Origin of the sequence: Phyllobacterium sp. CCNWLW183, from assembly GCF_037203775.1 — a bacterium.
Lineage (GTDB): Bacteria > Pseudomonadota > Alphaproteobacteria > Rhizobiales > Rhizobiaceae > Phyllobacterium > Phyllobacterium ifriqiyense.
Genome location: NZ_JBBCBN010000005.1, coordinates 115,344 through 230,686, shown reverse-complemented (window position 1 = coordinate 230,686; position 115,343 = coordinate 115,344). Strand labels below are relative to the sequence as shown.

General features: G+C 54.3%; 105 protein-coding genes and 1 pseudogene (2 of these 106 cut by a window edge). 45 read left to right on the top strand and 61 right to left on the bottom strand.

The window, feature by feature from the left end; genetic code table 11:
* The 4 genes from V9K95_RS13550 to V9K95_RS13535 form a co-directional block, all read left to right on the top strand.
* A protein-coding gene (locus V9K95_RS13550; RefSeq protein ID WP_336442188.1) for a glycosyltransferase family 2 protein crosses the window boundary here: on the top strand, positions 1–875 show its 3' portion. 34 nt of this gene lie to the left of the window's left edge; 875 of the gene's 909 nt are visible here — the last part of the coding sequence; the start codon falls outside the window, past its left edge; its stop codon occupies positions 873–875.
* Entirely contained in the window at positions 875–1,699 is an 825-nt protein-coding gene (locus tag V9K95_RS13545; protein ID WP_336442189.1) for a glycosyltransferase, read from the top strand. The genes V9K95_RS13550 and V9K95_RS13545 overlap by 1 nt, the downstream gene beginning before the upstream one ends.
* A 323-nt stretch (positions 1,700–2,022) precedes the next feature.
* Positions 2,023–2,544 (top strand): DUF992 domain-containing protein, encoded by a 522-nt coding sequence (locus V9K95_RS13540; RefSeq protein WP_115053430.1) that lies wholly within the window; start codon positions 2,023–2,025, stop codon positions 2,542–2,544.
* Positions 2,545–2,716: 172 nt separating this feature from the next.
* On the top strand, positions 2,717–3,271 hold the full coding sequence (locus tag V9K95_RS13535) for a DUF922 domain-containing Zn-dependent protease (RefSeq protein WP_336442204.1): 555 nt from the start codon (positions 2,717–2,719) through the stop codon (positions 3,269–3,271).
* 54 nt (positions 3,272–3,325) lie between these two features.
* On the opposite strand, the gene V9K95_RS13530 is transcribed toward V9K95_RS13535, so the two are convergent.
* Positions 3,326–4,084, bottom strand: coding sequence for an ABC transporter substrate-binding protein (locus V9K95_RS13530; RefSeq protein WP_115053432.1), 759 nt, complete (start codon positions 4,082–4,084; stop codon positions 3,326–3,328).
* Positions 4,085–4,277: 193 nt separating this feature from the next.
* On the opposite strand from V9K95_RS13530, the gene V9K95_RS13525 reads away from it, so the two are divergent.
* Positions 4,278–5,240 carry a DUF930 domain-containing protein gene (locus V9K95_RS13525; protein ID WP_336442190.1) on the top strand — a complete coding sequence of 321 codons (963 nt, stop codon included), beginning with the start codon at positions 4,278–4,280 and terminating at the stop codon, positions 5,238–5,240.
* Between the two features lie 28 nt (positions 5,241–5,268).
* Positions 5,269–5,859, top strand: coding sequence for a YdeI/OmpD-associated family protein (locus V9K95_RS13520; protein ID WP_336442191.1), 591 nt, complete (start codon positions 5,269–5,271; stop codon positions 5,857–5,859).
* 42 nt (positions 5,860–5,901) lie between these two features.
* On the opposite strand, the gene V9K95_RS13515 is transcribed toward V9K95_RS13520, so the two are convergent.
* The gene (locus tag V9K95_RS13515; protein WP_307275403.1) at positions 5,902–6,360 is read right to left on the bottom strand and encodes a GNAT family N-acetyltransferase; all 459 of its coding nucleotides are present in this window, start codon (positions 6,358–6,360) and stop codon (positions 5,902–5,904) included.
* Positions 6,361–6,517: 157 nt separating this feature from the next.
* Between V9K95_RS13515 and V9K95_RS13510 the strand changes: the two genes are divergently transcribed.
* The 4 genes from V9K95_RS13510 to V9K95_RS13495 all read left to right on the top strand — a co-directional run bounded on the left by V9K95_RS13510 (position 6,518) and on the right by V9K95_RS13495 (position 10,924).
* Positions 6,518–6,847, top strand: a complete 330-nt coding sequence (locus tag V9K95_RS13510) for a hypothetical protein (protein WP_336442192.1) — start codon at positions 6,518–6,520, stop codon at positions 6,845–6,847.
* 127 nt (positions 6,848–6,974) lie between these two features.
* Positions 6,975–8,621: an acetolactate synthase large subunit gene (locus V9K95_RS13505; RefSeq protein ID WP_336442193.1), complete on the top strand. Its 1,647-nt coding sequence runs from the start codon at positions 6,975–6,977 to the stop codon at positions 8,619–8,621.
* Positions 8,622–8,634: 13 nt separating this feature from the next.
* On the top strand, positions 8,635–10,014 hold the full coding sequence (locus V9K95_RS13500) for an aldehyde dehydrogenase family protein (RefSeq protein WP_442958603.1): 1,380 nt from the start codon (positions 8,635–8,637) through the stop codon (positions 10,012–10,014).
* Between the two features lie 76 nt (positions 10,015–10,090).
* Positions 10,091–10,924 carry a bifunctional allantoicase/(S)-ureidoglycine aminohydrolase gene (locus V9K95_RS13495; protein WP_115053439.1) on the top strand — a complete coding sequence of 278 codons (834 nt, stop codon included), beginning with the start codon at positions 10,091–10,093 and terminating at the stop codon, positions 10,922–10,924.
* A gap of 36 nt (positions 10,925–10,960) precedes the next feature.
* On the opposite strand, the gene V9K95_RS13490 is transcribed toward V9K95_RS13495, so the two are convergent.
* Positions 10,961–11,446 (bottom strand): hypothetical protein, encoded by a 486-nt coding sequence (locus V9K95_RS13490; protein WP_307275391.1) that lies wholly within the window; start codon positions 11,444–11,446, stop codon positions 10,961–10,963.
* Positions 11,447–11,603: 157 nt separating this feature from the next.
* Between V9K95_RS13490 and V9K95_RS13485 the strand changes: the two genes are divergently transcribed.
* The gene (locus tag V9K95_RS13485; RefSeq protein ID WP_336442195.1) at positions 11,604–12,446 is read left to right on the top strand and encodes an aldo/keto reductase; all 843 of its coding nucleotides are present in this window, start codon (positions 11,604–11,606) and stop codon (positions 12,444–12,446) included.
* Between the two features lie 84 nt (positions 12,447–12,530).
* On the opposite strand, the gene V9K95_RS13480 is transcribed toward V9K95_RS13485, so the two are convergent.
* Positions 12,531–13,895 (bottom strand): MFS transporter, encoded by a 1,365-nt coding sequence (locus V9K95_RS13480; RefSeq protein ID WP_336442196.1) that lies wholly within the window; start codon positions 13,893–13,895, stop codon positions 12,531–12,533.
* A gap of 99 nt (positions 13,896–13,994) precedes the next feature.
* On the opposite strand from V9K95_RS13480, the gene V9K95_RS13475 reads away from it, so the two are divergent.
* The 4 genes from V9K95_RS13475 to repC all read left to right on the top strand — a co-directional run bounded on the left by V9K95_RS13475 (position 13,995) and on the right by repC (position 19,060).
* Complete coding sequence (locus tag V9K95_RS13475) at positions 13,995–14,861, top strand: LysR family transcriptional regulator (RefSeq protein WP_307275382.1); 867 nt, start codon at positions 13,995–13,997, stop codon at positions 14,859–14,861.
* A gap of 280 nt (positions 14,862–15,141) precedes the next feature.
* A complete protein-coding gene (gene repA, locus V9K95_RS13470) occupies positions 15,142–16,422 on the top strand; it encodes a plasmid partitioning protein RepA (RefSeq protein WP_370878657.1) in 1,281 nt (426 codons plus the stop codon).
* Between the two features lie 7 nt (positions 16,423–16,429).
* The gene (gene repB / locus V9K95_RS13465) at positions 16,430–17,500 is read left to right on the top strand and encodes a plasmid partitioning protein RepB (protein ID WP_336442197.1); all 1,071 of its coding nucleotides are present in this window, start codon (positions 16,430–16,432) and stop codon (positions 17,498–17,500) included.
* Between the two features lie 252 nt (positions 17,501–17,752).
* Positions 17,753–19,060, top strand: a complete 1,308-nt coding sequence (gene repC, locus V9K95_RS13460) for a plasmid replication protein RepC (protein ID WP_336442198.1) — start codon at positions 17,753–17,755, stop codon at positions 19,058–19,060.
* 82 nt (positions 19,061–19,142) lie between these two features.
* Here repC and V9K95_RS13455 read toward each other — a convergent pair.
* The 8 genes and pseudogenes from V9K95_RS13455 to V9K95_RS13420 all read right to left on the bottom strand — a co-directional run.
* Positions 19,143–20,267, bottom strand: a pseudogene (locus V9K95_RS13455) (thiamine pyrophosphate-binding protein); the annotation flags it as partial.
* Between the two features lie 295 nt (positions 20,268–20,562).
* Complete coding sequence (locus V9K95_RS13450; RefSeq protein WP_115053648.1) at positions 20,563–21,354, bottom strand: transporter substrate-binding domain-containing protein; 792 nt, start codon at positions 21,352–21,354, stop codon at positions 20,563–20,565.
* A 38-nt stretch (positions 21,355–21,392) separates the two neighbouring features.
* Positions 21,393–22,121 (bottom strand): amino acid ABC transporter ATP-binding protein, encoded by a 729-nt coding sequence (locus V9K95_RS13445; RefSeq protein ID WP_115053649.1) that lies wholly within the window; start codon positions 22,119–22,121, stop codon positions 21,393–21,395.
* The gene (locus V9K95_RS13440) at positions 22,105–22,758 is read right to left on the bottom strand and encodes an amino acid ABC transporter permease (RefSeq protein WP_115053650.1); all 654 of its coding nucleotides are present in this window, start codon (positions 22,756–22,758) and stop codon (positions 22,105–22,107) included. The genes V9K95_RS13445 and V9K95_RS13440 overlap by 17 nt, the downstream gene beginning before the upstream one ends.
* A gap of 10 nt (positions 22,759–22,768) precedes the next feature.
* Complete coding sequence (locus V9K95_RS13435) at positions 22,769–23,452, bottom strand: amino acid ABC transporter permease (RefSeq protein ID WP_115053651.1); 684 nt, start codon at positions 23,450–23,452, stop codon at positions 22,769–22,771.
* A 43-nt stretch (positions 23,453–23,495) separates the two neighbouring features.
* Positions 23,496–24,251 (bottom strand): 2-dehydro-3-deoxy-D-gluconate 5-dehydrogenase KduD, encoded by a 756-nt coding sequence (kduD, locus tag V9K95_RS13430; RefSeq protein WP_115053652.1) that lies wholly within the window; start codon positions 24,249–24,251, stop codon positions 23,496–23,498.
* The gene (gene kduI / locus V9K95_RS13425; RefSeq protein WP_115053653.1) at positions 24,248–25,084 is read right to left on the bottom strand and encodes a 5-dehydro-4-deoxy-D-glucuronate isomerase; all 837 of its coding nucleotides are present in this window, start codon (positions 25,082–25,084) and stop codon (positions 24,248–24,250) included. Before kduI ends, kduD begins: the two co-directional genes overlap by 4 nt.
* A 47-nt stretch (positions 25,085–25,131) precedes the next feature.
* Positions 25,132–25,890: a GntR family transcriptional regulator gene (locus V9K95_RS13420; RefSeq protein WP_115053654.1), complete on the bottom strand. Its 759-nt coding sequence runs from the start codon at positions 25,888–25,890 to the stop codon at positions 25,132–25,134.
* 455 nt (positions 25,891–26,345) lie between these two features.
* Between V9K95_RS13420 and V9K95_RS13415 the strand changes: the two genes are divergently transcribed.
* A complete protein-coding gene (locus V9K95_RS13415) occupies positions 26,346–28,826 on the top strand; it encodes an EAL domain-containing protein (protein WP_336441929.1) in 2,481 nt (826 codons plus the stop codon).
* A 217-nt stretch (positions 28,827–29,043) separates the two neighbouring features.
* Here the strand turns inward: V9K95_RS13415 and V9K95_RS13410 are convergent, their stop codons facing one another.
* The 4 genes from V9K95_RS13410 to V9K95_RS13395 form a co-directional block, all read right to left on the bottom strand.
* Entirely contained in the window at positions 29,044–30,102 is a 1,059-nt protein-coding gene (locus V9K95_RS13410) for a D-TA family PLP-dependent enzyme (RefSeq protein ID WP_336441930.1), read from the bottom strand.
* A 2-nt stretch (positions 30,103–30,104) separates the two neighbouring features.
* Entirely contained in the window at positions 30,105–30,983 is an 879-nt protein-coding gene (locus V9K95_RS13405) for a MurR/RpiR family transcriptional regulator (protein ID WP_115053657.1), read from the bottom strand.
* A gap of 174 nt (positions 30,984–31,157) precedes the next feature.
* Complete coding sequence (locus tag V9K95_RS13400; RefSeq protein WP_115053658.1) at positions 31,158–32,225, bottom strand: ABC transporter ATP-binding protein; 1,068 nt, start codon at positions 32,223–32,225, stop codon at positions 31,158–31,160.
* 1 nt (position 32,226) lies between these two features.
* Positions 32,227–33,018 carry an SDR family oxidoreductase gene (locus tag V9K95_RS13395; protein WP_115053659.1) on the bottom strand — a complete coding sequence of 264 codons (792 nt, stop codon included), beginning with the start codon at positions 33,016–33,018 and terminating at the stop codon, positions 32,227–32,229.
* 182 nt (positions 33,019–33,200) lie between these two features.
* Here V9K95_RS13395 and V9K95_RS13390 point away from each other — a divergent pair, with 182 nt between their 5' ends.
* From V9K95_RS13390 to V9K95_RS13360, 7 genes are all read left to right on the top strand, one after another.
* Entirely contained in the window at positions 33,201–34,424 is a 1,224-nt protein-coding gene (locus V9K95_RS13390) for an ABC transporter substrate-binding protein (protein WP_307275353.1), read from the top strand.
* A gap of 176 nt (positions 34,425–34,600) precedes the next feature.
* Entirely contained in the window at positions 34,601–35,470 is an 870-nt protein-coding gene (locus V9K95_RS13385) for a carbohydrate ABC transporter permease (RefSeq protein ID WP_307275351.1), read from the top strand.
* Positions 35,467–36,291 (top strand): carbohydrate ABC transporter permease, encoded by an 825-nt coding sequence (locus tag V9K95_RS13380; RefSeq protein WP_115053662.1) that lies wholly within the window; start codon positions 35,467–35,469, stop codon positions 36,289–36,291. Before V9K95_RS13385 ends, V9K95_RS13380 begins: the two co-directional genes overlap by 4 nt.
* A gap of 18 nt (positions 36,292–36,309) precedes the next feature.
* The gene (locus V9K95_RS13375; RefSeq protein ID WP_307275947.1) at positions 36,310–36,678 is read left to right on the top strand and encodes a RidA family protein; all 369 of its coding nucleotides are present in this window, start codon (positions 36,310–36,312) and stop codon (positions 36,676–36,678) included.
* Between the two features lie 168 nt (positions 36,679–36,846).
* Positions 36,847–38,319, top strand: a complete 1,473-nt coding sequence (locus V9K95_RS13370; RefSeq protein ID WP_336441931.1) for a M81 family metallopeptidase — start codon at positions 36,847–36,849, stop codon at positions 38,317–38,319.
* 256 nt (positions 38,320–38,575) lie between these two features.
* Positions 38,576–39,169 (top strand): TetR/AcrR family transcriptional regulator, encoded by a 594-nt coding sequence (locus V9K95_RS13365; RefSeq protein WP_336441932.1) that lies wholly within the window; start codon positions 38,576–38,578, stop codon positions 39,167–39,169.
* Positions 39,170–39,180: 11 nt separating this feature from the next.
* Positions 39,181–39,441 (top strand): DUF1127 domain-containing protein, encoded by a 261-nt coding sequence (locus V9K95_RS13360; protein WP_307275343.1) that lies wholly within the window; start codon positions 39,181–39,183, stop codon positions 39,439–39,441.
* A 125-nt stretch (positions 39,442–39,566) separates the two neighbouring features.
* On the opposite strand, the gene V9K95_RS13355 is transcribed toward V9K95_RS13360, so the two are convergent.
* The 3 genes from V9K95_RS13355 to V9K95_RS13345 all read right to left on the bottom strand — a co-directional run bounded on the left by V9K95_RS13355 (position 39,567) and on the right by V9K95_RS13345 (position 42,171).
* A complete protein-coding gene (locus V9K95_RS13355; protein ID WP_115053667.1) occupies positions 39,567–40,502 on the bottom strand; it encodes a carbohydrate kinase family protein in 936 nt (311 codons plus the stop codon).
* Between the two features lie 17 nt (positions 40,503–40,519).
* Positions 40,520–40,957 carry an RbsD/FucU family protein gene (locus V9K95_RS13350; RefSeq protein ID WP_336441933.1) on the bottom strand — a complete coding sequence of 146 codons (438 nt, stop codon included), beginning with the start codon at positions 40,955–40,957 and terminating at the stop codon, positions 40,520–40,522.
* A 65-nt stretch (positions 40,958–41,022) separates the two neighbouring features.
* Positions 41,023–42,171: an ROK family protein gene (locus V9K95_RS13345; protein WP_336442021.1), complete on the bottom strand. Its 1,149-nt coding sequence runs from the start codon at positions 42,169–42,171 to the stop codon at positions 41,023–41,025.
* Between the two features lie 322 nt (positions 42,172–42,493).
* Between V9K95_RS13345 and V9K95_RS13340 the strand changes: the two genes are divergently transcribed.
* The 6 genes from V9K95_RS13340 to V9K95_RS13315 all read left to right on the top strand — a co-directional run bounded on the left by V9K95_RS13340 (position 42,494) and on the right by V9K95_RS13315 (position 48,152).
* The gene (locus V9K95_RS13340; protein WP_115053843.1) at positions 42,494–43,510 is read left to right on the top strand and encodes a sugar ABC transporter substrate-binding protein; all 1,017 of its coding nucleotides are present in this window, start codon (positions 42,494–42,496) and stop codon (positions 43,508–43,510) included.
* Positions 43,511–43,696: 186 nt separating this feature from the next.
* The gene (locus tag V9K95_RS13335) at positions 43,697–44,782 is read left to right on the top strand and encodes an ABC transporter permease (protein WP_336441934.1); all 1,086 of its coding nucleotides are present in this window, start codon (positions 43,697–43,699) and stop codon (positions 44,780–44,782) included.
* Entirely contained in the window at positions 44,782–45,573 is a 792-nt protein-coding gene (locus V9K95_RS13330; RefSeq protein WP_115053844.1) for an ATP-binding cassette domain-containing protein, read from the top strand. Before V9K95_RS13335 ends, V9K95_RS13330 begins: the two co-directional genes overlap by 1 nt.
* Positions 45,574–45,658: 85 nt before the next feature.
* The gene (locus tag V9K95_RS13325) at positions 45,659–46,348 is read left to right on the top strand and encodes a D-lyxose/D-mannose family sugar isomerase (protein ID WP_115053671.1); all 690 of its coding nucleotides are present in this window, start codon (positions 45,659–45,661) and stop codon (positions 46,346–46,348) included.
* Entirely contained in the window at positions 46,336–46,995 is a 660-nt protein-coding gene (locus tag V9K95_RS13320; RefSeq protein ID WP_115053672.1) for a nucleoside/nucleotide kinase family protein, read from the top strand. The genes V9K95_RS13325 and V9K95_RS13320 overlap by 13 nt, the downstream gene beginning before the upstream one ends.
* A 59-nt stretch (positions 46,996–47,054) precedes the next feature.
* Entirely contained in the window at positions 47,055–48,152 is a 1,098-nt protein-coding gene (locus tag V9K95_RS13315) for an SEL1-like repeat protein (protein WP_336441935.1), read from the top strand.
* Between the two features lie 112 nt (positions 48,153–48,264).
* On the opposite strand, the gene V9K95_RS13310 is transcribed toward V9K95_RS13315, so the two are convergent.
* Together V9K95_RS13310 and V9K95_RS13305 are read right to left on the bottom strand one after the other, a co-directional pair.
* Positions 48,265–51,888: an autotransporter domain-containing protein gene (locus V9K95_RS13310; RefSeq protein ID WP_336441936.1), complete on the bottom strand. Its 3,624-nt coding sequence runs from the start codon at positions 51,886–51,888 to the stop codon at positions 48,265–48,267.
* 190 nt (positions 51,889–52,078) lie between these two features.
* Positions 52,079–52,900 (bottom strand): IclR family transcriptional regulator, encoded by an 822-nt coding sequence (locus V9K95_RS13305; RefSeq protein WP_336441937.1) that lies wholly within the window; start codon positions 52,898–52,900, stop codon positions 52,079–52,081.
* Positions 52,901–53,147: 247 nt separating this feature from the next.
* Between V9K95_RS13305 and V9K95_RS13300 the strand changes: the two genes are divergently transcribed.
* The 7 genes from V9K95_RS13300 to V9K95_RS13270 all read left to right on the top strand — a co-directional run bounded on the left by V9K95_RS13300 (position 53,148) and on the right by V9K95_RS13270 (position 58,518).
* Positions 53,148–53,915: an SDR family NAD(P)-dependent oxidoreductase gene (locus V9K95_RS13300; protein ID WP_336441938.1), complete on the top strand. Its 768-nt coding sequence runs from the start codon at positions 53,148–53,150 to the stop codon at positions 53,913–53,915.
* The gene (locus V9K95_RS13295) at positions 53,912–54,841 is read left to right on the top strand and encodes a 2-dehydro-3-deoxygalactonokinase (protein WP_336441939.1); all 930 of its coding nucleotides are present in this window, start codon (positions 53,912–53,914) and stop codon (positions 54,839–54,841) included. The genes V9K95_RS13300 and V9K95_RS13295 overlap by 4 nt, the downstream gene beginning before the upstream one ends.
* Positions 54,838–55,479, top strand: a complete 642-nt coding sequence (locus tag V9K95_RS13290; RefSeq protein ID WP_115053678.1) for a 2-dehydro-3-deoxy-6-phosphogalactonate aldolase — start codon at positions 54,838–54,840, stop codon at positions 55,477–55,479. The genes V9K95_RS13295 and V9K95_RS13290 overlap by 4 nt, the downstream gene beginning before the upstream one ends.
* Positions 55,480–55,481: 2 nt before the next feature.
* Positions 55,482–56,357 carry an SMP-30/gluconolactonase/LRE family protein gene (locus V9K95_RS13285; protein ID WP_336441940.1) on the top strand — a complete coding sequence of 292 codons (876 nt, stop codon included), beginning with the start codon at positions 55,482–55,484 and terminating at the stop codon, positions 56,355–56,357.
* A 122-nt stretch (positions 56,358–56,479) separates the two neighbouring features.
* Positions 56,480–56,983, top strand: coding sequence for a YciE/YciF ferroxidase family protein (locus tag V9K95_RS13280; protein ID WP_336441941.1), 504 nt, complete (start codon positions 56,480–56,482; stop codon positions 56,981–56,983).
* Between the two features lie 98 nt (positions 56,984–57,081).
* Positions 57,082–57,228, top strand: a complete 147-nt coding sequence (locus V9K95_RS13275; protein WP_307275307.1) for a hypothetical protein — start codon at positions 57,082–57,084, stop codon at positions 57,226–57,228.
* 153 nt (positions 57,229–57,381) lie between these two features.
* On the top strand, positions 57,382–58,518 hold the full coding sequence (locus tag V9K95_RS13270) for an anhydro-N-acetylmuramic acid kinase (RefSeq protein ID WP_336442022.1): 1,137 nt from the start codon (positions 57,382–57,384) through the stop codon (positions 58,516–58,518).
* 201 nt (positions 58,519–58,719) lie between these two features.
* Here the strand turns inward: V9K95_RS13270 and V9K95_RS13265 are convergent, their stop codons facing one another.
* Positions 58,720–60,021 (bottom strand): MFS transporter, encoded by a 1,302-nt coding sequence (locus tag V9K95_RS13265; protein WP_115053681.1) that lies wholly within the window; start codon positions 60,019–60,021, stop codon positions 58,720–58,722.
* Between the two features lie 256 nt (positions 60,022–60,277).
* Here V9K95_RS13265 and V9K95_RS13260 point away from each other — a divergent pair, with 256 nt between their 5' ends.
* The gene (locus V9K95_RS13260; RefSeq protein WP_336441942.1) at positions 60,278–60,862 is read left to right on the top strand and encodes a glutathione S-transferase C-terminal domain-containing protein; all 585 of its coding nucleotides are present in this window, start codon (positions 60,278–60,280) and stop codon (positions 60,860–60,862) included.
* Between the two features lie 157 nt (positions 60,863–61,019).
* Positions 61,020–62,105 (top strand): GGDEF domain-containing protein, encoded by a 1,086-nt coding sequence (locus tag V9K95_RS13255; RefSeq protein ID WP_115053683.1) that lies wholly within the window; start codon positions 61,020–61,022, stop codon positions 62,103–62,105.
* Between the two features lie 9 nt (positions 62,106–62,114).
* On the opposite strand, the gene V9K95_RS13250 is transcribed toward V9K95_RS13255, so the two are convergent.
* The 17 genes from V9K95_RS13250 to V9K95_RS13170 all read right to left on the bottom strand — a co-directional run bounded on the left by V9K95_RS13250 (position 62,115) and on the right by V9K95_RS13170 (position 83,398).
* Positions 62,115–62,885, bottom strand: coding sequence for an amino acid ABC transporter ATP-binding protein (locus tag V9K95_RS13250; protein WP_115053846.1), 771 nt, complete (start codon positions 62,883–62,885; stop codon positions 62,115–62,117).
* Positions 62,885–63,565, bottom strand: a complete 681-nt coding sequence (locus tag V9K95_RS13245; protein WP_115053684.1) for an amino acid ABC transporter permease — start codon at positions 63,563–63,565, stop codon at positions 62,885–62,887. The genes V9K95_RS13250 and V9K95_RS13245 overlap by 1 nt, the downstream gene beginning before the upstream one ends.
* Before the next feature lie 87 nt (positions 63,566–63,652).
* The gene (locus V9K95_RS13240) at positions 63,653–64,423 is read right to left on the bottom strand and encodes an amino acid ABC transporter substrate-binding protein (protein WP_115053685.1); all 771 of its coding nucleotides are present in this window, start codon (positions 64,421–64,423) and stop codon (positions 63,653–63,655) included.
* A 413-nt stretch (positions 64,424–64,836) separates the two neighbouring features.
* Positions 64,837–65,907, bottom strand: coding sequence for an ABC transporter ATP-binding protein (locus tag V9K95_RS13235; RefSeq protein ID WP_115053686.1), 1,071 nt, complete (start codon positions 65,905–65,907; stop codon positions 64,837–64,839).
* Between the two features lie 16 nt (positions 65,908–65,923).
* Positions 65,924–66,772: a carbohydrate ABC transporter permease gene (locus V9K95_RS13230; RefSeq protein ID WP_307275296.1), complete on the bottom strand. Its 849-nt coding sequence runs from the start codon at positions 66,770–66,772 to the stop codon at positions 65,924–65,926.
* Entirely contained in the window at positions 66,772–67,701 is a 930-nt protein-coding gene (locus V9K95_RS13225; protein ID WP_336441943.1) for a carbohydrate ABC transporter permease, read from the bottom strand. The genes V9K95_RS13230 and V9K95_RS13225 overlap by 1 nt, the downstream gene beginning before the upstream one ends.
* A 247-nt stretch (positions 67,702–67,948) precedes the next feature.
* Positions 67,949–69,220, bottom strand: coding sequence for an ABC transporter substrate-binding protein (locus V9K95_RS13220; protein WP_336442023.1), 1,272 nt, complete (start codon positions 69,218–69,220; stop codon positions 67,949–67,951).
* 38 nt (positions 69,221–69,258) lie between these two features.
* On the bottom strand, positions 69,259–70,446 hold the full coding sequence (locus V9K95_RS13215) for a PLP-dependent transferase (protein ID WP_307275293.1): 1,188 nt from the start codon (positions 70,444–70,446) through the stop codon (positions 69,259–69,261).
* A gap of 1 nt (position 70,447) precedes the next feature.
* Entirely contained in the window at positions 70,448–71,197 is a 750-nt protein-coding gene (locus V9K95_RS13210) for a FadR/GntR family transcriptional regulator (RefSeq protein ID WP_442958594.1), read from the bottom strand.
* Between the two features lie 480 nt (positions 71,198–71,677).
* The gene (locus tag V9K95_RS13205) at positions 71,678–73,282 is read right to left on the bottom strand and encodes an ABC transporter ATP-binding protein (RefSeq protein WP_336441944.1); all 1,605 of its coding nucleotides are present in this window, start codon (positions 73,280–73,282) and stop codon (positions 71,678–71,680) included.
* A 1-nt stretch (position 73,283) separates the two neighbouring features.
* Entirely contained in the window at positions 73,284–74,414 is a 1,131-nt protein-coding gene (locus V9K95_RS13200; RefSeq protein ID WP_115053692.1) for an ABC transporter permease, read from the bottom strand.
* Positions 74,407–75,330 (bottom strand): oligopeptide ABC transporter permease OppB, encoded by a 924-nt coding sequence (gene oppB, locus V9K95_RS13195; RefSeq protein ID WP_115053693.1) that lies wholly within the window; start codon positions 75,328–75,330, stop codon positions 74,407–74,409. Before oppB ends, V9K95_RS13200 begins: the two co-directional genes overlap by 8 nt.
* A gap of 54 nt (positions 75,331–75,384) precedes the next feature.
* A complete protein-coding gene (locus V9K95_RS13190; protein WP_336441945.1) occupies positions 75,385–76,980 on the bottom strand; it encodes a peptide ABC transporter substrate-binding protein in 1,596 nt (531 codons plus the stop codon).
* 386 nt (positions 76,981–77,366) lie between these two features.
* Entirely contained in the window at positions 77,367–78,965 is a 1,599-nt protein-coding gene (locus tag V9K95_RS13185; protein ID WP_115053695.1) for a peptide ABC transporter substrate-binding protein, read from the bottom strand.
* Positions 78,966–79,198: 233 nt separating this feature from the next.
* Entirely contained in the window at positions 79,199–80,647 is a 1,449-nt protein-coding gene (locus V9K95_RS13180) for a cryptochrome/photolyase family protein (protein ID WP_336441946.1), read from the bottom strand.
* 73 nt (positions 80,648–80,720) lie between these two features.
* Complete coding sequence (locus V9K95_RS13175; RefSeq protein WP_336441947.1) at positions 80,721–82,346, bottom strand: cisplatin damage response ATP-dependent DNA ligase; 1,626 nt, start codon at positions 82,344–82,346, stop codon at positions 80,721–80,723.
* Positions 82,346–83,398, bottom strand: a complete 1,053-nt coding sequence (locus tag V9K95_RS13170) for a ligase-associated DNA damage response exonuclease (RefSeq protein WP_336442025.1) — start codon at positions 83,396–83,398, stop codon at positions 82,346–82,348. The genes V9K95_RS13175 and V9K95_RS13170 overlap by 1 nt, the downstream gene beginning before the upstream one ends.
* Positions 83,399–83,641: 243 nt before the next feature.
* On the opposite strand from V9K95_RS13170, the gene V9K95_RS13165 reads away from it, so the two are divergent.
* From V9K95_RS13165 to V9K95_RS13150, 4 genes are all read left to right on the top strand, one after another.
* Positions 83,642–86,161, top strand: a complete 2,520-nt coding sequence (locus V9K95_RS13165) for a ligase-associated DNA damage response DEXH box helicase (protein ID WP_336441948.1) — start codon at positions 83,642–83,644, stop codon at positions 86,159–86,161.
* On the top strand, positions 86,158–86,874 hold the full coding sequence (gene pdeM / locus V9K95_RS13160; protein WP_370878655.1) for a ligase-associated DNA damage response endonuclease PdeM: 717 nt from the start codon (positions 86,158–86,160) through the stop codon (positions 86,872–86,874). Before V9K95_RS13165 ends, pdeM begins: the two co-directional genes overlap by 4 nt.
* Positions 86,875–86,957: 83 nt before the next feature.
* The gene (locus V9K95_RS13155; RefSeq protein ID WP_115053850.1) at positions 86,958–87,185 is read left to right on the top strand and encodes a CopG family transcriptional regulator; all 228 of its coding nucleotides are present in this window, start codon (positions 86,958–86,960) and stop codon (positions 87,183–87,185) included.
* Positions 87,185–87,619, top strand: coding sequence for a TA system VapC family ribonuclease toxin (locus tag V9K95_RS13150; RefSeq protein WP_336441950.1), 435 nt, complete (start codon positions 87,185–87,187; stop codon positions 87,617–87,619). Before V9K95_RS13155 ends, V9K95_RS13150 begins: the two co-directional genes overlap by 1 nt.
* A gap of 209 nt (positions 87,620–87,828) precedes the next feature.
* Here the strand turns inward: V9K95_RS13150 and V9K95_RS13145 are convergent, their stop codons facing one another.
* From V9K95_RS13145 to V9K95_RS13135, 3 genes are all read right to left on the bottom strand, one after another.
* On the bottom strand, positions 87,829–88,590 hold the full coding sequence (locus V9K95_RS13145) for an ABC transporter permease (RefSeq protein ID WP_115053701.1): 762 nt from the start codon (positions 88,588–88,590) through the stop codon (positions 87,829–87,831).
* On the bottom strand, positions 88,587–89,513 hold the full coding sequence (locus V9K95_RS13140; RefSeq protein ID WP_336441951.1) for an ABC transporter ATP-binding protein: 927 nt from the start codon (positions 89,511–89,513) through the stop codon (positions 88,587–88,589). Before V9K95_RS13140 ends, V9K95_RS13145 begins: the two co-directional genes overlap by 4 nt.
* 212 nt (positions 89,514–89,725) lie before the next feature.
* Positions 89,726–90,946, bottom strand: coding sequence for an MFS transporter (locus tag V9K95_RS13135; protein ID WP_115053703.1), 1,221 nt, complete (start codon positions 90,944–90,946; stop codon positions 89,726–89,728).
* Positions 90,947–91,241: 295 nt separating this feature from the next.
* Between V9K95_RS13135 and V9K95_RS13130 the strand changes: the two genes are divergently transcribed.
* Together V9K95_RS13130 and V9K95_RS13125 are read left to right on the top strand one after the other, a co-directional pair.
* The gene (locus V9K95_RS13130; RefSeq protein ID WP_336441952.1) at positions 91,242–92,138 is read left to right on the top strand and encodes a bile acid:sodium symporter family protein; all 897 of its coding nucleotides are present in this window, start codon (positions 91,242–91,244) and stop codon (positions 92,136–92,138) included.
* Between the two features lie 115 nt (positions 92,139–92,253).
* Positions 92,254–93,081, top strand: a complete 828-nt coding sequence (locus V9K95_RS13125; protein ID WP_336441953.1) for an AraC family transcriptional regulator — start codon at positions 92,254–92,256, stop codon at positions 93,079–93,081.
* Between the two features lie 3 nt (positions 93,082–93,084).
* Here the strand turns inward: V9K95_RS13125 and V9K95_RS13120 are convergent, their stop codons facing one another.
* The 7 genes from V9K95_RS13120 to hemP form a co-directional block, all read right to left on the bottom strand.
* Complete coding sequence (locus V9K95_RS13120) at positions 93,085–94,032, bottom strand: NADP-dependent oxidoreductase (RefSeq protein ID WP_336441954.1); 948 nt, start codon at positions 94,030–94,032, stop codon at positions 93,085–93,087.
* 13 nt (positions 94,033–94,045) lie between these two features.
* A complete protein-coding gene (gene metH, locus V9K95_RS13115; protein WP_336441955.1) occupies positions 94,046–97,822 on the bottom strand; it encodes a methionine synthase in 3,777 nt (1,258 codons plus the stop codon).
* A 262-nt stretch (positions 97,823–98,084) separates the two neighbouring features.
* A complete protein-coding gene (locus V9K95_RS13110) occupies positions 98,085–98,876 on the bottom strand; it encodes a heme ABC transporter ATP-binding protein (RefSeq protein WP_115053708.1) in 792 nt (263 codons plus the stop codon).
* 2 nt (positions 98,877–98,878) lie between these two features.
* Positions 98,879–99,982 carry a FecCD family ABC transporter permease gene (locus tag V9K95_RS13105; protein WP_336441956.1) on the bottom strand — a complete coding sequence of 368 codons (1,104 nt, stop codon included), beginning with the start codon at positions 99,980–99,982 and terminating at the stop codon, positions 98,879–98,881.
* Between the two features lie 14 nt (positions 99,983–99,996).
* Positions 99,997–100,884 (bottom strand): ABC transporter substrate-binding protein, encoded by an 888-nt coding sequence (locus tag V9K95_RS13100; protein WP_115053709.1) that lies wholly within the window; start codon positions 100,882–100,884, stop codon positions 99,997–99,999.
* Position 100,885: 1 nt separating this feature from the next.
* Positions 100,886–101,926: a hemin-degrading factor gene (locus V9K95_RS13095; protein ID WP_336441957.1), complete on the bottom strand. Its 1,041-nt coding sequence runs from the start codon at positions 101,924–101,926 to the stop codon at positions 100,886–100,888.
* 38 nt (positions 101,927–101,964) lie between these two features.
* Positions 101,965–102,120 (bottom strand): hemin uptake protein HemP, encoded by a 156-nt coding sequence (hemP, locus tag V9K95_RS13090; RefSeq protein ID WP_307276008.1) that lies wholly within the window; start codon positions 102,118–102,120, stop codon positions 101,965–101,967.
* A gap of 212 nt (positions 102,121–102,332) precedes the next feature.
* Between hemP and V9K95_RS13085 the strand changes: the two genes are divergently transcribed.
* Positions 102,333–102,806, top strand: a complete 474-nt coding sequence (locus V9K95_RS13085) for a hypothetical protein (RefSeq protein ID WP_336441958.1) — start codon at positions 102,333–102,335, stop codon at positions 102,804–102,806.
* A 327-nt stretch (positions 102,807–103,133) separates the two neighbouring features.
* Here V9K95_RS13085 and V9K95_RS13080 read toward each other — a convergent pair whose 3' ends face one another.
* The 12 genes from V9K95_RS13080 to V9K95_RS13025 all read right to left on the bottom strand — a co-directional run.
* A complete protein-coding gene (locus V9K95_RS13080) occupies positions 103,134–104,078 on the bottom strand; it encodes a substrate-binding domain-containing protein (protein WP_115053711.1) in 945 nt (314 codons plus the stop codon).
* A gap of 106 nt (positions 104,079–104,184) precedes the next feature.
* Entirely contained in the window at positions 104,185–105,195 is a 1,011-nt protein-coding gene (locus V9K95_RS13075) for an ABC transporter permease (protein WP_115053712.1), read from the bottom strand.
* Entirely contained in the window at positions 105,192–106,742 is a 1,551-nt protein-coding gene (locus V9K95_RS13070) for an ATP-binding cassette domain-containing protein (RefSeq protein WP_115053713.1), read from the bottom strand. Before V9K95_RS13070 ends, V9K95_RS13075 begins: the two co-directional genes overlap by 4 nt.
* A complete protein-coding gene (locus V9K95_RS13065) occupies positions 106,742–107,914 on the bottom strand; it encodes a Gfo/Idh/MocA family protein (RefSeq protein WP_115053714.1) in 1,173 nt (390 codons plus the stop codon). Before V9K95_RS13065 ends, V9K95_RS13070 begins: the two co-directional genes overlap by 1 nt.
* 12 nt (positions 107,915–107,926) lie before the next feature.
* Complete coding sequence (locus V9K95_RS13060) at positions 107,927–108,982, bottom strand: sugar phosphate isomerase/epimerase family protein (RefSeq protein WP_336441959.1); 1,056 nt, start codon at positions 108,980–108,982, stop codon at positions 107,927–107,929.
* Positions 108,983–109,012: 30 nt separating this feature from the next.
* Positions 109,013–110,029, bottom strand: coding sequence for a LacI family DNA-binding transcriptional regulator (locus tag V9K95_RS13055; protein WP_307276003.1), 1,017 nt, complete (start codon positions 110,027–110,029; stop codon positions 109,013–109,015).
* 242 nt (positions 110,030–110,271) lie between these two features.
* Positions 110,272–111,696 (bottom strand): amidase, encoded by a 1,425-nt coding sequence (locus V9K95_RS13050; protein ID WP_336441960.1) that lies wholly within the window; start codon positions 111,694–111,696, stop codon positions 110,272–110,274.
* Between the two features lie 69 nt (positions 111,697–111,765).
* Positions 111,766–111,936: a hypothetical protein gene (locus V9K95_RS13045; RefSeq protein ID WP_336441961.1), complete on the bottom strand. Its 171-nt coding sequence runs from the start codon at positions 111,934–111,936 to the stop codon at positions 111,766–111,768.
* Between the two features lie 6 nt (positions 111,937–111,942).
* Entirely contained in the window at positions 111,943–112,719 is a 777-nt protein-coding gene (locus tag V9K95_RS13040) for an ABC transporter permease (RefSeq protein WP_115053717.1), read from the bottom strand.
* Positions 112,703–113,533, bottom strand: a complete 831-nt coding sequence (locus V9K95_RS13035; protein ID WP_336441962.1) for an ABC transporter ATP-binding protein — start codon at positions 113,531–113,533, stop codon at positions 112,703–112,705. The genes V9K95_RS13040 and V9K95_RS13035 overlap by 17 nt, the downstream gene beginning before the upstream one ends.
* A gap of 15 nt (positions 113,534–113,548) precedes the next feature.
* Positions 113,549–114,550: an ABC transporter substrate-binding protein gene (locus V9K95_RS13030; RefSeq protein WP_115053719.1), complete on the bottom strand. Its 1,002-nt coding sequence runs from the start codon at positions 114,548–114,550 to the stop codon at positions 113,549–113,551.
* Between the two features lie 55 nt (positions 114,551–114,605).
* Positions 114,606–115,343: the 3' portion of a 4-oxalomesaconate tautomerase gene (locus V9K95_RS13025; RefSeq protein WP_115053720.1), read on the bottom strand. Its footprint extends 345 nt past the window's final position; 738 of the gene's 1,083 nt are visible here — the last part of the coding sequence; the start codon falls outside the window, past its right edge — the gene reads right to left on this strand; its stop codon occupies positions 114,606–114,608.

The following is a 115,343-nucleotide window of genomic DNA, read 5'->3' as shown; positions in this document are numbered from 1 at the left end:
TCGTTACATATAATCCTGATCTGGATGGCCTGAAGAGCCTGCTTGAGGCAATAATTCCCCAAGTTGGAAAGCTGATCATCGTCGACAATGGCAGTGGAGAAGACGTGGAAAACCGACTGGCTTCGCTGTATCCAATGGTGGATATTGAGAAGCTTGGACAAAATTTTGGAATCGCAAAAGCTCAGAATATCGGTATCGCGAAAGCCCGAGTCCATGATGCAGCTTACGTGCTTCTGCTTGATCAGGACAGCATCCCCGCAGGAGATATGGTTGCCAGGCTTTTGAACGCCGCTGAGGCGCAATTGGCGAAAAATCTTCGAGTGGCGTGTGTCGGACCTCGATATGAGGACCCACGGCAGAAAAATCCTCCGCCCTTCATCAAAGTGACGGGCCTGCGGCTTGAACGGCAAATCTGTGCGGAGAATGATTCGATAGTGGAGGTGGACTATCTCATTGCTTCCGGCTGCCTCATTCCACTATCGACCCTCGATAGTGTAGGCGGAATGCGGGAAGAACTTTTTATCGACTATGTTGATATTGAATGGGGTTTGCGGGCAAAGCAGATGGGCTATCAATCATATGGCATATGCAGCGCCCATATGAAGCACGATTTGGGCGATAGCCCCGTGCTTTTTCGGGGCAGGCACATACCTGTGCATAGCCCGTTGCGGCATTATTATCATTTCAGAAATGCGATTTGGCTCTATCGCCAAAAATGGCTGCATTTAAATTGGAAAATGGTTGATATGGCCCGTTTGGTACGAAAATTTGTATTCTACAGTCTGATTACAGCCCCTCGCGCAGAACATGCAAAAATGATGACCCTTGGTGTCTGGCATGGTCTAACGGGGAAAATGGGAAAGAAAGTCGGTTAATGGTCGAGAGTGCATATCCCGATGCTAAGACGTATGAACTGACCATTGCCATTGTCATATTCCAGCCCGACCAGGAAACGGTCCTGAAAACCATCCAAAGTCTGCGGCATGCGCTTCAATTGAGCGGTCTGACGCAAGTCAAGATATTCGTGATCGATAATACCCCGGCGGTCTCGGGCCATGACTGGTTGTTGGAGGCGATGGAGGGCCTACCTTTTGAGATCATGAGCGGGCAGGGCAATGTCGGGTTTGGCAGGGCAAATAACATCGTCACAGATGCCGTTGGCAAATATCATTTGGTCCTCAATCCTGATGTCGAAATGGAGCCGGAAGCGCTCGCCAATGCCATTGCCTTCATGACGGATCACAAAAATTGCGGGCTCTTGACGCCAAAAGCATTTAATCCGGACGGAACGCGGCAATATCTTTGCAAGAACTATCCGGCGGTGTTTGATCTTTTGCTTCGCGGCTTTGCACCGCGCGCCATCAAACGGCTATTTGCTAAACGCTTGAATCGCTACGAAATGCGCGATCAGATTGGTGATGTCGTTTTTTGGAGCCCTCCCATCGTAAGCGGCTGTTTCATGTTTTTTCGTGGCGATGTTTTTAAAAAGCTGGGCGGTTTCGATGCTCGTTATCTGCTCTATTTCGAAGATTTCGATATATCGCTGCGAACGGCAAAATTTTCTCAAATCGCTTATGTGCCGACAGTCAGAATTGTCCACGAAGGCGGAAATGCTGCGCGCAAGGGATGGTGGCACATTCGCCAGTTCGCCCGCTCTGCGTTGATATTTTTCTCCACGCATCCGTTGAAACTTATTTAGCGCGGCGCCCGTAATCCCGATTGGAGTGGAACGTCGTCATGACCCAAATGCCACACCAAGCGAAGATAGATGCACCGCTGCACAGAATGCCTTTAAAATGTCCTAATGGCCGTTGAACTGTGGGCCGTCTGTTATCGCGCCTTCACGTATGGATACGTTTCGTTGCAACCTTTCCGGACTGGAATCGTTGGACCAACGTTCTATCGCCGAGTTTGCGGACGGGACAATCCGGCATGGTGTGCCGGTCAGGATTTAGAGCAACTCCGGAAAAGCGTGCAGCGGTTTTCCGGAATTGCGCGAAATAAATAAGTAAGGAGAGAAGCATGAACAAGACTCTTACAATGGCGCTTGCCGTAGGGTCGCTGGCAATAGCCGGAACAACAATCGCCAAAGCGGCCGATATGCAATTGCCAACATATGAAGAGCAAGATGTGCGCAATGGCGTAAAGATCGGCTATCTCGATTGCTCAATCGGCGGCGGCGTCGGTTATGTGCTTGGTTCAGCCAAGGAAGTTGAGTGTTCGTTCCGGTCCACAATGGGCGGAGAGCGTATCGACAATTACTCGGGCGCCATCAAGAAGCTGGGTGTTGACCTTGGTTTTACCACCCGCAGCCGTCTGATTTGGGCAGTGTTTGCACCAACTGCAGGCTATCATCACGGTTCTTTGAGCGGCCTGTATCGCGGTGCGACTGCTGAAGCCACGGTCGGTGCCGGTATTGGTACGAATGTCCTGTTTGGCGGGACATCGGGTTCCATTCATCTTCAGGCAGTAAGCGTGACCGGCCAGCTCGGTCTCAATGTCGCAGCTACCGGAACATCAATGACGCTGACATCTGTCAACTAATTGCATGTGCCCCGTCCGCAAAGGCGGGCGGGGCACACATTCGGCACTGGTCGAATCGTTACAACTGTGAACATGTTCCAGCTCGTTGCGGGACATCGTTTGCAGCATCAGCGAGGCCAGATTGAAACGACCTATCTCATTTTCTTTCTTGCTGTCATGTCTCCTGGGTTTGATGCCGGGAGCGGCAGCGACTGAATGGACCGCAACCGAAACTGTCCAGCCCTATGCAATCGCGGGAAAGTCCGGCGCATCGCTCTATGCCTCCATCGGCGAGAGAGGCCCGCAACTGGGCGGCAGAGTCCGCACCATTGCGCATACCAATTTCAAGCTGACATGGACCAGGAAATATGAGCGGCAGGCTGACAATGCTTGCAAACTCGTCTCGGCCCGGCCCAAGCTGATAATCACCTATACGCTACCAAAGCCTTCAGATCGCTTGCCGGATGCGGTGGAAAAAAGCTGGAACGCATTCATCACGGGCGTCAGAAATCATGAACTCGTGCATGGCGAGCAGATCAAGGAAATGGTGCGCGCGATAGAGGCATCGACAATTGGCCTGTCCGTTCCCGACGACCCTGATTGCCAAAAAATCCGGTTGGAAATGCAGCCTCGGCTCTCCGCTCTTTCAATAGCCCAGCGCCAGAAAAGCCGCGATTTCGACCGTGATGAAATGAGTGATGGAGGCAATATCCAGCAGCTTATTCTCAAGCTGGTCAACGGACCCTGATCCCGCTGACTGGGGGAAAGAGCCACCCGCTTTCGGGCGGATGGCTCTTGTCTTTTAGTAAATGTCGAAGGGGAAATATTTGGCAACTATTTTCTTATGTGTTCCGTTTGCCACGATGGCATCGATCGCCTTGTTGAATTTCTCCCTCAGCGCGTCGTCGCCCTTGCGGATACCGATGCCTGCTTCGGTCTCGGTTCCGGGAACGTCACCCAGCATCTTGCAGCAATCTTTTCCGGCATTATTAAGCCAATCCACGACAACGAATTTGTCTGAGATCAGCGCATCGATACGACCATTTGTCATATCTGCTGCCGCCTCATCCTGCGTGGGATAGAGCTTCACATCCACACCGGCCTTGCCGTAAACATCAGTGGCGTAGATCGCCTGGGTCGTACCAGCCTGTGCGCCAACGGTTTTGTCTTTCAGGTCGGCGATAGCGACGCCCGCCAGGGTGCTGTCGTTTGGAACGGCAACGGCCAGCGGTGTGGTGTAATATTTGTTGGTGAAATCGATCTGTTTTTTACGGTCTTCCGTAATGCTCATTGATGCGATGATGGCATCATATTTTTTAGCCATTAGCCCCGGAATAATGCCGTCCCAATCCTGCGCAACGATTGTGCATTTTGCTTTCATTTCTTCGCACAGCGCATTCGCCATATCGACGTCCAGCCCTGCCAATGTGCCGTCCGCGTTCAAAGTATTGAACGGTGGGTAGGCGCCTTCGGTAGCTATGCGTATGGTGGCTTCTTGAGCGCCTGCAGCCGACGTTAATGCCACGATGACAGCGGCACTGAATAAAAGCAGTTTCTTCATGTTCCATCCTCTGATTTGGCGAAGGTTCAACTCCGCAAGATCAAAGTAATGCAATCACAACGATTAGAAAGCGCTTTCTGCAATTTGCACCCAAAATCGAAAACCGCTTTGATCCCTTGTTATAAATCAAGCGAGAAGGTAAATCCGAAGCTTGGTAGCAAGTGCTTATGCGGTTTGCGAAATCTGTCTTGGCATGTCCAATTCGCCTAAACAGCCCGATGAGTTGAAAGCTGACCGCAAATATGGGTTTGTCCGTGTGATCGCTTATCTTTCAGGCATGTTCGAATATGCTGCAAAACCCTGGAAAAGACTAAGTTTCGGGCTGCCGTTCTCACTCGCCTTGCATCTATTGATAGGTTTGCTGCTATGGACCGGGCTTTCATTTGAAATAATGCCCGCACCAAAGGAAACGATTGATGTTAAGCTCGTTCCGCCTCCTTCTCCAGCCCCTTCACCCGAACCGGCAGAAAAAACGCAGCCCAAGCCCCAGCCGGCCCCTGCGCCGCCACCCGCAGCAGGCAGTCCTGCATTCGCGGCTGCCACTGCAAAAACCGAGCAGAGGACAGAAGAAAAAGAATTGCCACCGGTGACTGCTCCAGAGACATCGCAATCAGACAAGACCGAGGAAAAGCCGGAGCCGGAAAAACCCGCAGAAACCGAAAAGCTGCAGGAGCAGGAAAAAGCACCAGACGGGATGAAACCCGCGTCTGAGGCCAAGCCGCAACCGGAACCGAAAAAGGCGGCTGCCGAGCCTGCAAAACCCAAGGCAAAAGAGACGGCAAATCCCACTCCCGCCAAGGAGCTTTTCTCGCAAGAGTCGCTCTCGAGCTTTCGGGTGAGGCAATCGGCGCGTAAAATGTCGGCCAGAGATCGTATCAAGCAGCTCTGCACAATCGAGGCTTTGGAGCAGCTGCGACGCCAAAGGCCTGGCTCTTTCCCGGATCTGCTTGTGCCATTCGGTCGCTCAGGCGGGCGAATTTCGGAATACGCATTGGATGCGAGCGGGGGTGCATTTCGCAGCAGGGGAGATTGGTACAACATCAACTTCCAGTGCACGGTTGACAATAGCAGGAGCAAGGTTGTCTCGTTCAGCTTTGCGGTTGGAGGCAGTATTCCCAGAAGCGAGTGGAATGACCGAAGGCTGCCTATAGATTAGTGAAGTGAAATTGTTTGGGAGGCGCAGCATGACAAAAAGTAAGAACCCAAAGGTCGACGCTGTTTTGAACAGGGAGACAAATTGGCAAGAGGAGTTCGCGGAGCTTAGGTCCATTGCATTGGAATGCGAACTGGCCGAAGAGCTGAAATGGGGTGTTCCATGCTATACGTTTCAAAACAGCAATATCGTTCTTATTCATGGGTTTAAGACCTATTGCGCAATGTTGTTTATCCAAGGCGCCTTGCTGAAAGACGGCAAGAATATTCTGATCCGGCAAACTGAAAATGTGCAGTCCGCGCGCCAGGTCCGGTTTACCAGCCTGTCGGAAATAACGGGGATGAGAGACGTCCTCAAAGATTATATTCAGGAGGCTATTGAGGTCCAGAAGGCGGGTTTGAAGGTCGATTTTAAAAAGACGAAAGAGTTCGCTGTTCCTGAAGAATTCCAGATCAAACTCGATAATATGCCTGCGTTGAAAACGGCTTTTGAGGCGCTGACACCGGGGAGACAGAGAGGATATCTTCTCCATTTCTCATCGGCAAAACAATCCAAAACCCGCGAGGCCAGAATTGAAAAGGCAATGCCAAAAATTCTTGAGGGCAAAGGTTTGGACGATTAAAGCAATTCGGGGAAAACGTAGCAACTTATCCTGAATGGATCGTCAAAGCGAAAGCTTGAAACCTTCATGTGTTGGCGCGAATCCAAGCGAGCTATAGAATCTCAGCGCATCCGGCCGCGTTTTATCCGATGTCAATTGAACGAGCCCGCATCCGCGCTCTCTGAAATTTTCAATCGCCCATTCGATCATGCGGTGACCGATGCCTCGACCCCGATGGCTTGGCGCGATTCTCACGCTTTCGATCTGGCCGCGCCACATCCCGCTGCGTGAAAGTCCAGGTATATAGGAAAGCTGCATGCAGCCGATGATTTGGTCATCTTCTAAGACGGCAACCAAAAGTTGGTTCTGGTCTTCTTCGATAGCCTTTAAAGCCCGAATATAGCAATCAGCTATGGGGTCCGATACCGTTTCACGATTTTGTCCGAGTTCGTCATCGGCCAGCAGAAGAATCAAGGTGCGTAAGTCCGTTTGCACCGCTTTGCGAAATATGAGTGCTGGCATGGAAATATCTCCAGTTTATCGGTTAAGTCGGCCAGGATTCCGCCAAATGGGTGCTTCCTCACAACTAGTTGCAATTGATTGCTTCAGCGGAAGCCTCATAAATCATTGACTTCAGCTTCTCATACAGAAGGCGCATTCGCTCCGAAAGCCAATTGTCATGTCGACATACCAAACCGGACCATGGACTGAAAAAGAAATGTCCATTGTCCGCAAGTTCTATCCAAACTATGCCAGACTTGCAGAAATGCTGCCCGCGCGCAGCCCTGCGGCCATTCGCGGGCAATGTCGCAGGCTTAATCTTTCGCCCAGCAAACATAATTGGACAATGCAGGAAATCATCCGGCTGTCCGATCTGTTTCCGCGTCTGTCATGGATGGAGCTGCGCCGCGAATTTCCGTTTGCGACCGAGAAAATGTTGCAAAGCATGGCGAACAAACACGGCATTCACCGCCGTGGTCAAAAACAGCTCATTGGTGGCCGGGCTTAACACCTGAGATCACTATTGGTTGATGAACCGTTTGGGTGGACAGGCAGGGAAAACGGCTTATCTTGCACATAGTCGCAACTTTCGAGGGTCCCCTCGATAGCTCCAGTCAACAGCCGAGCATAAATCCATGACAAAAGGTTCCGATCTACTTGTTGCAGCGCTTGAGAACGAAGGCGTTGACCGTATCTTTGGCATACCGGGTGAAGAGAACCTTGATGTTGTCGAGTCAATCCGAAAATCTTCCATCCAGCTAGTTCTGACCAGGCATGAGCAGGCGGCGGCATTCATGGCGGCGACCTATGGGCGCTTGACGGGCAAGCCGGGCGTCTGCCTGACGACATTGGGCCCGGGCGCGTTGAATCTTTCGACAGGGGCGGCCTATGCGCTGCTCGGCGCAATGCCCATGATCATGATCACCGGCCAAAAGGGAATATTATCTTCCAGGCAGGCGCGGTTTCAGGTGGTTGATGTGGTGGCGTCAATGAAGCCCTTGACCAAGCTGTCGCGGCAAATCGTGTCTCCGCAGATGATTCCAACCACTGTGCGCGAGGCTTTCAGGATTGCGCAGGAGGAGCGGCCGGGGCCAGTGCATCTGGAACTGCCGGAAGATATTGCGGCGGAGGAGTGTCAGCCGGTTCCGCTGATTGCGCCCCATGCGGTCGAACTGCCAACAGCCAGCGATTTGTCTCTTGAACGCGCTGCCTCGATCATCATGGCGGCGAAGCGTCCTTTGTTGATGTTCGGCGCGGCCGCATCGCGTCCCCGGTCCACGTCAGACATTGCGCAATTCGTGCTTCGTACCCAAATTCCGTTTTTCACAACGCAGATGGGAAAGGGCACGGTTCCCGGCGGCACTGAATTATACATGGGAACGGCGGCGCTCTCAGAGCGCGATTATGTGCATGAGGCTATCGAGCAGGCCGATCTGATCGTTACCATTGGGCATGATACGATTGAAAAGCCGCCTTTCATCATGGGGGCGGAGGGCCCGAATGTCGTCCATGTGGGATATCTGCCAGCAACAGTTGAGCAAGTCTATTTCCCGCAATCGGAAGTCATTGGTGATATTGGTCCATCGCTCAAAGCATTGGCGGATCGCATCGAAGGAAAACTCCCCAATGCCCAGGCCCTGCTGCATTTGAGGGAGGGCATTTTAAGCCGGATTGCGGCACGCGCCACCGAGGACCGGTTTACCCCGCAACGGCTTGTCCATGATATTCGCGAAGCGATGCCGCATGACGGTATCCTCGCGCTCGACAATGGTATGTACAAGATCTGGTTTGCAAGAAATTACCGAACCAGAATGGCCAATACGCTGCTTCTCGATAATGCCTTGGCGACAATGGGTGCCGGATTGCCCTCGGCCATGACGGCAGCAATGCTTTATCCCGAACGCCGCGTCATGGCTGTTTGCGGGGACGGCGGATTCATGATGAACAGCCAGGAGCTTGAAACTGCAGTTCGCATGAAGCTCAATCTGGTTGTGCTCGTCATTGAGGACGGCGCTTATGGGATGATACGCTGGAAACAGGCTGTGGATGAATTTCCAGATTTCGGAATGACGTTTGGCAATCCGGACTTTGTTAAATATGCGCAGTCATATGGAGCCCAGGGAACGCGGGTCACGGAAATCGGGCAGTTCAAACAGGTGATAGCGACGGCTTTTGCTGAAGGTGGCGTGCATCTGGTCAATGTGCCGATCGATTATTCGGAAAACGAGCGCGTTCTGGTGAAGGAGTTGCGTGAGCGGCTTCCAGCGATATTGGAGTCATGAAGTGACGCTTGCAATGAAAGTATATCAGGCGTTTGACCGCGCAATCATTCAGGAGATTCCAACCGACGACGGCAAGGCCCTGGAGCACAAGTTGCAGATGGCTGCGCAAGCTTTTGCTGACAAGGCCGGTTGGCTGCCAACCCATGAGCGCATGGCTGTTTTGCGCAAAACCTCGGTGCTGCTTGAGACGAATCGTGACCGTTTTGCCCTAATGATCGCCCGTGAGGGCGGCAAGCCATTGCCGGACGCCATCATTGAAGTGACACGGGCAATTGATGGCATTCTCAATGCAGCAGATGAATTGCGCAATTTCGGCGGCAAGGAAATCCCGATGGGGCTTACTGCCGCGAGTGCCAATAGATGGGCGTTCACAACCAAGGAGCCAATCGGCGTGGTTGCGGCTATATCGGCTTTCAACCATCCGCTTAATCTGATCGTTCATCAGATTGCACCGGCGATTGCTGTTGGTTGCCCGGTCATCATCAAGCCCGCTTCCACGACGCCGATCTCCTGTATCGAACTGGTCAAGCTTTTCCGGGAAGCCGGGCTCGACGAACAGTGGTGCCAGACTTTGCTTACTGATGATAATGCGCTGGCAGAGCAATTGGCGACAGACCCACGCATTGCCTTCCTGAGTTTCATTGGCTCGGCCAAGATCGGCTGGTATCTGAAAAGCAAGCTGCCGTCTGGCACGCGTTGTGCACTCGAACATGGCGGTGCCGCGCCCGTTATTATTGACCGCGGTGTGGACGTGGACAGGGTCGCCGCCAGCGTTGTCAAAGGCGGCTATTACCATGCCGGGCAGGTCTGCGTTTCGTCGCAGCGGCTATTTGTGCATGAAGACATATTGGCCAGTTTTACCGAGGCTTTCGCTGCCAAAGTTACCGCTTTGCGTGTGGGTGATCCTGTCCTGAAGGATACGGAAGTCGGCCCATTGATTTTGCCCAGGGAGGCGGATCGCGTGGAAGCCTGGATCAAGGAAGCGACGGAGCAGGGGGCAACACAAATCGGTGGCGGACGTCTGTCTGAAACAACTTTGCGCCCGTCCATTCTTCTTAATCCAGGCGCCGAAACAAAAGTATCCAGGCTCGAAGTATTCGGACCTTTGACATGCGTCTACGGATATAGTGATCTTGATGCAGCCATCAATATCGCCAATTCACTGCCTTTTGCCTTTCAGGCAAGCGTCTTCGCATCAGATATAGCAGTTGCGTTGAAAGCTGCCAGACATCTTGATGCATCCGCTGTCCTTGTTAACGACCATACGGCATTCCGGACCGATTGGATGCCTTTCACCGGCCGTCGTCAGTCAGGCTATGGTGTTGGCGGCATACCTTGGACGATGGAAGAAATGGCGGACGACAAAATGATTGTGTTCAACCATGTAAGCTAAGGGCATTCGCGCTTGACATGCGAAGTCCTGTGGCAAAATTGAGCACAAAGTTTCTTACCAGACTCAGGAGTCCACCATGTCCCAAAATCCATATTATGCGCCACAAGGCGGGCATCCTGCGCAAAGCCAGCTTCTCACGGGGCGTGCCGTGTTCACCACGGCCTATGCGGTGCTCCCGAAAGGGGTCATGCAGGATATTGTTACAAGCTATCTGCCATTTTGGGAAAAAACGCGCTGCTGGATCATCGCCAGGCCGCTATCCGGTTTTGCGGAAACTTTTTCACAATACATAATGGAAGTGGCACCCGGGGGTGGCAGCACGCGTCCTGAAATCGATCCGCAAGCCGAAGGCGTTCTCTTTGTCGTGGAGGGGGAATTGCAGCTTACAATTGCGGGCAAGGAGCACATCCTGCAGCCCGGCGGCTATGCCTTCATTCCACCTTCGACAAATTGGCAGGCGTTGAACATATCCAACGCGCATGTTCGGTTCCATTGGGTGCGCAAAGCCTATGAAGCGGTAGATGGCATTGAAACACCACCGCCGCTTCTCCTGAATGAAAATGACATAGCCCCGACTGTCATGCCCGACACGGGCGGACGATGGGCCACGACGCGCTTCGTCGATCCTTCGGACATGCGTCACGACATGCATGTCACTATCGTCACGTTGCAACCGGGAGCTGTCATTCCCTTTGCCGAGACGCATGTCATGGAACACGGGCTTTACGTCCTCCAAGGCAAGGCGGTTTATCGCCTCAATCAGGATTGGGTGGAGGTCGAGGCTGGCGATTTCATGTGGCTGCGGGCCTTCTGCCCGCAAGCTTGCTACGCGGGTGGTCCGGAGCCGTTTCGCTATCTGCTTTATAAGGACGTCAACAGACATATGAAGCTTGGTGGCTCAAGGCTCTGATTTTCAACAGAGCCTCAAGCATTGTCCTGAAGAGACCTAGTTCCGGTCGGACGTTCCCGGCATACGCGGCAAAATGGGCCTTGTTCCGCCCACACCCTGCCGTTCCTGGATAGATTTTTCGGCATCAGAAGACAGGCTGCGCTCTTTTGTACGCTCCCGGCGATCCGGTCTGCTTGGCTCGGGCCGATCAGGTCGCTCTACGACTGGCGGGCGTGGCCTTGGATTATTATTGTCGTTCCAATCTGGCCGATCAGGTCTGTCGCCTCGGTGAGGGCGATCGCCTCTGTCGTCCCAGTCCCTTCGGGGGCGATCTCTCCAGTCGCGATCGCGCCTGCTTTCACGCCAATATCTGTCACGGCGGTCATAGCGGTCCCTGCCGTAATATCCATTGTCCGGGTAGCTGGAGATATAACCTCCTGATCCGCCATAATAGCCATCGCCGCCATCATCGGCGACGCAGCCGGACAGGACAATGCCGGACAGCCCAATAAGTGTAACGACCGTGAGAGATTTTATGAACATCGCAGTTCCTCCATGCTCATGAACTGGTAGCGCGCAGGAATGTTCCGCGCGGTGCCCCCGAATTCATCTCTATGGCCTTATTCGTTTCAGCTCAAGAACTCCTCGACCTGTATACAGGGTTTGCGACAAATTCATTAATATGTTGAAATGACGCGTCATGGCTGAAATACCGACCATAAAACTCCCCTCCGGATACAATGTCCCGATACTTGGGCAAGGTACTTGGTATATGGGGGATGACGCCCGAAAACGTAGCGCTGAAGCTGATGCGTTGAAGCTCGGGATTGATCTTGGAATGAGCCTGATCGACACGGCAGAAATGTACGCAGGCGGCGGCGCGGAAGAAGTTGTGGCACAGGCCATAAAGGGCCAGCGCGACAAGGTCTTCGTCGTTAGCAAGGTTCTTCCATCCAACGCGTCAAGAAAAGGTACTATCACCGCTTGCGAGCAAAGCTTGCACCGGTTGCAGACGGCGTTCATCGATCTCTACCTTCTGCATTGGCGAGGGGGATATGCGTTAGAGGAGACTGTTGCCGCTTTTGAAACCTTGATGGAATCCGGCAAAATCCGCAGTTGGGGCGTAAGCAATTTTGACGTGGACGATATGGAGGAGCTGGAGGCGATTGCGGGCGGCACCGCCGTTTCGGTAAATCAGATTCTTTTCAATTTGAAACGGCGTGGCCCCGAGGTTGGATTAATGCCGTGGTGCCAATCGCGAAATATTCCGATCATGGCCTATTCACCGATCGAGCAGGGAAGACTGCTGAGCCATCCTGCCCTGACGGGAATAGCGCGCGAGTTGGAGACGACTGCGGCTGTTGTTGCGCTGGCATGGGTCCTGAACCAGGATGGCGTCATCGCCATTCCAAAGTCCAGCAACCCGGACCATATTCGCAGCAACAGAAAAGCCGCGGATATCACGTTAACGCCCGCGCAGCTGGAAACTTTGGATCAAGCGTTCAAACGACCCAATCGAAAACAACCACTGGACATGCTGTAATTGCAAAATCAGTAGAGGGCGTACCCCATGCCCTGAATGATGACGACCCAAGACTTCCTTAGCGTGTAAATGCTTGTGTTCGTCTCAAGTCTCCCGGCTGAGACAGAAGAGCGAGAGTGCGGCACCGAGAAACAGCAGCACCACGGCGACCATGAGCGAGAGATGCATACCTTGTATGAACGCGACTGGTGCGGTGTCCCGCACCAGATAACCGCACGTCGCAACGCCGAGCATGCCGCCCATCTGCCGCGCCGTGTTGAGAACGCCCGATGCAATCCCGGCCCGTGACTGATCGACAGATGAGAGAGTGACGTTGGTAATCGTCGGAACAACCAGTGCGATGCCGCTCGCTGCCATCAACATTGGTGCCACCAACTGCCAGTAAGAGCCTTCGACGCTGATCGGAAGCAGGAGAAGATACCCGGCCGCCGCCAGAACAAGACCGAACACTATCAGCCTGCGCGCGCCGAGGCGGGTGATCAACCGGCTTGCTATAATGTTTGTGACCATCAGAATGACGGTCATTGGCAGGAACGCCATGCCTGTTTCCTGAGCTGAAAGATGCTGCTCCAGCTGGAAAAACAGGCTGAAGACGAAGATCAGGCCGTAATAAGCGAAGTTGATGATGACGCCGGTGACCGCCGCGATTGTGAATGCGGAATTAGAGAATAATGACAGCGGCAGCATCGGTGCGCGGCTTCGAACCTCGATCAGAATGAAGCCGATGGCGGAAAGAACGGTTACGAGCATGGCCACAATAATCCGCGGATGCGTCCAGCCCAATTGCCCCGCATCCGTCAGCGTCGTTGCCAGCGCTACAAGCGCAAGGATAGCCGCCGCCTGCCCAGGCAGATCAAGTGAGCGGTGGTCATTTCTGGGACTTGGCTTCGAGTAGCCGAGGGTCAAGGCCAGACCAATCAGTCCGATCGGAATATTGATCAGGAAAATGCCGCGCCAGCCAACTTGCGTTACCAGAAAGCCACCGACCACGGGTCCGGCCGCCAGTGCGATGCCTCCCGCTGCCCCCCACCAGCCGACAGCCCGGCTGCGCTCTTCCTTGCCCGGGAATGCCTGGCTGAGCAGCGCCAACGAATTTGGAACCAACAACGCCGCGCCGATGCCTTGTGCAAGCCGTGCTGCAACAAGTGCCGTTAACGTTTGCGCTACGCCGCAGCCAAGGGAGGCGAGGGTGAAAAGAATGAGACCCGCTATGAACACAGCCCGCGCGCCGTAGCGGTCGCCCAAAGCACCCGCCATGAGCAGCAGCGCCGCAAAGATGAGTGTGTAGGCGTTTACCACCCACTGGAGCCCAGCCACGTTGGTGGAGAAGCTCATGCGCAAAGCATCGAGTGCGACATTGACGACGCTGACGTCAAGAAGCACGATTACGAAGCCAAGCGAAGCGGCGATGAGCGTAATACGCGGATAAACGGGGTGAAAAGCGGACATGGAGACAATCCTGCAATGATAATTTGTCTCCAAATTACGGCAATGACTTCTGTGCGGTAATTCGGTATATGTGCCAGTGAATCTTGAGAAATCGCACAGATGGCCGATTGGGAAAATCTTCGTCATTTCATCGCTGTGGCGCGCAGTGGCACCCTGTCCGGTGCGGCGCGCGCCTTGAAGGTGGACCACGCGACAGTCAGTCGCCGACTTACGGCGCTTGAAGCGGAACTGGACGTAGCGCTGGTTGAGAGACTGCCGCGATTCTGCCGCTTGACTGCTATCGGCCAACAGGTGTTCGATCAATCCGTCGCGATGGAAAATGCGGCGGATGGAATTGCCCGGATTGCTCAGGCAGCGCATAGGCCGCTCGTCGGCAAGGTCACACTTAGCGCTCCGCCCGTGCTGACGATGCATCTTCTGACGCAGCATCTCGCGCACTTCCGATCACTCTATCCGGATATCCGTCTTTCTCTCGCTGCTCAGGCGCAGCAAGTGTCGCTCAGCCGCCGGGAGGCGGATGTGGCTCTCCGCCTGGTACGGCCCGATGAGACCGGAAGCATCGCGCGAAAACTTGGGGTCATGGCATTCGGTCTTTACGCCAGCCGCGATTATGTGCATCGTGACGTGCCCGATCGATGGCAGTTCATCGCTTTTGACGAAAGCTTTGGGGATATGCCGCAGCAAAAATGGCTACTCGGCATTGCTGGTGCACGGCCGGTTGCATGCGAATTGAACGATATTGGCGGGCATCTTATCGCTGCGCGCACGGGCGCCGGCGTTGCCGGACTGCCTTGCTTTTTGGGCGATGCAGACCCGGACCTCGTGCGTATCGCAGAGGACGTTCCGCCCTTCTGTCGGGACATTTGGCTTCTTGTCCATCGGGACTTACGCAAGGCACCGTCCGTTCGGGCCGTGATGGATTTCGTTGTCGCACTCATCACCCAGCATGGCGGCTTTTCTGTGTGAGAAAGCGCGTTGGCGCGTTGGACCACAATCCACAGCTCAGGATGCCTTATTGGTTAATTTGCGTTAACTATAAAGTTGTTGACGCGACTCGGATATTTTAGCACCCTAGTTACGGTTTTGAGGGGTTTGCGGCAAATTAAACGTTACCAAGCTCATGCGGTGTTAGTGCTGGCTTACAACGTTATATCTCTATCTGGCGTTACCCCTTTGGTTTTTATGTCGAATCGGCGCATGTTCTGTTTGCGCCGGGAATGACCGAACGGACGTACAGGATATTACCTTGACTATGATGCATGCAGCACAGGCAAATCAACCCGACCCATCCTTGGTGGGCGATGCTTCTTTGCCTGTTGTTCTGCCAGCCGACAGGGCAATCGCCGCCGATGCGGAAATGCTTTCCGCGCAGCTTCAAGCAATGCGCAACCGGCTCTTTCCGCCGACAGCCATGAAGACATTGCGCAAGTTCACCAGCGGCGAGGCGGCAAAGCTCATCGGCGTATCGGATGGGTATCTGCGCCAGCTTTCAATTGCAGGTGAGGGGCCGCAACCGGAGACGGGCAGCGGCGGCCGCAGGCTCTATACGCTTGCCGAGATCAATGCATTGCGCCGCCATCTGTCCGAAGCCGGGGGCGCCAAGGCAAAAACCTATCTGCCGCATCGCGATCCTGCCGCCAATGAGCACATGCAGGTCATTGCCGTTACCAATTTCAAGGGCGGTTCCGGCAAGACCACGACCAGTGCCCATCTGGCGCAGCATCTGGCAATGTCCGGTTTCCGTGTGCTTGCCGTCGATCTTGATCCGCAGGCATCAATGTCTGCATTGTTCGGTTATCAACCGGAGCTGGATCTGACCGGCAATGATACGCTTTACGGAGCAATCCGCTATGATGGCGAGCGCCGTCCGCTGCGCGATATTATTTGCAAGACCTATTTTGATGGGCTTGATCTCATTCCGGGCAATCTGGAATTGCAGGAATTTGAACACACCACGCCGCAAATGCTTGCCGACCGCCAACACGGCGCTGCGCAAACTGTCGAGCAGCAATTGTTCTTTGCCCGTGTTCAGGCAGCGCTTGATACAGTGTCAGACGATTATGACGTTGTGGTCATAGACTGTCCGCCGCAACTTGGTTTTCTGACGCTATCGGCGCTTTGCGCTGCAACGTCAGTGCTTGTTACCGTTCATCCGCAAATGCTGGATGTCGCCTCCATGAGCCAGTTTCTGTTCATGACAGCGGATTTGCTTGCGGTCGTGCGAGAGGCTGGCGGCGAGCTTAATTTCGATTTCATGCGCTATCTGATTACGCGCTTTGAGCCAAATGATGCGCCGCAGCAGCAGATTGCCGGTTTCCTGCGTTCGCTGTTCGGGGACCGCGTGCTCACCTCATCGGTGGTCAAGTCCACTGCGTTTTCCGATGCAGGTCTTACCAAGCAGACGCTCTACGAAGTATCCCGCGACAGCTTCACCCGCGCAACCTATGACCGCGCAATTGAATCGCTGACTTCCGTCAACTCCGAAATCCAGGGCTTGATCTACAAGGCCTGGAAGAGGCCGGTATGAGGGCGCGATGATGACAGGCAATAATCGCAGGGATCAGCTCAAGGCATTGTTCGGAACGGTGGAAAACATTCCCGTACCCGAACAGAAACCCGTTGAGCCTGTAGCGCAGCCGCTGATCGGCAATGAGGCGCTCAAGTCTCGCGCTGCATCAGGCGCGGTTAAGGCTATGGGGCTTTCGCTCGGCGGCATGTCCCGTGAAATTGAAGATGCGCGCCGCTTGAAGGAAAGTCTCGAAGGCGTCGAGCGCGTGGTCGAACTTGATCCTGCGCTGGTCGAAACCTCTTTTGTCGAAGACCGGCTCAGCCATGCGGCAGGGCTCGATGAAGATTTCGAAAATCTCGTTGAAAGCATCCGCCAGAATGGCCAGCAGGTGCCGGTTCTTGTGCGACCGCATCCGGAAAAGCCGGGGCATTATCAGACCGCCTATGGGCATCGCCGCCTGCGTGCTGCCCAGCGCATTGGCAAGCCGGTCCATGCCATTGTGCGCGAACTCAGCGATGTCCAGCTGGTATTGGCTCAGGGCAAGGAAAATACCGAGCGCCGCGATCTTTCCTTTATCGAGCGTGCCTTCTTTGCGCGAAATCTTGTTGAGCGCGGCTTTGAGCGCGGGCTTGTTCAAGACGCCCTGTCGATCGACAAGGCTGAAATGACCCGCTTTCTGCAGGTTGCGGCCGCAGTGCCTTATCCGATCGTGCGGGCAATTGGCCCGGCCCCGAAGATTGGCCGTCCACGCTGGGTCAGGTTTGCAGAATTGCTCAAATCCAGTGAAGCACAGGCTGCTGCGCTGAACGAAATTACGCTCGAGCCTTTTGGAATCTCAGACAGCAATACACGGTTCAATCGTATTTTCGAGCGGTTGCTCAAGCGTGTTGAGCCGGTCGTGCTGGCTCCGCACAATGCTGCGCCGAGCGTGGACAAAATAAACACGGGTGCCAAGAAAATTGCACTTTTGGATTCAAGTGGAGGCAGGCAGGTCCTGATCTTCGCCGACCATATACCGCAAGGGTTTGCGGCATTTGTATCGGAAGAGCTTGAGGCATTGCTCGCCCGTTACAACAGCCGGACGAATGACAAATAACGTGGGACTTATCCACGGGGTCAAAAAGCCGGATAGTGTGTGTAAGTGTTAGTACAAGCCGGTTCGTCAGGAGCCGTATAAAGGGACTGAAAGAGAAGGAAGCAACGGCAAGAAAAAAGGCCCCCAGAACGTCACCGCCCCGGAAGCCCTCTTCAATGTAGCAATTTTAGAGAATCACTTCCACCCTGACTTGTCAAGAGTCGGACGCGTTCCGGCATACCTTTTCATTGCCTCAAATTGAGGTGAAGAAACATGACCGATCGTTTTGCAACGTCGCCATTTGGCGGACGATCGCTGTCGCACGCCATTTTTGCAGTGCAGGAAAAGACAGCGCGAGCGAGAGAAAAACTGAACGAAACCGGCGGAAGTCAGCCGGAAAAATGGGCGCTTTTACGCTCATTAACCGAGGCGCGCGCAGCGTTTTTCCTTTCAGACCGTACGATTGCCGTTCTGGAAGCGCTGCTCAGTTTCTATCCGGAAACCATGCTTGATGGCGCAGCACCATTGATCGTCTTTCCGTCCAATGCAGAGCTGTCGCTACGCACACGCGGCATGTCTTCCGCGACAATTCGCCGGCATCTGGCGGCATTGGTCGAGACGGGACTGATTATCCGCCGCGATAGCCCAAACGGCAAACGTTATGCCCGGCGTGGCGAAACCGGCGAGATTGAGCACGCGTTCGGCTTCGATCTGTCACCTTTGGCGCTGCGTGCCGACGAAATCGAAGCCCATGCGGTTCAGGCACGCGATCTGGCGCGGGCGATCCACCGCGTTCGTAGCGAGATCACCATTCATCTGCGAGATATCTCCAAAACGATCCATGCGGGTCTTGGCGAGGAGCGGGCAGGTGACTGGATGGGATATGCGGATGAGCTTGCAGCTTTGTCCGGACGGGTAAGCAGGCATTTGCCGCTCGAGACACTCCAGACACGCTGTGACAGCCTGGCAAAGCTCCGCACGAAGGTCGAAAATGCCTATCTGGATACATTATCAGACAAAGAAATGAGCGGCACTGACTCTTCTTTTGAGCGCCATATTCAGAATTCAAATATAGACCCCAATTTTGAAAGGGCCCAAGAAAAGGGCCAGAGGCAAAACGGTGAGCCCGTACCGGTAGACAATATGCCTGGACGAACAGTCGCAATGACGAAGATGCGGCAAAGGCTTGATAGCGCCCGTCGAACTGTAAAAGCCACCGGACCCGTGGATGATTGGCCGAAGCTGGAAACAAAATCGATCCCCATGCCGCTGGATGCTGTGCTGTCCGCCTGTCCGCAAATTCGCGATTATGCCCGAAACGGCATTGAGGACTGGCGCGATCTGATGCAAACGGCAGGATTGGTCCGCTCGATGCTTGGCGTTTCGCCCGATGCCTGGGAAAGGGCGCGTGACGCCATGGGTGATATCAATGCTTCCATCACGATTGCTGCCATTTTGGAGCGTGTGGGTGAAATCCGCTCCCCCGGCGGTTATTTGAGAGCTTTGACCGACCGGGCCGAGATCGGGCAGTATTCGGTCATTCCGGTGATCAAAGCATTGAATGGCGAGGGACGAGCTTGAAAAAAAGCCGGGTCACAGTGATCCTATCTGGAATTGCTATCGTCGGGGCGCGGATGCGCCCCGCCAACTTAACCGGTCAGCCGGCAATCCGGCAGTCAAAAAGCACCGGTCGTCTCACTGAAAGCATTTCTCCAATTGCGCGGTCAAGATTGTCAGGCTCGTCGCATCGGATACCGACGGCACCGAAAGCTTCCGCCAGCTTTACGAAATCCGGCAGGGCGTTCGAGTAGGAACCGTGCTTTTGCGATTTTCCGCCTAAGCTCAAGTTCGGGTTGTTCAAAATGAAAACCTTTATCGGTGCATCATACTGGATTGCCGTGGAAAGCTCCTTCATCGTCGCTTGGACAGATGACTCATCTGCAATATCAATGACGAGACTTTCAGGATGGGCGATTTGCATGCCTATTGCAGCCGGCAAGCCATACCCCGCCGTGCCGAACCCGCTTGATACTAGGGGCGAATTGAAGTGTTCAGCGAACTGATAGTGCTTCGTATCGGTAGCAATATAGGGCGCATGATCGCGGGTCAGCATGTAAAGCCGTTTGAGCGCGTAGTGCAGCCCGGTGTTTTCTTCGCGCTCGCGTTGCAAAGGAGTGTTTGCCTTTATCTGCCGGTCGTCTTCGGCAAGTTGCGGATTATCATCGACATGCGGGTCGGCAGAAGGAGCCACATAATAAGTGCTTTGGAGAAGCATATCCTTTGGCATGTCGATGAGAACCGGACCGGGTCGGCCTGAGCGGGCCAGATGAAATGCCTTATGAATTGTGGCGGCGAGTTCCTTCACATCTTTGACCAGCCAGCTATGTTTGGTGCAAGGCCGTGTAATCCCAACAGTGTCGCATTCCTGAAAAGCGTCAGATCCGATCAGGTCGGTTGCCACTTGTCCTGTCAGACAGATGATTGGCACGGAGTCGGCCATGGCATTTTGTAGTGATGTCACCGCATTTGTCGCGCCGGGGCCGGACGTTACCAGCATGACACCGACTTTACCGGTGGAACGGGCATATCCTTCGGCGGCGTGGCCCGCGCCCTGTTCGTGGCGAACCAATATGTGCTTTATCTCGTTCTGTTGGAATATCTCGTCATAGATCGGTAGCACCGCGGCGCCCGGATAACCGAAAATGTGCTCAACGCCATTGTCGTGCAACGCCTGCAGGACAATTTCTGCTCCGGTCATTTCAGGACGTGCGGCTTCGTTAGTATACATGCCTTTCATGGCAGTTCCTTTGTGCAATGATTGAAGTGGATGGTTGTGACGGAGCAGGGCGGAACTAAATTCCGGGCATAAAAAAAGCTCCGTCAGGAGCTTGTTTGCCGCGCATGGGTGCTAATGCCGGATGGTCAAACCATCCTGCCCATGCGCGATCCCACCACCAGAATAACCATTGCAGCTTTCATAACCCGATTCAGTAACTGGAATTATTTGCGTGGTCAATACAATACACAGCGCAAGAAAAAGGGCGCCGAAGCGCCCCAATTCCTCAATCCGTTGAATGTTCCGATCAACGCGATGTGAGATCGTCCGGCAGTTCGCGGTGCTGGTATTTGCGGAATACTTCGCGCAGCGTGCCATTGTCGAAATTGGTTTTCACCCAGGTGTTGAGCCAATCCTGCAATGGCTTTTCGCCCTTGGGCAAAGCTATGCCGAGATTGGTTTCAGCCTGCGTGAACTTTACTTCCAGCGGTTCCTTGCCTGCGCGCTTGGCATTGATGCCGCCCAGAACTGCCGACTGGCTGGAAATGATGTCGAGCTGCCCAGTGACTGCAGCGGTAATGAGTGTTGCATCATCTTCGAAGCGGACGATTTGTGCGCCCGGCGCATTCTTGGTGATGTCCATGTCATTGGTCGTTGCGCGGGTCACGCCAATCCTCTTGCCCGCAAGGTCGGCATAGCTCTTGATTTCAATTTCCTTGGGCGCAATGACTATAATACTGAGCGTCGCGTAAGGCACGGTGTAATCGACGGCCTTTTTACGCTCTTCTGTGATGCCAAGTGCGGAAACCAGAATGTCCGCCTTGCCGGTCTGGATCGTAGGAACGCGTGCGGCATTGGTAATTTCGATCAGGTCAAGATCGACGCCGAGATCCTTGGCGATGAGCTTGGCGGTTTCGACGTCCGAGCCGGTCGGCTTCAAATTCTCGTCGACATAGGAATATTGCGGAATTCCCATGGCAACAGCAATGCGCACCTTGCCGGCTTTCTTGATGTTTTCAAGTGAATCCGCATGAGCGGCTGACGCCAGCATGAGCAGGGCCGCACTCGCGGCAATGCCGAATTTCGTAAGCAATCTCATTATTCTCTCTCCCTTTTGTGATTATGAGGTTGGTTCTGTCACAGGTCGTTGGCCAGAAAATCCTTCAATTCCTGGGTTTGCGGATGAACGAGCATTTCGCCGGTGCCGGTTTCCCAGACCCGCCCGGTATTCATGTAAATGACGCGGTTTGCGACCTTGCGGGCAAATGCCATTTCATGGGTGACGACGATCATGGTCATGCCGCCTTTGGCGAGATCTTCCATGACGCGCAAAACTTCGCCGGTCAGCTGCGGATCAAGCGCTGACGTTACCTCGTCGAAAAGCATGACCTTTGGCTGCATGGCGAGCGAACGGGCAATCGCCACACGCTGCTGCTGGCCCCCCGACAATTGTTCGGGATAGGCATCGATCTTCTGCAACAGGCCAACCTTTGAGAGCACGGCCTTGGCGGTTTCCATTGCTTCGCTGCGGCCAATGCTTTTCACGCGCCGCAGCGCCAGCATGATGTTTTCGGCAACATTCATATGTGGAAACAGATTGTAGCTTTGGAAAACCATGCCGACATCCTGCCGCAGCGCGCGGATATCGAGACTGGGTGAATGCACCTGATGACCGCAAACCTCGATTGTTCCACCCTGAATGGTTTCGAGCCTGTTTATGCAACGCAAGGCCGTGCTCTTGCCCGAACCCGATTGTCCAATCAAAGCCACGACTTCACCGGCTTCGATCTCGAAGGAAACGCCCTTGAGTACCTCGACAGTGCCGAAGCGTTTGATGACTTCGTTGAGCTTAACGACGGCCGACATTTAATTTCCTCTCAAGCGAACGGCTCCAGACCGAAAGCGGGTAGCAGACGCAAAAATAAAAGGCGGCAGCGATACCGAAGACGAGAAACGGCTGGAAAAGCGAATTGTTGATGACTTGCGCTGCGCGGGTCAGCTCGACGAAGCCGACAACCGAGGCAAGCGATGTGTTCTTGATAAGTTGCACCATGAAACCAACGGTGGGCGGTGTCGCTATGCGCAGCGCCTGCGGCAGGATCACGTCTTTCAGGGTCTGCCAGCGGGTGAGGGCAAGACATTCAGCCGCCTCAAACTGCGTGCGGGGCACGGATTCAACGCAACCGCGCCAGATTTCGCCGAGATAAGCGCTGGAATAGATCATCATGCCGAGACTGGCAGCCACGAGCGGCGGAACCTCGATGCCGATAACGCCAAGGCCAAAATAAATGACGAACATCAGGATCAGCAGCGGCATGCCCTGGATGAACTGGACATAGAGTAGTGAAACCCGCCGCAGCCAGCGCATGGTTGACGTGCGCGCCAGCATGACGAAGAACCCGGCAACGCCGCCGAGAAGGAAGGCAAGCGCGGAAAGTATGACAGTCCAAAGCAGGCCGTTGAGCAGATAAACGAGATGATTTGTGGTGAAACCGCCAGTCATGTTCTCATCCTCACAAGGGTGTGCCGAGACGGCGGCGGCGCGGGAAAATTCCAAGCGCGATGAGATGGAAGCCAGCCCGCAAAAGATAAGTGATTGCGAGATAGAGCAGGGCGATGACGATGTAGGTTTCGAATGAACGGAAGGTGTAGGACTGGATATTATTGGCGACGCCGGTCAATTCCTCCGCCGAAATCTGCGAGGTGATCGATGTGGAAAGCATCATCAAAATGAACTGGCTGGTCAGCGCCGGATAGACCCGCTCGATCGCTGGCATGAGGATAATGTCGCGGTAGATCTGGAAACGTGAAAGCCCAAGCGCCTCTGCCGCTTCGATCTGGCTTGGATGCACAGCTTCCATGCCTGCGCGAACGATTTCAGCCGTATACGCCCCCACATTAATGACCATTGCAAATACGGCGGCAAAAAAGACCGGCATGGTTATGCCAATGGAAGAAAGGCCGAAGAAAATGAAGAATATCTGCACGATAAAGGGCGTATTGCGAACGACCTCGATATAGATGCCGACAATGAGGCGAAGCCAGGCATAGGCGCTGCGCCGGGCGACCGCGCAAAGCACGCCTATGACCAATCCGATCGCCACCGCAACGACAGTCATTTGGACTGTTGTGAGCGCTCCGGCAAGGAAGTCCTTCCAATAGGGCAGGAGAGCAGCGAAATCGAATTGGTAATTCATGGCTTACCTATCGTAAGCGAAGGCTTACGCTTTTTAGAGTTTGTCATCGAGCCAGCCAACCGCCATCGACAGGCAGAACTGTTCCATGCACATAGTCAGAGGCCTTGGAGGCGAGGAAGACCGCGGCGCCGCCTATGTCGGAAGGCTCGCCCCAACGGGCGGCTGGAATACGCGCCAGAATTTGCGCACTGCGGTCCTGATCTTCGCGCAAGGCGGTTGTGTTATTGGTCACGAAATAGCCGGGAGCGATGGCGTTTACGTTTACGCCCTTGGCGGCCCATTCGCAGGCAAGCAGCCGGGTAATGCCGGCAAGTCCGCTTTTCGATGCCGTATAGGATGGAATCCGAATGCCGCCTTGAAACGACAAAAGCGAAGCAATGTTGATAATCTTGCCTTGCCCTTTGCCGATCATGTGCCGTCCGGCGGCTTGCGACAGGAAGAATGCCGATTTGAGATTGGTGTCAATCACCGCATCCCAATCCTCTTCGGTGAAATCCACGGCGTCATTGCGCCGGATAATGCCCGCATTATTGACGAGGATATCCAGACGTTCGAAGGATTGAAGCGTTTCGTCGATGATCCTGCCAACAGGTTCAATCGTCCCGAGATCGGCCTTGATCTCGATGAATTGCCTGCCTGCCGCTTCTATCAAATGACGCGTGTCATCCATGGACGAACGTCCGACGGCAGCGATGGAAGCGCCTGCCTGTGCGAGGGCCAGGGCGATACCCTGGCCGATGCCGGTATTGGCTCCCGTAACAATCGCTACCTTGCCCTGAAGATCGAAAAGATTGTTCATCGCAGCACACTCATCGGTACGTGGTCCATGTCGGTAAAGCTCTTATTGTCGCCGCCCATTGCCCAGATGAAGGCATAATTGGCCGTGCCCACGCCGGAATGGATCGACCAGCCGGGGGAAAGGATCGCCTGCTCATTTGCCACGATCATGTGGCGCGTCTGGGTCGGCTCACCCATCATGTGAAAAATGCGGGTGTCGGTGGCAAGGTCGAAATAAAGATAAGCCTCCGAGCGGCGGTCATGCGTATGGCAGGGCATTGTGTTCCACATATTGCCGGGTTCGAGCTGTGTCATGCCCATGACAAGCTGGCAGCTCTCGCAAATATCCGGGTGGATATACTGGTAAAGCGTACGCTTATTGGCGGTCAGCTGATCGCCCAGTATCAGCTTGTTGGCTTGTTCAGGCTTGATAAGCACATTTGGATGCGAAGCGTGAGCAGGCGTTGAAAGTAGATAGAACTTAGCCGGATTTGCCGCATCCACGCTCTCGAAGATCACATTGACGACGCCTTTGCCGACATAGAGACAGTCGCGGGCGGCAAGTTCGTGCACAGTGCCGTCAAGCGACACGCGGCCAGCGCCGCCAATGTTGAATATGCCAAGTTCGCGTTGCGCAAGAAAGAATTCCTGACCCACGGGAGTGGGCGCTGTCAGCGGCAGAGGCTTGGAGAGGGGCACCGCCCCGCCAATGATCAACCGGTCAATATGACTATAGGTGAGGGTAATCTCATCGGCCTCGAACATGTTTTCCATCAGGAAATGACGACGCAGTTCGTCCGTGTCAAAATTGCGTACCGCATCCGGATGGCAAACCTGTCTCACTTCGATCTTCATTTCAGAACCTTTGCATGTCGGTGTTTTGCCGCTTTAAAAGCAGTCAGTCAGTCATCATCGATGAAAAATGCCGGGTCGACATTCGTCGTGTCTTTCACCTCGTTCAGCATCTGCCCGAGGTGAAAGCCCATGGCCTCTGTTGCGTGCGCTATATCGTGGCGGCGGATGCCATCGAGAATTGCTTCATGCTCGACAATGACGCGGGTAAGACGCCCGCTGAGCGGCAGTGTCAGCCGCCGATAGCGGTCGATCTGCATCTTTACCTGCTGGATCACGTTCCATATGCCGGGAAATCCGGCAATTGAATTGATCGACAGATGAAAATCCGTATCAGCGCTGTGAAAGCGTTCATTGTCGCCAGATGCTTCGGCGGCCACGAGATCGGCAATGCTTCGCTCCAGCCGGGCAATATCGGCAGGTCCCGCCTGTTCGGCAGCCAGCTTCACGGTCGTCTCTTCAAGGGATTTGCGGATGAGGATTGCTTCATAGAGCGCGCGTCGCGGAATGCGCGAAACGAAAGTTCCCGATTGTGGAAAAATATCGATCAGCCCGTCATCGGCAAGTCGCAAAACCGCTTGGTGAACAGGCGTGCGGCTCACGCCAAACTGCGCGGCAATTTCCTTCTCAAGAATGGGCTCCATCGGTCTGCGGCGCAGCGAAATAATGTCGTCAAGCAGTTGCTTGTAAATATGGGTTGCAGCCCTGGGGGTGGCTGCCCGCTGCTGAGCATAGTCCGTGCTGGATGTCGCGAGCGGGTGGGCCCGGTCACGCTTGCGCTCCGATGATGCGACGGGGTTATCGGTCACTGAAAGCCGCAATCGCCCGCAAGGCGGGTCGTTAACAGGGGAAACCGGAACTTTTGATACTGCAAGAAAACCTCCTCCCAAAGGATTTGAAATATAAATATTCTAATATTTTAGTTTTGGCAAGCGCTTGCTTTCTGCTGGAGCGGGCCGGAGGATCACTGCGGGGAAAGCTGTTGCAATTATGCGTTGCACAGTTTACGCATATACACCGAAGCGAGATTGTATCCGGTTGTATTGCCGATGAAGTACAACCTCTCGTCGAGACTGAATTCTGATTTTATAGTAGCGTGCACGATATTTCGATAAGAACGGGCTGTTCTTTGACGACTGATTAAAAGCTTTGTGAAATTATGTGCCGTTAGGCGCGTCACCAGGTAATATTTACGATATAAAAATTGCCCGTAAACCATTTCATTTTGGGTATTGTGCGTTTTTTGGAAAGTTTCACGAATATTATGGAAACGGATTCAGGCAAATCACTGGACACATCCCGTCAACGCATTTTTGGCGTCCCCGTGGTCGCAGTTATTGGCCTTCCGCTTTTGGCCCTGCTAATTGTGCTGTTTTTGGGTTTTAGCCTGATCTTGCAGACGCAACGTACCGATCTGACAAAGACTTATGCTGACAGGACGGCGGAGTTTCTGGCCAGAGATATCGCCAATCAACTCGGCCATCTTGTTACGCCGCTTGAGGAATATGCCGATGCTTTTGCATCGCGGGTAAAAGCTGCTGGATGCAGCAATGCTGAATGCGTTTTTTCTTTTATCGAGGCGGATAGGGCCACTCCAGAGCGGGTTCCTATCCAGGTGTCGGTTCTCCGTTTCGGTGCAAGCAATGGTCATCTGTTAAGCGTTTTCAAGATCAAGGAGACCGACCGGGATTTTAAGGGGCAGGGCAAGACGCAATCGGACAACCCATCGCGTCTTCTTGTGACAAGGCCGGACAGGCCCATACAAGAACGTGACTTCAATCTGTTTGAGCGAGGCTGGTATCGCGGCGGTATTGTCGGCAGGACACCGACCTGGAGTGCTCCCTATGTGGTGAATAATACCAGTGATCTGTGCGCTTCCACGCAAGGCAGCGTATGGACCATGACCCGGGTTCTGCCGATTTTTGGTCCGGATCGGAAGCCTTTAGGTGTCCTTGCACTCGACATGTGCGTCAATCGCATCAGCGCATTCCTGAGCAGCGCGACAGGCAATACTGTCCAGGAAATTAGCGTTTTCACGCCTTCCGGAGAGGAGCTATCGGTTTCGGGCGGTCAATTCACGATCGGGCGGGACACAAGCAAAATCTCCGCCGACCTGGGAAACGCCGTATCTCTGGATAAGTTTGATCTTAAAGGCTGGCGCGTCGTCGTTACACTTGGTGACGAATTATCGGCGAAGGCGGATTGGGACTGGTATTATACGGCCGTCTGCTTGATCGGGCTTGCAATAAGCATTGCGCTGACTGCCTGGGCCGCGAGCTTTGTCGTCAATCCATTGATGCGGCTTTCAAGGGCTGTGACAGATGTCGGCAATCTCAATCTGGACACGCCCATCTCCGTTCCCACCAATATTAGAGAAGTCGGCCTGCTGGCCTCGGTGATTGAAAGAATGCGTCTTGTTCTCCAACGCAATCAGACGCGCCTCGAATTTCTGGCCTATCATGATCCGGCCAGTGGTTTTCTCAATCAGGCCGGTTTGGTCAAAGAGTATGATTTGCTGGTTGGCAAGGAAGGCCAGATTGATCTGATCCTCATAAAAATATGCAATTACCATCAGATCGCCAGCATTTTTGGCGATGAGGTTCTGGCACGAATGATCAGTAGCAAGATCGACAAGCTTCAAGCCACGCTTGCAGGGGGCGTCGTGGGCTGCCTCAACAATAATCTGATAGCCTATATCTATCCCAGCGACGAGGGGGTGGATATTCCTCTCATGCGCAAGATGCTTGCGGAAATGCGGTTGCCTTATGAAAATGAGGGGATACGTATTTCACCGGTTATTGCCTGCTCCGTCGCCCAGAAACAGGGGCAAATAGAGCCATTCGGCTCTTTGCTGCGTCGCGCCAATGGTGCCATGTATCACGCGGAAGACACCAAGAGCGAAGATGCTGTCTGGCACAATTCCGCTCTCATTCAGGATCTGCGGGCAGCTTTGGATTTTGGCGGTGATATTACGCGGGCCATCGGGCGCGGCGAATTTTCAGTGAGATATCGCCCTGTCGTGGATTTGCGGACAGGCCGGATTTGCGAAGCGCATACAAGTGTTATCTGGCATCATCCGGAATTCGGAGACATCAAATCGCATAAGTTCATTCCAATCTTTGAACAAAATGGCTCCATTCTTCATCTCGGCCTTTTTATCATGTCACGAGCATTTGAATTCCTGCACAATTTCAAAAAATACTACCCCGACAATAAATTACTGATCGGGATCAAGCTTTCTTTCCCCCAGCTCATGGACCCGCTGTTCATTGAACGCATCAGGGAGCTGCAGGCCGAATGGGGCGTCAATGCTTCGGAAGTAAATTTCATTATTTCGCAGAATATTGCGATGCTTGACGATCAGCAGATCTTCCGTGTCATGCGCAGGCTGCGGGATATCGGTTTCCGGCTGATAGTCGACCAGTTTGCCATGTCTCATTCTACGGTAAATGGAGCCATGGCGCTCCAATATGATGGAATGATGATTGGGTCGGAGGCCTATCGGAACATTGACCAGCCAGGCCCCGAGCGGGTCATTCTGTCAGCAGTATGCGAACTGGCAGGAAAACTGGATATGGAAAGAATAGCCGTTGGAATTGATACGCATGCCATCATCGAGCCATTGGTAAAATGCGGCTGCAATTTTGGCCGGGGTCCATGGTTTGGCCATTCGGGCTCGGAACAGGAGTTTCTGTCGCGCTATGACGAGAACGCCGCCATGTTCTCCAATGAGCCCGCTCACTGAGCAGATGACGTCTGCACCGACTTTGTGCGTGGTTCGATGAGGCTCACCATGGGGAAGGTGAGATGATTGGCAGGGCGCAATATTCTAAACGATGAAGATTATCTGTGCAGTTTACCAACTTTCCTCATGGTGGGCCCCGTCGAACCACGCACTATATAGTTGCAAGTTAAATTGCCGAGCTAGGCGATGGGCCAAATGCAGTAAGCCTACCCACCCCCTAATCAACACGCCCGCGAGCGGCCACCGGGGCGATCTCAGTGACCGTATCGCCCGAAATAAGCACGACACTATCGAAGAGATTGGACACGACACAGGCATGATTGGGGATGATGCGGATGCGCTCGCCTACCTTGGGCTTGTGCTGACATGCAGACAGGTCGATTGTGCCATGCTCTTCGCTAAGCGAGGAAATGACCGCATCTGGATATTCCACCACCCTGCCAAATCCGCTTAAACCCAATGTATCGCTTGTCAGCGACTTCGAGCCCGCGTCGATGATGGCGCGATTTTCGGTCGGGCGGCTTACGACAGTTGCAAGCACGGTGAGAGCGCAATCATCAAGGGTGCCGGCACCTTTGGCGACCTGAAAGAGATCCATATAGATATAAGTGCCAGGACGGTGTTCCGTTGCGCTCGCCACTTCATGGGCCCGCCACATATCGGGGGTTCCGCCATTGGAAATGGTGTGCGGGTCCAGCCCGGCTGCGATCGCCAGTTTTTCCGCCTCTGCGAGAAATGCCTGCGTGGTTTCGATACCGCCAGTTTTCGGGTATGTCATGAAGCCGGCAAAGTTAAGCCCTTCCGACGCGTCGATCAGCTTGGCAAGCGCGACCGCTTCCTGCGGGGATTGAACGCCGCAGCGGCCCATGCCCGTATCGCATTCGACCAGAACGGTCAGTGGCTTCTTGCGCCCGGCAAAAGCCTCGGCATAACCGCGTATGGCCGTTTCATTATCTGCGGTTACGCTGATCGTGATGCGCTCATTAAGCTTGGCAAGACGCTCAAGCTTTGCCTTGCCGATAATATTGTAGGGGATGAAAATATCGCTCATTCCCGCATCGGCCATCACTTCAGCCTCGCCGATTTTTTGGCAAGTAATCCCGATAGCGCCAAGCTCTATGGCTCGTTTGGCAAAACGCGGCAATTTATGTGTCTTGATATGCGGACGCACGGTCAAGGCATGATTGTCGGCATAGGTCTGGAATTTTTGCAGATTTGCCTCTGCGCGGTCCGTGTCGATGAGAACAGCGGGTGTATCAATATCGGTCAGCTTCAATCTCAATCTCCGAGCGGCAGTGTGGTCGCGTTATTGGCGTGCATGGCTTGCAGGTTCTTGATGCGGCGCATCCGCTCGACGGCAGGGGCACCGATTTTTTCGGCAACGGTCATTGCCAGCATATCGGTAAGCGCGAGCAGGGCATAGCGGGCGGGGGAGGGCCGGTAAACATTGGTGCCTTCGTCAATGTGAAAAGGCATGACAAGTTCTGCGGCCGCCGCAAGCTTTGTGCCCGGCGCCGTGAAGGCAATTGTTTTGGCGCCATAGCGCCGCGCGATCATGACGGCCTCGATCAAGGGCTTGATTTCCCCTGAAAGCGAATAGGCAATGATTACGGTATCCTTGTTGCTGGTTGCCGCTGTCATCTGCTGCATTTCGCCATCAATATGCGATGAGGCGGCAATGCCCAGGCGGAACAGGCGATTTTCCATTTCGGTAGCTGCCATTGAGGACGACCCGCCGGAGCCATAGGCGCGAACCATTCCCGCTTGCGCAATGAGCGAGGCCGCAAGTTCAAGATCGTCTCTGTTGATCAGATTGCACACGGTTTCGACAGCATCGACGGCGCTGCGCGCGATGACCGACGTCACACTGCCGTTTTCATCCTGCGCGGGTCCTGGCGCGATAAACCGCCCGGCAATGGCAAGCGATTGCGCCAGCCTTACCTTGAAATCCCGCGTGCCCTCAAAACCGAGCATACGGCAGAAACGCGTGATTGTCGGCTCGCTCACCCCAGCCTTTTCGGCCAGCTTGTTGATAGGCGCATGAGTGGCGAAATCCGCATCGGACAGGATCGCAGCTGCGACCTGGCTGTCGGAATGTTTGCCTGTATCGGCAACCTCCCTCAGCCTTGCAACGATGTCGAAATGCGGTGGTGCCATCTGTTGCTTTATCCATCTCGTTTGCAATAACGATGTGCGTGGTTTGACAAGCTCACCATGAGGGAGGAATTTCGTGGCAAAACAAAAGCCAGTAACCTCACAGCTTTATGCAAGCAACCCACCTTCCTTATGGTTGGCTATCCTGAGCTTGTCGAAGGGCGAACCAAGCACATGTCAAATTCTGTTTCCGGTTTTAGCGTCAAAGACATGCACCTTTGCCGGGTCAACCGTCAATGATAATTGAGTGCCGGGCTCCGGCGCCAAACGATCACGGAACACGCAGCGCACGGCAACACCGGAAATCGTGCCGAACAAATGGGTCTCGGAACCTGTCGGCTCAATCACCTCGACGTGATAGGCAAATCCATTGCCATCGGGTGCGAGGCGATAGTGTTCGGGGCGTATGCCGATCTCGACCGGCTGGCCCGAAGCGGCAGTGGTATCGCCGACCGGAATGATGGTGCCATTGTCGGTGCGAACCTTTGGCGCGCCATCGCCGCGCTCCAATGTTCCAGGAATGAAGGTCATGGCGGGCGAGCCAAGGAAACCCGCAACGAATTTGTTGACCGGCTTGTCGTAAAGCTCAAGTGGCGAGCCCGCTTGCTCAATACGCCCGGCATTCATGACGACGATCCGGTCCGCCATGGTCATGGCTTCGATCTGGTCATGGGTAACATAGACCATTGTGGTCTTTAACTGCTGGTGAAGCGCCTTCAGCTCTGTGCGCATCTGCACGCGCAGCTTGGCATCAAGATTGGAAAGCGGCTCGTCAAATAAGAACAGGTCCGGCTCGCGCACGATTGTACGCCCCATTGCAACCCGCTGGCGCTGCCCGCCGGAAAGTTGGCGCGGCACGCGGTCCAGATAGTCATGCAGATTGAGCGTTTCCGCAGCCTTGCCGACCTTAGCGTCAATGGCTGCAGCCGACTCGCGCCGGATTTTCGGACCAAAGCCGATATTCTTGCGCACACTCATATGCGGAAACAAAGCATAGCTCTGAAACACCATTGAAATATTGCGCTGCTGCGGCGGCAGACCATTGGACAGGCGGTCACCGATCCATAACTCACCGGAAGAAATATCCTCCAATCCGGCAATCATGCGCAGGAGCGTGGATTTCCCGCAGCCGGAAGGTCCGATCAGCACCAGAAATTCGCCGTCCCGCACTTCGAGGTCGATCCCATGCAGTATATTCATTGCGCCATAGGATTTGGCGAGTTGCTTGATCTGTAGTCCGGCCATGTCACTTGTCTCCGGCGAGCACGTCATTGATGAAATGGAGATTGCCTGCTGTCAGGCCAGCATCAACAGTCAGCGTTGCACCGGTAATTCCCGATGCGGAGGCGCAACTAAGGAAGAAGGCTGCTTGCGCCACTTCGCCAGGTGTCACAAGACGTCCGAGCGGATAATGCGGCAGAACCTTTGCCAGAAGCTCCGGCTGTTTTTCCAGACGATGATCCCATGCCGGGGTGCGCACGGAACCCGGACATACGGCATTGGACCTTATACCAAACCGGCCGCGCTCAACTGCAAGCGCCTTCATATAGGCGATCATGCCAGCCTTAGCGGCCGAATAGGCGGGATTGCCGAAATGGCTGAGCGCATTGACCGATGAGATGAATACGATGCTGCCGCCGCCTTTTGCGGCCATGGCCTCGGCAATCGGGTCCGTGACATGAAATGCGCCATTTAGATTAGTCGCAATTTCGCGCTCCCAAACATCGCCATCGACCTGATCGAGAATCTCACCGCGGGAAAAGCCGGCATTATTGATCAATACGTCCGGTGTGCCGTGATCGGCAATAAAGTTTCGAATTGCGCTGCCGGTCTGCGCCTTGTCATTGATGTTGAAGACAAGCCCATTTGCCAGCGGCAGACCGGTCAATAAGCTCTCATCTTGATCGGCGCCTGAAACAATGGCCCCTGCCGCATTGAACGTGTCGATCAATGCTTGCCCGATGCCGCCACCCGCGCCGGTTATAAACACCTGTTTGCCATACAAACCAAGGGCTCTGTGCAATGTCTCTGAAGTCATATCGTGACCTTGTTTTGAAATGTTCCCCTAGCTTATTAATGACGGCATATGAAAAAAAGCAACATAAAACTGTCATAACCCCTCAATTTTTGACTTGCATGAAAATAAATTACATAGAATGATGGTGAAAGTTTCAAAATTACGCCGATGGGAGAATGCGGCGTGTAACAAAGGGGAACATCATGATGATCAGAAAACTAAGCCTACTTGCGGGGATTGGCCTTCTCGCCCTTTCAAGTGGCGCATTTGCCGACACCGTCCGCGTCACCATTGCTGAATACAGCAAGGGCACAGGCCCCTATTTCGAAGAAGCGGCCAAAGCCTTCGAAGCGGCCAATCCAGATACGAAAATCCAGATCGAAGTTGTGCCTTGGGACAGCCTCCAGCAGAAACTGACGACCGATATTTCGGCCGGTGCCAATGCCGACCTTTCCATTATCGGCACGCGCTGGCTGCTGGATTATGTCAAGGAAGGCATTATCGCCCCGCTTGACGGCAATATTACGCCGGATTTCAAGGCGCGCTTCATCGATACATTCCTCACGCCATCGGTCATGGACGGTAAGGTTTATGGCCTGCCGATCGCAGCTTCAGCGCGCGCCATGTATTATAATAAGGATATCTTCGCCAAGGCTGGCATTGATACCCCGCCAGCAACCTGGGCAGACTTCAAGACGAGCGCCGAAAAGATCAAGGCGCTTGGCACCGAGACCTATGGTTTCGGCTTGCAGGGCAAGGAAATCGAGACGGATGTCTATTTCTATTATGGGCTCTGGGCCAATGGCGGCGAGATCGTCAAGGATGGGAAGTCCGGTCTTGATTCAAAAGCAGCCATTGATACGGCGACACTTTACAAGAGCTTTATCGATGGCGGTTTGACCCAACCGGGCGTTACCTCCTATAGCCGCGAAGACGTGCAGAATCTGTTCAAGCAGGGTAAGGTCGCAACCGTCATCACCGCGCCATTCCTTTCCGGTCAGATCAAGAACGAAGCGCCAAATCTCAATTATGGCGTGGCACCCATTCCCGCCGGTCCTGATGGCGGCAAGGGCACCTATGGCGTGACGGATTCCATCGTCCTGTTCGAAAATTCAAAGAACAAGGAAGCAGCATGGAAATTCCTCGACTTCCTGTTCACAACGGAACAGCGCACAAAATTCGACAAGATCGAGGGCTTCCTTCCCGTCAATGCCGAAGAAGCCAAAGACCCGTATTTTGCCGATAATGCCGACCTGAAAGTGTTCACGAGCCTTCTTCCGAATGCGCGTTTTGCTCCGGTCATTCCGGGCTGGGAAGACATTGCCCAGACAACGTCCAACGCCATCCAGAAGATTTATCTGGGGCAGGGCGAGATCGAGCCAACGCTGAAAGAAGCCGCTGCCAAGATCAATGAGACGTTGAAGTAACATACCCCTCCCGGCTGCTTGGCAGCCACCCTCCCCACAAGGGCGAGGGCATGGTGCCACATCCGGCTATCTGGCTCTAAAGTCGGGTCAAGCGCTAGCCCAACCCTCCCCTTGTGGGGAGGGACGGACCCCAGGTCCGGGGAGGGGTCTTTTACAAACCAAAGGTAATTCCATCGATGCAACGGGCTTCAGTCCCCTATTTTCTCATCTTGCCGAGCTTTCTACTGGCGGCTGCCATCATCCTTTGGCCGCTAAAGGAGATCGTCTCGCTATCGCTGCATGATGTGAACCGCTTTGGCATGTTGAAGGATTTCATCGGGCTAGAGCACTATCGCAGCCTGTTTGCCAATCCGGATTTCATTGCCGCGACATGGCGCACCCTGTTCTGGACCGCTGCCGTTGTCATTGGCACGCTGATTGTTTCCGTTCCCATCGCGCTTATCCTCAATGAGGATTTTTATGGCCGCGGCATTGCGCGCATTCTCATCATGCTGCCTTGGGCCATATCCTTGACCATGACTGCAATTGTCTGGCGCTGGGCGTTGAATGGCGAAAGCGGCATGCTTAACTCGGCGCTGCGTGATCTCGGGATCATCAACACCAATATTCAGTGGCTGGCGGAAGCCTCGACCGCTTTTCCCATGCAGATACTCATCGGCATTCTGGTCTCGGTGCCCTTTACGGTCACAATCTTCCTTGGCGGCCTTTCTTCCGTGCCGGAAGATCTCTATGAGGCGGCGGCGACTGAGGGTGCGGGACGCTGGGACCAGTTTCGCCTGATCACGCTGCCTCTGCTCAAGCCCTTCATCAATATCGCCTTCGTGCTGAACACGATCTATGTGTTCAATTCCTTCCCCATCATCTGGGCGACGACGCAGGGCGGTCCGGCCAATTCCACCGATATTCTGGTCACCTATCTTTATAAAACCGCCTTCCGCATGGGCAGGCTGGGCGAAGCCGCCGCCGTTTCGCTGATCATGTTCGCCATTCTCATTATTTTCACTATTCTTTATGTGCGCCTCGCCATGCGGGAGGAAAAGCAATGAGCAAGAAACTGAAACGCTCCATCCTGTTCTGGCTTTTCCTGTCGCCCATTGTCGTGGTGATCCTGTTTCCCTATGCGGTGATGGCCATAAGCTCACTGAAATCCGCAACGGAAGTGCTCAATCCGACCTGGTGGCCGGACGAGTTGCATTGGCAAAATTTCCCGGAAATGTGGCGCACCTCCGGCATTGCATCGGCACTGGCCAATTCGCTTTACGTGTCCGGCCTGTCCACCGCCCTGACGATCCTTGTCTCCATTCCTGCCGCCTATGCGCTCAGCCGCTATCAATTTGCCGGGCGCAATGCCTTCCGCCAGTTTTTGCTCATCTCGCAAATGCTCTCGCCCATTGTTCTGGTCATCGGGCTTTTCCGCCTTGTTGCCGGGGCGGGTATGATCGATAGCCTCAATGTGCTCGTCATCATCTATACGGCCTTCAACATCGCCTTTTGCGTGTGGATGCTGCAAAGCTATTTCTCCACCATCCCGCGCGATCTGGAAGAGGCCGCGTGGATGGAAGGCGCAAGCCGCACGCGCACGCTCTTCACCGTGTTTTTGCCGCTGGCGGTTCCTGCCATGGTGGTTACGGCGATTTTCACCTTCATCAATGCATGGAATGAGTTTGTCATTGCGCTGACCATGCTGCGCACCGAAGGCAGCTATACTTTGCCGATCCGCGTCTTTTCGCTGGTTGCGGGGCGCTATACGGTCGATTGGCACTATGTTATGGCCGCCGCTTTCGTCGCGTCAGTGCCGGTCGCCATACTTTTCGCCTGGCTGCAACGCTATCTGGTGCGCGGACTTTCCATCGGCGCAGTGAAATAATTCAACAACAGGAAACAGATCATGACAAAACAGCATTTCGGCCAGTCGCATGTGCCATTGTCGCCAGCGGTTCGGGCAGGGGATTTCATCTATATTTCCGGTCAGGTGCCGGTTGGCGCGGATGGAACAGTCATTATTGGCGGTATCGAAGCCCAGACCAAGCAGGTAATGGAAAACATCAAAGCCGCGCTCGCCCTTGCGGGGGCAGAGCTTTCCGATGTGGTCAAGACATTCGTCATTTTAGAAGATGCGCGCGAATTTGCTGCCTTCAACAAGACCTATGCCACCTATTTTCCGCAGAACCCGCCCGCGCGCACAACCATTGAATCACGGCTGATGATCGATATCAAAATCGAGATTGAAGCGGTGGCCTATAAGCCTGCATGAATATTGTGCGCCCTTCGACAAGCTCAGGATGAGGGAGGTGAGTTGATTGCAGGGTGCTTGATCGTCAAGCGTTGAAGATGAGCTTTGCAACCCGCTACCTCCCTCATGGTGAGCCCCGTCGAACCACGCACAACTCAACTGCCATAACCACCCAACCGAAAGCATAAAATGCGTATATTCACCGCATCCTTCGCTACCGAGACCAACACCTCCTCGCCAGTGCCGACAGATCGCGCCAGCTTTGAGATGGCATTCTATGCCGGTCCCGGCCAGCACCCGGATACGCCGACATTGTGCTCGGCGCCCATGGTGGTCCTGCGCCGCCGCGCGCGGGAAGAAGGTTTCGAGCTTATCGAAGGGACAGCAACATGGGCCGAGCCCGGCGGCCTGTTGCAGCGCAAGACCTATGAAGATCTGCGCGACGAGATTCTCGACCAGCTCAAGGCAGCAATGCCGGTTGATGGCGTTATTCTTGGCCTGCATGGTGCCATGGTCGCGCAGGGTTATGATGATTGCGAAGGCGATCTTCTGGAGCGCATCCGCGCCATTGTCGGCCCGGATATTCATATTGCTTCGGAACTCGATCCCCATAGCCATCTGACGAAAAAGCGCGTCGCCAATGCGGATATATTGGCGGCATTTCTCGAATTTCCCCATACTGATTTCTACGAGCGCGGCGAACATGTGGTTGACCTGGCCCTGCGGACACTCCGTGGCGAGATCAAGCCGGTCATTTCAACCTTCGATTGCCGCATGATCGGCGTCTATCCCACAAGCCGCGAGCCGATGCGGTCCTATGTGGATCGCATGAAAGCGCTGCACGGCAAGGATGGTATTCTTTCCGTCTCGCTGATCCATGGTTTCATGGCGGGCGATGTGCCGGAGCTGGGAACACAGCTCATGGTGGTTACGGATAATGATCGCGCCAAGGGCGATGCTTTGGCGGAAAAGCTGGGCATGGAGCTTTTTGCCCTGCGTGGCACAACGGCTATGCCAATGCTCGACACGGAAGCGGGGCTTGATGCGACCATGGCGATTGTCGCGCAGCGCCCGGGCAAGCCTGTGGTTGTCGCCGATGTCTGGGATAATCCCGGCGGCGGTGTAGCGGGCGATGGCACGCTGATCCTCAATCGCATTATCGAACGCGGTATTGGCAATGTGGCCGTTGCGACGATCTGGGACCCTATCGCTGTCACCTTTTGCCTCGCCGCAGGCGAGGGCGCGCTGATACAGCTGCGCTTTGGTGGCAAGGCCGGTCCTGATGGCGGCGCGCCTATTGATGCGCGTGTCGAGGTGGTACGGGCTGTCGAGGAAGGCTGGCAAAGCTTTGGTAAGAGCCGGGTTACGCTTGGGCCTGCAGCGCTGATCCGCCTTGAAGGCACGGATATCGACGTCATCCTCAATACGAACCGCACCCAGACTTTTGAGCCTGACATCTTTTCCAATATTGGCATTGATCCCTTGTCAAAAGATATATTGCTGGTCAAATCAACCAATCATTTCCACGCGGGGTTCGAGCCGGTGGCGTCGGAGATCATCTATATTGATGCGGGCGCGCCCTATCCCTCAAACCCGAAAAAGACAGACTACCGCAAGCTCTCGCGTGAGATCTGGCCAAGAGTGGAAAATCCTTTCGGTTAGTATTTCGGTCATCTCAAGGCACATGCTTGCGTGGCTTTTAGATTGTGCGTGGTTCGCTCTTCGGCTCGCTCAGGAGGGCTCACCATGAGGAAGAGAGCTGAGTGCAGGGAGCCAGCTCTTGCAACGCTGGAGACTGTCATTGCAACCCACGCACTATACTATTTGCAGCAGGCCCTACCGGAGCGTTAGACCGAGCTAGTCAAAGGGCAAAAAAACGCCTCTTGCAAATACTAGACGACTGGTCTATTATAACCTTATGAGCAAGATCGACACACGAGCAGTTTTGATTGATGAGGGCCTGAAGGCGCTTCTTTCCCACGGCTATGATGGCGCGGGAATCGGCCCGATCCTCAAGTCGGCGGGCGTGCCCAAGGGTTCGTTCTATCACTTCTTCGAAAGCAAGGAAGAGTTTGCTTCGGCGGTGCTTGCAAACTATTGCACCAACAACCAGAAGGTGCGCACGCGTCTTCTGCTGGAAAATAGGTCGAAAGCACCGCTCCAACGTCTGCGTGATTATTTCGATTATTACGAGACAGTCTATAGCAGCGGCGATCCAACCTGCGGTTGCCTTCTTGGCAATCTTGCCCAGTCCATTGCGGCCCATAGCGAAGTGCTCCAGCGCGAGCTGAATCGCTCATTCACCGCTTGGCAGGAAGATTTTAAAACGGTGTTGCGTGAGGCACGTAATGCCGGAGAATTGCCGGAACATCTGGATTCGGATGAGACCGCCGCCTTTCTGATTGATGCCTATGAGGGCGCGCTGATCAGAATGAAGGCGGAAGGAAGCATCAAACCATTACAGCGGTTCCGCGCGATGACGCTCGACGGCCTGCTGACCCGCACATCATAGGAGTATTTATTATGGCTTATATAGAGACGACTGGTCTACTAGAAATTGACCGCAACTATCGCACTGGCCGCAGCTATTCGTTGCGAAACTCCAATAAGGCCGGTTTGCTTGAGCGGTTTGTCGAAAGAGTCCGCACAAGTTTTGCCTCCGGCGGTGTGGTCAGCGCGGAAGATGCGCCTCTGGCCCGCCTCAGCGATCGCATGCTCGATGATATTGGCCTGACAAGAGCGGAGGCCTTGGAGCTGGATCGGCGGGCGAGAGAATTGAAGTGATTTTCGGCATGCATTAGAGTGATGCGTGGTTCACCCTTCGACAAGCCCGTCGAACCACGCACTATATTAATGCGAATAGTTAACCTTGCACATAAGCCAACGGGGGAACGCCAAGGGATGGCAACCTAGCCCAGCTCACTCCGCCAGGGCGGGTTTGCGCCTGCACGGGAAACAGTCACTGCGGCGGCCTTGGCACCAAGTGTCAGCGCAGCGCTGATCTGTTGTTGCGTCAGGGCGGGCAGGGCCGTTTTCGTCAAAAGTCCGGCTTCCTGCAATGAAGCCAGCACACCGGCGGTAAATGTATCGCCAGCGCCCACCGTATCGACAACCTCAACACGCTGCGCATCGACATGCACGGTCTGATCCTGCGTATAGCCGGTAACGCCATCAGCGCCATGGGTAACGAGAATGAGTTTCGGTCCCTGTTGATCTGCCGCAACGATCCAGCGTTTTGCGATTTCATCCATCGTTCCGGCTTCACCGAACCATCGCATATCCTCATCGGAAATCTTGACAATATCGGTCATGGCGATCATGCGGCGCATGCGGGCGAGATGCTTTTCCTTGTCAGGAATGAAACCGGGTCGGATGTTCGGGTCGAGCACGATGACGCGCTTTTCATGTTCGCGAGCCATCAGCGCTTCATAGGTCGCGCCGCAAGGTTCCGGAATGAGACTGATCGCCCCAAATTGCACTGTGGTGACATTATCGTCCAGCACCGGCAAATGGTCTGTTGTCAGGGACCGCCCCGCGCTGTTTTCATCATAGAAAATATAGCTGGCCTGTCCGTCAACAAGCCGCACGAAAGCCAATGTGGTCGGCTGCGGCGAAATATGCGCATAGCGTGTGCCAACATGGTTTTGTGCCAGGCTGTCCCGCAACATCTGGCCGAAGAAATCCGAAGAAATTCCCGAAAAGAATTCGGTTGGCACCCCAAGCCGTCCGAGGGCAATCGCAGTATTGAAAACAGCGCCGCCGACATAAGGAGCAAAAGCAGCTTCTCCGGCGCCGGTCTGGCGCGGCAGCATGTCGATCAGGGCTTCACCACAACATAAAATCATAGAATATCTCTCTGGATTCAGGACTTATCTGGATAAATCACACCCTTGCGGATGATGATATTGGCATAAAGTCGAGGTTCACTTGTCGCAACAATCGTGTGCGCCTTTTTGATGCGCGCATAGAGTGCCTCGCCATTGAGCGCAACCAATTCAAACCCCGGCGCGCGTCTGGAGCAGACAGCCTGCATTTCGTGGTGAACGGGGTCGGCGCGGTCCGGATCGCCCATTACGGAAGCGCGGAACAATGCCTTTGGTACGAAGTCATCGACAGGCAGCACTTGCAAGATTGCATCGAGAAGCGGAATCAGCGGCAGGCCATCGGCGCGGATCAGCCGCCGTGCATCTTCCTGCGCCGGATAATTGCCGTCGACGAGTGCAATCTCGTCGCCATGTCCCATGGCGCGCAGTGTCGCCAGCAGTTCCGGCCCCAGCATTGGGGAAATTCCAATCAACATGGGACATCACCAGAGAGAATAGCAATCGGCATCCCATTTTTCTTAAAGCCATAATTTTGCATGCACTAAATTTCTTTCCTGAAAATCTTCTGGCCCAGAAGGAAACGGTCAGCCAGGGGCAGGCTGGCGGCTCCCAGTGAACGGGCATGGATCCCAACAGTTCCTGCAAGAATTGAGGGAAGCGATAGTCCCTCCAGCCGGAACGTATTTATATGTTTTTGAACGGCCTCCACGACCCGGGCGCGAACATCTTCAGGCATCCAGCCATCGATAATTGCGGCTTCAAAATCCACAACCGAGGCCGATGCGACGACGGCCTGCGCAATCGCTTTGCCGGCTGTGTCGATCCACTCGTCGAGTTCAGGGCCCATCTGTCCCCAATCGTCAGGCGAAGCCCAGAGCGGCGAGGGGTCACGGCCAAGCGTGGTGACGACGCGCTCAAGACCGGTGATTGAAGCCATATCGATGAGCTGGCGGGCCGTGCCGTCATTCCCGAATACCGGCATTGAGCCAAGCGCACCGGCATTGCCGCTGCGCCCGGGATAAAGACTGCCATTGATGACGATACCGCCGCCGATAAACGAACCGATATAGAAATAGACGAAATCATTGATATCTTTGGTTTGGCCAAAGACAAGCTCTGCGCCGCAGGCGGCGGTCATGTCATTTTGCAAATAGGCGGGGAAGGAGCAGAGTTCCTGGATTCGGGCACGGATATCGCAGTCGCGCCACTGGTCCAGCACCTCCTGCGGCGCGCCGACGGCATCGGCCCATTTCCACAGCTCAAACGGCGCGGCAATACCGATCCCGGCGACCCTTTCGCGCTGTTTGGGTGTCAATTCGGCCAGCATGTCCCGCATGCCTTCTGCAGCAATGCGAAAGATCGGCGTCGGTGCCAGATAATCATAGGGCGTATGGCGCATGGAGCGGATGCGTCCGAGAAAATCGATCAGCACAAGGTCGGCGCTGCGCCGCCCGATCTTGAAGCCAAAGAAGAATGCGCCTTCAGGATTAAGCGCCATGGGGATCATGGGTTGACCGATCCGCCCGCGCAAAGGCTCTTCGCGGATCAGCAGTTCATCGGCTTCCAGCATGCGCATGATGATTGAGCTTGTCTGGGCGGAGAGCCCGCTCATCCGCGCAATCGCCGTCTTGGCAAGGCTGCCATGCTGGCGAAGCAGCGACAGCACCACACGCTCATTGTGATCGCGCATGCCGCTCTGGTTCGTACCGTGATGATGCGACGGCCGCGCGGCGGCACTTCGCTCCGATACTCGAATAGCCAACGAAATTCCTCCCGATTTCCCTGGGACAATGGAACGGGGACCGGCTTCTGTCAATATTAAATCACAGTGATTTATTAATGTTGACAGGTTGGGACGAGTGGTATTTGCTTATAGGGCACTTGGCCGGGAGGATAACTGTCCGAGATGTTTAGAAAATTGAACAGGGACCTGTCGAACACGGTCTCAATGCGGACGAGTATGCGCTTGCCGCGTCCATAGGAGGAAGTCACACATGGCTAAGAATCTATATTTGAAATCCACGGTATTTGGAGCGGCTGTCGTTGCTCTGGCCGCTTTGGCCGCGCCTGCACAGGCTGCGGATGTCAGCGCATGCCTGATCACCAAGACAGACACCAATCCGTTTTTCGTCAAGATGAAGGAAGGTGCGCAGGCCAAAGCCAAGGAACTCGGCGTTGAGCTGAAGGCCTATGCGGGCAAGATCGACGGCGACAGCGAAAGCCAGGTCGCGGCAATCGAGACCTGCATCGCCGATGGTGCCAAGGGTATTTTGATCACAGCATCCGACACAGCCGGTATTGTTTCCTCGGTCAAGCAGGCACGTGATGCCGGTCTTCTGGTTATCGCGCTCGATACGCCGCTTGATCCTGTCGATGCTGCCGATGCGACCTTTGCAACGGATAATCTTCTGGCCGGTGAACTGGTCGGCAAGTGGGCTGCCGGTACTTTGGGTGACAAGGCGAAGGATGCCAAGATTGCTTTCCTCAACCTCACCCCATCGCAACCATCGGTTGACGTTCTGCGCGATCAGGGTTTCATGAAGGGCTTTGGCATTGATGTTGCCGATATCAACAAGATCGGCGACGAAACTGACCCGCGCATTGTTGGCCACGACATCACCAATGGCAATGAAGAAGGCGGCCGCAAGGCAATGGAAAGCCTTCTGCAGAAAGACCCAAGCATCAATGTCGTGCACACGATCAACGAGCCTGCAGCTGCCGGTGCCTATGAGGCTCTGAAAGCGGTCGGCAAGGAAAAGGACGTTCTGCTCGTTTCCATCGATGGTGGTTGCCCGGGCGTCAAGAATGTTGAAGCCGGTGTTATCGGCGCGACATCGCAGCAATATCCGCTTGCCATGGCAGCGCTCGGCATCGAAGCGATCAAGAAGTTTGCCGATACTGGCGAAAAGCCAAAGCCAACGGAAGGCAAGACCTTCTTCGATACCGGCGTCGCGCTCGTCACTGACAAGCCGGTCAAGGGTGTTGAGTCGATCAGCGTCAAGGACGGCCTGGCCAAGTGCTGGGGCTGATCTGAGCGGTCTTACCCTCCCCTTGGGGGGAGGGACGGAGCGTAGCGACGGGCAGGGGTTCTTCTCACTTTGTAAGACCCCTCCCTGCTGCTTCGCAGCTTCCCTCCCACAAGGAGGAGGGTTAGCATCGCGCCCAGCTTTTTGTTTTCAACAGAATTCATTACCCTGTTCTAGGGAGGTCACATTATGACAGACACAGAGCGAACGCCTCATAAGGGGCAGGAGTTCGAAAGCGTGCTGACGCAAAGCGCGACGACCGTCGCCAGCTTTGACAGCGATGACAAGAGCGCGCTGGAAAAGATACGGCATTTCCTGCATTCAAGTCCGGCAGCCGTCCCCCTTATTGTTCTGGTCCTGTCGCTGGTTATTTTCGCCGCGCTGGTCGGATCGCGTTTCTTCACGCCATTCGCGTTGACGCTGATCCTGCAGCAGGTGGCCATTGTCGGCATCGTCGGAGCGGCGCAGACCCTCGTCGTTCTTACCGCCGGTATCGACCTTTCCGTCGGCGCCATCATGGTTCTGTCTTCGGTGGTCATGGGGCAGTTTACCTTCCGCTACGGCCTGCCTGTCGAGGTGGCTGTCGCCTGCGGGCTGGCGCTCGGTGCCTTTTGCGGCTTCATCAACGGCATGCTGATTGCCTATGTGAAACTTCCGCCATTCATCGTCACCCTTGGCACGTGGCAGATATTTCTTGCCACGACCTATATCTATTCCAATAATGAGACGATCCGCGCCCAGGAGATCGAGCAGAACGCTCCCTTGCTGCAATTCTTCGGCGACAAGATCAATCTGGGTGGCGGGGCCATGTTCACCTATGGCGTGTTCGCCATGATCCTGCTGATCATGCTGCTTTGGTATGTGCTCAACTATACTGCCTGGGGCCGTCATCTTTATGCGATCGGCGACGATCCGGAGGCGGCGCAGCTTTCGGGCGTGCGCACCAAGCGCGTGCTTGTCTCGGTCTATGTTCTTGCAGGCCTCATTTGCGGGCTGGCCGGTTGGGCGCAGATTGGGCGCAATGGCTCGGTTTCACCGCAGATTGGCCAGTTCGCCAATATTGAATCCATAACGGCTGTGGTTATCGGCGGCATGTCGCTGTTCGGTGGGCGCGGCTCCATTCTCGGCATGCTCTTCGGTGCGCTCATTGTCGGCGTATTCTCTTTCGGGATGCGCATGTATGGCACGGATGTGCAGTGGACCTATCTCATGATTGGCGTGCTGATTATCGCAGCTGTGGCAATCGACCAGTGGATCAGAAAGGCGGCAAGCTGATGAGCACGACACAAACCTCCGCGACCCCGCTGCTCACAGCACGCGGTCTGGTCAAGCGCTATGGCCGTGTCACGGCGCTGGATCATGCCGATTTCGACCTTTACCCCGGCGAAGTTCTGGCGGTTATCGGCGATAATGGTGCCGGAAAATCCTCGCTGATCAAGGCGATTTCCGGTGCCGTGCATCCCGATGAGGGCGAGATCAAACTGGATGGCAAGGTCATCAATTTTCGCTCGCCCATGGAAGCGCGCGATGCGGGTATCGAGACGGTCTACCAGAACCTCGCTCTGTCTCCCGCGCTTTCAATTGCCGACAATATGTTCCTCGGCCGTGAATTGCGTAAACCTGGCATTGCGGGAAGCCTGTTCCGCATGCTCGACCGCAAGGCGATGGAAAAGATGGCGCGTGACAAGCTCACGGAGCTTGGCCTCATGACCATCCAGAACATCAGCCAGACGGTGGAAACCCTGTCGGGTGGCCAACGTCAGGGCGTTGCCGTGGCGCGTGCGGCGGCTTTCGGCTCCAAAGTCATCATCATGGATGAGCCGACAGCTGCACTCGGCGTCAAGGAATCGCGCCGCGTTCTGGAGCTCATTCAGGATGTAAAAAAACGCGGGCTGCCAATCGTGCTGATCTCGCATAATATGCCACATGTTTTCGAAGTGGCAGACCGTATTCACATCCACCGCCTGGGAAAACGCTTAACAGTGATCAACCCCAAGGAATATACGATGTCGGACGCCGTCGCCTTTATGACCGGAGCGAAAACGCCGCCAGCACAGGTAAACTGAACGAGTATTACAAGTATATCTCCCCCGCAAAGGGGGCGATATACAGCTGCCAATCGACCCACTATACCCATAGGAATTTTTGAGAATGAAGCGTTCTGAAATCAATGCGATCATCCGCGAGAGCGACAAGTTCATTCGCTCGTTCGGCTATGTCATGCCGCCCTTCGCCTATTGGTCGCCGGAAGAATTGAAGGCTCGCACATCAAGCGATGCCAAGGCAATTCTCGATGCGCGTCTTGGTTGGGATATCACCGATTACGGTCAGGGCAAGTTCGATGAACTTGGTCTGTTTCTCTTCACCACCCGGAACGGCAATCAGGAAGATCTGAAAAAGGGTGGCGGCATGCTTTATGCCGAAAAGATCATGATCAGCCGCGAGAAGCAGCTGTCACCCATGCATCGCCACATCGTCAAGGCGGAAGATATCATCAATCGCGGCGGCGGCACGCTGGTGCTGGAACTTTTCAACTCCAATGAAGATGGCAGCGTAGACGAAAAGACCGATGTGGAAGTTGCCACTGATGGCCGTATCGTGCGCCAGAAGGCCGGCGGCCTTTTGAAGCTGCAGCCGGGTGAGAGTGTGACGCTGTTGCCGGGCAATTGGCACGCTTTCTGGGGCGAGGGCGGCGATGTGCTGATCGGTGAAGTTTCGACGGTCAATGACGATCTGACCGACAATATTTTCCGTGAGCCGATCGGCCGCTTCTCCAATATCGAAGAGGATGAAGCGCCGCTGCATTTGCTCGTTTCCGATTACGACAAATGGCTGGCCTGACCCTTTTGGACGACAGGCAGGAAGCCGTAACCAGTGAAGATCTGGTCTCGGCTATTCTCGCCCGTGCCGCCGATACGAAACGGCTTGTCGTGGCGATTGCCGGCCCGCCGGGTGCCGGCAAATCCACGGTTTCAGCGACGCTTTGCGCCGCCATCAATGCGCGCGATCCGGATGCGGCGGTGGTCGTGCCGATGGATGGGTTTCATCTTGATAATGCCATTCTCGATGCGCGGGACATGCGCAAGCGCAAGGGGTCTCCACCCACATTTGATTGTGCTGGCTTTGAGGTCATGCTGAGGCGGCTTCGCGAGGGCGGCGAGGATATCGTTATCCCGCTTTTCGACCGCAAGCTTGATCTGGCGCGGGCGGGAGCAGATATCGTAAAGGCGGATCAGCGGATTTTGCTTGTTGAAGGCAATTATCTCCTGCTCGATCAGGCGCCCTGGAACCGTCTGGAGCCGCTGTTCGACATGACGGTATTCTTGCAGGTGGACCGGCTTGAGCTTGAAAACCGGCTGGTGCAGCGCTGGCTGGGTTTCGGCTATAATGTCGGCTCGGCACAGGCGAGGGCATTGTCCAATGATATGCCCAATGCCGATCTCGTGCTTGAGCACTCACGACCTGCGGATTTCATCTTGAAGAATTAGAGCTTGGTGGCTCTCCCGATTGAAAGAAAATTTCAGAATCGGGCCACTTGCATTCCGGCATGCCGCGCCATAGTCCTCAAGGGGTCAATGAGGCGTGGGGTGCGATTGTGAATTTCAGAGCTATTTTCCTGGCGGCCAGCCTTGTGCTGTCCGTTCCGTCCTTGGCTTGGTCTGATGCGGCCCAGACCGCCTTTGACAATGAAGATTATGTCACTGCATTGAAGCTTTGGGAGCCGCTCGCCGATAAGGGTGAAGCTGCAGCACAATATGGCGTCGCCAGCATTTTCCTCAACGGCTATACCGGCGTGGAGGATTATGCAAAGGCCCGCGATCTGCTCAACAAATCGGCGGATCAAAATTATGCGCTCGCGCAAAATGCCATAGGGGATGTTTATCGCTTGGGGCTTGGCACGGAGGAAAATCCGGCGGAAGCCGCGCTCTGGTATCGCAAGGCGGCAGAGCAGGGATTGGCGCGGGCCGAACGCAATCTCGGCTTTCTCTATTCCAACGGCATTGGCGTTGAAGAAGATGATGCGCAGGCACTCATCTGGCTGACCAAAGGTGCCGATCAGGGCGATGCACTGGCCCAATATTACCTCGCCAATGTCTATGCCAATGGCTATGGCGTTGAGGTGAACAAGGCTGCTGCTGCTGCCCTCTACCGGAAATCTGCGGATCAGGGCAATGCGGATGCGCAGAACTATCTGGGATATGCCTATGAGAGTGGCGAAGGCGTCGAACAGAGCGATAAGGAGGCCGTTGTCTGGTATACGAAGGCAGCGGAGCAGGGTTCATACCGCTCGCAGATGAGCCTTGGAAACATGTATCTTGAAGGGCGGGGCGGTTTGCCCAAGGACCCGAAAAAGGCTGTTGAATTTTATCAGCTTTCAGCCGATCAGGGCTACTCGGTCGCGCTTGACAATCTTGGTCTGCAATATGCGGCAGGCGTTGGCGTGGACAAAGACTACAAAAAGGCCATGGAGCTGTTTCAGCTGGCTGCAGAACAAGGTTATGCCGCCTCGCAATATAATATCGGCGTCTTTTATAATATGGGACGCGGCGTTAAAAAGGATATGAAGAAGGCTCTCCATTGGTGGAAGCTTGCTGCCGATCAGGGCAATGACCTTGCCAAGGAAGCGCTCGAAGCCAACCAATAAAGAACGCTTGCGGCAGGCTCGTTTGGAAGCGTTCTTTGTTTAATCCAGCTATCAATTTCAAATGCGAAACCCTCCCCGCATGCGGGGAGGGTTTTTAGTTTGTTGTGCAGTCTCAGAACTTGACTGTCAGGTCGGCTTTCACGGCATTGTCGCGTGTGTCGCCGGAGAACTGGCCGGTATAGGCGAGGCCGAGCGTTGTACGTTTGCCGATACCGACATCAAACCCGGCTTCGACAGCAAAGGCGTTCTTGGCAATGGGCAGGCCCTCGATGGAGAAGGGCGCGCCGCCAGCAAAGACCAGCTCACGTTCAGGCGTTACATCACCGAAGGCGTGGTTCCAGCCAACCATGCCGCGTGCCGTCAGCACGGTTGTTTCGCTAAGCGCAAAATTGCGCGAAAGGCGAAGCCCGAGCGTTGTCGTGGTAACATCGCTGGAGCCGGACAGACCGGTCAATGCGCCATCGCCGCCATCTTCCTGGAAACTATCGGTTTTCAGATGCGTGTAGCGCGCAGCAGCAAAGGGTTCGAGCGCCGCATATTGCGTCTCGACCTTGTAGCCGAGTTCACCGAAGACCTGAACGGTTTGGGCATCATAGGATGCATTCTGGCCGTTGGTAACACCGCCAAGCACCACATCGCGATCCGTGTCGATCTCGTGATGACCAAGATTGACACCCAGGCGAAGCCCGAGCGCATCCCACTGCGTACCGGCATAGACACCGACCTGATAGCTGTCCACATCGGCCTTGGCCCCACCGCTATGCAACGAGGTATTGCCATAGCTTGCCAAGAGGCCGAAGCGCCATGTTTCGGCAATCACGCCATCAAGGCCGGTAACAAAGCCGCCCGTATCGCGGCTGTAGCCGGAGGCATTGCCGTCGCTGTCGGCATGCGCCCATGCGCCATAGGCCTGACCCCAAAGGGTAGGGGAGAGATCGGCCGGAGCAATTGCGGCAAAGGCTTCGCTGCCCGTTGCTTTTTCGCCCGGACCATAGGCGAGAGGGGTGATCGTTGCCTGCGGGGTGACGGCCACGCCGTCAAAGGCCGCACGAAGACGTTCTGTTGCCGCCTGACTGATAAAGTGCCCATCCTCGATCAGTACACCGTCCAGCGTCGCATGGATTTCGCCGGTCAGCGATTGGTAGGTGCCTGCAACGGCGTCAAAAACCGTGCTGGTTTCGATTGTGTCGTAAAGGGAGCTTCCAGCGCCGCCAGTTTCAATGGATTTTGCAACCGCTCTTTGATTGCGCGTCTTGGCGAAATCGTCAAAGCCCAATGCGTTGCGTTTGAAGCTTGCCGCAATGCCGGTCGGAGCATAGGCGAGAACGCCATCATAGAACACATAGGCCGACTGAACACTTGCAAATTGGCCGTTTATGCCGCCCGTCGATGTCAGGAAATTATAGCTGTTACTATTGAGGGCGGAGCGCACCTCCTGTGCGCTGGGTTTTGTCGTGGCTCCGGTCTCCGGCGTCAGGAGAACAACGCCGCCAAGCAGGGTCGTCGTGCCATTGACGACGAGCTTGTCAGCCTCACTGCCATTGACTTCAATATGCAGGGTTGAACCCGTGTTGAAGGTCGCATCGCCATTTGAGGTCAAGGTGCCTACCGAATTGCCGGGAGCGACCGTGCCGCCATTATTGGCTATGATACCGCCAACTGCGCCAATGCCGCCGAGCGTACCTCTATCGTTGATGACAGCCTTGGAAGTGATGGACCCATCAATTGCAAGCAAGCCGCCATTGATGAGCGTATCACCCCTATAGGTACTGTCGCCTGTCAGCCGCAGCGTGCCCATGCCGGTTTTTGTCAATCCGCCAATATAATTGTTCGGGTCATTCAGTTTCTCGGTCAGTGTCGGAACGAGTGCTTCATAGGCAGTAAATTCTTTCAGCGCTCCGGCAATACGGTCATCGGTGATCGTGCCGCGAATTGTTTCGGCACTAGCTTCAGGCGTAGCCGAGAAATCGACAAATTGTGGCGCCCTCGGAATGCTTGTGTTTGGAGCTGTTGCCACGAATGCATTCCATAGGGCAGTTGCTGCAGGGTCCGCCAGCATCTTGGCATCCGCCGCCTCGAATGCTGCATTGGCAGCTTCGAGCTGCTCATCAGTTAAAGGCGGGTTTTGAGGAAGATTGATAATGTCGAGTTTCGCGTATCGGTCCCTGACAAGTTCGATGGCCGCAGGGAAGTTGGAATCCGGAAATTGCGTTATGACCTGTTGCCGGATTTTTTCCTTGCTGGCTTCGGTTATGCCATTCTGCCAGCCTTCTGTGATTTTCTTGGCTTCCCAATCGGCGATTGTTTGCTGGTCTTCAACGAACCGCTGGTCCAGCGCGTCCTGTGAGATATCATTGCTCCAGACTTCTTCATTGGTGCCGCGATAGGAGGCGGGCAGATTTGCCTCGACACGGCTCAGGAACTGGCCGGGGCCCTTTATTGCCTTGTCGAGATTGATCAGACCCCAGCCGAACACATTATCAACCCCGGCTTCGCCAAGATCGGTGGATGTCGTCTTGAGAATTTCGTTGACATCGCCATTGGAGAGATAGGGGAAGCGTTGCTTCAGCACCATGAAGGCACCGGTCGCGGCCGGGCCTGCCATAGAAGTACCACTCAGTTCTTCATAGCCAGACGTGAATCTGCTGTCGTCCATTACATCGCCGGGATTAAGGCCGGTAATGTCGCCAACCGGCACACCACTATTGATGTTTGTGCCAGGAGCGGCGACGCAATGATATTTGGAATAGCCGCAAATGCTGGAAAAGCCACTTCGTGAATAGCCATCCGGGTTTGTCTCATCAGCAACGACACTCATTGTCGTCAGCCAATTTTTCTCCAGTTCAGGACGAAAAGTTGCAAGCCCTGCAAGGGCGTCTGGTTCCAGTCCACCATCATTGCCGGCTGAGAATTCGACGACGATGCCGCTTTCCGCAGCCTTGATCGCGCCGTTATAGGCACCGCCTTCGGGAGTGCCGAGAATGGCCTTGATCTCCTGATATTGCCCATAGGCTTCCGCGTAGGTCCAGGATGAGCTTGAAAGACCAATGCCCCAGCTGTCGGTGATGATCGAGACGCCGCTATTGATCATGGCATCCCATGCCGCAGCATAAACTGCGCCATCATTGCCAAGTACAACGCCATCTTCTGGACCTGCGTCATAATTGCTGGCGGCAAAGATACTGGTATCGAAGGCCACGCCCATCATGGCTTTGCCATCGCGATTGGCGCCAGCGATACCGGCGACGTGCGTACCATGGCTGGAAATGCCACCATAGCCGTCAATATACTGCCTGCCATCGGCAACGAAGTGGTCACCGGCTTTCACGGGAATATAGGGATCGGTGTAAAGCCTTGTGCCTTCGGTTTTGACAAAGTTCATTTTGCCGTTACCGGCAAATTCCGAGTGAGCGGCATAGACCGGCTGATCGATGACGCCAAGCTTGGTGCCCTTACCGGTGAAGCCCATTGCATAGGCTGCATCGGCATTGAATGCTTTCAGGACATCATTGCCGTTGAACTCGGCATCATCGCGCCAGCTCTTCTTTGCGGCTTCGAAATCATCGGTTCGCGTGCCGTCAGCATTGTAATATCTGGGCTGTTGCTGGGCAATTGCACCTGCCGTTGCCGCGGTGAGCAAGATGGTGGTGAAGACTGTTGTAGTAAGATGTTTGCGGAATGTTTTTAGACGGGTTTTACGGGCGGAAACAGCTGCGTCAGAAGCATAAAAAGACATATAATATTCCTCCGATTCTCGGATCACCTAATCCGAAAGTACTAGGAGGTTGAAATTTATCGGCATCTTACGTCAAGTGGGAAAAAGGCCAATTGTGTTAACTTTGTGGTAACTTTTTGATTTCAATGACAGAAATTTGACAAAGCCGCGTGTGCAGCTTTTAAAAAATTAATTCAATTTTTTCAGTATATTAGCTGCGCGGAGACAATTGGATTGCCATGCTCTGCATGATGGCCGACGCGGTATCACGGGTTATTTCCGTCCAGGAGGCCAGCATTTCCGGTGTTACCCGGTAGGCAGGACCTGTCACGGAAACGCTGGCGGTAAACAGCGCATCGGTACGGGAAAAAATCGGTGCCGCAACGCAGGTAATCCCCAGTTCATGCTCTTCCCGGTCATAGGCATTTCCGGTGCTTCGTATGGTGCTGATCTCGGATAGGAGGGCTGCGGCATCGGCCAAAGTGTTGGGGGTGTATGGCCGGAATTCGATGCGCTCGACCCGCTCGCGCAATTCATCGTCTGGAAGGGCCGAAAGCGCAGCTTTGCCGACCCCGGTGCAAAAGGCGGGCGCGGTGTTGCCGATCTGTGAAACCATGCGGATATTCTGGCGGCTCTCGATCTTGTCCAGATAGATCACTTCTATATCGCGCAGCACGCCAAGATGCACTGTCTCGCCTGTCGCCTCATGCAACTTTTGGATGTGAGGGGCGGCGACATTGCGAAATTCATTGCCAGCCCACGCTTTGGATGCAAATTGCAACAATCGCAATCCTAGCGTGTAACAATTATCCCTGTTAACCGCGATAAGCCCCTCGTCGATGAGATTGGAAATTTGCCGGTGGAGGGTGCCGCGCGGTTGGTCGGAAAGTTTCAGCACATCCGTGAAACGCAGCGCCTCGGAAGAGTTGGCTATGATGTCAAGAACGCTGATGGCTTTGCCGAGCGTGCCGGTATCTTGACTGCCACCGGATTTTTTTACCTTATCGGTCGCCACTCTTTGCGGTTCGCTCATGTTTTTCCTGTTCTTGGAGTGTCTGGGGCGATTTGCTCCCGCTTTTGCTGTAACTTGAGCAATATTTGCCGAAGAATCCCCGATTTTTGCTGAAAATTTACAATCGCCAATAGAAATTTGGTTGTGCGAAGTTGAACCATTAACCAGACTCATTTTCCTTGACTTCTTGCAGCATAGGATGACAATTCAGCATAGTCAAACATAGTTCCATATAATGGAATTAACTCAGCCTTATGAGAATCCTGCCATGATGCCTTCCGCTATTTTTCCAGACCTGAAAGATCGATCTGTGCTTATCACCGGCGGGGGTTCCGGCATCGGCGCTTCATTGACTGAAGGCTTTGTGCGTCAGGGTTCGCGCGTTGCCTTCATCGACATTGCCGACGAGCCTTCCAATGCGCTGGTGGAACAGATGGAAAGCCAATACGGAAACCGCCCGCTTTATATCAAGGCTGATCTTTCAGATGTGGCCGCTCTGCGGGCTGCTGTTGCGCAAGCCATTGAAAATATTGGCCTAATCACCGTGCTTGTCAACAATGCTGCTTGGGATGACCGGCACGATATTGATGAAGTGACGCCGGAATATTGGGATAAGAACCAGTCTATTAACCTGCGTCCCCAGTTCTTCGCAGCACAGGCCGTTGTACCATGCATGCGTCAGGCGGGTGGTGGTTCGATCATCAATTTCACCTCGACTTCGTTCATGATCAACCATGGCGAAATGCCTTCCTATACGGCCGCGAAAGCCGGAATCATCGGTCTTACCAAGGGGTTAGCGGGACGATTGGGGCCGGAGAAAATCCGGGTGAATGCCATTGCCCCTGGCTGGGTCATTACGGAACGCCAGCGCGAATTGTGGGTATCGGGAGATCGCCTGAAACACCACATTGAACGGCAGGTTTTGCGGGAGGAAATTCAGCCCGGTGATATGGTCGGGCCTTGTCTTTTCCTCGCTTCCGATGCAGCGCGCATGCTGAGTGCCCAGACCCTGATCGTTGATGGAGGCTATCTGTGAGCCAGGTCCCGATCTATGCGCTAAGTGATTGGGGAACAACGCGTTTCAGGCTCTGGCTCGTCGATGGCGCGGGCAATGTTCTTGGCGAAAAACGTGCCGATGACGGGCTTGATGTATCGCGCGTTAAGGGGTTTGCCTCTGTGCTTGAGGGGCATCTTGCAAGCCTTTCAGCACCCTCAGATCTGCCGGTCGTCATATGCGGCATGGCAGGCTCGCGTCAGGGTTGGGTCGAGGCGAATTATGTGCCGGTTCCTGCCGATTTGAATGCCATTCTTGTTGGTGCCGTCAAACTGCCAGACATGGCGCGCGACGTTCGCATTATTCCCGGTCTTTGCCAGTTGGACGATACGCCAAATGTCATGCGCGGCGAGGAAACCCAGTTGCTCGGAGCCATTCTGGATAGAAATTTATCCAGTGGAATCATAGCGATGCCCGGAACGCATTCAAAATGGGTAGAGTTGGAACAGGGCAGGGCCAAGTCATTCGGCACCTATATGACCGGCGAGCTTTATGCGCTAGTCAGCCAGCAATCGATCCTGCGCCATTCCATTCAGGATGCAGCGGAATCCGCTTCGGCGGATCATCCGGAATTTATTGCCGCGCTGAAATCCATGCTCGCCGGAAACTCTCTCCTGGGTCAGCTCTTTGGCATACGCGCCGCCATGCTTTTAAATGATTTGAAACCGGAGGCAGCTGCTTCTCGGCTTTCGGGCCTGCTTATCGGTGCAGAAATAGCCGGGCAAAAAGCGATAACAAACAATAGAATAGTCTTGGTCGCGTCGGGTGCAATGGCCACTCTTTATGGCAAGGCGTTCGACGTCGCCGGACTGGATTTTGATCTGGTGGATGCAGATGAAGCCGTGCGTAAAGGATTGTTCGTTGCTGCCTCCGGTATTTGGCCAAACGTTAAAGGAAACTTCAAATGACCCTTTCTTCCGCTCCATGGCCCAAGCTTAAACGCGACCTGATCGCGATCTTGCGGGGCGTCCGGCCAGATGAAGTTTTGGCAATTGGGGAGGCGCTTGTTGCTGCGGGAATCGATGTCATCGAAGTGCCGCTCAATTCCCCTGATCCGTTCCAATCCATTGAACTGCTTGCAAAAAAACTGCCTTCGCACGTTCTTGTTGGCGCTGGGACAGTGCTCGATGCAAATGACGTTCAACGGCTTGGGGATGCCGGCGGGCGTCTTGTCATTTCGCCAAATATCGATCCTTCCGTGCTGGCAGCCGCTGCCAAAGCAGAGATGGTGTCCATGCCGGGCGTTTTCACGCCGACTGAAGCGCTTGCTGCTTTGAAAGCCGGTGCATCCGGCTTGAAGTTCTTTCCGGCAAGCGTGCTCGGTCCCGACGGTATAAAGGCGATCAGCGCAATTCTACCCAAGGGAACCATTATCGGTGCTGTTGGTGGTGTCGATGAAAACGGCTTCGCGTCCTATGCGAAGGTTGGCGTTAGAACCTTCGGGCTAGGTTCCAGTCTTTACAAGATTGGCGCGACAGCGGGAGAGGTGGGTGACCGCGCAAGAGCAACAATTGCCGCATATGATCGGGTTTTTGGGGAAGTTTGACGATGAATCAGCCAAAAATCAGCGTTTTTTACGATATTCCATGTCAACTGGGCGAAGGACCAGGTTACGATCCGCTGACGAAGAATGCCTGGTGGTTCGATATCGTCACGGGCCATCTTTTCGAAAAACCATTGGCTGGCGGCGACGTCGCAATCCATCAACTCGGGCAAATGGCGAGTGCGCTGGCGGTGGTCGACGCGCAGCATCAGTTGATTTCCACGGAGACCGGGCTTGTGCTTCGTGATCGCCATACGGGGGTGCTGAAAATGCACCAGCCAATCGAGGCGGATAATCCGATTACGCGCTCAAACGATGCGCGCGTGCATCCAGCCGGTGCTTTCTGGATTGGCACAATGGGCAAGAAAGCAGAGCAGGGGGCGGGCTCGATCTATTGGTATCGAAAAGGCGAATTGCGTAAAATATTCAACGACATAACAATTCCAAACTCGATCTGCTTCTCGCCCGATGGCAGTATTTCATACTTTGCAGATACAGATAAAAATATAATCTGGCGAGTCGATACCGATCCTGAAACCGGGCTTCCCATTGGCGAGCCGACAGAGTTTTATCGACACCAGGAAAAGGGCGGTGTTGACGGTTCTGTAGTCGATGGCGATGGAAATCTGTGGAATGCCTGTTGGGGCCGTTCAGCCGTGGATGTCTATTCGCCATCCGGTAAGCGCATACATTCCATCACGATGCCCGTAAAGCAGCCTTCCTGTCCCGCATTTGTCAGCGAGGATACGGCGAGCATAATCGTTACAACGGCCTATCATGATATGAGCGAGGCTTATCACAAGACTGATCCTGATGCGGGCAAGACGTACCTTGTTGAGCTGGCTGGTAAAGGCCGCTTTGATCGACCTGTGCAATTGTAATTGCAACTCAGGAACCATTGCCGGGCATCATCGTTTCTTCCCTGTAACCAAATATCAACGACTACGAACGCAAGCCGCCTGGCTGCGAATGGTGGTCTGTGTCTGTAATCAGGAGAAGGAACATGGGATTTTTTTCCAAGGATATCAAAACGATGGACGACCTGTTCGTCCATACGCTTCGGGATATTTACTATGCGGAAAACCAGATCGTAAAAGCTTTGCCCGAGATGATCGACAAGGCTACTGATCAAACTCTCAAGGATGGATTTGAAAAACATCTGCAGGAAACACATCTGCAGATTGAGCGTCTGGAGCAGGTTTTTGCCCAGCATGGTGTTGAAGTCAGTGGTGTGAATTGCCCAGCCATTGATGGCATTCTGGAAGAGGCCGACGACATTGCAGGCGAGGTAGATGATGATCGCGTTCTCGATGCGGCGTTGATCGCTGCCGCTCAGGCTGTCGAGCATTATGAAATTACACGCTATGGCACGCTCGTCGCATGGGCCAAGCAGCTTGGTCGCCATGATTGCGCCGCCCTGCTTCAGCAAAATCTCGATGAAGAGCTAAAGATGGATAAGGCTCTGACCGGCATGGCAGAAAATCGCATCAACGCTGCTGCAGCGTAAGTTTTGGCATCCGTACGGCCAGTCTTTCAAGCCACCACTTGAAACGGCTGGCCGCACCATTTTTTGTTGGTCAGAACCATAAGATTTGAGGATTAACAATGGCCAAGAGGATCGAAGCGCCAAGGATAAAGCAGGGCGAACAGGGTTACCCAATTCTGGTAGTGCTGGTCGTGTTGTTCGGGCTAGCAGCGCTTATCTGGCTGGGCGTTGAGGTCTACAGTCAATATATTGCCAGTGGCGGATAGCTGGAGCCGTTCGCAAATAGCTCCCTCTCTTGCCCAGATTACAATAGGAAACGGCGCTTGCGGATCATGCCGCCAACGGGTTAACAAGGCTGCGAAATACCGCAATCGCTCGGGAGCGCAGTCCGCCGTATGAACCATCCTAAAACCTCCGATATGAAGTCAAGCTGGGCAGTCGGTCTCATGACCGGCACTGTGCTGGATGGTTTCATCGATATTGCAATGATACGCAGTGATGGCGAAACCATTGACGAGTTCGGCCCCTGGGAATTGGCACCTTATCCCACCGATATTCGCTCGCTTTTGGCGGAAACTTTGGACATTGCCCGTGAATGGCAATTCAAGGGTCCTGAGCCGGAAATCTTTCGCAAAGCGGAAATCGCGTTGACGGAAGCGCAATCGCTTGCCGTCAATCTATTCCTTGAAAAGCATGGCTTCCAGTCTTCCGATATTGCAGCTGTCGGCTTTCACGGTCAGACGGTTCTCCATGTGGCGCCTCAAGGCGGAAATCGCGGATTCACACGACAATTGGGCGATGGCGCAATCATGTCGCGGATTGTTGGAACGGATGTTGTGTTCGATTTCCGTTCTGCGGATGTAGAGGCAGGCGGGCAAGGAGCGCCGCTTTCGGCGATTTATCACAAGGCCATGTTGCAAAAGATTGGAGCTGGCGCCGATCATGCCATGCTCAATCTGGGCGGTGTCGCCAACATCACCTGGTGCAATTCAAGCGACATGATCGCCTTTGATACCGGTCCGGCCAATGCTCCGGTCAATGACTGGATACGGGCGAAAACGGGCAAGGAAATGGACCGTGACGGCAAGATTGCCGCAAGTGGAAACGTTGATGAGGAGCGCCTGCGCGTGCTTCTCATCCATCCATTCCTCCATGCACCATATCCGAAATCGCTTGATCGGTTTGATTTCCCGGCATCCATGGCTGACGGTCTTGGTCTTGAAGATGGTGCAGCGACCCTGACAGCTTTTACTGCTGGCGCGGTGGGAAAAGCGTTGGACCTTCTGCCGGAACGACCCAAGAAGATGGTCGTATGTGGCGGTGGGCGCAAGAACCCGGTCATGATGAAGGAAATTTCAAAGCGAGCTAATGTGGAGGTGATCATCGCTGACGATGTGGGCCTGCGCGGCGATGCGGTAGAAGCGGAATGCTTCGCTTATCTGGCAATGCGTTCGCTTAAGGGACTGCCACTCAGTTTCCCGCACACAACAGGCGTTGCAAAACCACAGACCGGCGGCAGAATTGCACACCGCGGCGATTTAGAGGTCTCAAGCTAAAACAGAGAAATTCGAATTGCTTCAGATCGCGCATTGCTGGATCTGGCTTGGTTCCATAAGATAGATTACGCGATAACTATGTGTATCCGGGGTGGGTTCAAGGATGAAGTGCGACACGTATTGAATGTCTGGTTTAGGAGGATGCAACGCGCCCGGCGGTGCATCCCAATCTAACGCGTACTTCGCCAAAGTACCCTGCTATCAGAAATGCTCGTTGCTATCTGCCCTCTTGCCGAGGATCAATGCAGCGATGAGGCCTAGCGCCACGCCGAACATGACATAATAAGTCGGCGCCATGGGTGATCCGGTCTTCTGGATCAGCCAGGTTACGATGAACTGTGCAAAACCACCAATGAGCATCACGGCAATATTGTACGAGATTGACAGGCCCAAAGACCGCACGCGTGTTGGAAAGAGCACGGCCATGACTGTGCTGAACACGGCAAAGAATGCTGCCGCGCAAAGACCGGTTGCCAGCTGTACCACGATAAGCCTGCTGATCGTGGGAGCGGCTGTCAGCCACGAATAGAGCGGAAACAAGATGACGAGATAGACCGCAAGCGAGGTGATCAACAGCTTGCTTCGGCCCACCCTATCGGAAAGGATACCCATCAAGGGTGTCAGGACAACAACCCACAATGCCCCAAGCATCTGAACCTCGAACGTTTCCTGAAGTGGCAGCTGAAGGATCTTCGTCGCGAAGGTCACGAGATAGGTGAAGGTTATATACACCGTAACAGTAGCAGCTGCGACAAGCCCGATGCCCAATACTGTTTCGCGCCATGAGCTTGCCAGCAATTCTCCGATGCTGATGTGGGTGCCTTTAACGGTCTCTTCCCGTTTGGCATTGCGGAATACTTCTGTCTCATCAAGGCGTTGACGGATATAGACGGCAACAGGAATGATGACCAGGCCAACGAAAAAGGGAATGCGCCAAGCCCATGCCTCGATTTGCTCCTGCGTAAAATAGACTGTCATTAGTGTGCCTGCAGCGGCGCCAATCAACAGTCCGATCATCTGGCCGGTCATTTGCCAGGAGCCATAAAAGCCGCGCTTTTCGCGAGGTGCCATCTCGATGAGCAATGCTGTCGCCGTGCCGAATTCGCCGCCGGCCGAGAAGCCCTGTATCAGCCGGGCGATAAGGATCAGCAATGGAGCCAGAACGCCCGCCGCCTGATAAGTCGGAGCGAATGTGATGATCGCCATGGAAACCGCCATGAGCGAAGTGATCAACACCATGGCAGCCTTGCGGCCATGCTTGTCGCCATAAAGACCAAGAATAATGCCGCCGACGGGACGCATCAGAAATCCGACGCCAAAAATGGCCGTGGTCATCAGGATAGCATTCAGATCGCTGCTTGAGGCGGAGGGATCGACCGGGAAAAACAACCGCGCGATGATGGGTGTCATAAAGGCAAACACAAGAAAATCATACCATTCGAGCGCATTGCCGATAACAGCAGCAACAAGATTACGCACCGGCACTTTGTGAGGCTGCTGCATGATTATTCCTTTATCAGTGGGGTTTTCTGTCAGAAGGTCGTAGCCAGCCTGCCAGGAGACTCGCTTCAGCTACAGTTGAACCCCTCTCCCGGATTGGTCCAGTCCCTAGAAGTTGTTTTCCCCATGAACCAATGGTGCGCTGCAAAATCCCTTATGTTGCGCCGAGACAAGGCTCGCTGTTGCAAATTACTGAAACAGGCTTTTATCTTGGCTGCGGGCTGAAACCGGGTCTAACGCTATTCGAGAGGGTCCAATCATGAAATATTTCTATTCTCCCGACACTTGTGCTTTAGCCGGGCATATTGCCCTTGCGGAAGGCGGTCATACGCCGCAGCTGATCAAGGTCGATGTTTTCACGCGAACGATCAAGGAACCTGGCGATTACAATAAGGTAAATCCCAAGGGCTATGTACCCCTGCTGGAATTTGACGATGGCCGGCAACTTACGGAAAATGTTGCAATTCTCAACTGGATCTCACGAAACTCGCCGCGATTTTCGGAAGGGTCAAAGCCTGATATCGACAGGCAAACTGAGATGTTGGCTTTCATATCAAGCGAAATTCAAAAGCCCTTCGTCTTTTCCTTTTTCCTGCCGGGTGACGAAGCAAAAAGCGACCTGACCAAAATGGTCGCCGGGCGGTTCGCCTATCTCACCGAGGTGCTCGATGAACCATTTTTGTTGGGCGGCGATTTCAGCGTGGCGGATGCATTTCTCTATGTCATGTTACGCTGGGCGCGCATGTCGAGTATGGAAGTATCGCCGCGGCTCCTCGAATATCGGGATAGGATCGAGCGTATGCACTCAGTACAACGAGCTTTGACTGAAGAAGGACTGGCCTAAAGGCTTTAGAGTCTCTTGCTCCCAAGGTGCTTGGACCAGGTTTAACATCAAATAAAAGCCCCAGTGACATTCAGAGGTTGTTTTTGCGTAGTGCACAGGCCATGCTCCAACAATACCGAATGTAGATCAACTGTCGGTTCTATACGTTGAGAATGAAATGGAATTAAGCATACTGGCGACGGGGATTGTGCGGATACTTGGTATAACCGCGCTCGTCATCCTTTCCTATTCGATGGTCATTCGTAATTTTCCGAATGGTTGGAAAAAGAGCGCTGCTATCGGCATCCTCTTTGCCACTGGTGCCATATTGTCGATGAACGATGCGGTGATGCCGGCACCGGGTGTCTTCTTCGATGGCCGCACCGCTCTCCTGGCAATTGTTTATCCTTATGGGGGACTTATTGGCACCGTCATTGCTGCTTTATTGATCGCTGCCTATCGCATATGGCTCGGCGGCGTTGGTGTCGTGCCAGGACTCTTGTCCATCTTGATGCTTTGCTGCGTGAGTTATGCTGCAGCGCGTGTTCCGGTCCGAAAAATTCCGGTTGGCTTTGGTCGCTCGACGCTCATCGGGCTGGCTGCATCGCTCTCGATTATTTCCGTTGTGCTGCTGCCAGGTGAAGTCGTTGCAACCATTGTCGGCGCGCCATTGATCGCAGTCATATTGGCCAATATCGCCAATGTCGTCATTATCGTCAATTTCCTGGAAAGGGAAAAATCCCGCTTGAGGATCATCAGGGCGCTGGAGCATGAAGCTTCTGTGGATCCCCTGACAAAGCTCCAGAATCGCAGGGCCTTCGACAAGGCAGCTTTAAGAGCAATGAATGATAATCGAGCCAAAGCGGCCCATTGCTCCTTGATAATGATTGATATTGATCATTTCAAAACAATCAACGACAGGCTTGGACACTATACGGGTGACACGGTACTGGCTGATGTGGCGGCAATCATCCAGAAGAATGTGCGCCTTGGTGATGTTGTGGTCCGCTATGGCGGCGAAGAAATCTTGCTACTGCTCGCCAATACAAAACAGGATGCTGCCAATGCATTGGCAGAACGCGTGCGCAGTGAGATTGAAAATACGGATTTTGTCTCGGGATCGGAAAGCGTCAATGTCACTGTGAGCGCCGGTGTTGCCAGCTTGGGCGAGAAATATGCAAGCATGGAGGCCTTGCTCAAGGCTGCTGACAAGGCACTTTATCATGCAAAGCTAAGCGGCCGAAATCGCGTCGAGGTCGCTTAGCTCGGTTTTTTAAATACCCTCGCCATGCATATGACCATCGTGAGTCAGCGTGGCTATGAAGCGTTTTGTACGTTCATGCTTGGGCTGAGTGAAGATATCACGTGAAGTACCCGTTTCAACAATTACGCCGCCATCCAATACGATCACTTCATTGGCGATGCGTGAAGCCAGCCGCAAATCATGCGTGGCCATGACCATTGTTGTGCCTTCCCGCGCCAATTGAGCCAGAACATCGACCACCTCGCCCGATAGTTCCGGGTCGAGCGCAGAGGTAGGTTCGTCGCACAAAAGGACCTTGGGTGATGGAGCCAATGCACGGGCAATGGCGACACGCTGTTGCTGTCCGCCGGAAAGTGTTGAGGGCCAGACCTCCGATTTATGTGCAAGGCCAACTTTTTCCAAGAGGGCCTTTGCGCGCTCCCTCGCCTTCTCTTTGGGCCATTTGAGAACGGTGGTCAGGCCCTCGGTCACGTTCTCAATCACGGTTCGATGCGGAAAGAGCTGGAAGTTCTGAAAGACCATGCCAGTGTGACGCCGGAGCAATTGAATTTGCTTCGTCGAAGGTTTGACGCCCGGCTGAAACTCAAGACGGTCTCCGGCGATTTCGACGCTGCCAGCGGTGGGAATTTCAAGCAGGTTGATGCAACGAAGCAATGTGCTCTTGCCGCCACCGGAAGGGCCGACAAGTGCCATTACCGCACCTTCTGCTACATCAAGAGACACATTCTTCAGGACTTGAAGATCGCCAAAATTCTTCTCGATATTCTTGAGTTGGATCATCATGATCGGGCCTCCAGAAAGCCACCATACCGGTTGAGCCGCGTTTCCAGTCTTGCCTGCAAGGATGAGAGAACCGAGCTTAAAATGAGGTAGATGATCGCCGCTTCAATGTAGAGAATAAGTGGCTCATAGGTCGTGGCGACAATCCTCTGTGCCGCCTGGAAAAGCTCGGGCACGGTGATGGCGGCAGCGAGAGAAGTGTCCTTTACCAGTGAGATAAATGTGTTGGACAAAGGTGGCACTGCGACGCGGGCAGCTTGTGGCAGGATCGTGCGTCGCATGGCCTGTGACCAGTTCATGCCGATAGAATATGCCGCTTCCCACTGGCCTTTCGGAACAGAGGAAATGACGGCACGAAGAATTTCAGACGTATATGCGCCGATATTGAGCGTGAAGCCAATCAGTGCAGCGGTGAAAGCATCAAGAACAATTCCGGCGCTTGGCAGGCCATAGAAGATCAGGAAAAGCTGAACCAGCAACGGTGTGCCACGGATAATCCAGACGTAGAATTTGATGATGGCCGCAAAGGGCGCAGGAGCGAAAAGCCTTATAAGCGCTGCGAGCAGGCCAACAGAGAGCCCCAGCACGAACGATAAAAGCGTCAGCGGAATGGTGAAGATCAAGCCAGCCCACAAGAGTGAGGGCAAGGATTCGAGCATCAAAGTAAGCCAGCTGGGCACGGCCTCTTCTCCTTGGAAAAAATAAAAGGCAGGGGGACAAACCCCCTGCCCTGTTAGAGCGTAAATTCTGTTTGCCGTAAACGGTGATTACTTGGAAACGTCCTGGCCGAAATATTTGTCGGCAATCTGTTTATAAGTGCCATCGGTCTTGATTGCTTCAAGCGCCTTGTTGATTTCTGCCAGCAATTCAGGCTCGCCTTTGCGAATGATGATTCCGGAGAAATCCGCATCGGCCTGTTCAGCTGCAATTTTTACATTGGCGTCGGGCTTGTGTTTTTTGAAGTCAAGAAACGACAGGCTGTCATTGACGGTTGCATCGGCGCGTCCGCTCAACAGAAGCTGGATTGATTGATCGAAGCCGTCAGTTCCAACCAGCTCTGCGCCATTGCTCTGGGCGATCTTGCCGAAATTGCTGGAAAGAGATTGAGCAGACTTTTTACCCTTCAGATCGGCAAAGCCCTTGATTTCATCATTGTCGCCTTTGACGATGAGAACGGCCTTGGATGCGATGTAGGGTTCGGAGAAGTCATACTTGGCCTTGCGGGCCTCGGTAATGCCGACCTGATTGATAACAGTATCGTAGCGCTTGGCGTCAAGACCGGCAATCAAACCATCCCATTTGCCTTCCAGGAATTCGGCTTTCACGCCGAGCTTTTTGGCAATGGCTTCGCCGATTTCCACATCGAAACCAACAAGCTTGCCGGCGGCGTCGTGATAGGTAAATGGCGCATAAGTGCCTTCAGTACCGATCTTGAGAACACCTGCGGACTTGATTTCCTCAAGGTTCGAGCCTGCGAATGCATGCACGGGTGAGATTGCCAGAGCACCGATGACGACGATTGATTTCAGCCAGTTCATTTTGTTTCCATCCGATATCTATGCGCCGCTGCGTCTTTGTACGCATTTGGGCTAATGATTGGAAAATGTCACTTTGTAGATCGCCTGTATAGGCATTCTAGCGTCATGAAAGTAGAATTAGACGAAATTCATACCACATTTTACGGGATATCAGGAATATAATTTCGGCACTGTTGTTTTCTTCAATTGCCGAACCTTACGGACGCAGGCACAATTTCTTGAACCATTTTGCATAGACCTTCCGCGTGGTTCGACAAGCTCACCATGAGGAAGGTTTATGCTATTGCGTCGAGCTCGATTTGAGCCTCGCATGTGGTCTTTGCACGAGACTTGCAGCCCACCCATCCCCTCATGCGAGCTCCTGAGCTTGCCAAGGGCGAACCACGCAAAGACGTCTATGCTCTCTATATGGCCTACCCGATGCGCAAACCGCTCGCGCCATGGAAAAGATGGACATTCTCTGGCTTGATGCCAAGGCCAATCATATCTCCGGGTTGCCGGTCTGTCCTACCCATGGCGAATATACAGGTCTGGTGCCCGGAAAGCTTCGTATAGAACTGCGTCGACAATCCAAGAGGCTCTATGACCTCTATCTGTGCCTTCAGATCAGTGCCGCCGCCGACTTCAATATTCTCGGGGCGAATGCCAATTGTCACTCTTTCGCTGTCCGAGATTTCCAATTGCGGAAGCAGGCCAATGGTCTGACCGTCGCTCAACTCGGCCCAAGCCTTATCCCCCTCGCGGCGTACCACAGCTGGAAGGAAGTTCATTCCCGGAGATCCGATGAATCCTGCAACGAAAATATTGGCCGGATTATCGTATAGTTCCAAGGGCGTGCCGACTTGCTGGATAATGCCATCATGCATGACCACAATGCGGTCTGCCATGGTCATTGCTTCCACCTGATCATGGGTGACGTAAACCGATGTGGTTTTCAGCTGCTGGTGCAGCGCCTTGATTTCCGTACGCATATGCACACGAAGCTTGGCATCGAGATTGGAGAGTGGTTCGTCAAAAAGGAACACTTTGGGATCACGAACAATAGCGCGGCCCATGGCAACCCGCTGGCGCTGACCACCGGAAAGCTGGCGGGGAAGCCGCTCTAAAAGCACGTCCAGCCCCAGTCGCTTTGCGGCGCTGCTGACGCGGTCCAGGACAAGTTCCTTGGCCGCTTTCCGCAGCATAAGACTAAAGCCCATATTCGAGGCCACATCCATATGCGGATAGAGCGCGTAGGATTGAAACACCATGGCGATGTCGCGATCCTTGGGCGCCACATCATTGACGACGCGGTCGCCAATCCTGATCTCTCCGGCAGAGATTTCTTCAAGCCCGGCGATCATGCGTAGCAAGGTGGACTTGCCGCAGCCTGACGGCCCGACAAGCACGACAAATTCGCCATCCGGAATTTCGAGATTAACGGCAGAGAGCACATTCATGGCGCCGTAGCTTTTCTGGACGTTGGTAATAGTGACAGAAGCCATCGTGTTAAATCCCTTATTAGCCCTTCACCGCACCGGCCGTGAGGCCTGTGACGAGGTATCGTTGCAGGAAGGCGAAGAATAGACATGCGGGTATCAAAGCCAGCACCGAGGCGGCCATCATCTGACCCCAGTCGACCGCAAACTTGCCAATGAATGTGAGTAGGCCAACCGCGAAGGTTTTCTGGTTGTCGCTGCTAATAAGCATCAATGCGAACAGCAATTCGCTCCATGCCGCAGTGAATACGAAACCGAGTGTTGCCCCCATTCCCGGTAGGGTCAGAGGAATGATAACGCGGCGCAAGGCTTGGCTGCGATTGCAGCCATCGATCATCGCTGCCTCTTCCAGGTCTTTCGGGATGCCATCGAAAAACGATTGCATGAGAAATGTGGCAAAGGCGATGTTGAAGGCAGTATAGATGATGATCAGACCGGTCAGGCTGTCAGTCAGCCCAAGCTGGCCCATTATTCGATAAATTGGCGGTATCACCATGACCAGAGGAAACGTCTGGGTCAGCAGGAGTGTGACGGCGACAGTCGTTTTTCCACGAAATGAGAAGCGCGACATTGCATAGCCGGCCGCTGATGCAATGATTGTTACCAGCACTGCCGTTATGACTGATACAATGACACTATTGACGAAGTAGCGCGGAAAGTCTGTAGCGCGCAAAACAGTCTTGTAATTCTCGAATGTTGCTGATGACGGCCAAAGCGTTATGCCCTCTGAATAGAGAAGCGATTGCGGCGTGACTGAAATTTTCAGTGTCCAGAACAGGGGAAAGAGCGCAAAAATTACATAGGCGGCGACTGCGCTATAAAGGCCAATTCCGCCAAGAATCCTGGCATTGCGTGAGCGTCCGGCGATCATCAGGAATACCTCACGAGAGATTTGCGAATGCGGATCAAAACAATCGCGTAGAGGATGAGGAGTGCAAGCAGGAGTACCGCGACCGCTGAGGCGTAGCCTTTGTCCAGCGTCTTGAAAGCGCTCACATAAATATAGGTTGCAACTGTATTGGTTGAACCCGCGGGTCCGCCCTCGGTCATGACATAAATCAGGTCGGCAAAAGTGGCGATCCAGATGGTGCGCAGCATCACTGTGATCGCAATGGTGGGCGCAAGAAAAGGCAGGGTCACTTTCATGAAGCGCTGCCACGGGCTCGCCCCATCAATGGCCGCAGCTTCATGCAGTTCGCCGGGAATGGATTTCAACGCAGCCAGCAGGGTGATGGCGAAGAAGGGCACGCCGAACCAAACATTCGCTATGATAGGCCCCCACATGGCGGTGGCTGGATCAGCGAGAATATTGGTGGGTTCGGACTTGAGCCCCAAAGCGAACAGCCAGTGTGGCAAAGGCCCGACAATCGGATTGAAAAGCCACGCCCATGTAAGACCTGAAAGGAAGGACGGAACTGCCCAAGGCAGGAATACGATGGCCTGCACCACTTTCTTGCCGTAAAAATTGCGATCAAGCAGCAATGCCAATCCTAAACCAAGGAAGAACTGCAAAACGAGGCTGGCAACAGTCCACCACAGTGTATTCATCAGCGCCTGACCGAGATTTGCATCATGCAGCAGGGCTTCATATTGACCAAGGCCGACAAATTCAGATTTGAACGCCGAGAACTTCCGGAAAGAATAGCTGATACCGAATATCAGCGGAACGACGAGCACGAGCAAAAGCAGGACAAGTGCGGGGCTCAGATAGAGCCATGGTTCGAAAATAGTCGAGAAACGGCGCTTGCCACCTTCCCTTCCATTCCCCTGCGGCAAACCCGCCGCTGTTGCGTGTGTCATTAGAATCTTTCTCCATAATACACGACACAATGCTTTAAGCTCGTTTGCATAGGTTTTGTGCGTGGTTCGACAAGCTCACCATGAGGGACGTGGTTAGTTGCAAGGTTTTCTGCAACGTCTCAGAATCCGGCTCCCTGCAGCTTATAAACTTCCCTCATGGTGAGCTTGTCGAACCACGCACAAGGCAATTGCAATCCCCGCAATGAATGCTCCGGCACAGCGCACCGGAGCATTTATTCAACTCAGATTATTTCTTGTTCTTGGCCATCCAGGCTTGCTGCTGTTCGGTAAGGAAAGCAGCCCACTCATCAGCGACTGCTTTTGGCGTTTTCTGGCCGAGCAATACTTCCTGAAAATTCTTGACTGAAACGGAGTCATAGAAATTGCCGAGGTTTTCAAGATGGGTTGGTGGTGTCACCAATTCGAAGGTTTTTGGGTCGTTGATTTCCTCAAACCATCCTTTGAAGGCTTCAGCGCCGAAATATGGGTCTTTGTCCGCGCCATTGTGGATCGGCAGAACCCCGACATTCTTGGCGAATTCAATATTGTCTTCAGGCGAAAGCAATGTCGCCATCAGTTTCCATGCGTCATCCTTGACCTCGGAATCAGCAAACATCGCCCAACCTGCATAACCCAAAGTCGGGTAGGATTTACCGTTTGGTCCTGTTGGCAAGGGAGCGACGCCGAAGTCTTCCGCTTTCATTTTTTCAGCAATGCCGATCAGTGCATCTGGATCCTGATCAAGCATTGCGCAGGTTCCGGAGTAAAAGCCGGTGACGATCTCGTTGAAGCCCCAGCTCACGCTGTCTTTTGGAGCATAGCCATTCTTGTAAATGTCGGCCAGCAACTCCAGACCCTTGACCGAGCCGGGTTCGTTGATTGTCGCTGTGCCATCGGCATTGAAATAGCCGCCCTTGCCATTGGCAATGTTCATGAACATCTGAACGCCGTTGAAGCCGCCAGGACCACCGCGCAGGCAATAACCATATTTGCCTTTGATCGCGGAAATCTTCTTGTTGGCTTCCATGAATTCGTCGAGTGTCTTTGGTGCTTCTTTGAGACCTGCCTCGGCGAAGAGCTTCTTGTTCCAGAACATGGCTCGGATGTAATAGCCGTAAGGGATCATGTACTGCTTGTTATCGACAACCGAACCGAACTGCTTGGCGCGATCGCCGAGCGTGCCGGCATCTTTCCACTTGGCGAGATAGGGTCCAAGGTCTTCAAGCTGGGCATTATTGGCATAAAGGCCCATCCAGCGTTCGGGCATCTCGACGATGTCGGGCGTGTCCCCGGCCTGGACCATGGTCAGGAATTTCTCAAACGCCTGTCCCCATGGAAGCGATACAAGTTCCACCTTTATGCCGGGGTTTGCCTGTTCGAAGCTGGCAATCTGCTTTTTCAACAGCTCGGTACGAGGCGGGCTGGTGATGACCTCCACCATTTTGATTGTCGTATCAGCAAAGGCTGCCGATACGGTCATGGACAGTGCTGCGATTGCGCTGGCCAGAAATGTTCCCATTCTTTTTTGCATTTTATGCTCCCATCTTGTTTTTAAGTTCAGCGTTTTGCCGCGGTGAATGCGTTGGCGAGGTCCGCCCAGAGTTCCTCAACATTTTCCAGTCCGACATGTAGGCGGATCGTTCGGGGGCTGACACCGAAGCGCCCGATCGAATTTGCGTCCGGCGTTTGCTGCAAGGAAGCAAGTGCGGGGACAACGAGGCTTTCATGACCGCCCCAGCTGACGCCGATGCGGAACAGTTTCAACGCATCGACAAAGGCGGGCACATCGATCTCATCTGTAACTTCGAATGAAAACAGGCCCGAATAACCGCTAAGCGTGGCTTTGCCAGGATGGTTGGAATAGACCGGGTGCATGACCCGCTCGACATTGCCGTGGCCTTTAAGCCTTTCAGCGATTATAAGGCCGCTCTTCATGTGATGCGGCAACCGCAATGTCAGCGTGCGCAGCCCGCGCAAAAGAAGCCAGGCCTCGAATGGCGAGAGCTTTGCGCCGAGGTAAGAGTAGGTGCGGCCATTGATCCGGTCGATCATTTCTTGCGAGCCGGAGACAATGCCAGCGACCGTATCGCTGTGTCCGCCCAGATATTTGGACGCGGAATGCATAACCAAATCAATGCCATGGCTGATTGGCTTTTGGAAAAGCGGCGTTGCCCAGGAATTGTCGATTGTGGTGACGACGCCATGTTGTTTGGCAAGACGCGCATAATGGGCGATGTCCTGCAATTCGAACATCATGGAACTTGGACTTTCCAGATAAAGCAGCTTGGCGCCCGGCAAAGCAGCAGCGACAGCATCAGGATCGGAGCCATCGACATAATCTACCTTGATGCCAAGATGAGGCAGAAGACGTTCGAACAGACGGTAGGCATCGCCATAACAATTGCGAACAGAAACAATGCGTTCGCCTGCGCCGACGAAGGCAAGAACCATGGCGCTGATCGCACCCATTCCACTGGAAAAAGCCCGTGCCGCCTCAGCGCCTTCAAGCGCCGCGATCTTCTTTTCAAACTCCATGACAGTCGGGTTATCGCCGCGGGAATACATTGGTTGGCGCTTGCGACCGGCGAAAGCATCGGCCATTTCGGCGTAATTCGTGAAGGTGAAAAGTGAAGTTTGATAGATTGGCGGAACAACAGAACCGCCTGGAAAAGGATCGTCATGAGCCAGCAGAGTTGCGGCTTGCGCCATCATGTCCTGATCGTGGAAAAAAGGATTGTCATTCATTCTAAATATGAACTCGGTTTTTCTGGGTTTGTTTTTTCAGGTTGGCGGCGCCGCGCTTCAGGTCATCCTCGACTGTGGCGATCAACTTCAGTGCCTCTGCTCTGGCAGCAATAGGATCGCGCGCGGCTATCGCATTGAACAAGGTACGATGGTAGGGAAAGCTGGCATGACCGAAGTCGCGAACGCCCAGCGGATGCTCCCAGAAGCGGTGAAACATTTCATACATGGCAGCGATAATCTGCTCGAATAAAGGATTGCCAGATGTGCGGAAGACAGCCAGATGGAAGTCCCAATCCTCATCGGCGGACATGCCATGGCGTTCATGAAATGCCTCTTCCATCCTGATCAGTTTTTGCTCGATCATGGCGATATCCGCATCGCTGACACGTGCTGCCGATAGAGCCGCTGCCTCAGCTTCAAGACCCCGGCGAATTTCCAATGTATGCATTAAGCTATTGAAATCATTGCCGGAAGCAAGAGTAAGCGGCATGTGCAGCATATTGCGCGTAACGGCTGTCTTCAAATAAGTACCACTGCCCTGCCGCCGCTCCACGAGGCCCAATTCCTGCCAGCGGGTGAGCGCTTCGCGGACAGTTGTCCTGCTCACCTTCAAGCGCTCGGCAAGGACACGTTCCGTCGGTAAACGGTCGCCTGGCACAAGCCCCTCATCCGTCACAAATCCAACAAGCGCCTGCAAAACCGCATCGTCCCGCGAAGATGTCTGAACTGGAGAAAGGATCTGGCTGATCAAGCGACGCTCTTTCTAAATTGGTTGGACCATTGTGCCAATTGAGCACGAAAGAAACCGGGAGTCAAACAGGAATGTCAGGAAGCCTGTGGGACTTGCCTGTGCTCCTCGGGTGAATTGGGTGAGCAGCCTTAAAAGTTAGTCCAGCGACAAGGTGATGAGTTTTCCGCATAACCAGGGCGGCAAATGCAAAGCGCCCGCTTGCGGGTACAAGCGGGCGCTTTCAGAAAGCTTCAATATCCAGATCGGGCATCATTCAACCGACAACAACTAAATTGCATGCGTAGGTTGTATTTTTTGGGTAAAAATCGACGATTCTTCAGCAAAATTCCGCCCTTTTGCGGAAAAAGTCTTCCCAGTTCAAATAAAGTCGGGAAGAACTCCTGCCTTTTTGTGGTTTTCCAGGTAGGCACGGAAAATCGCTTCGATTTTTTCCCGTGCCTGTCCTGTGTGAAGCTGGATCACACCCGGTTTTGCCCCCGGTTAATCGAGATCGAAAGCAGCACCAATGAGCGTCTTTGTATATTCATGATGCGGGCTTTCAAATATGTCTTCGGTCTGACCTTCTTCGACGATTTTGCCGTTCTTCATCACCACCACATAATCGGACATGGCTTTGATGACCGCCAGATCATGGCTGATGAAAATATAGGACAGGCCGTGCTTTGACTGAAGATCACGCAATAGTTCGATAACCTGTCCCTGCACCGAGCGATCCAGCGCGGATGTCGGTTCATCGAGGATAACAACCTTCGGCTTCAAAATGATAGCGCGGGCAATGGCGATGCGTTGCCGTTGCCCACCGGAAAATTCGTGCGGATAACGGTTGCGGGCAGCGGGATCCAACCCAACTTCCTTCAAGGCGGCAACCGCCCGTTTGTCACGGTCTGATCGGCTTAGTTGCGGCTCATGGATGAGCAGCCCCTCTGTGATGATTTCGCCAACAGTCTGCCGCGGCGAAAGCGAGCCGTAAGGGTCCTGGAATACCAATTGCAACTGTTTGCGCAATGGCCGCATGGCGGACCGGCCAAAGCTCGAAATATTCTTGTCGGCGAAATGATAGTGGCCACTGCTCGGCAAGAGACGCAGCAGAGCCCGACCCAAGGTCGATTTGCCCGATCCGGATTCCCCCACGATGCCGATTGTCTGGCCTTCCTGAAGACGGATAGTCACGCCATCAACAGCACGGAAAAGCGTGTGGGCACTGGTAAGGAACCCTCCACCTATTCTGAAGTCGACGGAAACATTGCGCCCTTCAAGCACGACAGGAGCAGTTTCCGCCGGAGGAGCCTTGCTACCGCTGGGAACAGCGTCCAGAAGCATTTTGGTATAGTCTTCCTGCGGCCGTTCGAAGATTTGCTCGACAGTGCCTCTTTCGACCACTTCACCTTTGCGCATCACAACCACAGTTTCGGCAAAATGTTTCACAATGCCAAGATCGTGGGTGATGAGCACGATGGCCATGCCAAACCGCTTTTGCAGGTCGCGCAGCAGATCCAATATTTGCGCTTGAATGGTAACGTCGAGCGCAGTTGTGGGTTCGTCGGCGATCAGAAGATCGGGCTCATTGGCAAGCGCCATGGCAATCATAACGCGCTGGCGCTGGCCACCCGACATTTCATGCGGATAAGAATTGATGCGCCGCTCAGGTTCCGGAATGCCGACAAGCTTGAGCAATTCCAGCACACGCACCTTAGCCTGTTTGAAGCTGAGACCCTTGTGGTGAACGATAGGCTCGGCAATCTGCCGCCCAATCGTATAAAGCGGATCAAGCGAGGTCATGGGTTCCTGAAAGATCATCGTGATCTTTGAGCCGCGGACGGTATTGAGTTGCTTGACAGGAAGCCCGATCAATTGCTTGCCGCGATATTCGGCGGAGCCGGTGACTTTGCCATTGGCTGCAAGCAATCCCATGATACCCATCATGGTCTGGCTTTTTCCGGAACCTGACTCACCGACGACGGCAAGCGTTTCTCCGGCCTTCACGTCAAGGTCAATGCCCTTGACGGCATTCACGTCACCATCCGGTGTTGTGAAGTCTACTTTCAGTCCGCGAACGGACAATATGGTTTCATTCTTGTCCGTCATCTCAGCGGTCCTTCGGATCGAGTGCATCGCGCAGCCCATCGCCGATGAAGTTCAGCGAGAACAGTGTGACGACAAAGAAGATGGCGGGGAAAATCAGCAGCCAGGGTGCAGACTGCATTTTGTTGGCTCCTTCGGAAATCAAAGCGCCCCAGCTTGTCAAAGGCGCTTGAACGCCAAGGCCGAGGAACGACAGAAAGCTTTCCAAAAGAATGACCTTCGGCACAACCACTGTGACGAACACAATGACGGGACCAATCGTATTTGGAATGATGTGACGACGGATAATCTGCCAGTCAGTCAAGCCCAATGCCTGTGCAGCGCCGATGAATTCGCGGCGTTTCAAGGCCAGGGTCTGGCCACGCACGATACGCGCCATGTCCAGCCACTCAACGGCACCAATGACGAGGAAGATGAGAATAAAGCTTCGCCCGAAGAACACGACGAGGACAACGACAAGAAATACGAAGGGCAGTGAATAGAGAATTTCGACAAGGCGCATCATGACATTGTCGACACGCCCGCCAAGATAACCCGATATGGCACCATATGTAACACCGACAGCCAGCGAAACGAGGCTGGCCAAAAAGCCGACAGCAAGGGATATCTGGCCGCCAAGCATGACACGGGCAAGCAGGTCGCGCCCGTTATTATCAGTACCAAACGGGAAATATTCGCGATTGACATCGCCCGTCAATTTCAGAGTTGCGCCACCATCTTCCGTGGCCGCAACCTGTGTATTGTCGAATTCATTGGCGCGATCGAAATAGCGCGTTGAACGCGGGTCAATCGGCTTGTCGGAATGAATGGTTGCGGTGAATGTGTTGCCGTCCACGGCAAATTCGCGCAACTCAACTCTGGCGCGGTCGGCGACGCCTTTCATCACTTCACCAAGACTATCCGCCTTGGGAAGCGGCTCGATGCTGGGTGGCACCGTGACATAGGATGAGAACACCTGATCATAGCTATGGCTGATGACATAGGGCCCCAGGAACGAGAAAACAGTGATCAGGAACAGCAGAATACTGCCCGTCATTGCTGCTTTATTGCGGCGGAAGCGAATGGCAGCCAGCTGGAAAAGACTGCGGCCTTTGGATTCTTCCGGTGGAATAATTGTTGCAGGAATATCAGTCATGACGAACCCTCGGATCGAGAAGGCCGTAGAGAATATCGACCACTAGATTGAATACGATGACAAAAATGGCGACGAGGACGACGGTTCCCATCACCAATGTGTAGTCACGATTAATGGCGCCGAGGACGAAATAACGTCCGACACCGGGTATTGTGAAAATGCTCTCCACGACAGCGGAACCTGTGAGAAGCGCGGCAGCACAGGGTGCCAGATAGGAAACCACGGGGAGAAGAGCACCCCGCATGGCATGGGTGATCACAACAGAGCGGGAGGGCAATCCATAAGCCTTGGCCGTTCGAATATGGTCGGCATGCAGCGCCTCAATCATGGACCCGCGCGTCAACCGTGCAAAAACGGCCAGCTGCGGAAGCCCAAGCGTTATGACGGGCAATATCAAAAACGGCCAAGAGCCGTCTCCCCACCCTCCTCCGGGTAAAAGCGAGAATGTCAGTGAAAAAATCAGCAGAAGAACCGGGCCGACAACGAAGTTCGGAACCGTAACACCGGTCGTCGCGACCGACATGGTCAAGAAGTCAAAAAATGAGTTTTGCCGGAGTGCTGCAAGGGTGCCGACAAGCACGCCGCCGATGAGCGCGAACAGAAGGGCAAAACTGCCCAGCTTGACCGAATAGGGCAGGCCTTTGCCGATGAGTTCGGCAATCGTATTGTCCTTGTAAATATAACTCGGCCCGAAATCGCCGGTAACGGCGTTCTTCAGATAGTTGAGATACTGGTTCCATAGAGGCTGATCAAGATGATAGGCCTTCATGAGATTTTCCATCGTCGCCGGTGGCAATGGCCGCTCAAGATTGAAGGGCCCTCCGGGCGCAAAGCGCATGAGGAAAAACGAAATGGTGACGACAATGAACAATGTCGGCACCGCGCTCGCCAGTCGGCGAAGGATGAAATGGAACATGGGCTACTCTCCAATCATGGGCGCAATCCGTAAACCGGATCGCGCCTCAAGGTCTTATTCCGTGACGCTAAAATATTTGCTGAGATGGTCGTTCGATCCGTTATCCACCCAGCCCTTGACCTTGTTCGACACAAGCCAGAGCTGTCCAAAATTCATCATGGGTGCAATCGGCTGGTCACGCAAAACCATGGCTTCGGCTTCATGCAAAAGCTTGGAACGGGCGGCCGGATCTTTCTCGGTGTAGGATTTTTCGACCAAAGCATCATATTCGGGATTGTCATACCGGCCGTAATTAAAGGTCGGATTTTTCTTCATGTTGATTGTCATGAAGTTTTCCGCGTCCGCATAATCGGCTGTCCAACCTGCACGCGCCACATTGAATTTTCCGCCTTCCTTCAGATAGGCGTAATGGGCGCTGATATCGATCTGCGAGAGAGTGACCTTGGCGCCGAAGACCGTTTTCCACATATCGGCGACGGCGGTGGCCACAGCTTCGTGGTTGGGGTTTGTATTGTATCTGATCTCGATTTCGAGCTGCTTGCCGTCTTTGCCGTAACCGGCTTCCTTCATCAGTTCGATAGCTTTGTCTTCGCGATCGATCTGGGTCCACGTGGCAAAGTCTGGCTCTTCCGGTTTGCCATAATTGGTTATACCGAGAGGGACCAATGAGTAGGCTGGTAGCTGCGCACCCTTGTAGATTTCCCGCGAGAGGAAGTCGCGATCAATTGCCATGGAAAGCGCGCGCCGGACGCGGACGTCGTTGAACGGTTCTACGCGTGTATCAAATGAGTAGAAATAGGTAGACAATGCCGGATTCACATGGACCTGATCCCCATATGAGGCGCGCAGGCGCTCGATCTGGTCTGCCGAGAAATTATAGACCAGCTGAATTTCACCAGCTTCAAAACGGCGGACTGCCGCTGCCTGATCTTCAGTCGGATAGAAGATAACCTTATCCAGCTTTACATTGGCGGCGTCCCAATAATCCGGATTTTTGACAGCCGTCAGATGATCGTTCTGCACATGCTCGGCCAGTTCAAAAGCGCCGTTGGAAACCAGCTTGCCGGGTTTGATGAACTCGGCACCATTCTTCTCAAGGCTTGCCTTATTGACCGGCAGGGCGGTCTGATGCGCCAGTAGCTGAAGGAAGAAAGGCGTCGGGCGTTCGAGCGTTATTTCCAGGGTTTTGGCATCGAGTGCCTTCATGCCCAGATCTTCAAGCTTGGCCTCACCCTTGTTCACCTTCTCGGCATTCTTGATCGGATAAAGAATATTGGAATAGCCGGCTGCTGTTTTGGGATCTTCCACGCGCCGGAACGAGAATATGAAATCCTCGGCAGTGACAGGCGACCCATCGGACCAGTTGGCTTTAGGGTTGATCTTGAATGTATAGACAGTGCCGTCATCGGAAACCGTCCAGCTTTCGGCTGCGCCGGGGACGATATCGCCCGCCGCATCATAGATCGTCAGTCCTTCATACAAATCTTTCAGAATGAACGCCTCGATCTCCAGAGAAGTCTGCGAGGGATCAAGTGTCTGCGGCTCGCCGCTATTGCCACGGTGCAGGACAGCTTCCGCCAGTGCCGGAGCAGCGCCCAAAAGCAGCGAGGCAGCGACTGCTGTTGTTAAAGTGAACTTTGAAAAGTACATCTTATGAAAACTCCTATTTCTGCCCAAATTCTACAGTGCTTTGGCTGAGCCTGGTTCTTGGTGCGTGGTTCGACAAGCTCACCATGAGGGAGGTTGAGGACTGCACGAGCGCAGATTTGCAATGTCGCAATTATCATTGCAGCTCACAATCTTCCTCATGGTGAGCTTGTCGAACCACGCACAGCACCTTTGCAGAGGTTTTAATGCCAGACCGCCACCTGCAAAGTGAGCTTGTCGAAGGGCGAACCATGCATAGAGCCTTTGCCAATCCTCATGTGAAATGAGGTGGCGTCCAAAATCATGTGGATTTGAGTTTTGTAAATTTGGCACGGGACATCGGTAAGCGGAATGTGGGTGACCGGCGGCCACCCACATTCAGGCTTTCCTTATTCTGCGATGCTCAGATATTTGCTCAGATGTTCATTGTTGGGGTTGTCGCCCCAACCCTTGACCTTGTCGGCAACGAGCCAGAGATTGGCATCGTTCATCAAGGGAGCAATCGGTTGATCGCGTGCGATCAATGCTTCAGCTTCGTGCAGGATCTTGGAGCGCGCAGCAGGGTCACGTTCCGCATAGGACTTCTTCATCAGTGCATCAAATTCCGGATTTTCATAATGTCCGTAATTGAAGGTCTTGTTGGTGCTGACGTTCAGATTGAGGAAGTTTTCGGCATCCGCATAGTCGGCGGTCCAGCCTGCACGGGCGACGTTAAACTTGCCGCCTTCCTGCAGATAGGCGTAATGCGATGAAATATCGAGATTCATCAGCGTTACGGTTGCGCCGAAAGTCTTTTTCCACATATCGGCCACGGCTGTTGCAACACGCTCATGGTTTGGATTGGTGTTGTAGCGGAGTTCGATGTTGAGCGGCTTACCGCCTTCGCCATAGCCCGCCTCTTTCATCAGCTCGACAGCCTTGTCTTCGCGATCAAGTTGCGAAAGGCCGGCAAAATCTGGCTTCTCGGGATCGCCATAGGATTCAAGGCCCGGAGGAACGAGCGAGTAGACCGGCAATTTTGTGCCATCGTAAATTTCGTTGGCAAGGAAGTCACGATCGACAGACATGGACAAAGCGCGGCGGACGCGGACGTCATTGAATGGCTCTGTGCGTGTGTCGAATGGGTAGTAATAGGTTGCAGCTGCCGGAGTGACATGAACCTGCTTCGGATTTGCGGCGCGCAGGCGGTCAATCTGATCGGATGAGAAGTTGTAAACGAGATCGAGTTCACCCGCCTCATAACGACGGACATTGGCTGCCTGATCGTCGATTGGATAGAAGATCACCTTATCCAGTTTGACATTGGCGGCGTCCCAATAATTCTCGTTCTTGACGACGGTCAGATGATCATTCGGCACATGTTCGGTGAGCTTGAATGCGCCATTGCCGACCAATTTGCCGGGCTTGACGAATTCAGCCCCGTTCTTCTCGAAGCTCGCCTTGTTGATTGGCAGCGCTGTCTGATGCGACAAGAGCTCGATGAAGAAAGGCGTTGGCTGTTCGAGGGTGATTTCCAGCGTCTTTTCATCAACGGATTTTACGCCAAGCTCTTCAAGCTTTGCTTCGCCCTTATTGACCTTCTGCGCATTCTTGATCGGATAGAGGATATTGGCATAGCCAGCAGCAGTCTTGGGGTCTTCGACACGTCGCATGGAGAATACGAAGTCTTCAGCCGTTACCGGCGAGCCATCGGACCATTTTGCATCGGCGCGAAGCTTGAATGTGTAGACGAGACCATCATCGGAAACGGTCCAGCTTTCTGCGGCACCGGGAACAATCTTGCCATCGGCATCATAGACTGTGAGACCTTCATAGAGATCTTTCACGATGAATGCTTCGATATCAATCGAGGTTTGGGACTGGTCGAGTGTCTGTGGCTCGCCGCTATTGCCGCGATGGAGCACAGCTTCCGCCAGGGCCGGGCTGGCGCCGAGCATGAGTGATCCGAGCAGCAGCGCGGTGCGGAAATTAAGTTTCATTAGGGTCATTTCTTGTTCCTTCCCCTCTAAGAGAATTGTGAAGAGCTGAACAAATGCCAAAATTTGCCGCAAAGCAAGGAGGCTCTAATAGTTTCGACGTAATATTTTAGTTTAATAAGAGTTACGGGGGCGTCAAAAAATATTGCACTATATGGACCCAAGGGCCATTTTACGCCATTTTTGCGTGCTGATGCGCCAATATTGACCCTGCAATATTTTTTTTCGTTTATGTGGAAAACCCGTCAGCGTGTGCGTGAATAGGCTTCCAGAGCGCGTTTTCGCGCTGCGCCATGCTCCACAATCGGGCCGGGATAGTCTTTGTCGAGTTCGATATTTGCCGAGTTCAGGACGACAGCCGGTGCGGTCCATGGTTTGTGCAAATATTTATCCGGCAGATCTTTAAGCTCCGGAACAAACTGCCGGACATAATTTCCCTTTGGATCGAATTTTTCGCCTTGAAGGATGGGATTGAAGATACGGAAATAGGGTGAAGCATCCGCACCCGATCCTGCAACCCATTGCCAGCTCGCGGCATTGCTGGCCGGATCGGCATCGACAAGCGTATCCCAGAACCATTTCTCCCCTTCCCGCCAATCGATCAGCAGGTGCTTAATCAGGAACGACGCCACGATCATCCGCACCCGGTTATGCATCCAGCCGGTCTGCCAAAGCTGGCGCATGCCGGCATCGACAATGGGATAGCCGGTCCTGCCGGTTTTCCAGGCATTAAAATTTCTGGCGCTGCTGCTCCACTCAAAACTATCGAAGCTTTCGTTGAAATTATCCTCATGCAACTTTGGGTTGTTGAAGAGGAGATGATAGGAAAATTCCCGCCATCCCACTTCTTTGCGGAATGTGTCGAGTCCGGCATTTTGGTCCTTTATTGCCGGTGATTTTGATGCATGCCAGATCTGAAATGGCGTGATTTCACCATGGGCAAGATGTGGCGACAGGCGCGAAGTGCCCTCTCTGCCGGGCAAATCCCGGTCATTTTTGTAAGACGCCGCCCTATCCTCCAGAAAATCCGCCAGCTTTTGCTTCGCCCCCTCCTCGCCGGGCGTCCAATCATGATGAAACGCCTTTGCCCAATCCGGCTTTTCTGGCAGCAGGCGCCAGTCGCGAAGATCGGCGGAAGCAATCTCGCCAATCCATGGCTTCAGCTTTGCCGGTGCGGGAACCGGATCGCGCGGCTCCGGGCCGCCTAGAAATGCGCGCCAGAACGGCGTGAAAACGCGGTAATATCCGCCCGCTCCTGTTTTGAGCGAATAGGGCTCATGCAGCAAATGCCCGTCAAAGCTCTCTGCTCTCAAGCCTCTTTCGAGCAATCGCGCTTTGAGCGCCGTATCAGTCTCGATTCCTGCCGGATCATATCGGCGGTTCCACAGGACCATATCAGCCTTGGTCTGGCTAATAAGCTCATCGACAATGGCTTGAGTCCGGCCTTTTTGCAGGATCAGCTTTACACCGATTGCACGGAAGGATTTGTCGAGCGATGTGAGCGAGTGGTGCAGCCACCATTGCCGCGCCCCGCCCAGAAATCTCGTAGAGCTGGCAGTCTCCTCGTCCAGGACAAAGACCGGAATGACAGGCTTTCCGGTCTGGGAGGCAGCATAAAGCGCGCGATTATCCGCCAGGCGCAAATCATGGCGGAACAGGACGATGACCGGGTTTTCGGTTGCGCTACGGTTCATAGATCATTCTGCGACTTTGTCATGGTGATCCCACAATAGGGTTGATTGCCTTGAACGCATGGCGAAGGCAAGGTCATTCTGTTGCCTGCGCGTCGCGCAGCATTGCTTCAAGCGTTTCCAGCCGGTCCGCCTCGATGGGCGGCTTGTCCCATCGCAGGCGCGATATGCGCGGGAAGCGCATGGCGACGCCAGACTTGTGCCGCTTGGAACGGTTAAGCCCTTCAAAAGCAACCTCCAGCACCAGACCGTGCTGGGGTTCGGCACGCACCGAGCGAACCGGCCCAAAGCGTTCCGTTGTGTTGTTGCGCACGAAAGCGTCAAGTTGTTTCAACTCTTCATCGGTGAAGCCGAAATAGGCTTTGCCCACCGGCACCAGATGCGGCTCTGTTTCAGGTCCGGTCCAGACTGCAAATGTATAGTCGGAGTAATAGCTCGACCTTTTACCGTGGCCGCGCTGCGCATAGACCAGGACCGCATCAATGATGAATGGATCACGCTTCCACTTGAACCAGGGGCCTTTTGGCCGTCCGGGCACGTAGGTGGAAGAGCGTTGTTTCAACATGAGCCCTTCAATGATGGGATGCGGCGGTGTCTTGCGCAGTTCCACCAGATCGTCAAAATGATCGTAGGCGATGAGTGGCGAAAGATCGAACCGCGTCGGCTCAAGCTGCTTGGCGAAAGCTTCAAGCCGCGTGCGCCGCTCGATGAATGGCAAGGTGCGAATGTCATCCCCGCCATCCACAAGCAAATCATAGAGCCTGACAAAGGCAGGATGACTTTCAAGCTGCTTGGCTGAAACCGTCTTTCGGTTGAGCCGTTGCTGGAGATCGCCAAATGCGCCGATCTCCATTTCATTGTCTCCGCTTCGCGCCACCAGCAACTCGCCATCAAGCGTGCCTTCAAATGTCATATAGTCGGCAATATCGGGAAAGGCGTGGGAAATGTCGTCACCGGTGCGCGAGTAGATGCGGCGCTGCCCCCGCTCGGAAGTCAGCTGAACCCTGATCCCGTCCCATTTCCACTCGGCAACATATTCTCTGGCATTGATGCGTGAGTAATCGGGCTCCTCCAAAGGCGTCGACAGCATGACGGGGCGGAATGGTGCAGCGCTGAGGCTTTCGGGCTTGTCCGCGCTCTTTTCCAACCAGGCAAAGAGCGGTTGATAGGGCGGGGTCAGCCCATGCCATAGCTCTTCGATCTCGGTGACATCCACTTGCCCGAACTGGGCCAGAGCCTGCTTTGCCAGACGGGCCGAAACACCAATGCGCATGCCGCCTGTTACCAGTTTCAACAATGCGTAGCGCGCCGATGCATCAAGCTGATCCAGCCATTTTTCCACCATGCGGACGGCATCGCTGCGCGAGGCACGCTCAAGAGCCGTCACCACATCGCCAAGTGTTGGCACACTGTTGGAACGTAAAGGCTCGTCAGCGGACCAGACGAGCGAAATAGTCTCGGCAAGATCACCAACATAATCATAAGAATAGGCGAAAAGCTGTTCATCCATGCGCTCTGCGATGAGAGTGCGCAGCATGGCCGGTTTGACATTGGCGATGTTCAGATCGCCGGTAATGGCGGCAAGTGCCAAACCGCGATCAGGGTCTGGCGTATCGCGGAAATAATCGGAAAGCAGGGTCAATTTTCCATTGCGTGAAGGCGTCAATACAAGCCGGTCGAGAAGCGCTGCAAATTCTTCCATCAATCGCCCTCATCTTCATAGCCGACAAGGTGGAGCGGTCGGGCTGCATATCCATTCAGATCGCACCAACGGACCAGGGCTTCTTCACGCCCATGCGTGACCCAGACCTGCTCCGGATCAAGTTCGGTGATTGTCTGCGTCAGCTCATCCCAATCGCAGTGATCGGAAAGAATGATCGGGAGTTCGACACCGCCTTGCCGCGCACGCTGGCGAATGCGCATCCAGCCGGAGGCAAAACAGGATACAGGGTCAGGAAAACGCCTTGCCCACCTGTCCTGAAAGGCCGATGGAGGCCCGACCACAATGGTTCCGGCAAAGTCCGGCGCGCTATCCTTTTCCAGTGTGGCGGGGGCAAGAGGCCCAAGCTTTATGCCCTGCGTTTCATAATAGTCGCAAAGCTTGGCCAGTGCCCCGTGAATATAGATCGTCTGGTCATATCCGGCATCGCGCAACAGGCGGATCACGCGCTGCGCCTTGCCAAGCGCATAGGCACCGACAAGATGCGAACGCTCGGGAAATTGCTCGACCGATTTGAGCAGCTTTGCCATTTCATCGCGGCTGTCCGGGTGGCGAAACACCGGCAGGGCGAAGGTCGCCTCGGTGATAAAGACATCGCAGGCGATGGGTTCGAAACCGAGGCAGGTGGGGTCGCTGGCTCGCTTGTAGTCACCCGACGCCACAATGCGCATGCCATCCTTTTCAACAGCAATTTGCGCAGAACCCAGCACATGCCCAGCCGGATGAAAGCTGATAGTCACGCCATTAAGCCCGGTGGTTTGGCCAAGCTCTGCCGCTTGCGTTTCGCCAGCAAAATCCGCCCCATAACGCAAGGCCATAATATCGAGCGTTTGTTGTGTCGCCATGACCTTGCGATGGCCGGAACGGGCATGATCGGAATGGCCATGGGTTATGAGGGCGCGCTCAACAGGACGGATCGGATCAATGTAAAAATCACCGGCTGGTGAATAGAGACCGGCAGGCGTGGATCGCAGAAGTTCTTCGGGTCGTTTAACCAAGCTGATGTTCCGTTCTGTGCCATGTTTGCCAAACATAGAACGAACATAGGGTGGATTTAGCTCCATGCAATCTTTGTAAGTGACGATCTTGCATTGCTTCTGTGCGTGGTTCGACAAGCTCACCATGAGGGAGGGAGTGACTGGCAGGGATGCCAAACCTACAATGATGGCACTATGCAATCAAATCACTTTCCTCATGGTGAGCTTGTCGAACCACGCACTGCTCTGTTGCCAAAAGAAAACTTGGCGCTTTGATGCCGGACCACTACATTCGCCCCAGTGAAAATCAGCAAAGCACCCACCGCCGACACCGGCTCCGCCCTTTTGCCTCCGCTTTTCCTGAACTGGTTTCAGGCCAAGGGCTGGTCGCCGCGTGCCCATCAGCTGGAACTGCTTGAGGCGGCGCAGGCAGGGCAGTCGACCCTGCTGATTGCCCCAACCGGCGCGGGCAAGACGCTGGCTGGCTTTCTCCCCTCGCTGGTCGATCTAGCCCAGCGCGGCAAAAGCAATGCAGCGAGCCGCGGCATTCACACGCTCTATATTTCGCCGCTCAAGGCGCTGGCCGTCGATATTCAGCGCAATCTTGCCAAACCTATCGAAGAAATGGGGCTTGGCATAAGGCTTGAAACGCGCACCGGCGACACGCCTGGCCATAAGCGCCAGCGGCAGAAGCTGGCGCCGCCCGATATATTGCTGACGACGCCGGAGCAATTGGCACTGCTTATTGCGGCCAAGGATGCAGGGCGGTTTTTCGAAGATTTGCGCTATGTCATCTTTGATGAATTGCATTCGCTGGTAACATCGAAACGCGGGCATCTTCTATCGCTGGGACTGGCGCGATTGCGCCGCCTGCAACCGGGATTGCAGACGATAGGCCTGTCGGCAACCGTTGCCGACCCTGATGAATTGCGCGGCTGGCTTGTGCCGCAAACCGATGGCTCGCCCTTGGCAAGTCTGGTCAAGGTTGAAGGCGGTGCAAAACCGCATATCACCATTTTGCAAACGGAAGACCGGGTTCCCTGGGCGGGACATTCGGCGGTCTATGCTTTGCCGGGCATATATGAAGCAATCAAACAGCACGCCACGACGCTGATCTTTGTCAATACGCGCAGTCAGGCGGAGCGCTTGTTTCACGATCTTTGGATGGCCAATGAGGATAATCTGGCGATTGCGCTGCATCATGGCTCACTCGATGTAAGCAAGCGGCGCAAGGTGGAACAGGCGATGGCTGCCAATGCCTTGCGCGCCGTGGTTGCGACTTCGACGCTCGATCTTGGTATTGACTGGGGTGATGTCGATCTGGTCATTCATGTAGGCGCGCCAAAGGGTGCGAGTCGCCTTGCGCAAAGGATCGGGCGTTCCAATCACCGGATGGATGAGCCATCGCGGGCGATACTGGTTCCAGCCAATCGCTTCGAAGTCATGGAATGTCAGGCGGCGCTCGATGCCAATTATATCGGGGCGCAGGATACGCCAGCCTTGGGCGAAGGCTCACTGGACGTATTGGCCCAGCATGTGCTGGGCATGGCTTGCGCCGAGCCATTTCAGGCGGATGAGCTTTATGCGGAAGTCACCACCGCCCTGCCCTATGCCGCTTTGCCGCGCGATACATTTGACCGGATTATCGAATTTGTCGCGACGGGTGGCTATGCGCTGAAAAGCTATGAACGCTTTGCAAAAATCCGGCAGGCGGCAGATGGCTCATGGCGGGTGACGCATCCGCGTGTCGCCCAGCAATACCGTTTGAATGTCGGCACAATCATTGAAGCGCCTTCGCTCAATGTGCGGCTGACACGGCAGCGGGGCAAGGGCAGCAATGTGCGCGGCGGGCCGGTGCTTGGCAAAGTCGAAGAGCATTTTATCGAGGCGCTCAGCCCCGGCGATACCTTCTTCTTTTCCGGCCGCGTGCTGCGGTTTGAGGGAATACGCGAGAACGAATGTATTGTGTCCAAGGCGGATGGTTTTGACGCAAAGATACCTTCCTATGCGGGCGGCAAATTTCCGCTGACCACTTATCTCGCCGATCAGGTGCGCAATATTCTGGCGGACCCGGCTCGCTGGGGCGCGCTGCCTGATCAGGTGAGCGATTGGCTGCGGATCCAGAAGGAAAAATCCGTGCTGCCGCAACCGGGAAGCCTTCTGGTGGAAACATTTCCGCGCGGCGAGCGATCCTATATGGTGATCTATGCCTTTGAAGGCAGGCTGGCGCATCAGACGCTGGGCATGCTTTTAACGCGCAGGCTGGAGCGGGCAAAGGCGCGGCCACTCGGCTTTATAGCCACCGATTATGCGCTGTCGATCTGGGGCCTGCGCGACATGGGCCGCATGTTCAAAAAGGGCGAGCTACCGCTTTCGGAACTTTTCGACGAAGACATGCTGGGCGATGATCTGGAAGCGTGGCTGTCGGAAAGCTTCATGCTGAAACGAACCTTCCGCAACTGCGCGCTGATTTCCGGCCTCGTTGAGAAGCGGCATCCCGGACAGGAAAAGACCGGGCGGCAGGTGACGGTTTCCACCGATCTGATTTATGATGTGCTGCGGGAGCATGAGCCGGATCACATTCTCATTCAGGCAACCCGCGCCGATGCGGCGACCGGACTTCTGGACATTCGCCGCCTCAGCGATATGCTGGGGCGAATCAAAGGCCATATCATCCATAAGGATCTGGACCAGATTTCGCCGCTGGCCGTTCCAGTCATGATGGAAATCGGCAAGGAACGTGTTCCCGGCGAAGCGCATGAAACCTTGCTTGAAGAAATCGCCGAAGAATTGACCCGGGAAATGTCGGACCATTCATGAATCTCGTATCGCAAATAACCAAGACTATGTTGCATGGGGCGGCCGAAATGGTTGTCGCCGGGCATAGATGCGTTTGCGACCCTTCCGGCGCTATGTATCTGGAAGATGACCGGATTCTTGTCGTATCGGATTTGCATTTCGAGAAGGGCTCATCCTTTGCGCGCCGCGGCATGATGCTGCCGCCCTATGATACGGCAACAACGCTTGCCGCCTTGGGGCGGGTGATCGCGCGCTACAATCCCGCCAGCGTTATCAGCCTTGGTGACAGTTTCCACGATGGAGAGGCGGCTGCGCGCTTGCCGGAGCAATATGCGGCGCAGCTCGGTTCACTGATGGCTGGACGCGAATGGGTATGGATCACGGGAAACCATGATCCGGACCATCCTGCGGAGCTTCCGGGTGAAACATTTACCGAATTGGCTTTCGGTAATCTGATCTTCCGGCACGAGCCTTCCAAACGCCCCTGCCCCGGCGAGATCGCCGGGCACCTGCATCCAGCTGCCAAAGTGGTGCGCCGTGGACAGGCGGTACAACGCCGCTGTTTCGTCAGTGATCGCTCCCGCATGATCATGCCGGCTTTCGGCGCCTATACGGGCGGCATGAATATTCTCGGACGGCCATTTCACGGGCTGTTCGATGCACAGGCCATTATCGCCTATATGCTTGGCAGCAAGCGAGTCTATCCTATGACCGCCAAGGCGCTTTATATTTGAGTGCTGGCTTTGCTGTTTGAAAAAATCAAACAAATGCCTTATATCTGATGCGAGATGTTTGATGCGTGATGCAGGGCACGAAAATGAGAACGACACTGGCAATAGATGATGATGTACTTGCGGCGGCTAAAGGATTGGCGGCAAGGCAGCACAAGACTGTCGGAGAGGTGATTTCGACGCTGGCTCGTCAGTCGCTTCAGACTCCAGGTATGGGGAAAGATAAGCGAAATGGCGTGCCTCTGCTTCGGATAAAAGACAACACCCCGGTAACAATGGAATTCGTAAATCAGCTTCGTGATGAGCTGCCATAATGGCGTTCCTACTCGACGTTAATGTACTGATCGCCTTATTCGACCCGGTACATGTCCATCATGATGCAGCACATGAGTGGTTTGATCGTGTAGGCAAAGCGTCGTGGGCAACGTCTCCGCTGACTCAAAATGGCGTGCTCAGGATCATAGGCAATCCACGCTATCCGAATTCTCCCGGCACACCGGCGGCGGTTATGCCGCTACTTTCCAGCCTGACAGCTTTGCCCGGACACGTCTTTTGGCAAGATGATTTAAGCTTTGTAAGTTCTGACCTTATTGATCCAACAAGGCTTCTCAGTTTCAGCCAGGTTACGGATACTTATCTGCTCGCGCTCGCCCGTATGCGAGGCGGCCAACTGGCGACATTCGACCGGAGGCTGGTAACGGATGCTGTAGATGGAGGCAAGGGTTGCCTCCATGTCATAGATCAGTAGGCAGGCCAAGTGACCGGCAAGTTGGTAATGCGTGCTTCGACAAGCTCAGCATGAGGAACTAGAGATTGGCAGGAAGCTAGTTCTGAGATTTTGCAACTCACTACCTCCCTCATGCTGAGCTTGTCGAAGCACGCATCAAATTCATGCAAAATCACTGCGTCTCCTTAGAGCACCGTTTTGGTTCAATCAAAACGCCAAGCGCTTTAGCCTCAGCTCTTCAACCGATATCCTGTCTTGAAAATCCAGCGCAGTATCAGCATGCAGGCCACAAGGAATACGGCAGTCATGGCAAGGCTGGTGCCGATATGCACATCGGACAGACCATAGAAGCTCCAACGGAAGCCGCTGATCAGATAGACAACCGGGTTGAACAGCGTCACCGTCTGCCAGAATGGCGGTAGCATGTCGATGGAGTAGAAGCTGCCCCCAAGGAAGGTCAGCGGCGTGACAATCATGAGCGGCACGAGTTGCAGCTTTTCAAAACCATCCGCCCATATGCCGATGATGAAGCCGAACATGCTGAAAGTCACCGCCGTCAGGACGAGGAACAGCAGCATGATGAATGGATGCTCGATGCGCAGCGGAACGAACAGCGCTGCTGTGGCGAGAATGATCAAGCCGAGGATAATGGATTTCGTGGCGGCGGCCCCGACATAGGCAATGACAATTTCCACATAGGAAACGGGCGCCGACAAAAGCTCGTAGATCGTGCCGACAAATTTCGGAAAATAAATGCCGAAGGAAGCATTGGAAATGCTTTGGGTCAGCAGCGACAGCATGATCAGGCCCGGCACGATGAATGCGCCATAGCTGACACCGCTGATCTCGGGAATACGTCCGCCGATCGCGGAACCGAAAACGACGAAGTACAGGCTGGTCGACACAACAGGCGAAATAACGCTCTGCATGATCGTGCGCCATGTACGGTGCATTTCGAACAAATATATTGCTTTGACCGCATAGAGGTTCATTTGCGTTCTCTCACCAGGCTCACGAAGATTTCTTCAAGTGAGCTTTCTTTTGTCTGAATGTCATTGAAGCGGACAGATGCCTTGTCGAGGTCCTTGAGCAATGAAGTAATGCCGGTCCTCTCTTTCTGCGTGTCATAGGTATAGACCAGTTCGCCGCCATCCTGCGACAGTTCCAGCCCGTATTTTTCCAGCGCTTCCGGAATATCCTGACGCGTTTCGGACAGTTGGAGCCGAAGCTGCTTCTTGCCCAAAGACCGCATCAGCTCATCCTTTTCCTCGATCAGGATAATCTCGCCGTGATTGATGACGCCGATACGGTCGGCCATCTGCTGGGCTTCTTCGATGTAATGCGTGGTCAGAATGATGGTGACACCCGACTCCCGCAATGCCCGCACGACATTCCACATATCGCGGCGCAACTCGACATCCACACCGGCAGTCGGTTCGTCCAGAAACAGGATTTCCGGCTCATGCGACAGGGCCTTGGCAATCATGACGCGGCGCTTCATGCCGCCGGAAAGGGTCATGATCTTGGAGTCTTTCTTCTCCCAGAGAGACAATTCTTTCAGGATCTTTTCGATATGCGCCGGATTGGCAGGCTTGCCGAAAAGACCCCGGCTGAAGCTGACTGTTGCCCAGACTGTTTCAAAGGAATCAGTCGTCAGCTCCTGCGGCACAAGGCCGATCTTGGTGCGGGAGGCTCTGTATTCCTTGATGATGTCGTGACCATCGGCGAGAATTGTGCCCGATGTCGGATTGACGATACCGCAGATGATGCTGATCAGCGTCGTCTTGCCCGCGCCATTTGGCCCAAGCAGGGCAAAGATCTCGCCGTGACGGATTTCAAGATTGATATTTTTCAGCGCCTGAAACCCGGATTCATAGGTCTTGTTGACGCTGGAGACGGAGATTGCTGATGACATGATTTGTATCCGGAAGGAAACTTTATGCAATCTGAACACTGACACATGAATCAGATCGCCTGATGTGAAGCATCTAGGAAATGACGTTCCTTATATGGTGTTGAAAAAGGAATTTCAAACCACCCTGCTGACAAATGGCGTCAGTAGCCAAAAACAAAAAGGGGAAGCCACGCAAAGGCTTCCCCTTTTTTAAGCATTGTCAGGTCCTGATCTTAGGCTTTTGCAATCTCGCCCCGAACTTCTCGCATGCTTGGCAGGAAGATGGTCAGCAAGCCGAGGAAGGGCAGATAGGCACAAATCTGATAGACAAAATCGATGCCCTTATTATCGGCGACGAAACCGAGCACAGCCGCCGCAAGCCCGGCCATGCCGAAAGCAAAGCCGAAGAAGATGCCGGCTACCATTCCAACCCGTCCGGGCACCAGTTCCTGCGCAAACACGACAATTGCAGAAAAGGCGGAGGAAAGAACGAAGCCGATGATGACGGTCAGCACTCCGGTCCAGAACAGGTTTGCGTAAGGCATCATGAGCGTGAATGGCAGAACACCGAGAATGGAGAACCAGATCACGGCCTTTGTGCCAATCCTGTCGCCGATAGGTCCGCCAAGGATGGTCCCGGCAGCGGCTGCACCAAGGAACAGGAACAGCATCATCTGAGACTGCTGCACCGTAATCTGGAACTTGTGAATGACGTAGAAAGTGTAATAGCTGGAAATGCTGACCATATAAATATTCTTGGTGAAGACCAGCAGGGTCAAGATGAACAGCGACATCATGATCTTGCCGCGCGTGAGGTTCACGATCTTTCTTGGCTGGGTTTTCTTGGCATTGGCAACACGGTAATCCTGATACCAGCTACCCACACGATAAAGAATGATCATGCCAAGCAGTGCAGCGGCCGAGAACCAGATAATGCTCTTTTGGCCATAGGGCAAAACGATAAAGCCTGCCAGCAATGGGCCAAGGGCTGTGCCGAAATTTCCACCAACTTGAAAAAGCGACTGGGCAAGCCCGTGCCGGCCTCCGGAAGCAAGCCGGGCAACGCGCGAGGATTCCGGGTGGAATATGGAAGAGCCTATGCCAATCAAGGCGGCCCCGACAAGCAGCATTGCATAATGGGTGGCGAACGAAAGCGTGGCAAGACCCGCCAGTGAAAAGGCCATGCCGACCGGCAGTGAATAGGGCATGGGGCGCTTATCCGTATAGGTTCCCACAAGAGGCTGAAGCAGGGAGGCAGTCCCTTGAAAAATAAGGGTCAGAATGCCGATCTGCTTGAAATTCAGGCCATAATTCTCTTTCAGCATCGGATAGATGGCCGCAAGTAGCGACTGCATCATATCATTGAGCAGATGACAGAAGCTGACGGCGAATATAATAGCGAAGACGGTTGTTTCGGCAGCGGAACGCTGCGCGGGCATGGCTGTATCGGTCATTAAACTGGTCCATCAACTATGAGCGGATAAGCGAGGTTGCGACGCTCAGCTCATCCTCATACAGAAATTGCATGGAACCTGCTTTCGTGGTTTGGTCCATTTCTTTCGCAGGTGGGCCAAATGTACATGGTCGTGCGATATTTCGACTGGATACAGCCTATCTACGACCACTGGACTTTAGTCTCATTGAAATCGAAATAAATATAACGTTGAGTGGGGGTCGTTCATTGGGGAGTGATGAACGTTCTTTCCTGAAGCATATCAGGTGCTCGGGAAACATATGTGAGGGGGAACTATGGAAAATAGTCTTGCGTTGACAATATTCCTGCCTGTGTCGCTGGGCATTATCATGCTTGGTCTTGGGCTGGCCTTGACCTTGAAAGATTTTCAAAAGGTGCTCAAGGCACCCAAAGCGGTTCTGGTAGCACTTGTCTGCCAGACATTCATTCTGCCTTTGGCCTGTGTTGCGATTATTTATCTATTCAATCTTGAACCGGCGCTTGCCGTCGGAATGATGCTTCTGGCAGCCAGCCCCGGTGGCACGTCCGCCAATCTCTATAGCCATCTTGCTGACGGGGACGTTGCGCTGAATATCTCTCTTACTGCAATCAATTCCGCACTTTCGATCATAACTCTGCCGCTGATCGTAAATTGGTCGCTGGCGCATTTTTTCTCAGAAGGGCAAGCGATCCCGCTGCAGTTTACCAAAGTGATGCAAGTATTCATTATTGTGCTCGGGCCGGTGATCATTGGTATGTGGATACGCCACCGCTTTCCTGCTTTTGCCGACAATATGGCGCGGCCCGTCAAGATATTGTCTCTGGTATTTCTGATGATGGTCGTGTTGGTCGCGCTTGTGCAGGAATGGGAAACACTCCAGATTTGGGCACCGATAGTCGGACTCGCGACTTTGACATTCAATCTGGTCAGTCTCGCTATTGGTTATTTCGTGCCACTGGCAGTTGGTATCGATAACCGCCAGTCGACCGCAATCGGCATGGAGATCGGTATTCACAACGGCACGCTTGCCATCGCCATAGCGCTCAGCCCGTTTCTCCTCAACAATCCTACAATGGCTGTCCCCGCAGCAATTTATGGGCTGATCGCCTTTGTCACGGCCGCTCTCTTTGGCTACTGGCTGAAGACGCGGCAAAAAGCTGCCGGAAAAGTGACTTTTGTCGATCCTATGTGAAACGGGCGGCTTGCAGGGGTTCGACAAGCATGCTCCAGGATCGGCAAGCCTTTAGCAGTTGAGCCAGCCTCGTTTTCATGGTTTGGTCTGCTTCTTTCGTAAGTGGGCCAAATCCATGCGTTACAAAACCTTCCCGGGTACGAACTCTGCCGGAATGGAGCTGGAGAACCTGCACCAGCTCCGGTTGACGTGGCTGGATCAGGCGGAAGGCGATGTTCTTGCACTTGCAACAGCCTATCCGGCGGGACATCATATCGCGCGTCATTATCACAACCAGTCGCAATTGTTGCACGCTATAGCGGGTGTGGCGATGGTCACAACCAAGTTCGGGCGGTGGATGGTTCCTCCACATCATGCCTTGTGGTTGCCTGCAGGGATTGAACATGCCGTCGACATGTTTGGTGATGTTTCCATGCAGTCGATCTATGTGCGGCCAGAGGCTGTGGATGGATTGAAAGGGCACCTCCATGTGGTGGGGCTGACGCCGCTGATGGACAGCTTGATCCGGGAGGCCGTTAACCTGCCAGCGGATGCCACTGCCAATACGCGGGCAGCGTTTGTCATGGGCTTGCTATTGCACGAGATTCCAAATCTACCCGAACGGCCGCTGGGTCTCCCCTTTCCAGATGATCGCCGCCTGGCAGCGCTTTGTCATGATTTTCTCAAAAGCCCATCGCCGCATACGAATATTGATCATTGGGCCGATGAGCTTGGCATGAGCAGGCGCACATTTACCCGCATATTCAAGCGGGAAACGGGTTTGAGTCTTTCCACCTGGCGTCAGCAGGCATGTCTGCTTGCCGCCTTGCCACGACTGACAGCGGGTGAACAGGTGACAAGTGTTGCGCTTGATCTCGGCTATGACAGCGTCCCGGCATTCACAACGATGTTCAAGCGGATGCTTGGAACGCCGCCCCGCGCCTATCTTCATCAAAGACTTTAGACGTCAATCGAACTTGATGAGCGTTTTACCGGCAGAGCGGCCCGCGCGGCTCTGTTCGATATTTTCCGGTACTTCGTCCAGTGAAATGATCTGATCAACCGGCACGACCACGCGGCCTGCAACCACATGATCGACAAGGCGCTCCAGAAGGGCTTGATCGGCGGACAGTTCAAAATTGCCGCCCTTGAGCGAGCGCTTTTGCAACTCTTCATCATCGGCCACAAAGGCTGTTGTATAGGCGGTTCCGCCCTGTTTGACCTGTGCTGAAAGCGCGGAAAACTCCGCAGCATTGCTCATCAGGTCGATCAAGCCGTCAATGCCGCCTGGATAGAGCTTATGTAGCTGTTCGCTAGCAGGCGAAGCAGTGTGGTCAATCGTGGCAATGGCACCGAGCTTAATCATGGCGGCGGCTTTTGCAGGGCGGGCGGTCGCAATGACTTTCAGGCCGCGAGCCACCGCCAATTGCACGGCAAATGATCCAACGCCGCCTGTAGCGCCGACAATGAGGATGGTTGCGCCCTTTGGCAGATCAAGATTTTCGACCATTTGAAGCGCCGTCATCCCGGCAGTGGGAAGGGCGGCCGCCTGAAAGACAGTGAGGGCCTCTGGCAGTTTTATCAAAAGGTTCGATGCGGGCACACGCGCATATTCCGCATAAGGGCCCTCGCCGAGCGGCATATGCAGAAACTGGCCGAATATTCTATCGCCAGTGGCAAAGCCTGTAACGCCCTCACCGCAGGATTCGACCACACCCGCTGCATCATTGCCCAAGATCAAGGGAAAAACATGCGGCGCCTTGCCTTTGAGAATTCCGTTTGCCACTTTCCAGTCGAATGGATTGATTGCGGCGGCAGAAATTTTGACCAGAAGTTGATCTTTACCGGGTTGCGGCTTTGGAACGTCAATCAGTTCCACCTTTGCGCCAAATGACTGCACTGCTGCTGCCCGCATGATGAACTCCAAGCTATTCCGCCGCCAAAATGCGGGGCTGAGGAACATAGTTGAGAATTGGCCCAAGCCAACGCTCGACCTCTTCAATCGGCATGGATTTGCGCTGCGAATAATCCTCGACCTGATCGCGCTCCACCTTGGCGACACCGAAATAATAGGATTCGGGATGCGCAAGGTAAATGCCGGAAACGGAAGAACCCGGCCACATGGCATAGCTCTCGGTGAGCCGGACATTGATCTTTGCTTCCGCATCAAGAATGCGGAACAGCGTTTCCTTTTCCGTGTGATCCGGCTGCGCCGGATAACCGGGCGCCGGACGGATGCCGCGATACGGCTCGCCGATCAGCTCATCGGGAGCAAGCGCCTCATCCGGGGCATAGCCCCAATAGTCCTTGCGCACATTCTCATGCATCAATTCGGCAAAAGCTTCGGCAAAACGGTCGGCCAAAGCTTTGACCAGAATGGACGAATAATCATCATTGGCGCGCTCAAAGCGTTCGGCAATGGCGATTTCCTCAATACCAGCGGTGACGACAAAGGCACCGATATAATCCTGTTTGCCGCTATCGAGAGGGGCGACGAAATCGCTTAAAGCAACGTTTGGACGGCCATCGCGCTTGGATAGCTGCTGGCGCAGCGTATAGAAGGTTGCCAGATCTTCATTGCGGTTTTCATCGGTAAAGACGCGAATATCATCGCCGACTGCACCGGCTGGCCAAAGACCGATGACGGCCTTGGGGTTGAACCATTTTTCAGCAATGATTTTCTTGAGCATTGCCTGCGCATCATCGAATAATTGGCGGGCGGCGGCGCCCTGTTTTTCATCGTCCAGAATTGCCGGATAACGACCCTTCAACTCCCATGTCTGGAAGAAGGGTGTCCAATCAATATAACGGGCAATTTCGGCCAGATCATAATTCTCGAATATGCGGGTGCCAATGAAAGCCGGTTTTGGCGGCGTGTAAGCTGACCAATCAACCTTGTGGGCATTGGCACGGGCTTTCGCCAGAGGCAGGCGCTGCTTGTCGGCCTCATTGCGCGCATGGGCATCGGCAACCTTGGCATATTCGGCGCGAATGGTTTCAATATAGCCCGGCTTGATATCTGCGGACAGAAGGTTCGAAACAACGCCAACCGCGCGGCTCGCATCGGTGACATAGATCGTCTGCCCCTGATGATAGCGGGGATTGATCTTGACAGCCGTATGTACGCGACTGGTGGTTGCGCCGCCAATCAGCAATGGAATGTCAAAGCCTTCGCGCTCCATTTCGGCGGCGACATGCACCATCTCATCCAGCGATGGCGTGATCAGGCCGGACAGGCCGATAATATCAACATTCTGCTCGCGCGCGGTCTGAAGGATTTTCGTGGCCGGGACCATGACGCCCAGATCAATGATCTCGTAATTATTGCAGGCAAGCACGACACCGACAATATTCTTGCCGATATCATGGACATCGCCCTTCACCGTCGCCATCAGCACTTTACCGGCGCTTTCGCGCTCGCCCGTGCCGCCATTGGCAAGCTTTTCCGCCTCCATATAGGGCAAGAGCAAGGCAACTGCCTGTTTCATCACACGGGCGGATTTCACCACCTGCGGCAGGAACATTTTGCCGGCGCCGAAAAGATCGCCGACAACATTCATTCCGGCCATTAACGGCCCTTCAATGACATGCAGCGGGCGTTCTGCTTCAAGACGGGCTTCCTCTGTGTCCGCGTCGATGAACTCGGTAATGCCGTTGACAAGCGCGTGTTCAATACGTTTGCCGACAGTCCACTCGCGCCATGCGAGATCGCGTTCGCGCGCCTCCTTGCCAGCCGCGCCCTTATAGCGTTCTGCCAGGTCGAGCAGGCGTTCCGTTGCATCATCGCGTCGGTTGAGCACCACGTCTTCGCAGGCCTCACGCAGTTCCGGATCAATGGATTCGTAAACCGCGAGCTGACCCGCATTGACGATGCCCATATCCATGCCGACCTGAATGGCGTGATAGAGGAATACCGCATGCATGGCCTCGCGCACCGGCTCATTGCCACGGAACGAGAAGGACAGATTGGAAATGCCGCCGGAAATATGCACATGCGGCAAGGTTTCGGTGATCTGTTTGGTCGCCTCGATAAAGGCGACGCCATAGCCATTATGTTCTTCGATGCCCGTTGCGACAGCAAAGACATTGGGATCAAACACAATATCTTCGGGCGGGAAGCCAGCCTCTTTGGTCAAAAGCTCATAGGCGCGGGTACAGATCTCGACCTTGCGCTCCAGCGTATCGGCCTGCCCCTCAGTATCGAAGGCCATGACCACAACCGCAGCGCCATAGGCACGAACCTTTTTGGCATAGGCGATGAAGGCTTCCTCGCCTTCCTTCATGGAAATGGAGTTGACCAGAGGCTTGCCCTGCACGCATTTCAGACCAGCCTCGATAACATCCCATTTGGACGAATCGATCATCACCGGAACACGGGCAATGTCCGGTTCAGCGGCAATCAGATTAAGGAACTCGATCATCGCCTTTTCGCTGTCGATCAGGCCCTCATCCATATTGATGTCGATGATCTGAGCGCCATTTGCCACCTGATCGCGCGCCACATCCAAGGCTGTTGCATAGTCGCCAGCAGTGATGAGTTTGCGGAACTTTGCCGAGCCGGTGATATTGGTACGCTCGCCCACATTGACGAAAGGAATCTCCTTGGTCAGCGTGAAGGGTTCAAGACCCGACAGGCGCATATGGGTTTCAATTTCAGGTATTTTGCGCGGCGGATATTTGCTCACTGCCTCGGCAATGGCCCTGATATGCTCCGGTGTCGAGCCGCAGCAGCCGCCAACAATATTCAGCAAGCCCTCGCTGGCGAAGCCTTCAAGCTGCGCCGCCATGGCTTCGGGGCTTTCATCATATTGACCGAACTCATTGGGAAGACCGGCATTGGGATAAGCGCACACGAATGTGTCGGCAACGTTTGAAATTTCCGCCAGATGCGCGCGCATGGCATTGGCGCCCAAAGCACAATTGAGGCCGATGGTGAAGGGCTGCGCATGGCGCACCGAATTCCAGAAGGCGGTGGGGGTCTGGCCGGACAGCGTGCGCCCGGACAGATCGGTGATCGTGCCGGAAATCATCACTGGCAGGGTGATACCTTTTTCTTCGAACACCTCATTGGTGGCAAAAATTGCCGCCTTGGCATTGAGCGTATCGAAAATGGTCTCGATCAGGATGATGTCTGCGCCGCCATCAATCAGGCCGCGAACCTGATCGGCATAGGCAATGCGCAGATCGTCGAAGGTGACAGCGCGATAGCCGGGATTGTTCACGTCGGGAGACATGGAGGCGGTGCGGTTTGTCGGACCGAGGGCACCGGCCACAAAACGCCTGCGTCCATCCTTCTGTTCCGCCTTGATGGCGGCGCGGCGCGCAAGCCTCGCCCCGTCGCGGTTCAGCTCATAGACGACCTCTTCCATACTGTAGTCAGCCTGGGCAATGGTGGTCGACGAAAAAGTATTGGTTTCCAGAATATCGGCACCGGCCATCGCATAGGCATAGTGGATATCTTCAATCGCCTGTGGCTGGGTGAGAATCAGAAGGTCATTATTGCCCTGTAGATGACAGGAGCAATCGCCAAACCGGTCGCCGCGAAAATCATCCTCATTGAGGCTGAGACCTTGAATCTGCGTGCCCATGGCGCCGTCGAGAATCAATATGCGTTCTTTGGCAGCCTTTGTCAGCGCTGCAAAAACTTCCCTGCCGTCCCGTGGTGCGCCCATGGGACCGAAGAGATTATCAACCGCATTATTCATAACTCGAACGCCTCAAAACCAACATTGGGATGAGGTTTAAGGTTCACATAAAGATATGTTTATGTCAACAAATCAATTCTGCAAGCGGCATAAAATGTCGTAGTTGAACAGGGCGTTCTTTTCGTGTTTCCCGTGCTCTGATGGCTCGCCCTCCTGAGCTAGTCGAAGGGCGAACCACGCATTACATCAATGCCCTCTTCCGCCCTCCTGACCCTCTCGAAGGGCGAAGCACGCATAGCTTCATTGCAATGTCGGTTAACTGTCAGATGGCGGCGGATTGCGGCAGAACAAATGGCATTTGTCCCGCTGGCAGGACACCCACTTTAAGGGCGCATTCATAGACGCGTAAAATGCGCTCATCAGTCAGGACATCCTGCGGCGCTCCTACCTTATCCACATGACCCTTATGCATGACAATGACGCGATCCGCATACATGGAGGTCAGATTGAGATCGTGAAGAATCGCGATCACACCGCCGCCGCGTTTGGCAAAGGATTGTGCGATTTCCATGATGATCAGCTGATGCTTGATATCGAGGCTTGAGACGGGCTCATCGAGAAAGAGAAAGCGCGGTTGATTATCCAGTACCGGCTGCCAAACCTGGCATAATACGCGGGCAAGTTGAACACGTTGCTGCTCGCCGCCGGAAAGCTCCTGGTAGAAACGACCGCCGAATCCGGCAAGGTCAACCATTTCAAGAGCTTCGTCAGGCAGGTGTTCAACATTCTTTACGGTGCCAAGTGAGCGGCCGCTCGTCAGTCCAAGCTTGATAATTTCACGGACCGTAAATGGAAATGCCAGCGTGGTGGATTGCGGCAGGACGGCGCGCATTGCCGCCATCTGCCAGAGCTTTAAATGTTTCAGGGAATGCCCGTTGATGGTGGCTGTCCCGCTATAGAGCAAATCACCCGAGAGCGCGCGCATAAGCGTGGTTTTGCCCGAACCATTGGGCCCAACAATGACAGTGATCTCTCCGGCCAAAGCGTCAAAGCTTGCATTGTGCACGATTTGGGTCTTGCCCAGATGAACACCTAAGTCCGAGACGTGAATCATTGTTATAAATCCAGAATGCCGCGTTTGCGAAGCAATATCCAAAGGAAGACCGGAGCGCCGACAGCCGCCGTGACAATACCTATCGGCAGTTCTGCGGGCGCAACGACTGTCCGGCTGACAGCATCGGCCAAAAGTAAAAGGCTGGCTCCAAACAGCGCCGATGCGGGCAGAAGATAGCGGTGATCGGGTCCGATGACGAGCCGCAGCAAATGGGGGACAACCACGCCGACAAACCCGATAACACCGCTCACGGCCACGGAAGCGCCTGTCGCTGCCGCAACGGCGATGATCGCTATGATCTTGAAGCGCTGCACCGGAATGCCGAGATGGTTGGCTGTCGCCTCGCCCAAGGCAAGACCATTAAGGCCGCGCGCCAAAAAGGGCGATACGAGCAATGCAACCACGATGAACGGAGTTGTTGCGGCGATTTTCATCCAGCTTGCTCCGGCCAGTGATCCCAATAGCCAGAAGGTCAGATCGCGAAGCTGGCGATCGTCCGCAATATAGGTAAGCACGCCCATATAGGCTGTCGCCATGGCGCCAAGGGCAATGCCTGCGAGAAGCATGGTGGCGATGGAGGTTTGGCCGCGCCGCGTGGCAACGGTGTAAAGTATGAAGGTGAATGCCAAGGCGCTGACGAAAGCGGCGAGCGGCAGCGAATATAGGCCCAGAAGCGCCATGACTGGTGCCAAGACCGTATTGCCGAGCACGATCACGCTAAGCGCTCCAAGGCCAGCCCCGGACGAGACGCCGACAATGCCGGGATCGGCCAGCGGATTGCGGAAAAGCCCCTGCATGACGGCACCGGAGACGGCAAGCGAAGCGCCGATCAGCGAGCCCAGAATGACACGGGGCAGACGAATATCATAGATGATGATGCTGTCGCGCGCCGACAAAGCGTCTGTGCCGCTATTGCCTGTCTGAAACCATGATCCGACAACGGAAACCACCGATGCATCAGAGGCTCCGGCCGTGAGACTGAACAGGAAAGTCACGGCAAACGCCAAGCCGAGCAACGCGATTACGAACCTGGCCAGAAAAGACCGGTCGCCATCCGCCCGGCCTTTCCTGCTACCCTGTTCTGAGCGCAGGGAAGCAGGTTTCATGAGAATGGCCTCGCTCATTGGCTTACTGCGTCGCCGTAAAGTCGCTTGGACAAGTCACGAACTGCACTCGCTGTCCGTGGCCCAAAGCCTAGCAGATATTGCCCGCCCATACGTATGATTGCTTTGTTCTCACCTGCTGGTGTTGAAGCAATCGCCTTATTGGCAAGCAACTCCTTGTCGACTGTCGCGTGATTGTCGCCGCGATCCATTACCAGGATCACATCGGGTTTTGCCAGCAGGATGCTTTCATCGCTTAAAGCCTTGTATCCGGTAAAACCTTCGACAGCATTGTCTGCGCCTGCGAGTTTAATGATGCCGTTTGCAGCTGAATGGTCGCCAGCAGCCAGAATCTTTCCGCCCTGAATGCTGAGAACGAACAAAACGCGCTTGCGGGTTTTGATATCTTTCGTTTCAGCCTGAGCGGCAGCAAGATCGGCTTCAACATCGTCCGCAAGCTTTTTGGCCTTGTCTTCAACGCTGAGCGCTTTGCCGACGATCCGGATTTTCTCCGAAACGCTTGTGGCCGTGTAATTTTCAGGAACGAAAACGAAAGGAACACTGGCCTTTTTCAGAAGATCGACAGCTTGCTCCGGGCCGCTGCCTTCCACGGCAATAATCGCAGTCGGATTGATCGAAAGAACACCTTCAGCCGACAAAGCCCGCATATATCCGACATCAGGCAGCGCAAATGCTTCCTTTGGATAGACGCTGGTCGTATCGCGCCCGACGAGACGGCCCTGTTCTCCGAGTGCGAAGATGATCTCGGTGATCGAGCCGCCAATGGATACGACCCGGCTGGTATCGGGTAGCGACCCCGAGACTTCCTTGGCAAATGCATGGCTGGAAAGAGCCAGAACCCCGAAAATCCCGGCAAGAGCAGCTAATTTGACAGACTTGGTCATTTTATGCGGCCACACGCATCAGGCGAGGCAGACTCTCCACGAGATTGCGCCAGTCGGGACGTTCATGAGAACCTTCATGACGTTTTCCAAAGAACTGGATAATCATCTCGCCTTCCGCACCATAGGCCTCAAGAGAGGTTACGTGACCATCTTTGGTCGGTTTGCGTACGGCCCAAAGCTCGGCAATATGATCGGTACGCAGATGCAGATGGAAGGTTTCGTCCATGACGTTGATCCATGGACCCATTGGTTTGACGTTCTGGACCGGGCCGGAATGAATCTGAATGCAGCCGCGATTGCCAACAAAGCACATGTTCGGCAATGCTTCCTGTGCCGCATGGTGAACCATTGCCGTCAGCGCATCATTATCCAGCTGCCAGGCATAGTCCTGACCAATCACCTGTACCGCCTGATGACGGGTCATTTCCAGTGAATTCAGGATGCCGAAAAACTCGTGCACATCCTTCATCTGGGTCCAGCGATCCCGCAGGCCGGCAGTATCGAGCTCTTCAAGCTCCCGCTTTTTCTGCTCGAGCTTCGGCAATTCGGTGGTCTCGATCGTCTGGGACTGATCTTCCAGTTTCAGCTTTGCCACCAGAGCTGTGTAGGCTTCCAGATTGGAAGCGGGGCGCAGATGAATCTTGTGAATGGCTTCGCCTGCGGCATCGAAGAATTGCAGGCTGCGGCGAACCACATCGCCATCGTCCTTCTCAACGGCAAAACCATGCGCCCAGGATTTGGGAAACAGGCGCAAGTCGATCTGTTCGCCGAGCATCATCGAGGCATGTTTGCCGACGATGGGCTTGTCATAGACGCCGATCTTTTCATGAACGGCGCTTTCATTGCGGGTAAGCGCCATGACTTCGCCGAGAGCTTCGATCTCGGTCAGGAATGTTTCAATCTGTGGTGTGATACGGGTTGCACTGATACCGCAATAGGCGGCGACGAAATCAGCTTCGGATATAGTCAACTGCTGCGCCAGATCGCGCTCACGCATTTTGGGATTGTCTATTCTTGCCTGGCGGATCGCTTCGGGTGTCATTTTATTACCATTCGTAACGTTGGTGATCGATTGCTGGGTCATTTATTCAGGATGAGTTTGCCTTGGCGGGTGATTTTCAAACGATAGAGCGAGCCGGCATGTTCAATGCCGACTTCGCTTGATCCGTCGAATAGAAGATCACTGCCAAACACGCGGATATCTGATTGTACGGGGCGGCTATAGTCTGCTCGCATGGGCGTCATGTTAGGAAGGCGAACCTGCAGATCGATGATTTGGCGTCGCGACATGGCAATGGCCTTTTCGTGCCTTTCTCAAAGGGTGATGGTTGGTCCAAGACCCCTCTATTTAAACTTGACTACAAGTTTCATCTTTATTACTCAAATCAAATAAGAGTCAATGAGTCATGTTTCAGAATTGACAAAACTGTGATCAGGAAATGGACGTCATGGTGCACAATACACAGGGCCATTTTATCAGGTTTCTGACGCGGCATTCCCTCGGCCTGCTTGCCGCAACGGGATTGCTGGTTCTCGCCGCAGCAGACATTGCGCCAGCGCAGGAAAGTGCCCCACCGGCGCTGACCTTGGAGCTGAATGCACTGCAGCCTTCGGAAAAGGGCTGCCGGCTAACCTTTGTCGTTACCAATAGTCTTGGCGTGGCCTTGGACAAGGTGGGTTTTGAGGTCGCGCTATTCAATCAGGCTCAGGTGGTCGATCGTATCACCGTGCTGGATTTCAAAGAACTGCCGCAGGGAAAAACCAAAGTGCGCCGCTTTGATCTTGGTGAGCTTGATTGCACGAAAATAACGCGTGTTCTGGTGAATGATTCAACGGAATGCGCGGGGGCCGGGATAGACCCGAAAGCCTGCATCCGGCAGCTGAATCCTACCACAAAATCCGGTATTCAATTTGGAAGTTGATATTGCACTGATGCTGTGCGTGGTTCGCCCTTCGACAAGCTCAGGAGGGCGGAAGAGGCCATTGATCTAGTGCTTGGTTCGACGGGGCTCACCATGAGGAAAGTAGTGGGTTGCACATCTACCTGAAACGTCTTGCTCGAAACGTCTCAAACCAGCTCCCTGCCAAATCTTCACTTTCCGCATGGTGAGCCCCGTCGAACCACGCACAGCATCAGTGCAATGTCCCAGTTGATCGTAAAGATAGGCTGGCGGCTAGTAGCTATTGCAAAACGCTGTTGCAAAAAAGGCCCCTCGCAGGGCCTTTTCCAGCTTCATTCATGTGTCTGATCAGAACGGTGAATCAGGGAAATAGAATTCAGCGGCATTATCCTTGGTGACGAGTGTTGCATCAAGAATATAGCTGCCCCGAACTGGAACCTGATCGTAGAAATTGGCAACGGTCAGTTCCATTGCAGTTGCGATCATTGAAGGTGGATAAAGCACGTTGATCGGCGTCATTGTATCGCCATCAGCAACACGCTTGATCATGTCCTTCATGCCCGCACCACCGATAACCATTTTGATATCGGTACGCTTTGCCTGGCTGATGGCTTCAAGAACGCCAACGGCCATATCGTCATCCTGGCACCAGACCGCATCGATCTTCGGGAATTTGGTCAGATAGTCCTGCATGACCTTGAACGCGTCATCGCGCGACCAATTACCAAACTGCTTGTCGAGTACCTTGATGCCGCTACCTGCAATGGCTTCGTCGAAGCCCTTCTGGCGCTCTTCATCGATAACGATAGGAAGGCCGCGGATAACCACGACATCACCGGTCTTCAATGTGTCTTTCAGATAGGTTCCCGCTACGCGGCCAAGCTCCGGATTGTTGCCGGCAACGTAGAGGTCCTGAACTGTCGGATCGGAAAGCGCGCGGTCAACAACCGTGACGAAGATGCCCTTTTCCTTGACCTGGCGAAGCGGGTCGGTCAATTCATCCGAATTGTGTGGCAAGGTCACCAGAGCGTCCATGCCCTGTGTGGTCAGATCTTCCAGGGCATTGGCCTGCGAAGCGCCGTCAGGCGAAGTCTTCACAGTGATCTTCAGACCCGGATGGGCTTTTTCAAGCAATTTGGCGGCACGTTCAGCGTGATAGACAACGCCGCCGGTCCAACCATGGTCAGCCGCCGGAATCGACACGGCAATATTGACCTGTTTGTCTTGCGCGTAGGCGAAGGTCATTGTCGAGGCGAGTGCCGCCCCCACCAGACCCATCATGAGTTTACGCATTTGTTCTCTCCCAATTTTTCGTTCGGGCCTTGATTTCGGCTCGGTGGGTGGCCCCTTTTCCCCCGTCCCGTCTGAAGAGGCAGCCTCCCGCCCCTATTCGTTGTCATCATTTCTTCTTTTGCAGCGTCCGTTGGACGAGCATTGCAATGATGATGATCGTGCCCTGAACGGCTCCGATCAGATATTCGCTGACAATGTTGGACAGCACCATGATGTTGCCGACGATCTCCAGCATGAAAGCACCGCAGATCGTGCCCCAGATACGCCCGACGCCGCCGCGCAGCGCAGTGCCGCCAATGACCACAGCCGTGATTGCCTGCAACTCCCACAACATGCCGGTTGTTGTCGTTGCGGCCCCAAGGCGCGGAATATAAACGACGACGGCGATGGCGACGCAAATACCTTGCAGCACATAGGTCATGGCGCGCACACGGTTGACGTGGATGCCGGAATATTTTGCTACATCCTCGTTAGAACCGACGGCGATCACATGCCTTCCGAAAGATGTTTTGTACAAAATGAAAGCTGCCAGAATACCGACAATTGCGATGATCCAGACGGGAATGGGCAGCCCGATGAATGTGCCGGTGTAAACAGGCCTGAACAGAGCACGCATCGAGGTTGATTTCATGGCGATGGACCCGCCATCTGCCAGCCAGACCGTGACAGACCGGAAGATTGCCATGGTTCCGAGCGTGACGATAAAGGGTTCGATCTTGCCGATCGTGATGATTGCGCCGTTGAGCAGACCCGCCAAGGCGCCGACACCAATAGCGACGACAACGCCAACGCAAAGCATCGCCATGTCGCCATCAATCGCCGCTGAATTCAAGAACAGCAGCATGATGCCCGCAACCAGCGCAGCCATGGACCCGACAGACAGATCAAGACCGCCAGCCGAGATGACGAAGGTTGCGCCAACGGCAATGATTGCAATGAAAGACGATCTGGTCAGAACGTTGAGAAGATTGTCTATCGACAGGAAGTTCGGATTGATGAGCGCACCAAGGACGAACAGCGCCGCGAGCGCAAGGAAGGGAGCAACGGCTGTCTTGTCCAGATCAGCCAGTTTGCGAAAGGCACCGCGTGTATCGGTATTTGTTGATGTGTCGCTCATGCGTTCCCCGCACTGTAAAGCTCTGCTTCGTTGATCTTGACGCCTGTGGCGTGGACGACGATTTCTTCTTCTGTCATTGCATCGCCTGTCACCTCGCCGACGATGCGCGATGAGCGCATGACGAGGATGCGGTGGCAAATGCCTATCAGTTCCTGCATCTCGGACGAGATAACGATGACGGATTTCCCTGCCTTGGCGAGGTTTGCAATGAACTGATAAATCTGTTCCTTTGTGCCGATATCGATGCCGCGCGTCGGCTCGTCGATAATGACGATGCTCGGTTCCAGCAGCATCATCTTTGCCAATAGGAGCTTCTGCTGATTGCCGCCCGAAAGCTGCCCGGCCAGAAGATCACGGCGACGGGCGCGAATATCGAAATCGCTGATCGCTTTATCGAGACTTTTATCCTCCCGCTTGCGTTCGATCAGCGGCCCTTTCGTAAATTTTTCGAGCGTGGCCAGCGTGAGGTTTGTACGCAGGTCCTGCGCCAGAAGAAGTCCTTTGCCCTTGCGATCTTCGCTCAAGTAAACAATGCCTGCCGCCATGCTGTCACGCACGGTGTGGAATGTGATGGGCTTGCCATTAAATTCAATCGTGCCACTGCCATGGCGCAATCCGACGATGCCCTCAAGCAGCTCTGTACGGCCAGCGCCGATCAGACCGGCAAAGCCGAGGATCTCACCTTTCCGCAGGGTAAAGGATGCGTCACGGGCATAGCCCGGCACGTCGAAATTCTTGACTTCAAGCACCGTCTGGTGCGCGGCCGTATCCTCGCGCTCAGGATAAAGTTTTGACATATCTCGGCCGACCATTAATCGCGCCATGTCGACTGGCTGCAATTCAGAGGCGTTGCGGGTTGTAATGAGCTTACCATCGCGCAAGACTGTGATGCGATCTGCAATCGCAGCCACTTCAGGCAGGCGATGCGAGATATAGAGAATGGCCACGCCCTTGTCGCGCAGGTCGCGGATGACTTTGAGCAGCGCTTCGGTTTCGATGGGGGTGAGCGAGGCTGTCGGCTCATCGAAAATGACAACCCGGTGCGGCACCTGCAACGCGCGGGCGATCTGGACCAATTGACGCCGCGCAATGGAAAGGCGGGCAATCTGCGTGGTCGGATCGATATCGGCTCCGAGGCTTCGAACAGCCTCCGCTGACTGCCTGTTCATCTCACGGTCGTTGACCATAAGGCCGCGCTTTAGCTCACGCCCCATGAAAATGTTCTGGGCAACGGTCAGGTCAGGTGCAAGCAGAATTTCCTGATGCACCAGGACCAGACCGCGATGTTCCGCATCGACGGGACCGGCAAAGCTCACGGGCTCATTATCAATGGCAACGGAACCGCGTGTCGGCTTGAGGTGCCCGCTGAGGAGTTTCATCAGCGTGGACTTGCCCGCGCCGTTTTCGCCGATGATCGCATGGACCTCGCCCGGCATGATCGACAGGCTGATATCGGTCAAAACTTCCACGGGACCAAACGCCTTGGCAATGCCGCGTGCTTCCAGCACCGGTACGTTCGAGGCGTTCAAGGGTTTATTTGTCTCCATCACACCTTCGTCCAAACGCCGCCAGCCTTCGAAGACTTGACCGCAGCTTCAATGAATTCCATGCCGGCCAAGCCATCTTGAACGGTTGGATAAATGACATCCTTCGGCAGTTTTTTGCCGCTGCGAGCCGCAAGAATTGCCTGCGCTGCCTCGGTATAAATATTGGCAAAGCCCTCAAGGTAGCCTTCTGGATGCCCGCCGGGAACGCGCGTTACGCGCGCCGCTTCCGGCGATGCACCCGCGCCGCCGCGGGTCAGCAATTGCTTGGGCTTGCCGAAGGGCGTGTACCAGAGATAATTCGGATCGGCCTGCGTCCATTCCAGCCCACCCTTGGTACCATATATACGCAGCTTCAGGCCATTCTCATTGCCCGGAGCGACCTGGCTTGCCCAGATCATACCCTTGGCGCCACCTTCGAAGCGCATGAGAATTTGCACATCATCATCAAGAACGCGGCCTTCGCCAAAACTGGTCAGCTCGGCGCAAAGTTGCTTGAGCTTCAAACCGGACACGAAGCAAGCAAGATTATAGGCATGGGTGCCAATATCGCCGATGGCGCCGCCGGCACCCGAACGCTTGGGATCAACGCGCCATTCGGCCTGTTTCGAACCGGAGCTTTCTGTCTTCTCGGTCATCCAATCCTGGGGATATTCAGCCTGCACCACGCGAATGGTTCCAAGCAAACCCTTTTCCACCATGGCACGCGCCTGCCGCATCATGGGGTAGCCAGTGTAATTATGGGTAACCACGAAAAGCTTGCCGGTCTTGTCTACCAGAGAGACAAGCTCCTTTGCTTCCTTGACAGTCGTGGTCAGCGGCTTGTCGCAAATGACGTGAATGCCAGCTTTGAGAAAAGCCTTTGCTGCCGGTGCGTGCATGTGGTTTGGCGTGACGATGGAAACGGCCTCGATGCCGTCAGGACGCTTGGCCTCCGCTTTTGCCATTTCCTCGAAGGATGTATAGGCGCGATCATCGGCGATGCCGAGCTCGCGGGCTGACGCCTTGGCGCGCGCCGCATCGGATGAGAGTGCGCCTGCAACCAGCTCAAACTGGTCATCCATACGCAGCGCGATGCGGTGAACCGCGCCGATGAAAGCGCCCTGCCCGCCACCGACCATGCCGATACGGATGCGCTTGCTCGCAGGCTTTTCTTTTGATGCTCCAATGGCCATTGCTTTACCCTCTTACTTCAAGCCAAGAATACGGCGATTGGCCGCGTCGTCGGTGCCGGACCCGGCAAAATCGTCAAATGCCCGCTCGGTCACGCGGATCAGATGAGCGTCGATGAATTGGGCACCTTCGCGCGCCCCATCTTCGGGGTGTTTCAACGCGCATTCCCATTCCAGAACTGCCCAGCCATCGAAATCATAGGAAGTCAGCTTTGAAAAGATTGCGCCGAAATCCACCTGTCCATCGCCAAGCGAGCGGAAACGCCCGGCACGGTTCACCCAAGATTGGAAGCCGCCATAGACACCCTGCCGCCCTGTCGGGTTGAACTCGGCGTCCTTCACATGGAAGGCTTTGATACGCTCATGGTAGATGTCGATATAATCAAGATAGTCGAGCTGCTGCAGCACGAAATGCGAAGGATCATAAAGAAGATTGGCGCGCGAATGGTTGTTTACCCGCTCCAGAAACATCTCGTAGGTTATGCCGTCATGCAGATCTTCGCCGGGGTGAATTTCATAGGCAGCATCGACGCCTTGCTCATCGAAATAGTCGAGAATAGGTGTCCAGCGTTTTGCCAGTTCATCAAACGCCGCTTCGACCAGACCCGCCGGACGCTGTGGGAATGGATAGAGAAAAGGCCATGCCAGCGCACCGGAAAAGGTGGGAACGGTCTTAAGGCCCAGATGCTTGGACGCTCGCGCCGCCCGCTTCAGCTGATCAACAGCCCATTCCTGCCGCGCCGCTGGGTTGCCATGTACTTCAGGCGCAGCAAAGCCATCCATGAGTTCGTCATAAACAGGATGAACGGCAACGAGCTGACCTTGGAGATGGGTTGCAAGCTCCGTGATCGTCAGGCCGTGGGACGCTGCTGTCCCGGCGATCTCATCGCAATAGTCCTTGGAGTCGGAAGCTTTCTTCAGATCAATGAGACGCCCGTCCCAGGCAGGAATCTGAATACCCTTATAGCCATGTCCAGCGGCCCAACCGCACATGCCATCCAGCGTATTGAACGGCGCAGCATCGCCCGCAAACTGTGCGAGAAAAATGGCCGGTCCTTTAATCGTCTTCATATGTATTCCTCCAATTCCAAAATATAGCCGTCAGGGCATGTTGTCCCTGAGAAAGATATCGATGCGGATATGTTCCTGCCCCGAAACAATGGGGCGGCCCTCTTTCAGGGCAGTCAGGATCCGTGCGGCGCTGCGGGCCATGTGGCCCACATCCTGATTGATGATTGCGTCGATTGTGCCACGCACAAGGTGACGACGTGTTGACGACGTCAATTCGTGGGCAACAAAAATCATGTCAGATGTGCGCCCGGACGTTTCCAGGGCAGCGATGACACCAGCCTGCCCTCCCCCGGCATTATAGATCGCAACTGTGTCGGGGTGATCTTCGATCAGTGACCGGCAGACGGCTTCCACCCGGGCATTTTCGTCGCGTGCTTCGCGAACCGGCAGGACTTCAAGATTGGGGTATTCGCGCGCAAGAACCTGTTCAAACCCGAATTGCCGCTCGACATGATCACGCAGTGCCAGCGAACCTGCAATCATCCCGACCTTGCCTTTGCGGGTTCCAACGAAGCGGCCGATCAGCGATGCGGCGGTGCGGCCTGCCGCAAAATTGTCGATGCCGACATAATGCGCACGCCGTGAGTTGGGCACGTCTGATACGAGCGTCAGGACAACAACGCCGGAATCGGCCAGTGTATTTATGGCCTCGGTAACAGCAGGGTGATCCAGAGCGACAACGGCGACGCCATCAATGCCTCTTGGAAGCTTTTCCAAGGCGGTGGCAAGTGCTTCGCCATCGAATGTATCGACATATTGAATGGTCAGGCGCACCCGCTCCTGCAATTGACGTTCGCGAGTAGCGCGAAACTCGGCAGCAAGAGCCTGCATGAATTCATTTTCGCCGGTGGGGAGAATGATGCGGAAATCGTAATCGCGTCCGCGAGCCAGCCGCGACGCATGGGGATCAGGAAGGAAGCCAAGCTGTTTGATAGCCGCATTGACGCGTTGGATCGTGCGCGCATGCACACCTATCCTCCCGTTTACCACGCGATCAACCGTTGCAAGACTGACACCGGCTTCTCGGGCGACGTCTTCAAGCGTCATTTTCACCACGAGAATTCTCCTCCGCCTGAAATAGTAATTCAGTCAAATGAGGTGTGCAACTCTTTTTGAGCTTTTTTGATGGGAATTTGATGGGATAGAAATACTGCTTGCAGCGCTACAGCCTGCGCCTCCATCGATGATGAAGAGCACGCGGCGGAAGCGATGTGGAAACGCGGCGAGAACCTGAGGGGGCGGGAGCCAAGTCAATCAGCTTCCTGACCCCATCTTGTGATCATTGGCGTTCAGGGTTCGTTTCGGCCTGTCTTGAACGGCAATATCATTTCATAAGACCTCGCAAGGCTAAGCAGGCGAGCATCCGATCTAGGTCGGCCTATGAGCTGCATACCCATCGGGAGGCCATTGCGAAACCCGACTGGTACATTGACAACCGGACATCCGGAAAGCGTCGCCAGAGCAACGACTTCCATCCAGCGATGGTAACTGTCCATTTTTCTGTCGCCGATCATTTCGGGCCAATGCAGGTCGGCATCGAACGGGAAAACCTGCGCGGAAGGAATGGCGAGAAAATCATATGTCTGGAACAATTCAAGCATGGTTGCATACCAGGCTGTCCTTGTCTGACTGGCATTAAGGATGTCGATGGCCGACAGGGAAAGACAACCTTCCACCTCCCATTGCGCTTCATCCTTGAGAAGAGCCCGCTTTGCCGGATCGTCATAGAGTGGCTTGAGTCTGGCGCTCAAATTGAATTGACGAAGGGTTGTAAAACAACCCCAAAGTGCCTCAAAGTCGAAATTTGGCAGGACTGGCTCTATTGTGCATTCAATATCGGTCATGGTTTTCAAAGCCGTTTCGCAAAGATCGATAATGCCAGGCTCGAAAACCAGATGGCCGCCAAGATCGCCCAGCCAGCCTATACGAGACGGACCAATTTGTTCATGGCAACTTTGGACAAAGGAAGCAGCCGGTCGCTCTATAGATAGAGGCGCTCGCGGTTCATATCCGGCTTGCACATCCAACAGGAATGCCAGATCTTCGACGCTGCGGGCCATGGGACCTTCAGTGCCGAGCTGGGAAAAAAATGAATCCGCCGCGGGCCAATTTGGCACCAGCCCCTGAGAGGGACGAAAACCGAAAATATTGTTGAATGCCGCAGGATTACGCAAAGACCCGCCAAAATCACTGCCATCAGCAACGGGTAACATTCTCAAGGCAACAGCGACCGCAGCTCCGCCGCTCGAACCGCCCGCAGATTTCGACGCATCAAAAGCATTGCGGGTGATGCCGAAAACAGGATTGTAGGTGTGAGATCCCAAACCGAATTCAGGTGTGTTCGTTTTTCCAATAATCAGGGCGCCCGCACTTCGCAATCGTTCCACCGAGAGCGAGTCCATTTCGGGCACAAAGCTTGCATAGATCGGGGACCCGAATGTGGTTCTCAAGCCCTTTGTCATGGACAAGTCTTTAATGGCAATGGGAAGACCATGAAGTGGACCCGTCGGGCCGTGACGGGAAAGCATCTCATCGGCAGCACTTGCTTCTGCCAGGATTTCGTCTCGAGGGCGTAAGGATATGATGGCATTGTGAACCGGATTTAAACTGTCGATCCGGCCCAGAAAATCCAGTGTTATATCATAGCAGGAAGCAGTTCGAGCTTGGACGAGACGGCTGAGTTCGGCGGCACCAAATATGGAATAATCAGTCAATAGTCACTCCTGATCGCATGAGGAATGCGGTATGTGGTTTGCAACCAGGCCTTGAACTTGCGGCTGGCCTTACCGAGCAAGCCAGGCATTGAAGCGCTCTGTCAATACTTCCAGATTGTCGGTCCAGAAATTTTGATTCAGGCGGAATGCCGGATTATCCCCAACGGGCATGATGTTTTTTCTTTCACCCGGCACGCGAGCTGGTTCGTCCAGTTGAATGTGGCCGGCATTGCCGGCCACAAGATTTTATGCGGGTCTTTCTTCGGCAGCATTGGGTCGCCACTTGATGAGCTTGCCTTCAGCGACATCGAGAATTCTGTCGATAATCAGGACGAACACTGCCAGAATAATGATGCCGGCAAATACGCCAACCGCGTCGAAATTGCCTTCTGCCTGGGCGATAAGGTAGCCCAATCCAGCGGAAGCACCGAGATATTCCCCGATAATGGCGCCGACCACTGCAAAGCCTACTGACGTGCGCAGCGATGATAAAATCCAGCTTGCCGCAGCAGGAAAATAGACATGCCTCAACAAATCCGACCGTTTGGCACCGAGGATTTTCGCGTTGGCAAGCACAACAGGATTGACTTCGCGTACGCCCTGCATGGCATTGAAAAACGTGATGAAGAACACCAGCGTGACAGCCAACGCTACTTTCGACCAAAGGCCCAAGCCGAGCCAAAGAACAAAGATCGGCGCGAGAACGACACGGGGAATTGCATTGAGGCCCTTGATAAAGGGATCAAGGATGCGGGCTGCACTGCGGCTGAGACCAAGCCAAACACCGGCGGCGACGCCGAGCGCCGTGCCTATGACATAGCCGAGAACGGTTTCTGTCAACGTAATGGAGACATGCTTGTAGAAGCTTGGTTGGATAATCCAGGTAACAATCTGGTTGAAGATATCCAGAGGAGCTGGGAAGAAGAATACGTCGATGACACCGGCGGTTACGCCCAGTTGCCAGCCACCGAGAATAAAAACCAGAATACCCAGCTGGATGATGCGTTCAGTCACGACGTTCATAGCTTTTCTCCACTTCGCCGCGCAGGCTTGCCCAGATATTTCGGTACAGATCCATAAAGCGTGGATCGAGTTTGATTTCCGCGACATCGCGAGGCCGTTCCAGCTCAACGGGGAAGCTTTCTATGACCCGTGAACGCGGCCCAGCCGCAAGGATGGCGACGCGGTCGCCAAGAGCAATGGCTTCCTCCAAATCATGCGTGATCATCACGACGGCCCGACGCTCTTCCTGCCAGAGCCGTAGAAGTTCGTTCTGCATCAAATGTCGGGTGTGGATGTCGAGCGCGGAAAATGGCTCGTCCATCAAGATGACCTTTGGCGCTGCGATCAGCGCCTGCGCCATCTGTACGCGCTTGCGCTGGCCGCCCGACAACTGGTGCGGATACCGATGCTCGAACCCTTTAAGGCCAACCTTTGCAAGCCAGTTCATCGAGCGTTCGCGGCGCTCTTTGACTGCAATACCTTTAAACATCAGACTGAGTTCGACATTTTCGATGGAGGTCTTCCACGGCAGCAACGCGTCTTGCTGGAACAGATAGCCAATATCATTCTGGATGTTATTGATGAGCGCGCCATCAATACTCACCGTTCCCTTCGTTGGCTTCAGCAGACCGGCAATAGCATTCAAAATGGTGCTCTTGCCGCAGCCCGTGGGCCCAACGATGGCGAGAAACTCGCCATCGGCAACAGTCAAGTTGACATCCTGTACAGCTACATAGGTGCCAAATGACATTTCAACCGAGTCAATCGATACCATCGGCCTCGTATCTTGCTCGCCCGGTTGGACGGGCACGGGTTTTAACATAGCCAATGACATGGCTTCCTCCTCGGATCAGTTAGTGGTCTTGCCAGTCGCCTTGTTCACGAAATCATTCGTGTAGGTTTTAGAAAGATCGATGGTTGTATTGGCTACTTTCTCATTGAAGCTTTTGAGAACAGCCAACGGCGTTTGAACGTCTGTATCGTTGAATTTGCCACCAACCGAGAAGATGGGCTTGGCATTCTGGACTGCCTTCACATAGGTTTCCCGATCTCCGGAAATGAACTCTTTGGGAAGCTTCTCAACGATTTCCTCAGCGCTGTGTTTGTTCATCCATTCCAGCGCTGCAACGGTCGCATTCGTGACCTTCTGGATCGTTTCAGGGTTTTCGTCGATGTAAGACTGCGTGGCATAGAGTACTGATGTGGGATAAATTCCGCCGTAGATTTCCTTGGCACCTTCATCGCTACGGGCATCAATCAGAATCTTGCCGACACCCTTGGCTTCGATGAATGTCGCCGCCGGATCGTAATTGACCAGCAGGTCAACCTTACCCTGTTCCAGCGCCGCAACAGCAGCCGAACCGGAACCGACGCCGATCAGCGAAACATCATCCGCCGACAGTTTGTGGCGCTGTAAATAGTAACGAACGAAGAAGTCAGATGATGAGCCCGGGGCGGTGATGCCGATTTTGGCTCCTTTGATCGTTTCGGGCTTGGCCGGATCGAAAGTGGCGTTTTTTCCTCCGGCAAGAACGAGGCCCGAATTGCGTGCCAGAAGCACGAAACCGACGACTGCCTTGTTCTGCGACTGCATCTGGATCGTATGGTCGTAAAAGCCAACGGCGATATCGGTTGAGCCCGCGACAAGCGCCTGGAGCGTCTTCGATCCACCGGAGGCGAAATTCTCAACAGTTACCTCAAGGCCCTCTTTTTCATAGAGACCCAACCCCGCAGCTACCGGAAAAGGCAGATTGTTGAGATTATAGGATCCGACGCTGATGCGAACGGGTTCGGCGAGAGCCGTTCCAGCAAAAGCCACGGTTGCCGCAAGCGCGAGCACGAGTTTACGCATGATGTTTCCTCCGATTGTAATGTTGTTTGGCTACCCTCCCGGTAGCCATTTCAAATTATGCCGCGCGAACGATGCTGCCGAGCGGCTTTGCAAAGACATGTCCTTCGAATAGTCTCCGCGCTGTTCTAAGTATTCCTGCCACGACCTTTCCTTCGCGGGAATCCAGTTTTACGTCCAGGTGACCACTTGGATGTTCCAGGCTGAGGATCACTGGCGGGGTGTGTTTGCCGATCAGCGATGATGCGATCGTACCTTCACTAATGCATGCGGTTGCAATGCCAACGGCACCCGTCGTCGCCAGGGATGGATGACATTCGTCCGGCATGAAATAACGGACATTGAGATCTCCGCCATTTCTCGGTTTGGAAATCAATACCGGCTTTGGCGTGACCTGATTGCTAACATCTCCCATTCCCATGAGCCGGCCAGCTTCGAGCCGCAAATGCTTCAGCCGTTTCAGCAAGGCGTCATTGCTGTTGAGATCGGCCGCCGTTTCATATCCGCTTACTCCGACTGCTTCAGCCTCAACCAGCACCATAGGCATGGCGCAATCAATACAGGTAACGTCGACACCATCGATGCGATCACGTGCGTTTCCCGTGGGGAAGAGTTTTCCCGTTCGAGCACCGGCTGCATCCATAAAAGTCAACGCGATCGGCGCCGCCAGTCCGGGAACGCCGTCGATTGCCGCATCTCCGAGATAAGCAACCTTTCCACCGGGGGTTGGAACCTCCGCTTCGATCAACTTGCCCGTATTAACATTGTGAATTCTGACGCGAGTCAAAGGCCCTGT

Coding starts and splice junctions, on each gene's coding strand:
- V9K95_RS13545 (WP_336442189.1), top strand. CDS start 875: ATGGTCGAGAGTGCATATCCCGATGCTAAGACGTATGAACTGACCATT.
- V9K95_RS13540 (WP_115053430.1), top strand. CDS start 2,023: ATGAACAAGACTCTTACAATGGCGCTTGCCGTAGGGTCGCTGGCAATA.
- V9K95_RS13535 (WP_336442204.1), top strand. CDS start 2,717: ATGCCGGGAGCGGCAGCGACTGAATGGACCGCAACCGAAACTGTCCAG.
- V9K95_RS13530 (WP_115053432.1), bottom strand. CDS start 4,084: ATGAAGAAACTGCTTTTATTCAGTGCCGCTGTCATCGTGGCATTAACG.
- V9K95_RS13525 (WP_336442190.1), top strand. CDS start 4,278: ATGTCCAATTCGCCTAAACAGCCCGATGAGTTGAAAGCTGACCGCAAA.
- V9K95_RS13520 (WP_336442191.1), top strand. CDS start 5,269: ATGACAAAAAGTAAGAACCCAAAGGTCGACGCTGTTTTGAACAGGGAG.
- V9K95_RS13515 (WP_307275403.1), bottom strand. CDS start 6,360: ATGCCAGCACTCATATTTCGCAAAGCGGTGCAAACGGACTTACGCACC.
- V9K95_RS13510 (WP_336442192.1), top strand. CDS start 6,518: ATGTCGACATACCAAACCGGACCATGGACTGAAAAAGAAATGTCCATT.
- V9K95_RS13505 (WP_336442193.1), top strand. CDS start 6,975: ATGACAAAAGGTTCCGATCTACTTGTTGCAGCGCTTGAGAACGAAGGC.
- V9K95_RS13500 (WP_442958603.1), top strand. CDS start 8,635: ATGAAAGTATATCAGGCGTTTGACCGCGCAATCATTCAGGAGATTCCA.
- V9K95_RS13495 (WP_115053439.1), top strand. CDS start 10,091: ATGTCCCAAAATCCATATTATGCGCCACAAGGCGGGCATCCTGCGCAA.
- V9K95_RS13490 (WP_307275391.1), bottom strand. CDS start 11,446: ATGTTCATAAAATCTCTCACGGTCGTTACACTTATTGGGCTGTCCGGC.
- V9K95_RS13485 (WP_336442195.1), top strand. CDS start 11,604: ATGGCTGAAATACCGACCATAAAACTCCCCTCCGGATACAATGTCCCG.
- V9K95_RS13480 (WP_336442196.1), bottom strand. CDS start 13,895: ATGTCCGCTTTTCACCCCGTTTATCCGCGTATTACGCTCATCGCCGCT.
- V9K95_RS13475 (WP_307275382.1), top strand. CDS start 13,995: ATGGCCGATTGGGAAAATCTTCGTCATTTCATCGCTGTGGCGCGCAGT.
- repB (WP_336442197.1), top strand. CDS start 16,430: ATGATGACAGGCAATAATCGCAGGGATCAGCTCAAGGCATTGTTCGGA.
- repC (WP_336442198.1), top strand. CDS start 17,753: ATGACCGATCGTTTTGCAACGTCGCCATTTGGCGGACGATCGCTGTCG.
- V9K95_RS13450 (WP_115053648.1), bottom strand. CDS start 21,354: ATGAGATTGCTTACGAAATTCGGCATTGCCGCGAGTGCGGCCCTGCTC.
- V9K95_RS13445 (WP_115053649.1), bottom strand. CDS start 22,121: ATGTCGGCCGTCGTTAAGCTCAACGAAGTCATCAAACGCTTCGGCACT.
- V9K95_RS13440 (WP_115053650.1), bottom strand. CDS start 22,758: ATGACTGGCGGTTTCACCACAAATCATCTCGTTTATCTGCTCAACGGC.
- V9K95_RS13435 (WP_115053651.1), bottom strand. CDS start 23,452: ATGAATTACCAATTCGATTTCGCTGCTCTCCTGCCCTATTGGAAGGAC.
- kduD (WP_115053652.1), bottom strand. CDS start 24,251: ATGAACAATCTTTTCGATCTTCAGGGCAAGGTAGCGATTGTTACGGGA.
- kduI (WP_115053653.1), bottom strand. CDS start 25,084: ATGAAGATCGAAGTGAGACAGGTTTGCCATCCGGATGCGGTACGCAAT.
- V9K95_RS13415 (WP_336441929.1), top strand. CDS start 26,346: ATGGAAACGGATTCAGGCAAATCACTGGACACATCCCGTCAACGCATT.
- V9K95_RS13405 (WP_115053657.1), bottom strand. CDS start 30,983: ATGGCACCACCGCATTTCGACATCGTTGCAAGGCTGAGGGAGGTTGCC.
- V9K95_RS13400 (WP_115053658.1), bottom strand. CDS start 32,225: ATGGCCGGACTACAGATCAAGCAACTCGCCAAATCCTATGGCGCAATG.
- V9K95_RS13395 (WP_115053659.1), bottom strand. CDS start 33,018: ATGACTTCAGAGACATTGCACAGAGCCCTTGGTTTGTATGGCAAACAG.
- V9K95_RS13390 (WP_307275353.1), top strand. CDS start 33,201: ATGATGATCAGAAAACTAAGCCTACTTGCGGGGATTGGCCTTCTCGCC.
- V9K95_RS13385 (WP_307275351.1), top strand. CDS start 34,601: ATGCAACGGGCTTCAGTCCCCTATTTTCTCATCTTGCCGAGCTTTCTA.
- V9K95_RS13380 (WP_115053662.1), top strand. CDS start 35,467: ATGAGCAAGAAACTGAAACGCTCCATCCTGTTCTGGCTTTTCCTGTCG.
- V9K95_RS13370 (WP_336441931.1), top strand. CDS start 36,847: ATGCGTATATTCACCGCATCCTTCGCTACCGAGACCAACACCTCCTCG.
- V9K95_RS13365 (WP_336441932.1), top strand. CDS start 38,576: ATGAGCAAGATCGACACACGAGCAGTTTTGATTGATGAGGGCCTGAAG.
- V9K95_RS13360 (WP_307275343.1), top strand. CDS start 39,181: ATGGCTTATATAGAGACGACTGGTCTACTAGAAATTGACCGCAACTAT.
- V9K95_RS13355 (WP_115053667.1), bottom strand. CDS start 40,502: ATGATTTTATGTTGTGGTGAAGCCCTGATCGACATGCTGCCGCGCCAG.
- V9K95_RS13350 (WP_336441933.1), bottom strand. CDS start 40,957: ATGTTGATTGGAATTTCCCCAATGCTGGGGCCGGAACTGCTGGCGACA.
- V9K95_RS13345 (WP_336442021.1), bottom strand. CDS start 42,171: ATGCGCGATCACAATGAGCGTGTGGTGCTGTCGCTGCTTCGCCAGCAT.
- V9K95_RS13335 (WP_336441934.1), top strand. CDS start 43,697: ATGACAGACACAGAGCGAACGCCTCATAAGGGGCAGGAGTTCGAAAGC.
- V9K95_RS13330 (WP_115053844.1), top strand. CDS start 44,782: ATGAGCACGACACAAACCTCCGCGACCCCGCTGCTCACAGCACGCGGT.
- V9K95_RS13325 (WP_115053671.1), top strand. CDS start 45,659: ATGAAGCGTTCTGAAATCAATGCGATCATCCGCGAGAGCGACAAGTTC.
- V9K95_RS13320 (WP_115053672.1), top strand. CDS start 46,336: ATGGCTGGCCTGACCCTTTTGGACGACAGGCAGGAAGCCGTAACCAGT.
- V9K95_RS13315 (WP_336441935.1), top strand. CDS start 47,055: ATGCCGCGCCATAGTCCTCAAGGGGTCAATGAGGCGTGGGGTGCGATT.
- V9K95_RS13310 (WP_336441936.1), bottom strand. CDS start 51,888: ATGTCTTTTTATGCTTCTGACGCAGCTGTTTCCGCCCGTAAAACCCGT.
- V9K95_RS13305 (WP_336441937.1), bottom strand. CDS start 52,900: ATGAGCGAACCGCAAAGAGTGGCGACCGATAAGGTAAAAAAATCCGGT.
- V9K95_RS13300 (WP_336441938.1), top strand. CDS start 53,148: ATGATGCCTTCCGCTATTTTTCCAGACCTGAAAGATCGATCTGTGCTT.
- V9K95_RS13290 (WP_115053678.1), top strand. CDS start 54,838: ATGACCCTTTCTTCCGCTCCATGGCCCAAGCTTAAACGCGACCTGATC.
- V9K95_RS13285 (WP_336441940.1), top strand. CDS start 55,482: ATGAATCAGCCAAAAATCAGCGTTTTTTACGATATTCCATGTCAACTG.
- V9K95_RS13280 (WP_336441941.1), top strand. CDS start 56,480: ATGGGATTTTTTTCCAAGGATATCAAAACGATGGACGACCTGTTCGTC.
- V9K95_RS13275 (WP_307275307.1), top strand. CDS start 57,082: ATGGCCAAGAGGATCGAAGCGCCAAGGATAAAGCAGGGCGAACAGGGT.
- V9K95_RS13270 (WP_336442022.1), top strand. CDS start 57,382: ATGAAGTCAAGCTGGGCAGTCGGTCTCATGACCGGCACTGTGCTGGAT.
- V9K95_RS13265 (WP_115053681.1), bottom strand. CDS start 60,021: ATGCAGCAGCCTCACAAAGTGCCGGTGCGTAATCTTGTTGCTGCTGTT.
- V9K95_RS13260 (WP_336441942.1), top strand. CDS start 60,278: ATGAAATATTTCTATTCTCCCGACACTTGTGCTTTAGCCGGGCATATT.
- V9K95_RS13255 (WP_115053683.1), top strand. CDS start 61,020: ATGGAATTAAGCATACTGGCGACGGGGATTGTGCGGATACTTGGTATA.
- V9K95_RS13250 (WP_115053846.1), bottom strand. CDS start 62,885: ATGATCCAACTCAAGAATATCGAGAAGAATTTTGGCGATCTTCAAGTC.
- V9K95_RS13240 (WP_115053685.1), bottom strand. CDS start 64,423: ATGAACTGGCTGAAATCAATCGTCGTCATCGGTGCTCTGGCAATCTCA.
- V9K95_RS13235 (WP_115053686.1), bottom strand. CDS start 65,907: ATGGCTTCTGTCACTATTACCAACGTCCAGAAAAGCTACGGCGCCATG.
- V9K95_RS13230 (WP_307275296.1), bottom strand. CDS start 66,772: ATGATCGCCGGACGCTCACGCAATGCCAGGATTCTTGGCGGAATTGGC.
- V9K95_RS13225 (WP_336441943.1), bottom strand. CDS start 67,701: ATGACACACGCAACAGCGGCGGGTTTGCCGCAGGGGAATGGAAGGGAA.
- V9K95_RS13220 (WP_336442023.1), bottom strand. CDS start 69,220: ATGGGAACATTTCTGGCCAGCGCAATCGCAGCACTGTCCATGACCGTA.
- V9K95_RS13215 (WP_307275293.1), bottom strand. CDS start 70,446: ATGAATGACAATCCTTTTTTCCACGATCAGGACATGATGGCGCAAGCC.
- V9K95_RS13205 (WP_336441944.1), bottom strand. CDS start 73,282: ATGACGGACAAGAATGAAACCATATTGTCCGTTCGCGGACTGAAAGTA.
- V9K95_RS13200 (WP_115053692.1), bottom strand. CDS start 74,414: ATGACTGATATTCCTGCAACAATTATTCCACCGGAAGAATCCAAAGGC.
- oppB (WP_115053693.1), bottom strand. CDS start 75,330: ATGTTCCATTTCATCCTTCGCCGACTGGCGAGCGCGGTGCCGACATTG.
- V9K95_RS13190 (WP_336441945.1), bottom strand. CDS start 76,980: ATGTACTTTTCAAAGTTCACTTTAACAACAGCAGTCGCTGCCTCGCTG.
- V9K95_RS13185 (WP_115053695.1), bottom strand. CDS start 78,965: ATGACCCTAATGAAACTTAATTTCCGCACCGCGCTGCTGCTCGGATCA.
- V9K95_RS13180 (WP_336441946.1), bottom strand. CDS start 80,647: ATGAACCGTAGCGCAACCGAAAACCCGGTCATCGTCCTGTTCCGCCAT.
- V9K95_RS13175 (WP_336441947.1), bottom strand. CDS start 82,346: ATGGAAGAATTTGCAGCGCTTCTCGACCGGCTTGTATTGACGCCTTCA.
- V9K95_RS13170 (WP_336442025.1), bottom strand. CDS start 83,398: ATGTTTGGCAAACATGGCACAGAACGGAACATCAGCTTGGTTAAACGA.
- pdeM (WP_370878655.1), top strand. CDS start 86,158: ATGAATCTCGTATCGCAAATAACCAAGACTATGTTGCATGGGGCGGCC.
- V9K95_RS13155 (WP_115053850.1), top strand. CDS start 86,958: ATGAGAACGACACTGGCAATAGATGATGATGTACTTGCGGCGGCTAAA.
- V9K95_RS13150 (WP_336441950.1), top strand. CDS start 87,185: ATGGCGTTCCTACTCGACGTTAATGTACTGATCGCCTTATTCGACCCG.
- V9K95_RS13145 (WP_115053701.1), bottom strand. CDS start 88,590: ATGAACCTCTATGCGGTCAAAGCAATATATTTGTTCGAAATGCACCGT.
- V9K95_RS13140 (WP_336441951.1), bottom strand. CDS start 89,513: ATGTCATCAGCAATCTCCGTCTCCAGCGTCAACAAGACCTATGAATCC.
- V9K95_RS13135 (WP_115053703.1), bottom strand. CDS start 90,946: ATGACCGATACAGCCATGCCCGCGCAGCGTTCCGCTGCCGAAACAACC.
- V9K95_RS13130 (WP_336441952.1), top strand. CDS start 91,242: ATGGAAAATAGTCTTGCGTTGACAATATTCCTGCCTGTGTCGCTGGGC.
- V9K95_RS13125 (WP_336441953.1), top strand. CDS start 92,254: ATGCGTTACAAAACCTTCCCGGGTACGAACTCTGCCGGAATGGAGCTG.
- V9K95_RS13120 (WP_336441954.1), bottom strand. CDS start 94,032: ATGCGGGCAGCAGCAGTGCAGTCATTTGGCGCAAAGGTGGAACTGATT.
- metH (WP_336441955.1), bottom strand. CDS start 97,822: ATGAATAATGCGGTTGATAATCTCTTCGGTCCCATGGGCGCACCACGG.
- V9K95_RS13110 (WP_115053708.1), bottom strand. CDS start 98,876: ATGATTCACGTCTCGGACTTAGGTGTTCATCTGGGCAAGACCCAAATC.
- V9K95_RS13105 (WP_336441956.1), bottom strand. CDS start 99,982: ATGAAACCTGCTTCCCTGCGCTCAGAACAGGGTAGCAGGAAAGGCCGG.
- V9K95_RS13100 (WP_115053709.1), bottom strand. CDS start 100,884: ATGACCAAGTCTGTCAAATTAGCTGCTCTTGCCGGGATTTTCGGGGTT.
- V9K95_RS13095 (WP_336441957.1), bottom strand. CDS start 101,926: ATGACACCCGAAGCGATCCGCCAGGCAAGAATAGACAATCCCAAAATG.
- hemP (WP_307276008.1), bottom strand. CDS start 102,120: ATGCGAGCAGACTATAGCCGCCCCGTACAATCAGATATCCGCGTGTTT.
- V9K95_RS13085 (WP_336441958.1), top strand. CDS start 102,333: ATGGTGCACAATACACAGGGCCATTTTATCAGGTTTCTGACGCGGCAT.
- V9K95_RS13080 (WP_115053711.1), bottom strand. CDS start 104,078: ATGCGTAAACTCATGATGGGTCTGGTGGGGGCGGCACTCGCCTCGACA.
- V9K95_RS13075 (WP_115053712.1), bottom strand. CDS start 105,195: ATGAGCGACACATCAACAAATACCGATACACGCGGTGCCTTTCGCAAA.
- V9K95_RS13070 (WP_115053713.1), bottom strand. CDS start 106,742: ATGGAGACAAATAAACCCTTGAACGCCTCGAACGTACCGGTGCTGGAA.
- V9K95_RS13065 (WP_115053714.1), bottom strand. CDS start 107,914: ATGGCCATTGGAGCATCAAAAGAAAAGCCTGCGAGCAAGCGCATCCGT.
- V9K95_RS13060 (WP_336441959.1), bottom strand. CDS start 108,982: ATGAAGACGATTAAAGGACCGGCCATTTTTCTCGCACAGTTTGCGGGC.
- V9K95_RS13055 (WP_307276003.1), bottom strand. CDS start 110,029: ATGACGCTTGAAGACGTCGCCCGAGAAGCCGGTGTCAGTCTTGCAACG.
- V9K95_RS13040 (WP_115053717.1), bottom strand. CDS start 112,719: ATGAACGTCGTGACTGAACGCATCATCCAGCTGGGTATTCTGGTTTTT.
- V9K95_RS13035 (WP_336441962.1), bottom strand. CDS start 113,533: ATGTCATTGGCTATGTTAAAACCCGTGCCCGTCCAACCGGGCGAGCAA.
- V9K95_RS13030 (WP_115053719.1), bottom strand. CDS start 114,550: ATGCGTAAACTCGTGCTCGCGCTTGCGGCAACCGTGGCTTTTGCTGGA.